Source organism: Paenibacillus sp. RC67 (genome assembly GCF_030020805.1).
In the GTDB taxonomy this organism is placed as follows: domain Bacteria; phylum Bacillota; class Bacilli; order Paenibacillales; family NBRC-103111; genus Paenibacillus_S.
This window is the reverse complement of the sequence record NZ_CP125098.1, coordinates 7,779,861-7,895,203: the sequence shown is the minus strand read 5'-3', so window position 1 is coordinate 7,895,203 and position 115,343 is coordinate 7,779,861. Positions and strand designations below refer to the sequence as shown.

Annotated in this window: 101 protein-coding genes, 3 pseudogenes and 1 riboswitch (2 of these 105 cut by a window edge); of the genes and pseudogenes, 66 read left to right on the top strand and 38 right to left on the bottom strand. The window is 47.9% G+C overall.

Features of this window, described 5'->3' with window-relative positions; translation table 11 throughout:
- From QMA13_RS35940 to QMA13_RS35920, 5 genes are all read left to right on the top strand, one after another.
- Positions 1–997 carry the 3' end of a helix-turn-helix domain-containing protein gene (locus tag QMA13_RS35940; RefSeq protein ID WP_282938603.1) on the top strand. It extends 1,391 nt beyond the left edge of the window, so the window shows 997 of its 2,388 coding nt (coding positions 1,392–2,388); the start codon falls outside the window, past its left edge; its stop codon occupies positions 995–997.
- A 2-nt stretch (positions 998–999) separates the two neighbouring features.
- Positions 1,000–2,550: an extracellular solute-binding protein gene (locus tag QMA13_RS35935; RefSeq protein WP_282938601.1), complete on the top strand. Its 1,551-nt coding sequence runs from the start codon at positions 1,000–1,002 to the stop codon at positions 2,548–2,550.
- A 375-nt stretch (positions 2,551–2,925) separates the two neighbouring features.
- On the top strand, positions 2,926–10,641 hold the full coding sequence (locus tag QMA13_RS35930; RefSeq protein ID WP_282938599.1) for a pectinesterase family protein: 7,716 nt from the start codon (positions 2,926–2,928) through the stop codon (positions 10,639–10,641).
- Positions 10,642–10,789: 148 nt separating this feature from the next.
- The gene (locus QMA13_RS35925) at positions 10,790–12,004 is read left to right on the top strand and encodes a chromate transporter (protein WP_282938597.1); all 1,215 of its coding nucleotides are present in this window, start codon (positions 10,790–10,792) and stop codon (positions 12,002–12,004) included.
- Positions 12,005–12,119: 115 nt separating this feature from the next.
- Entirely contained in the window at positions 12,120–12,758 is a 639-nt protein-coding gene (locus QMA13_RS35920) for a histidine phosphatase family protein (RefSeq protein WP_282938595.1), read from the top strand.
- Between the two features lie 183 nt (positions 12,759–12,941).
- Here QMA13_RS35920 and QMA13_RS35915 read toward each other — a convergent pair whose 3' ends face one another.
- From QMA13_RS35915 to QMA13_RS35900, 4 genes are read right to left on the bottom strand one after another with little or no spacing between them, the layout of a single operon-like run.
- A complete protein-coding gene (locus tag QMA13_RS35915) occupies positions 12,942–13,952 on the bottom strand; it encodes a FecCD family ABC transporter permease (RefSeq protein WP_282938593.1) in 1,011 nt (336 codons plus the stop codon).
- Complete coding sequence (locus QMA13_RS35910) at positions 13,949–14,959, bottom strand: FecCD family ABC transporter permease (protein ID WP_282938592.1); 1,011 nt, start codon at positions 14,957–14,959, stop codon at positions 13,949–13,951. The genes QMA13_RS35915 and QMA13_RS35910 overlap by 4 nt, the downstream gene beginning before the upstream one ends.
- Positions 14,960–14,962: 3 nt before the next feature.
- Positions 14,963–15,889, bottom strand: a complete 927-nt coding sequence (locus QMA13_RS35905; RefSeq protein ID WP_282938590.1) for an iron-hydroxamate ABC transporter substrate-binding protein — start codon at positions 15,887–15,889, stop codon at positions 14,963–14,965.
- A 6-nt stretch (positions 15,890–15,895) separates the two neighbouring features.
- On the bottom strand, positions 15,896–16,687 hold the full coding sequence (locus QMA13_RS35900; protein WP_282938589.1) for an ABC transporter ATP-binding protein: 792 nt from the start codon (positions 16,685–16,687) through the stop codon (positions 15,896–15,898).
- Between the two features lie 182 nt (positions 16,688–16,869).
- Between QMA13_RS35900 and QMA13_RS35895 the strand changes: the two genes are divergently transcribed.
- Both QMA13_RS35895 and QMA13_RS35890 read left to right on the top strand, forming a co-directional pair.
- Positions 16,870–17,922, top strand: coding sequence for an NAD(P)/FAD-dependent oxidoreductase (locus QMA13_RS35895; RefSeq protein WP_282938587.1), 1,053 nt, complete (start codon positions 16,870–16,872; stop codon positions 17,920–17,922).
- A 94-nt stretch (positions 17,923–18,016) separates the two neighbouring features.
- Positions 18,017–18,385, top strand: a complete 369-nt coding sequence (locus QMA13_RS35890) for a DUF4180 domain-containing protein (protein WP_282938585.1) — start codon at positions 18,017–18,019, stop codon at positions 18,383–18,385.
- Between the two features lie 123 nt (positions 18,386–18,508).
- On the opposite strand, the gene QMA13_RS35885 is transcribed toward QMA13_RS35890, so the two are convergent.
- From QMA13_RS35885 to QMA13_RS35845, 9 genes are all read right to left on the bottom strand, one after another.
- Entirely contained in the window at positions 18,509–19,486 is a 978-nt protein-coding gene (locus QMA13_RS35885; protein ID WP_282938583.1) for a FecCD family ABC transporter permease, read from the bottom strand.
- Entirely contained in the window at positions 19,483–20,505 is a 1,023-nt protein-coding gene (locus tag QMA13_RS35880) for a FecCD family ABC transporter permease (RefSeq protein WP_282938582.1), read from the bottom strand. Before QMA13_RS35880 ends, QMA13_RS35885 begins: the two co-directional genes overlap by 4 nt.
- A gap of 5 nt (positions 20,506–20,510) precedes the next feature.
- A complete protein-coding gene (locus QMA13_RS35875) occupies positions 20,511–21,482 on the bottom strand; it encodes an ABC transporter substrate-binding protein (protein WP_282938581.1) in 972 nt (323 codons plus the stop codon).
- Between the two features lie 98 nt (positions 21,483–21,580).
- The gene (locus QMA13_RS35870) at positions 21,581–22,384 is read right to left on the bottom strand and encodes a helix-turn-helix domain-containing protein (protein ID WP_282938580.1); all 804 of its coding nucleotides are present in this window, start codon (positions 22,382–22,384) and stop codon (positions 21,581–21,583) included.
- A gap of 131 nt (positions 22,385–22,515) precedes the next feature.
- The gene (locus QMA13_RS35865; RefSeq protein WP_282938578.1) at positions 22,516–23,166 is read right to left on the bottom strand and encodes an ABC-2 transporter permease; all 651 of its coding nucleotides are present in this window, start codon (positions 23,164–23,166) and stop codon (positions 22,516–22,518) included.
- Positions 23,167–23,171: 5 nt separating this feature from the next.
- Positions 23,172–24,023: an ABC transporter ATP-binding protein gene (locus tag QMA13_RS35860; RefSeq protein WP_282938576.1), complete on the bottom strand. Its 852-nt coding sequence runs from the start codon at positions 24,021–24,023 to the stop codon at positions 23,172–23,174.
- A complete protein-coding gene (locus QMA13_RS35855) occupies positions 24,020–24,409 on the bottom strand; it encodes a GntR family transcriptional regulator (protein ID WP_282943701.1) in 390 nt (129 codons plus the stop codon). The genes QMA13_RS35860 and QMA13_RS35855 overlap by 4 nt, the downstream gene beginning before the upstream one ends.
- A 210-nt stretch (positions 24,410–24,619) precedes the next feature.
- On the bottom strand, positions 24,620–25,120 hold the full coding sequence (locus QMA13_RS35850) for a GNAT family N-acetyltransferase (RefSeq protein WP_282938574.1): 501 nt from the start codon (positions 25,118–25,120) through the stop codon (positions 24,620–24,622).
- The gene (locus tag QMA13_RS35845) at positions 25,117–25,746 is read right to left on the bottom strand and encodes a VC0807 family protein (RefSeq protein WP_282938572.1); all 630 of its coding nucleotides are present in this window, start codon (positions 25,744–25,746) and stop codon (positions 25,117–25,119) included. The genes QMA13_RS35850 and QMA13_RS35845 overlap by 4 nt, the downstream gene beginning before the upstream one ends.
- Before the next feature lie 208 nt (positions 25,747–25,954).
- On the opposite strand from QMA13_RS35845, the gene QMA13_RS35840 reads away from it, so the two are divergent.
- From QMA13_RS35840 to rlmN, 6 genes are all read left to right on the top strand, one after another.
- Positions 25,955–26,905 carry an esterase/lipase family protein gene (locus QMA13_RS35840; protein ID WP_282938570.1) on the top strand — a complete coding sequence of 317 codons (951 nt, stop codon included), beginning with the start codon at positions 25,955–25,957 and terminating at the stop codon, positions 26,903–26,905.
- 160 nt (positions 26,906–27,065) lie between these two features.
- A complete protein-coding gene (locus QMA13_RS35835; RefSeq protein WP_282938569.1) occupies positions 27,066–28,241 on the top strand; it encodes an SPFH domain-containing protein in 1,176 nt (391 codons plus the stop codon).
- A 2-nt stretch (positions 28,242–28,243) separates the two neighbouring features.
- Positions 28,244–28,969 (top strand): hypothetical protein, encoded by a 726-nt coding sequence (locus QMA13_RS35830; RefSeq protein WP_282938568.1) that lies wholly within the window; start codon positions 28,244–28,246, stop codon positions 28,967–28,969.
- A gap of 215 nt (positions 28,970–29,184) precedes the next feature.
- Positions 29,185–29,409, top strand: a complete 225-nt coding sequence (locus tag QMA13_RS35825) for a TM2 domain-containing protein (protein WP_282943700.1) — start codon at positions 29,185–29,187, stop codon at positions 29,407–29,409.
- 728 nt (positions 29,410–30,137) lie between these two features.
- Positions 30,138–31,301, top strand: coding sequence for a pectate lyase family protein (locus QMA13_RS35820; protein WP_282938567.1), 1,164 nt, complete (start codon positions 30,138–30,140; stop codon positions 31,299–31,301).
- Positions 31,302–31,661: 360 nt separating this feature from the next.
- The gene (rlmN, locus tag QMA13_RS35815) at positions 31,662–32,726 is read left to right on the top strand and encodes a dual-specificity RNA methyltransferase RlmN (protein ID WP_282938565.1); all 1,065 of its coding nucleotides are present in this window, start codon (positions 31,662–31,664) and stop codon (positions 32,724–32,726) included.
- Between the two features lie 332 nt (positions 32,727–33,058).
- On the opposite strand, the gene QMA13_RS35810 is transcribed toward rlmN, so the two are convergent.
- Positions 33,059–34,306 (bottom strand): purple acid phosphatase family protein, encoded by a 1,248-nt coding sequence (locus QMA13_RS35810; RefSeq protein WP_282938564.1) that lies wholly within the window; start codon positions 34,304–34,306, stop codon positions 33,059–33,061.
- 205 nt (positions 34,307–34,511) lie between these two features.
- Between QMA13_RS35810 and QMA13_RS35805 the strand changes: the two genes are divergently transcribed.
- The 13 genes from QMA13_RS35805 to QMA13_RS35745 all read left to right on the top strand — a co-directional run bounded on the left by QMA13_RS35805 (position 34,512) and on the right by QMA13_RS35745 (position 46,542).
- Positions 34,512–35,225, top strand: a complete 714-nt coding sequence (locus tag QMA13_RS35805; protein ID WP_282938563.1) for a polyphosphate polymerase domain-containing protein — start codon at positions 34,512–34,514, stop codon at positions 35,223–35,225.
- Between the two features lie 3 nt (positions 35,226–35,228).
- Positions 35,229–35,927: a DUF4956 domain-containing protein gene (locus QMA13_RS35800; RefSeq protein WP_282938562.1), complete on the top strand. Its 699-nt coding sequence runs from the start codon at positions 35,229–35,231 to the stop codon at positions 35,925–35,927.
- Positions 35,928–35,945: 18 nt separating this feature from the next.
- The gene (locus QMA13_RS35795) at positions 35,946–37,724 is read left to right on the top strand and encodes a CotH kinase family protein (RefSeq protein ID WP_282938560.1); all 1,779 of its coding nucleotides are present in this window, start codon (positions 35,946–35,948) and stop codon (positions 37,722–37,724) included.
- Between the two features lie 327 nt (positions 37,725–38,051).
- A riboswitch (purine riboswitch) is annotated at positions 38,052–38,155 on the top strand.
- A gap of 287 nt (positions 38,156–38,442) precedes the next feature.
- Entirely contained in the window at positions 38,443–39,039 is a 597-nt protein-coding gene (locus QMA13_RS35790) for a xanthine phosphoribosyltransferase (RefSeq protein ID WP_282938558.1), read from the top strand.
- A gap of 14 nt (positions 39,040–39,053) precedes the next feature.
- Positions 39,054–40,349, top strand: coding sequence for a nucleobase:cation symporter-2 family protein (locus QMA13_RS35785; protein ID WP_282938557.1), 1,296 nt, complete (start codon positions 39,054–39,056; stop codon positions 40,347–40,349).
- Between the two features lie 148 nt (positions 40,350–40,497).
- Positions 40,498–40,761 (top strand): hypothetical protein, encoded by a 264-nt coding sequence (locus QMA13_RS35780; RefSeq protein ID WP_282938556.1) that lies wholly within the window; start codon positions 40,498–40,500, stop codon positions 40,759–40,761.
- Positions 40,762–40,963: 202 nt separating this feature from the next.
- A complete protein-coding gene (locus tag QMA13_RS35775) occupies positions 40,964–42,544 on the top strand; it encodes a stalk domain-containing protein (RefSeq protein WP_282938554.1) in 1,581 nt (526 codons plus the stop codon).
- A 131-nt stretch (positions 42,545–42,675) separates the two neighbouring features.
- Positions 42,676–43,119 carry a MarR family winged helix-turn-helix transcriptional regulator gene (locus QMA13_RS35770; protein ID WP_282938552.1) on the top strand — a complete coding sequence of 148 codons (444 nt, stop codon included), beginning with the start codon at positions 42,676–42,678 and terminating at the stop codon, positions 43,117–43,119.
- A gap of 107 nt (positions 43,120–43,226) precedes the next feature.
- Positions 43,227–43,628 carry a DoxX family protein gene (locus QMA13_RS35765; RefSeq protein WP_282938551.1) on the top strand — a complete coding sequence of 134 codons (402 nt, stop codon included), beginning with the start codon at positions 43,227–43,229 and terminating at the stop codon, positions 43,626–43,628.
- A 31-nt stretch (positions 43,629–43,659) separates the two neighbouring features.
- On the top strand, positions 43,660–44,286 hold the full coding sequence (locus QMA13_RS35760) for a nitroreductase family protein (protein WP_282938549.1): 627 nt from the start codon (positions 43,660–43,662) through the stop codon (positions 44,284–44,286).
- Positions 44,287–44,339: 53 nt separating this feature from the next.
- Positions 44,340–45,284, top strand: coding sequence for a ring-cleaving dioxygenase (locus tag QMA13_RS35755; protein WP_282938547.1), 945 nt, complete (start codon positions 44,340–44,342; stop codon positions 45,282–45,284).
- Positions 45,284–45,892, top strand: a complete 609-nt coding sequence (locus QMA13_RS35750) for an alpha/beta hydrolase (protein WP_282938546.1) — start codon at positions 45,284–45,286, stop codon at positions 45,890–45,892. The genes QMA13_RS35755 and QMA13_RS35750 overlap by 1 nt, the downstream gene beginning before the upstream one ends.
- 38 nt (positions 45,893–45,930) lie before the next feature.
- Positions 45,931–46,542 (top strand): flavin reductase family protein, encoded by a 612-nt coding sequence (locus QMA13_RS35745; protein WP_282938544.1) that lies wholly within the window; start codon positions 45,931–45,933, stop codon positions 46,540–46,542.
- A 94-nt stretch (positions 46,543–46,636) separates the two neighbouring features.
- Here the strand turns inward: QMA13_RS35745 and QMA13_RS35740 are convergent, their stop codons facing one another.
- The 3 genes from QMA13_RS35740 to QMA13_RS35730 form a co-directional block, all read right to left on the bottom strand.
- Entirely contained in the window at positions 46,637–47,668 is a 1,032-nt protein-coding gene (locus tag QMA13_RS35740) for an LLM class flavin-dependent oxidoreductase (protein WP_282938542.1), read from the bottom strand.
- Positions 47,669–47,778: 110 nt separating this feature from the next.
- Complete coding sequence (locus QMA13_RS35735) at positions 47,779–48,498, bottom strand: 3-ketoacyl-ACP reductase (RefSeq protein WP_282938540.1); 720 nt, start codon at positions 48,496–48,498, stop codon at positions 47,779–47,781.
- Between the two features lie 309 nt (positions 48,499–48,807).
- Complete coding sequence (locus QMA13_RS35730) at positions 48,808–49,254, bottom strand: hypothetical protein (RefSeq protein ID WP_282938538.1); 447 nt, start codon at positions 49,252–49,254, stop codon at positions 48,808–48,810.
- Between the two features lie 219 nt (positions 49,255–49,473).
- Between QMA13_RS35730 and QMA13_RS35725 the strand changes: the two genes are divergently transcribed.
- The 5 genes and pseudogenes from QMA13_RS35725 to QMA13_RS35705 all read left to right on the top strand — a co-directional run.
- Positions 49,474–49,845 (top strand): GntR family transcriptional regulator, encoded by a 372-nt coding sequence (locus tag QMA13_RS35725; RefSeq protein ID WP_282938537.1) that lies wholly within the window; start codon positions 49,474–49,476, stop codon positions 49,843–49,845.
- Positions 49,842–50,543 carry an ABC transporter ATP-binding protein gene (locus QMA13_RS35720; protein WP_282938536.1) on the top strand — a complete coding sequence of 234 codons (702 nt, stop codon included), beginning with the start codon at positions 49,842–49,844 and terminating at the stop codon, positions 50,541–50,543. Before QMA13_RS35725 ends, QMA13_RS35720 begins: the two co-directional genes overlap by 4 nt.
- On the top strand, positions 50,530–51,201 hold the full coding sequence (locus QMA13_RS35715; RefSeq protein ID WP_282938534.1) for a hypothetical protein: 672 nt from the start codon (positions 50,530–50,532) through the stop codon (positions 51,199–51,201). Before QMA13_RS35720 ends, QMA13_RS35715 begins: the two co-directional genes overlap by 14 nt.
- Positions 51,198–51,776, top strand: a complete 579-nt coding sequence (locus tag QMA13_RS35710) for a class I SAM-dependent methyltransferase (protein ID WP_282938532.1) — start codon at positions 51,198–51,200, stop codon at positions 51,774–51,776. The genes QMA13_RS35715 and QMA13_RS35710 overlap by 4 nt, the downstream gene beginning before the upstream one ends.
- Before the next feature lie 158 nt (positions 51,777–51,934).
- Positions 51,935–52,082: pseudogene (locus QMA13_RS35705) on the top strand (sulfurtransferase TusA family protein); the annotation flags it as partial.
- 95 nt (positions 52,083–52,177) lie between these two features.
- On the opposite strand, the gene QMA13_RS35700 reads toward QMA13_RS35705, so the two are convergent.
- Positions 52,178–53,914 carry a dolichyl pyrophosphate Man9GlcNAc2 alpha-1,3-glucosyltransferase gene (locus tag QMA13_RS35700; protein WP_282938530.1) on the bottom strand — a complete coding sequence of 579 codons (1,737 nt, stop codon included), beginning with the start codon at positions 53,912–53,914 and terminating at the stop codon, positions 52,178–52,180.
- Positions 53,915–54,224: 310 nt separating this feature from the next.
- On the opposite strand from QMA13_RS35700, the gene QMA13_RS35695 reads away from it, so the two are divergent.
- A complete protein-coding gene (locus tag QMA13_RS35695; RefSeq protein ID WP_282938529.1) occupies positions 54,225–54,875 on the top strand; it encodes a DsbA family oxidoreductase in 651 nt (216 codons plus the stop codon).
- A 43-nt stretch (positions 54,876–54,918) separates the two neighbouring features.
- Positions 54,919–55,557 (top strand): NAD(P)-dependent oxidoreductase, encoded by a 639-nt coding sequence (locus tag QMA13_RS35690; protein ID WP_282938528.1) that lies wholly within the window; start codon positions 54,919–54,921, stop codon positions 55,555–55,557.
- Positions 55,558–55,622: 65 nt separating this feature from the next.
- On the opposite strand, the gene QMA13_RS35685 is transcribed toward QMA13_RS35690, so the two are convergent.
- Positions 55,623–56,444 carry a class I SAM-dependent methyltransferase gene (locus QMA13_RS35685; RefSeq protein WP_282938526.1) on the bottom strand — a complete coding sequence of 274 codons (822 nt, stop codon included), beginning with the start codon at positions 56,442–56,444 and terminating at the stop codon, positions 55,623–55,625.
- A gap of 201 nt (positions 56,445–56,645) precedes the next feature.
- On the opposite strand from QMA13_RS35685, the gene QMA13_RS35680 reads away from it, so the two are divergent.
- The 12 genes from QMA13_RS35680 to add all read left to right on the top strand — a co-directional run bounded on the left by QMA13_RS35680 (position 56,646) and on the right by add (position 71,483).
- On the top strand, positions 56,646–57,221 hold the full coding sequence (locus QMA13_RS35680; RefSeq protein WP_282938524.1) for a TetR/AcrR family transcriptional regulator: 576 nt from the start codon (positions 56,646–56,648) through the stop codon (positions 57,219–57,221).
- 14 nt (positions 57,222–57,235) lie between these two features.
- Positions 57,236–59,923, top strand: a complete 2,688-nt coding sequence (locus QMA13_RS35675; protein WP_282938523.1) for a phosphoenolpyruvate synthase — start codon at positions 57,236–57,238, stop codon at positions 59,921–59,923.
- 302 nt (positions 59,924–60,225) lie between these two features.
- Entirely contained in the window at positions 60,226–62,106 is a 1,881-nt protein-coding gene (locus QMA13_RS35670; protein WP_481858095.1) for a rhamnogalacturonan lyase, read from the top strand.
- 466 nt (positions 62,107–62,572) lie between these two features.
- Complete coding sequence (locus QMA13_RS35665; RefSeq protein WP_282938522.1) at positions 62,573–63,916, top strand: ABC transporter substrate-binding protein; 1,344 nt, start codon at positions 62,573–62,575, stop codon at positions 63,914–63,916.
- Positions 63,917–63,945: 29 nt separating this feature from the next.
- Positions 63,946–64,677, top strand: a complete 732-nt coding sequence (locus QMA13_RS35660) for a glycerophosphodiester phosphodiesterase (protein ID WP_282938521.1) — start codon at positions 63,946–63,948, stop codon at positions 64,675–64,677.
- A 172-nt stretch (positions 64,678–64,849) separates the two neighbouring features.
- Positions 64,850–65,416, top strand: a complete 567-nt coding sequence (locus QMA13_RS35655) for a nitroreductase family protein (RefSeq protein WP_282938520.1) — start codon at positions 64,850–64,852, stop codon at positions 65,414–65,416.
- A 13-nt stretch (positions 65,417–65,429) separates the two neighbouring features.
- Complete coding sequence (locus QMA13_RS35650) at positions 65,430–66,383, top strand: ABC transporter permease (protein ID WP_282938519.1); 954 nt, start codon at positions 65,430–65,432, stop codon at positions 66,381–66,383.
- The gene (locus QMA13_RS35645; protein WP_282938517.1) at positions 66,373–67,323 is read left to right on the top strand and encodes an iron chelate uptake ABC transporter family permease subunit; all 951 of its coding nucleotides are present in this window, start codon (positions 66,373–66,375) and stop codon (positions 67,321–67,323) included. Before QMA13_RS35650 ends, QMA13_RS35645 begins: the two co-directional genes overlap by 11 nt.
- A complete protein-coding gene (locus QMA13_RS35640; RefSeq protein WP_282938516.1) occupies positions 67,320–68,078 on the top strand; it encodes an iron ABC transporter ATP-binding protein in 759 nt (252 codons plus the stop codon). Before QMA13_RS35645 ends, QMA13_RS35640 begins: the two co-directional genes overlap by 4 nt.
- A gap of 78 nt (positions 68,079–68,156) precedes the next feature.
- Positions 68,157–69,152, top strand: a complete 996-nt coding sequence (locus tag QMA13_RS35635; RefSeq protein WP_282938514.1) for a siderophore ABC transporter substrate-binding protein — start codon at positions 68,157–68,159, stop codon at positions 69,150–69,152.
- A 169-nt stretch (positions 69,153–69,321) separates the two neighbouring features.
- Positions 69,322–70,245 (top strand): bile acid:sodium symporter family protein, encoded by a 924-nt coding sequence (locus tag QMA13_RS35630; protein WP_282938513.1) that lies wholly within the window; start codon positions 69,322–69,324, stop codon positions 70,243–70,245.
- Between the two features lie 176 nt (positions 70,246–70,421).
- The gene (gene add / locus QMA13_RS35625) at positions 70,422–71,483 is read left to right on the top strand and encodes an adenosine deaminase (protein ID WP_282938511.1); all 1,062 of its coding nucleotides are present in this window, start codon (positions 70,422–70,424) and stop codon (positions 71,481–71,483) included.
- 36 nt (positions 71,484–71,519) lie between these two features.
- Here add and QMA13_RS35620 read toward each other — a convergent pair whose 3' ends face one another.
- From QMA13_RS35620 to QMA13_RS35610, 3 genes are read right to left on the bottom strand one after another with little or no spacing between them, the layout of a single operon-like run.
- Complete coding sequence (locus QMA13_RS35620; RefSeq protein ID WP_282938509.1) at positions 71,520–71,747, bottom strand: twin-arginine translocase TatA/TatE family subunit; 228 nt, start codon at positions 71,745–71,747, stop codon at positions 71,520–71,522.
- Between the two features lie 57 nt (positions 71,748–71,804).
- Positions 71,805–72,359, bottom strand: coding sequence for a RidA family protein (locus QMA13_RS35615; RefSeq protein WP_282938508.1), 555 nt, complete (start codon positions 72,357–72,359; stop codon positions 71,805–71,807).
- A gap of 21 nt (positions 72,360–72,380) precedes the next feature.
- Positions 72,381–73,991, bottom strand: a complete 1,611-nt coding sequence (locus QMA13_RS35610; RefSeq protein ID WP_282938507.1) for a flavin monoamine oxidase family protein — start codon at positions 73,989–73,991, stop codon at positions 72,381–72,383.
- 236 nt (positions 73,992–74,227) lie between these two features.
- Between QMA13_RS35610 and QMA13_RS35605 the strand changes: the two genes are divergently transcribed.
- The 5 genes from QMA13_RS35605 (at position 74,228) to QMA13_RS35585 (ending at position 79,198) form a co-directional block, all read left to right on the top strand.
- The gene (locus QMA13_RS35605; protein ID WP_282938505.1) at positions 74,228–74,458 is read left to right on the top strand and encodes a MerR family transcriptional regulator; all 231 of its coding nucleotides are present in this window, start codon (positions 74,228–74,230) and stop codon (positions 74,456–74,458) included.
- An 81-nt stretch (positions 74,459–74,539) separates the two neighbouring features.
- Positions 74,540–75,295 (top strand): twin-arginine translocase subunit TatC, encoded by a 756-nt coding sequence (gene tatC, locus QMA13_RS35600; protein ID WP_282938503.1) that lies wholly within the window; start codon positions 74,540–74,542, stop codon positions 75,293–75,295.
- A 39-nt stretch (positions 75,296–75,334) separates the two neighbouring features.
- Complete coding sequence (locus QMA13_RS35595; protein ID WP_282938502.1) at positions 75,335–76,225, top strand: LysR family transcriptional regulator; 891 nt, start codon at positions 75,335–75,337, stop codon at positions 76,223–76,225.
- Positions 76,226–76,581: 356 nt separating this feature from the next.
- Positions 76,582–77,790, top strand: a complete 1,209-nt coding sequence (locus QMA13_RS35590; RefSeq protein ID WP_282938500.1) for a M20 family metallopeptidase — start codon at positions 76,582–76,584, stop codon at positions 77,788–77,790.
- Positions 77,783–79,198 carry a YfcC family protein gene (locus QMA13_RS35585; protein WP_282938498.1) on the top strand — a complete coding sequence of 472 codons (1,416 nt, stop codon included), beginning with the start codon at positions 77,783–77,785 and terminating at the stop codon, positions 79,196–79,198. Before QMA13_RS35590 ends, QMA13_RS35585 begins: the two co-directional genes overlap by 8 nt.
- Before the next feature lie 73 nt (positions 79,199–79,271).
- Here QMA13_RS35585 and QMA13_RS35580 read toward each other — a convergent pair whose 3' ends face one another.
- A complete protein-coding gene (locus tag QMA13_RS35580; RefSeq protein WP_481858090.1) occupies positions 79,272–79,928 on the bottom strand; it encodes a cell wall hydrolase in 657 nt (218 codons plus the stop codon).
- A gap of 203 nt (positions 79,929–80,131) precedes the next feature.
- Positions 80,132–80,896, bottom strand: coding sequence for a MerR family transcriptional regulator (locus QMA13_RS35575; RefSeq protein WP_282938496.1), 765 nt, complete (start codon positions 80,894–80,896; stop codon positions 80,132–80,134).
- 120 nt (positions 80,897–81,016) lie between these two features.
- On the opposite strand from QMA13_RS35575, the pseudogene QMA13_RS35570 reads away from it, so the two are divergent.
- From QMA13_RS35570 to QMA13_RS35555, 4 genes and pseudogenes are all read left to right on the top strand, one after another.
- Positions 81,017–81,313 (top strand): annotated as a pseudogene (locus QMA13_RS35570) (transglutaminase-like domain-containing protein); the annotation flags it as partial.
- A gap of 224 nt (positions 81,314–81,537) precedes the next feature.
- Complete coding sequence (locus tag QMA13_RS35565) at positions 81,538–83,256, top strand: ABC transporter ATP-binding protein (RefSeq protein WP_481858268.1); 1,719 nt, start codon at positions 81,538–81,540, stop codon at positions 83,254–83,256.
- A pseudogene (locus QMA13_RS35560) lies at positions 83,253–85,138 on the top strand (ABC transporter ATP-binding protein). The gene QMA13_RS35565 and the pseudogene QMA13_RS35560 overlap by 4 nt, the downstream one beginning before the upstream one ends.
- Before the next feature lie 128 nt (positions 85,139–85,266).
- Positions 85,267–86,805 carry a catalase gene (locus QMA13_RS35555; RefSeq protein WP_282943697.1) on the top strand — a complete coding sequence of 513 codons (1,539 nt, stop codon included), beginning with the start codon at positions 85,267–85,269 and terminating at the stop codon, positions 86,803–86,805.
- A gap of 88 nt (positions 86,806–86,893) precedes the next feature.
- Here the strand turns inward: QMA13_RS35555 and QMA13_RS35550 are convergent, their stop codons facing one another.
- The 7 genes from QMA13_RS35550 to QMA13_RS35520 all read right to left on the bottom strand — a co-directional run bounded on the left by QMA13_RS35550 (position 86,894) and on the right by QMA13_RS35520 (position 93,469).
- Positions 86,894–88,207, bottom strand: a complete 1,314-nt coding sequence (locus QMA13_RS35550) for a sigma-70 family RNA polymerase sigma factor (RefSeq protein ID WP_282938494.1) — start codon at positions 88,205–88,207, stop codon at positions 86,894–86,896.
- Positions 88,098–88,670, bottom strand: a complete 573-nt coding sequence (locus tag QMA13_RS35545) for an RNA polymerase sigma factor (RefSeq protein WP_282938492.1) — start codon at positions 88,668–88,670, stop codon at positions 88,098–88,100. Before QMA13_RS35545 ends, QMA13_RS35550 begins: the two co-directional genes overlap by 110 nt.
- Before the next feature lie 226 nt (positions 88,671–88,896).
- Positions 88,897–90,351 (bottom strand): aldehyde dehydrogenase, encoded by a 1,455-nt coding sequence (locus tag QMA13_RS35540; RefSeq protein ID WP_282938491.1) that lies wholly within the window; start codon positions 90,349–90,351, stop codon positions 88,897–88,899.
- Positions 90,352–90,427: 76 nt separating this feature from the next.
- Complete coding sequence (locus QMA13_RS35535; protein ID WP_481858088.1) at positions 90,428–91,303, bottom strand: helix-turn-helix domain-containing protein; 876 nt, start codon at positions 91,301–91,303, stop codon at positions 90,428–90,430.
- A gap of 53 nt (positions 91,304–91,356) precedes the next feature.
- Positions 91,357–91,479: a hypothetical protein gene (locus QMA13_RS35530; protein ID WP_282938487.1), complete on the bottom strand. Its 123-nt coding sequence runs from the start codon at positions 91,477–91,479 to the stop codon at positions 91,357–91,359.
- Between the two features lie 14 nt (positions 91,480–91,493).
- Positions 91,494–91,907, bottom strand: coding sequence for a gluconate 2-dehydrogenase subunit 3 family protein (locus QMA13_RS35525; protein WP_282938485.1), 414 nt, complete (start codon positions 91,905–91,907; stop codon positions 91,494–91,496).
- A 20-nt stretch (positions 91,908–91,927) separates the two neighbouring features.
- The gene (locus QMA13_RS35520; RefSeq protein WP_282938483.1) at positions 91,928–93,469 is read right to left on the bottom strand and encodes a GMC family oxidoreductase; all 1,542 of its coding nucleotides are present in this window, start codon (positions 93,467–93,469) and stop codon (positions 91,928–91,930) included.
- A 113-nt stretch (positions 93,470–93,582) separates the two neighbouring features.
- Here QMA13_RS35520 and QMA13_RS35515 point away from each other — a divergent pair, with 113 nt between their 5' ends.
- Positions 93,583–94,416, top strand: a complete 834-nt coding sequence (locus tag QMA13_RS35515) for a helix-turn-helix domain-containing protein (protein ID WP_282938482.1) — start codon at positions 93,583–93,585, stop codon at positions 94,414–94,416.
- Positions 94,417–94,691: 275 nt separating this feature from the next.
- Here QMA13_RS35515 and QMA13_RS35510 read toward each other — a convergent pair whose 3' ends face one another.
- Positions 94,692–95,372 (bottom strand): LrgB family protein, encoded by a 681-nt coding sequence (locus QMA13_RS35510; RefSeq protein WP_282938480.1) that lies wholly within the window; start codon positions 95,370–95,372, stop codon positions 94,692–94,694.
- On the bottom strand, positions 95,369–95,740 hold the full coding sequence (locus tag QMA13_RS35505) for a CidA/LrgA family protein (RefSeq protein ID WP_282938478.1): 372 nt from the start codon (positions 95,738–95,740) through the stop codon (positions 95,369–95,371). The genes QMA13_RS35510 and QMA13_RS35505 overlap by 4 nt, the downstream gene beginning before the upstream one ends.
- A gap of 108 nt (positions 95,741–95,848) precedes the next feature.
- Between QMA13_RS35505 and cidR the strand changes: the two genes are divergently transcribed.
- Positions 95,849–96,739 (top strand): cidABC operon transcriptional activator CidR, encoded by an 891-nt coding sequence (cidR, locus tag QMA13_RS35500; protein ID WP_282938476.1) that lies wholly within the window; start codon positions 95,849–95,851, stop codon positions 96,737–96,739.
- 101 nt (positions 96,740–96,840) lie between these two features.
- Here the strand turns inward: cidR and QMA13_RS35495 are convergent, their stop codons facing one another.
- Positions 96,841–97,005 (bottom strand): hypothetical protein, encoded by a 165-nt coding sequence (locus QMA13_RS35495; protein ID WP_282938474.1) that lies wholly within the window; start codon positions 97,003–97,005, stop codon positions 96,841–96,843.
- Between the two features lie 183 nt (positions 97,006–97,188).
- Positions 97,189–97,833: a copper amine oxidase N-terminal domain-containing protein gene (locus QMA13_RS35490; protein ID WP_282938472.1), complete on the bottom strand. Its 645-nt coding sequence runs from the start codon at positions 97,831–97,833 to the stop codon at positions 97,189–97,191.
- Positions 97,834–98,058: 225 nt separating this feature from the next.
- Between QMA13_RS35490 and QMA13_RS35485 the strand changes: the two genes are divergently transcribed.
- The 7 genes from QMA13_RS35485 (at position 98,059) to QMA13_RS35455 (ending at position 107,630) form a co-directional block, all read left to right on the top strand.
- Positions 98,059–99,627 carry an AraC family transcriptional regulator gene (locus tag QMA13_RS35485; protein WP_282938470.1) on the top strand — a complete coding sequence of 523 codons (1,569 nt, stop codon included), beginning with the start codon at positions 98,059–98,061 and terminating at the stop codon, positions 99,625–99,627.
- Between the two features lie 448 nt (positions 99,628–100,075).
- Complete coding sequence (locus QMA13_RS35480; RefSeq protein ID WP_282938469.1) at positions 100,076–101,212, top strand: MGDG synthase family glycosyltransferase; 1,137 nt, start codon at positions 100,076–100,078, stop codon at positions 101,210–101,212.
- A 62-nt stretch (positions 101,213–101,274) separates the two neighbouring features.
- The gene (locus QMA13_RS35475) at positions 101,275–102,462 is read left to right on the top strand and encodes an MFS transporter (RefSeq protein WP_282938468.1); all 1,188 of its coding nucleotides are present in this window, start codon (positions 101,275–101,277) and stop codon (positions 102,460–102,462) included.
- A gap of 21 nt (positions 102,463–102,483) precedes the next feature.
- Positions 102,484–103,776, top strand: coding sequence for a polysaccharide deacetylase family protein (locus tag QMA13_RS35470; protein WP_282938466.1), 1,293 nt, complete (start codon positions 102,484–102,486; stop codon positions 103,774–103,776).
- A gap of 56 nt (positions 103,777–103,832) precedes the next feature.
- A complete protein-coding gene (pdaA, locus tag QMA13_RS35465; RefSeq protein WP_481858085.1) occupies positions 103,833–104,630 on the top strand; it encodes a delta-lactam-biosynthetic de-N-acetylase in 798 nt (265 codons plus the stop codon).
- A gap of 244 nt (positions 104,631–104,874) precedes the next feature.
- The gene (locus QMA13_RS35460) at positions 104,875–106,344 is read left to right on the top strand and encodes an S-layer homology domain-containing protein (protein ID WP_282938464.1); all 1,470 of its coding nucleotides are present in this window, start codon (positions 104,875–104,877) and stop codon (positions 106,342–106,344) included.
- A gap of 101 nt (positions 106,345–106,445) precedes the next feature.
- Positions 106,446–107,630, top strand: a complete 1,185-nt coding sequence (locus QMA13_RS35455; protein WP_282938462.1) for a beta-propeller fold lactonase family protein — start codon at positions 106,446–106,448, stop codon at positions 107,628–107,630.
- A gap of 264 nt (positions 107,631–107,894) precedes the next feature.
- On the opposite strand, the gene aroA is transcribed toward QMA13_RS35455, so the two are convergent.
- A complete protein-coding gene (gene aroA / locus QMA13_RS35450; protein WP_282938460.1) occupies positions 107,895–109,250 on the bottom strand; it encodes a 3-phosphoshikimate 1-carboxyvinyltransferase in 1,356 nt (451 codons plus the stop codon).
- A gap of 108 nt (positions 109,251–109,358) precedes the next feature.
- On the opposite strand from aroA, the gene QMA13_RS35445 reads away from it, so the two are divergent.
- Positions 109,359–110,249, top strand: coding sequence for a LysR family transcriptional regulator (locus tag QMA13_RS35445; protein ID WP_282938458.1), 891 nt, complete (start codon positions 109,359–109,361; stop codon positions 110,247–110,249).
- Positions 110,250–110,315: 66 nt separating this feature from the next.
- Here QMA13_RS35445 and QMA13_RS35440 read toward each other — a convergent pair whose 3' ends face one another.
- Both QMA13_RS35440 and QMA13_RS35435 read right to left on the bottom strand, forming a co-directional pair.
- Positions 110,316–111,017 carry a response regulator transcription factor gene (locus QMA13_RS35440; protein WP_282938456.1) on the bottom strand — a complete coding sequence of 234 codons (702 nt, stop codon included), beginning with the start codon at positions 111,015–111,017 and terminating at the stop codon, positions 110,316–110,318.
- A complete protein-coding gene (locus tag QMA13_RS35435) occupies positions 111,004–113,643 on the bottom strand; it encodes a sensor histidine kinase (protein ID WP_282938455.1) in 2,640 nt (879 codons plus the stop codon). The genes QMA13_RS35440 and QMA13_RS35435 overlap by 14 nt, the downstream gene beginning before the upstream one ends.
- Before the next feature lie 222 nt (positions 113,644–113,865).
- Between QMA13_RS35435 and QMA13_RS35430 the strand changes: the two genes are divergently transcribed.
- Together QMA13_RS35430 and QMA13_RS35425 are read left to right on the top strand one after the other, a co-directional pair.
- Positions 113,866–115,128, top strand: coding sequence for a Glu/Leu/Phe/Val family dehydrogenase (locus QMA13_RS35430; protein ID WP_282938453.1), 1,263 nt, complete (start codon positions 113,866–113,868; stop codon positions 115,126–115,128).
- Between the two features lie 159 nt (positions 115,129–115,287).
- On the top strand, positions 115,288–115,343 hold the 5' portion of the coding sequence (locus QMA13_RS35425) for an electron transfer flavoprotein subunit beta/FixA family protein (protein WP_282938451.1). Its footprint extends 775 nt past the window's final position; only the first 56 of its 831 coding nucleotides appear in the window; it begins with the start codon at positions 115,288–115,290; the stop codon falls past the right edge of the window.

The window sequence follows — 115,343 nt, the reverse complement described above, 5'->3', positions numbered from 1 at the left end:
AGCTGACCAAAGGCTGCAGCCTATCGTGCTTGGCAGAACACAAACGACGGTCTTGACCGGCGAAGCGGGTTCTGAGGAATTGTTTTTATCAGAAGCCTACGCAGCTGCAAGACTCGTTCAGCAAACAGCGGCTGAGGTGCTGAATTTAAAGGTGAACATCGGTATCAGTGTCCCGTACCAGCGCTTGCCGGATATTCCCCGAGCCTATGAAGAAGCGGTTGAGGCAGTGAAAAGACACGCCTTCTTTGGTGATGAAGGTATCGGCTACTTCGGCGACTTGGGTGAATACCATGTCCTCCACTATTCTTATCCATTTGCTCTGCAATCAGAGCTGTTTGATGCGGTGAAGCTGGTTGATAGGGAGCGGGTCGGGTCGCTGCTTCCCAAGCTATTACACGAAATTGAGCAAAGCAATCCAAATCCTTATGATATGCAGTTTAATGCGGTACGTTTGCTGATGAATATGCTTGGTCTTGCCAATGGCGTCACGGGGCAGGCGATTCCGATGCAGCGGCAGCAGGCGTTGTTCGACGAATTGTTTCACTTGAATCTAACGGAGTCTGGCGAAACATGGTTTATGGACAAAATCATCGATCCTATCATGAACGGGATTGAGGGGCAGACCGAAGTAAGACATCTTTCCTTGTCGAAGCAAATGGTACAGATGATTCATGACGAATTTGACACTGACATTACGATTGATACGTGTGCGGACCGTCTCCATTATAATTCAAGCTATCTGGCGACCATTTTCCGCAAAAGCATGGAAGTGTCCTTCAGCGCTTATTTGGCTCAGTACCGCCACAAGGTTGCTATTAAGTGGCTCATGGAAACGGATATGCCGATAAAAGAGATCGCGGAGCGGCTGCGCTACAACAATTCCCAAAACTTCATTCGCTCTTTCCGTAAAACAGAATGCTATAGTCCAGGGAAATTCCGCGAATTGGGGCGGCAGGATGATGGCAATTCGAATGGTTCAGCATCCATGGAGGGATAGTCATGCGGAACAGATGGAGCACCAGACGATATATTTTGAACCTTGGCATGGTTCTGCTGCTTGCCTTAACAACGGCGGGCTGCTCATTGCAGCCATCGTCCAAGCTTGAAGGTAAGAAGGACAAAGGCAAGGCAGCAGCATCTGCTGCAGAAATAAGCTTTATGCTTGTATTGAATCAGGATGATCCGCCCAAGGATACGATCCTTCAGGAGCTTCAATCCATGACAAGGACGAAGCTTGCTATCTCATGGGTACCGGATACGATCTATTCGGACAAGATGGTGGCAGCCATTGCTACGGGCACGATGCCCAAGGTCCTGCAAGTCAAGGCGGTAGATGTGAAGCAGCCTTCTATTGTCAACGGAATACGATCCGGCTTGTTCTGGGAAATTGGGCCTTACTTGAAGGACTACCCTCTCATAAGTAAGTTTATGAACCCGACTATTATGAATAATGCTTCTTATTTCGGAAAAACATACGGAATTTATTGGGAGCGACCGCAATCGAGACAAGGGATTCAATTCCGGAAGGATTGGTTGAATCGACTTGGCTTGCAAGAGCCCAAAAGCATGGAGGATCTATACGAGGTACTTCAAGCTTTTACATATCGGGATCCGGATGGGAACGGGAAGCAGGATACCTACGGTCTAATCGACCGCAACGATCTTGTATACGGGGCCTTTAAAAATATAGCTTCTTACTTCGGCACTCCCAACAGCTGGGGGCTTGTAGACGGGAAACTTACGCCTGATTTTATGACATCCGAATATTTCAACACGATGAAATTCATGAAGAGACTATATGATGAGAAATTGATTAACCCCGATTTTACCGTCACTAGCAAGGTACAGCAGGAGGACCGTTTCATTAAAGGAGAAGCCGGGATGATGATCAGTAATGTGCTGGCCTCTTCCGTGCAATACCGCATCCAGAAGGTAAATAAAGATGCCGATGTAGATATTCTGAACAGGATTAAAGGGCCAAAAGGGGAGCGGATATGGGGAGGAAGCGGCTTCGGTGGGCTGTTTCTGTTTCCTAAATCGAGTATAAAAAATGAAGCTGAGCTCCGCGATGTTCTTGGCTTTTTTAACAGCCTTTTGTCGGAGAATGTCAACAATCTACTCACATACGGGCTAGAGGACCGCCATTACAGATTGAACGATGACCGGAAGACGATTAAAATATTTCCGGATACGCAAACCTTGCGCGAGCAGGAAGTAGAGCCTTATGCGAATGCGCTGCGAACTTTCGATATTAGGTACTTGCAGCTTGAGGAAACAAGCGAAATGCAGAACAAGATTCAGAGCATGATTGAGGACAATGCCAAGATGGCAGTCAATGATCCGACAACCTCCTTATTTTCACAGACACAGGCGGAAAAAGGTGCGGAGCTGCAAACGATCATTACGGATGCTACGTATCAATTTATTTTAGGAAAAATAGATGAGCGAGGCTTCACGAAAGAAGTCGACAGATGGCGCATAAGCGGCGGCGATCAAATTATCAACGAGTTGAACATTGAATATGCTGAAATTAAACAAATGATACCCTAAAAGTTAAATGAGTACGATAGCTCCTTGGAGGTGATGAGCCTCTGAGGGGCTTTTTTTCTTGTTCAGGATAAGGAAGCATCCGTATAAGGTGATAAAACTTATCTCCAAAAGCTTCTCTAGGGCAGGTTGAAAACGGCATATGACTGTAATGAGAGCTTGCTGGGATAATCAACTACCTTCAGACAAGATGATTATAGTCGGGAAAAGAATGCGGGATGCATAATGGGGGAGCAGTGGACAAGGCTGCTATCTTCATGGAAAGGAGCACGGGATAGGAGCGGCTTTGTCGCGTTGTTCACATCGCGTAAAGGAGTGGGAAATTCTAAGGTACATTTGTGGCAAGACCAAATAGGGTTAAGGAGGCTCATAGACAACATGAAAAAAGGCACTATGGTAAAAACATTACGCATCATGCTGTGCTTCTTACTGCTGGCATCGTATATCCCGATACTCGGTATACCGAGTGCAGAGGCAGCTTCACTTCCTACGGGCTGGAGCAGCTTGAGCTATAACGGGTCCACGGGAACAAATACGTACGATAAGGCGACAGGGAAGCTTACGGTTACAAGCACAGCATCGAATGGCATTACGAATCAGACTGCTACAGCAGAGCAGTTTCAATATGCTTTTACTCCTATAAGCGGAGACTTCACTCTGATTGCCAAACTAACCAATTATCCTTATGTTAGTGGAGCTCAGGCAGGGGTATTGGTTCGGAGCACATTGGATCAAGGCAGTTCTTTTGTGTACAGCTATTATTACGGTACGGGGAACAAATTTCAACCTTATGTTACTACTAAATCCGTTGCCGGAGGTTCGGCAAGCAATTCCGGTTACAAGGTTTCAAGTGTCGATGTAACCTATGATACACCCCCAAGCTATATGCGTATTCGGAAACAATGGAATGGTACGAAAGCAGATGTGTATTTTGACATGGGTACTTCTGACGGTATGAACATTACGTGGACCAATATAAACGGTAAAAGCATTACCGACGTCACAGCCACTCAGGCTGTTAATGTTGGATTCGCCGTGGGTAAAGCAGCTACCGCATCGTTCGACAGCATCACGCTGCTCAATTCCTATAACGCTGCTTCGACAACGGCGGTATCCAGTTTGACAGCTAGTTTACCGGTATCCTTGGAAGCTCCAACACTTAGCGGTACGGCTGGCGACAATAAAGTTACGCTCAATTGGGATGCAGTAACGGATGCTGTTTATTACAATGTAGGACGCAGTACAGCTAGCGGCGGGCCATACACCAAATTAAACAGCGGTCCGGTAAACGGACTAAGCTATACGGATAGTGCAGTAACGAATGGACAGACGTATAAATATGTCGTGACAGCAGCCAATTCAGTATCCACAAGCGTATATTCCAATGAAGTATCTATTACACCGACGGCAACAACGGCACCTGCAGGACCGGCTGCACCAACGAATGCTGCTGCTTCAGCGGGAAATAAACAAATGACTCTTTCCTGGAACAGTGTGTCTGGAGCAACGTCTTATAACGTCAAGCAGAGCGCAGCAGCCGGAGGACCATATACCCTTATCACTAATGTGACTACGGGTACCAGCTTCACTCACACCGGCTTAACCAATGGTACTACCTATTATTATGTGATAAGTGCCGTCAATGCCGCTGGTGAAGGCGCTAATTCGAGTGAAGTATCAGGAAAACCGGGTGTGTTTTTCATCAATGATAATTTCGAATCCAGCACGTTGGGCGATACCCCCGCAGGCTATGTTTCCATTGCTAATGCAGGAGACGAAAAGATCAACAATGTGACTGTCATTAACAACAGCAATTTGACCAATAAATATTATTCGCCATCGGAAGTGGCACCGGCCAACAACAAGTCGGCGACAGTCACAGGCAACTCGACCAATGTATTATGGATCAACGATAATGCCGATTCGGGCCGAAGAGGGGGCTTTACGAATTCCTTCACACCGGTATCAGGCAAAAGCGGTCTGACGGCCGAGCTAAGCTTTATGCAGCCAAAGGTTATCGGTGATTCCTACCCATTGGAGCTGATTGACAGCTCAGGTAAAACGGTGCTTTCTTTTAGCGTTACGAATCTGAATGTGTTCGAAACCGTCAATTCCAATAACACCGTGAACTGGTACAATCTGAAGTTTGTTGCCGATACAGGAACGAACACAGTAGATGTATATTTCAACGGAGTCTACAGAGGAAACTTCAAGTTTAGTACGCAGGACACCAATATCGCCAAAATTCAGTCAAGAACGGCGGGTTCCTCCACAGGTAGCATGTATATAGACAATGTGAAGGTTTATCAGCAAGCTGCGGTTACTCCACAAAATCTGACCACGGCAGGAGCCAACCAAAAAGTCATATTGAGTTGGAATGCAGCGAGCGGAGTAGATTCTTATAACGTCTACAGGAGTGCAGCAGTCGGAGGTCCTTATACCCGTGTGGCGGCCAATGTAACGTCACCTACTTATACGGATACAACGGGTCTAGTGAACAAAAATAATTATTACTATGTAGTGACAGGCGTCAATGCGAATGGGGAGAGCGACAAATCGAATGAGGCTTATGGTTATCCAAATGATGTTAAGCCACCTGCAATTGCTCCTACTTTCGGGCAGATCGATATTCGGGACAGTCAAATTACTTTGAACTGGAGCTCCGTCCAAGGCATTGATGGGGACAAAAAGCCGGTGGATTCTACTTACACGCTTCTTAGAAGCACCCATCCGGAGGGGCCTTTCATAACTGTGGCTCAGAAGCTTACCGGGACAACCTATCTGGATAAAAATTTAACCAACGATACGCAGTACTACTACCAAGTTATAGCTGCGAACATGGGCGGCTCAAGTCCGAGCTCCAAGCTCCTCAAGGTTGCTCCAGCGGCACCGTTAGAAACACCGACGTTATTAAGCGCCGTGCCTGGAAATAACCAGGTGGATTTAAGCTGGACTTCGGTTACGGATGCAACGTACTACAGTGTCAAAAGAAGCACAGTGAACGGCGGGCCGTATACGACAGTAAAAGATGTGAATGGAGTTAGCTTTACAGACGCAAACGTAACTAATGACAAGACCTATTACTATGCTGTTGTTGCAAGTCACGTGGTGGATGAACAGTTAGCTCAGGAGAGCATGATCTCCAACCAACTCAAGGTTACTCCTTATGCAGCTGTCGCTGGCGCACCTGCTGTGCCGACAGGCCTCAAAGCGCTTGCTGCCGAAGGCAGTGCAAGTCTTTCTTGGGATAAAGTAGCTGGAGCAACTGGCTATACGGTGAAAAGAGCAACAACGAGCGGCGGACCTTATACGACTCTTACTTCAACAAATCAAACCATGTATGAAGATAAGAGCGTAACCAACGGAACGACTTACTACTATGTTGTATCAGCTTCTAATGCAAGCGGAGCCGGTCCGTTAACGGATGAAATCACCGTTTTACCGGCAAAGGTGCTTACGGTTGATCAGGCTGCCACATCTGCCAGCTCGGGGTTTGGCGCAAAGCTTTTCAACACGATTCAGAGTGCTGTGAATGTAGTTCCAACATCGAATACGGAAAGAACCGTCATTTATATCAAGGCTGGAACCTACACAGAGAAGCTTACCGTAGATAGACCTTACGTAAGCCTTGTTGGGGATGGCATAGACAAAACCATTATCGTGTACGGTGATTACGCTGGAACATCTTCAACGACAGGGAAGCCGGGACACACGGGCAACACCTTTTTAAGTCAAACCGTGAAGGTTACGGGAGATAACTTTACAGCTGCACAACTGACAATCGAGAACAGTTCCGGTCCACGTTCGGCAGTCGCACAAGCGGTAGCTCTCTCCTTATACAGCGACAAGGCATCATTCGAGTCGGTTAAGTTGAAAGGCTATCAAGATACTCTGTATAACGGCTTAAATGGGAGCAACAAAGGACGCCATTATTTCCACAACAGTATCATTCAAGGTGATGTGGACTTTATCTTCGGAGAAGCTCCGGCTGTTGTTATGGACAATGTGAAAATGGTCCTCGTCAGCAATTCCGGCGGCGGCGGTCATATTACAGCAGGAGCACAAAAAAATGTGACCGATAAAGGCTATGTATTCTTTAATTCACAAATCGTTGACGATGCCTCTGCATCCGGTACTTACGATTTAGGACGGGGCTGGAAAGATTATGCGAGAGTCAGCTTTATCAATACGCTGATTGACTCCAAGAAGTTCCTTAACGAGGGCTGGGTTGCCGCTTGTGCCGGAAGCTGCATAACCAACTATTTCTCAGAGTATAACAGCTATGGCACTGGAGCGAACCCGTCCGCTCGAAAGCTTTCGACACAGCTGACAGGACAGGAAGCCAGCTTGACGATCCCGCAAATTTTTACGGATTGGGATCCTTCTATCCCGGTTATCATGCCTAACGTTAACTATTCGCCGGCGGTGTCCGTCACATCTTCAAATTTTGACAAAAATAGCGTTAATCAAGCGGACATTCATGTGACGCTTCAGTTAAATGGAGATGTTCTGAAGAGCATTACGAATGGAGCTACGGTTCTTGCGGCCTCAGATTACAAGGTGACAGGCAATGTAGTTACAATTAGCAAGGTTTATCTTGCGGGGCTTCAGGAAGGAATTACAACGTTGAGCTTCAACTTTGGAACGACGTCGATTCCTGTAACCATCAACGTGATCAATACGGATACAACATCCGACCTTGGAAAACAGGTGCTTGCTGTCAATGATGGCTGGGGTTCCTTTACCACGGGAACGACGGGAGGCTCAAAAGCATCTGCGGCGAATATTTTTACCGTAACCAAACGAAGTGAACTCATTAAAGCGCTTGGTGGAAACAATAGCTCGAATGCATCCAATGCTACACCGAAAATCATCTATGTTAAGGGTACTGTCGACATGAATGTAGATGATAACGACAATCCGGTAGGTATGGATTATTACAAAGATCCAGCTTATGATCTGCAAGCTTACCTGGCTGCCTACGATCCGGCGGTTTGGGGAGTGCGTGTTCCATCTGGAGCTTTGGAGACGGCGCGTGCCGTTTCAGAAACAAATCAAGGTAACAAAATCAAAATTAACGTGGGCGCAAATACGACGATTGTGGGGTTATCGGGCTCTAATGCCAAGATTCTCGGTGGGAACCTGATGATTCAGAATGTAGACAATGTCATCGTCCGTAATATCGACTTCCAAAATGCGTTCGATTATTTCCCGCAGTGGGATCCGACGGATGGAACTACGGGTAACTGGAACTCTGCGTTTGATAATATTACAGTGAAAAATGCTCAACATGTATGGATTGACCACAATACGTTTAGTGATGGGAATAATCGTGATGATTACAACATCAAATATTTTGGACGTCAATACCAGCAGCATGATGGCGCATTGGACATTACGAATTCATCCGATTTGATCACGGTCTCTTATAACTACTTCCATGATCATGATAAAAACACCCTAGTTGGAGGAAGCGACAGCTATACGGATGATCGTGGTAAAGAGAGAATTACGTTCCACCATAACTATTACCAGAATGTGACGCAGCGCGCACCGCGGGTTCGTTTTGGTCAGGTTCATCTTTATAACAACTATTATGAGGGAACCCTCAATAATGCTAACTATCCGTTCCTATACGCAATTGGTGTAGGACTCGAGTCGCACATCGTTGCTCAAAACAACTATTTCATGCAAGATGAGGGGACAACTCCGGAATCATTAATCCAAGTATCGGCAGGCGGAACAGAGTTTACGGATACAGGTTCCATACTTAATGGAGTGGCAGTGAATATAGCGCAAAGCAAAGGTGGCTTGAGTCCGGTTAACTGGACGCCAACGCTGTTCACCAAAGTCGATAAGACAGCTGATGTGCCTAGTATCGTCAAATCACAAGCAGGTGCGGAAAATACACTGCCAGTTCAAGTGGCACCACCAGCAGCGCCAAGTGATCTAATCGCAACGGCAGGGATCGGACAGGTGAGTCTGCAATGGAGCAGCGTAACGGAAGCTACTTATTACAACGTGAAACGCAGCACGATAAAAGGCGGCGCGTACACGACGATAGCGACAAACGTGACAGGCACAAGTTACACGGATACGGGCTTAACGAACGGAACGACGTACTATTACGTAGTTAGTGCAGCCAATGCAGGTGGAGAAAGTGCAAATACACAGGAAGTGAACGCAACTCCGACAGCACCGGTCACTCCTGTACAACCACCGGCAGCGCCAAGCGGTCTAATCACAACGGCAGGGATCGGGCAGGTGAGTTTACAGTGGAGCAGCGTAACGGAAGCAGTCTATTACAACGTGAAACGCAGCACTACAAAGGGTGGCGCATACACGACGATAGCGACAAACGTGACAGGTACATCTTATACGGATACGGGCTTAACGAATGGAACGACGTACTATTACGTAGTTAGTGCAGCCAATGCAGGCGGAGAAAGTGCAAATACGCAGGAAGTGAACGCAACACCGACAGCACCGGTCAATCCGGTACAACAACCGGCAGCGCCAAGCGGCCTAATCGCAACGCCAGCGATCGGGCAGGTGAGTCTGCAATGGAACAGCGTAACGGAAGCAACCTATTACAACGTGAAACGCAGCACGACAAAAGGTGGCGCGTACACGACGATAGCCACAAACGTGACAGGCATAGGTTACACGGATATGGGCTTAACGAACTTCACCACTTATTACTATGTGGTAATAGCTGTTAATAAAGGCGGCGAAAGCTCGAATTCAGCGGAAGTGAGTGCAACCCCGTACTATACCCAGAGCGGTGGTTCGAGGGGCAGTAGTACGTCGGGTGTTACAACACCAACCGTCACCGTAGAACCGGCTAAGGATGGTTCGTTGATTATCAATCTGCAATCAGTGAGCGAGAAGACTGCAGATGGTAAAGCGGCAGCTAAGGCTACGCTGGAAGGCGCAGCATTAACTCAAGCTCTGGATATGCTCAAAGCATCAGGTGGAGCAGCAGAACCACGAATTTCTATCGAAGTGAAGGGAAATAACGAGGCAATCGGCAAACTGGAAATTCCATCCCAGTCGATCGCTGACCTCATCTCTAAGGCTCCAAAAGCGATCATTTCGTTGAAATACGGCGGTGCTTCCTATGATCTGCCATTGAAAGCGATAGATTTAGCGGCTCTTGCCAGCAAGCTGGGTACAGCAGCTAAAGATGTGAAGATCATTATTTCGATTGAGAAAGTTAGCGGAACAACATTATCTTCGATGGAAGCGAAGGCCAAACAACAAGGTTTGAATCCTTTGGTTCCAGCAGTAGACTTCACGGTTACGGCTGCAGATAGCAGCGGTAAACAAGTTCAAATTACCGATTTTGGAACTCTCTACATCACCCGCACGTTGGATCTAGTCAAAGAACCTGATCCAAAGAAAACGACAGCTGTGCTGTTCAATCCGGTAACAGGTAAGTTCAGCTTTGTACCAGCGACTTTCAGCACATCGAGCGGCGTTTCCCAAGCTAAATTAAAGCGTCCGGGCAACAGTATGTATACGGTTGTTGAGTATTCCAAAACGTTCGATGATCTAAAAGGACATTGGTCACAAGCCGATGTGGATTTACTCGCCTCTAAGCTGGTTGTAAACGGAATGACAGACAGCAGCTTTGCACCGCAGCACGAGATTACGCGGGCAGAATTCGCGACGCTTCTCGTACGCGCTCTTGGTTTAACGGAGTCCACTTCGGTGAAGTTCAGCGATGTTCAAGCAAGCGATTGGTTCGCTGGAGCGATTGGCGCTGCAAGCCAAGCAGGCTTGGTAGATGGCTTTGAGAACGGCACCTTCCAGCCGGGAGCCAACATTACGCGTGAACAAATGGCTGTCATGATGACGCGGGCTATGGGCGTTGCAGGGAAAAAAGCAGACAGCAGCCAACAAGCCCTGTCCAAGTTCTCTGATGCCCCATCTGTTAGCGGCTGGGCTAAGGAAGCGGTAGCTCAAGCGGTGAACGCAGGCATTATCAACGGCGTTACTAGCGACACGTTCGTGCCGAATGACATGGCGAGCCGTGCTGAAGCGGCCGTTATGTTGAAACGATTGCTGCAATATGAACAGCTAATTAACTAGAATGTATAAAGAAGAGGCTGTCCCTCAATGTCTAAAGACGAGGGGCAGCCTCTATTTTTTGTGGAACCAATAAGAAGCAACCTACCAGCATATGGTATAATAAAACGAATTAACAAACGTAAACTTGGAAAAGGAGACCCTGAATTTTATGGAACTGAATCATCAGCATACATCAATAGATGGGCAGAAGGGGAAGGTTGCTGCTCTGTTTGAAGTGCTGTGTGTATCTGCAAAATTGGGACTCACCTCCTTTGGGGGACCGGTAGCGCACCTCGGTTATTTTCATAACGAGTACGTAAACCGAAAAAAATGGATGGATGAACGTAGTTATGCGGATCTAGTAGTACTCTGTCAGTTTCTCCCAGGACCAGCGAGCAGTCAGGTTGGTATCGGGATCGGTATGGTAAGGGCGGGATTGCTTGGGGGCTTAGTTGCATGGTTAGGCTTCACACTACCATCTGTCATTGCGTTGGTGGCGTTTGCATTCGTGTTACAAGACTATGATATAGGGAATGCAGGATGGATTCACGGTCTAAAAATCGTAGCTGTAGCCATTGTAGCTCATGCTGTTCTAGGAATGGGCCAAAAGCTTGCGCCTGATCGGGAAAGGGCTACTATAGCGGTGATTGCTGCAGCGATTACGTTAGCCTGGCAAACGGTTTATAGTCAAGTCCTTATCCTTGTTGCGGCCGGGCTTGTCGGCTTATGGCTTTATAGAAAGAAACCGGAGCTTGAGGCCCCTCATCTTCATATCACAGTAAGTCGAACTTTTGCCGTAATCTGCCTAAGTTTATTTTTCACTCTTCTTTTTGTTCTGCCCCTTTTGAGACAGTGGGGGGGACTCGAATGGCTCTCTATGTTCGATAGCTTCTATCGTTCAGGCTCACTAGTGTTCGGCGGCGGTCATGTGGTTCTTCCACTCCTGGAAAAGGAAGTTGTTCCAACGGGGTGGGTAAGTGAGCAGAATTTCTTGGCGGGATACGGGGCCGCGCAGGCAGTACCAGGACCATTGTTTACATTCGCAGCTTATCTCGGGGCCATGGCAGGAGGCATACCGGGAGCGATCGTTGCTACAGTCGCTATTTTTCTTCCGGCATTTCTGCTAGTTGTCGGTGCGCTTCCTTTTTGGAATGGGCTAAGAAACAGTTCCAAAGTCCAAGGAGCGTTGGTAGGCATCAATGCAGCTGTGGTTGGGTTGTTATTAGCTGCTTTATATAATCCCCTCTGGACTACTGCCATTTTAAAACCAATGGATTTTGCTGTAGCAGTCATTTTGTTTACCATGCTGGTCTTTTGGAAGCTTCCTCCATGGGTTATTGTGCTCACAGGTGCTGCGGGTGGAATGCTATTGGGTTTCATATAGTAAATTCCTATTGACGGGTAATGGACGAACAAGCGTTCATTATCCGTTTTAATTTTTACCATATGGAGCAAACTACAACTAAATATAAGTTCTCTTAGTGAAAGGGGGTAGGGTGATGAAAAGGATGTTTTGTTTGCTTATCCTTTCTTTCCTCCTGCTTTTTCCGGTACAAATGGATTGGGCAATTGAAGGTGATATAAAAGCAGCGCCCGTGAATTCGACGCTTTTAGATTCGCTTCGTCAAGGTGGGTATATTTTGTATGTCAGGCACGGAGATGCAACGGTAGGGGATGATCAGCCAGGTGTCGTCTTCAGTGATTGCTCCACTCAAAGAAATTTATCTGAGGAAGGAAAGCGTCAAGCCGTAACTTTCGGGAAGACGATTCGAGATTTGCGAATTCCTGTACAATCTCTGGTACTGGCAAGTCCATTCTGCCGAACAAGGGAAACGGCGCAGCTCGCTTTTGGACAAGACCATGTTCAAGTCGATCCATTCTGGATTAACATTTACAACCTAGGCGGACATCTGAGCTCAGAAGAACAGAATCGTATTTTAGCTGTGCTGACTACGGTGTTAGAGAAAGAACCGCCTGTAGGAACCAACCAGGTCATTATTTCACACAGTTTCCCTCGAGGGGTGGGTTTAGGTGAAATATCCAACTTAGGTACAGTGGTTGTAAAACCAAAAGGGCTTGGCAAAGGATATGAAGTCGTAGGCAAAATTACTTTAGCTGAGCTTATGAGTTTACGGTGACGAAAAGAAATTACAGGCATTCTGGAGTGCGCAATATGCGCCTAGTGAAGGTTATCATTTTCGGGCCGAACAAAATGCTTCTCCAATATATTCGAAACGTTGCGTTGGTCATTGTTGAGGCGTCGTCATGACAAAAAACCAGCCAACACTTCGGTGTTCGGGCTGGTTTTCTCTTGTAAGCCATTATTTTTTTTTCAATAGCAGATACATAAAATAGGGCGCTCCGATCAATGCAACCATAATGCCCGCTGGAATGCCATCAGGGCCGACAACCTGCCGCCCGATCGTATCGGCGAATAATAGGAGCCAGCCACCAATAAGAATAGCGATGGGAACGAATAATTGATGTCGTGAACCGACCAAAGCCTTGGCAATATGAGGGGCCATAAGTCCAACAAAGGCGATTCCTCCTGTAACGGAGACAGCCGAGGCGGCCAATGCAACTGCGGTTAACAGCAGGACGAGCCGTTCTTTATTGATTGATAGACCCACGCCTATGGCTACAGGCTCATTAAGCGCCAGCAGATTCAGTCGTTGGGCCTTGTACAGTACGAAAAAGATAAGGATAACCAGCCACGGCAGAATAGCCCATATGAAAGGCCAATCTGCCCCCCAAATATTGCCGGCGAGCCATTTGGAGATAAAATCGACTTTGGCACGTTCGGCAGAAGAAATTAGAACGATCATCAGACCAGAGAGCGCCATGGAAAAACCAACCCCGGTTAATACCAATTTGACGGGTTGAAGACCGGTTTGCCTGTTGTATGAAAATGCATAGATAAGACATGCGGTCAGGCTAGCGCCAATAAAAGCAACAAGAGGTAGCAAATAGACGAAGGCGCCTACTTGTACGGGGAAGAACAAAAAGAAAACGGCAATAGCGACGCCGGCTCCAGAGTTAATCCCAATAATGCCTGGGTCAGCCAGATCGTTCCGGGTTATTCCTTGTAGTATGGAACCGGACACTGCAAGTGCCATGCCAGCAAGCAGGGTAATGACGATTCTTGGCAGTCGAACGGAGAATAGCACGAAATCCTCTTTGAACGTACCTTGACCAAGCAGTGTCGGGATCAGCCGGTTATAGGATAGCTTGGAATATCCCAAGCCCATTCCAATAACAATCGTAATGATGATAAGAACTAATAAGATACACAGAATAAGTCGCTGTTTTTTGATTATAGCCGGATGGATCATGAGAATGCTTTGCCCCCTTTATGCACTATGAACAAGAAGAACGGTAAACCCAGTATAGCCACAATGGCTGCCACTGGAGTTTCATAAGGGGCATTGATCGTACGGCCGAGAGTATCGGCCAGAAGCATGAAGGAAGCTCCTGCTAGAGCGGACATAGGTATTGCAAATCGGTAGTCCTTTCCGACAATAGCGCGCACGATGTGCGGAATCATTAATCCGATGAATGTCATGTTTCCGACCAAGGCTACGGAAGCGCCAGCAAGCAAAATCGTGACGATAAACAAGATGGTTTTCACTCTCAAAGTCTTCTGACCTAAACCGACAGCGACTTCTTCACTTAAGCTAAGGATGGTTAATTGTCGAGACAGGATCAGAGCAATGATGATCCCAATCACAATAAAGGGGACAATGACTTGAAGCTGCCCCCAGGACGTCCCGATAATACCTCCAGCCGTCCACATGGATACGTCCTTTGAAATTTTAAAGGCAAGTCCGATACCTTCTGCAATGGCGTAAAGAAAAGCGGAGACAGCAGCCCCTGCTAAAACAATGCGGAGCGGAGAGAAGCCGCCCTTTCTTATGGCACCAATGCCGAATACCAGGCTCGATCCAACAGCCGCTCCGACAAAGCACGCTAACATAATATAGAAATAGTTGGCGGAAGGGATGAATGCTATCGTTACCGCAAGCGCTGCGTTGGCACCTGCGGTTAATCCGAGCAGACCCGGGTCTGCAAGGGGATTGCGTGTCATGCCTTGCATGATTGCACCGGAGACAGCTAGCGCTGCGCCAACAAAGATGGCTGCAATTTCACGTGGTAGGCGGATTTCGCGAAGCAGCAAGATCTTTTCGCCCGTGGCATGGGAGGTCAATGCCATCCATACATCTCCCAGCGTCGTATCTGCTGCCCCGAACACCATAGCCACTGCAAATATCGCCACAAAACAAATCAATCCAGCAATCCATTTGTATACAAAAGAAACGGGACGTTCGGATTCATTCCTCATACCTTATTGCCCTAAAAAGCTTTTAATAAAGAAATTAAGCTGATAATCCAGCGTCAACGGATCATTGAAGTAGAATGCTTTTGCATCGGTTTCAAATACATGCTTGTTCTTGACGGCCGGAATATTTTTATACGTATCGGTTTGCTGGAATGAGTTATCGGCATCTTTGCTTTTGCTGAAAATGACATAGTCGCCGGCGTATGCGGGCAGAACCTCCAGGGACAACGCATAGTAACCTTCTTTAAGAGCCATTTCCTTCACTTTATCTGGCATTTTCAGCTTCATTTCCTGATATAGGATCTCGGTTCCGCGTCCCCAGTTGTCGCCGAATACGTAGAGCTGCTTGTCAGAGCTTTCAATGACGGAAACGGAGGTATTTTCACCAATTTTTGCCTTGATGTGATTGCCGGCCTTTTGAGCGCGTTGTTTAAAGTCGTCTACCCAAGCCATTGCTTCCTTCTCTTTATTTAATAGCCTGCCGATCTCCAGGTGCTGGGTCAGGTAATCGACTTTGCCGTAGGTATAAGTAACCGTAGGAGCGATTTTTTTCAGCTTATCTATGTTTTTAGTGTTGGATAACCCGATAATAAGGTCGGGGTCCAGCTCAATAATTTTTTCTAAATTCTCATCGGATACTTCTTGCACATTTTTTAATTTGGCATCAAAGTTCGGGTTCATTTTGGACCAGGAATCGACACCGACCAGATTGACGCCAAGCGATATTACGTTGCCTGTGAATGAGGAAAGCACAACAACGCGTTTAGGGCTGGCAGGGACTTGAATAGGGCCTGATTCAGACTGGTAGGTGATGGTTGCGGAAGTATGGGTATCTTTGGGGGAGGAGCCCTCGGGTGGTTTGGAGGATGGATTCCCACAAGCGCTTAAGATGACGATCATGAAGGTTAGAAGCGGGATCAATATTTTTTTCATCGGTTGTTACATTCCTTTCATCAAGTTGTAGGTCACGCACATGGGCTTGTCAGTTCGGGGATCTCGTCCGATTTCGGCATCGATCTGAAACACCTGCTTGAGCACCTCGTGCTCGATGACTTCTTCGCAGCTTCCTGCTTTTACAATTTCTCCGTCTTTAAGAGCAATGATATAGTCGGCAAAACGAGCCGCTTGGTTCAAATCATGAAGCACCATGACAATCGTACGCTCTTGCTCTGTATTCAGCTTTTGCAGAAGCTCCAAGACCTCAAGCTGGTGAGCCATATCCAAATAAGTCGTCGGTTCATCCAAAAAGATGATTTCCGTTTCTTGAGCCAGTGCCATAGCAATCCAGACACGTTGACGCTGACCTCCGGACAGTGCATCGACAGGACGGTATTTAAACGCTTCGGTTCCTGTAGCCTCCAGTGCCCAGCTAATAACCTCCATATCCTTTGGGGTCAGCCGGCCAAAGCCTTTTTGATACGGGAATCGGCCGTAGGATACAAGCTCGCCGACCGTTAAGCCGCTTGCGCCCTCAGGTGTTTGCGGTAAAATCGCCATCTTCTTGGCGAGCATCTTCGTATTTTCTTGAGCAATGTTGCCTCCATCTAAAATGACGGCTCCTGACTGATGCGGAATGATCCGTGTTATGGCTTTGAGCAGTGTGGATTTTCCACAGCCGTTCGATCCGATAATAGCTGTAATTTTCTTATCTGGAATCGCTACGCTGAGGTCTTTTACTATAAATCGTTCACCGTAGCCAATGTTCAAATGATCCGTGTATAGGCGAACCATGAGGAACCTCCTTTCAAGCATAACGGGCAAAATTATTGATAATGATTATCAATATCGACTATTTTAATACCATAAAATGATTTCAACCTCTTGTCAACCCATTCTTGAAAAAGTGGAAAATAGAGTGTACAGTTAATTGATAATGATTATCATTTTTAATTAGATCAGAAGGAGTGAATGAAATGAAGGGTGATGAGTTATTCGATGTAACCGTAATTGGAGGAGGCCCAGCAGGGCTTTATTCCACTTTTTATAGCGGACTTAGAGAAATGAAGACCAAGCTGATTGAGTATCAACCGCGGCTAGGAGGGAAGGTCCATGTGTACCCGGAAAAGATGATTTGGGATATCGGTGGGGTCACACCCATTCCAGGGGCTAAGCTCATTGAACAGTTAGTAGAGCAGGGTCTTACGTTTAACCCTGAGGTTGTGCTTAATGAGAAAGTGCAGTCGATTACACGTAATGATGAGGGGGTTTTTGAACTGAGCACAGCTTCGGGCCAGAAGCATTATTCTAAAACGGTCATTGTAGCCGTCGGAAGCGGCATCTTAAAGCCTGCGAAATTGGAAATCGAAGGTGCGGAACGATATGAGGTCAGCAATCTGCATTATACGGTAAAATCTTTGAAACAGTTTAAGGACAGGACGGTTGTTATCTCGGGCGGCGGGAACTCTGCTATCGATTGGGCCAATGAGCTGGAGCCGATTGCTCGGCAAGTGTATTTAACTTATCGGAAAGACTCTTTATCCGGGCATGAGTCACAAATCACACAGCTGAAGAATAGCTCCGTGATTTGCTACTTCCAAACAACCATTACAAGATTAATGGCAAATGCGGGTCACGAAGCGATTGAACGTGTTGAGCTGACACATCAGGATTCCGGTGAGGTCACCTATCTACCCATTGATGAAGTGGTCATCAATCACGGATATGAGCGGGATACGAATTTGTTGGAGAACAGCAGCTTGAACATTGACATCGCGGACAATTATTATATTGCAGGCAATTCCACCAGCGAGTCCTCGGTACCGGGACTATATGCGGCCGGAGATATTCTGATGCATGATGGGAAGCTGCATTTGATTGCTGGAGCCTTTCAAGATGCAGCCAATGCTGTGAATAAGGCAAAGCAATTCATCCAACCAGATGCCAGCAAAATCGCTATGGTATCGTCACATAACGAGGTGTTTAAAACCCGCAATAGGGAGCTGGTGAAGCGGATGATGGAGTCGTGAAATAGATGGAGAGTAAGCAATTACAATTTATGGTATAATTATTATCGTTGGAGTAAAGGTTTAGCTTCAATTAATGTGAAAGGAGAGAAGTATCGTGAACATTTCGGTGGACCAAAAGGGGAACTCTAAGGTAGCCATTGTAGAGAGCCCCGAAGTCGTAATAGGTGACGTTCAAGCGGCATTGGACTTGATGGCAACAGTAAAATACACTGACGATTGTCATAAAATCCTGATTAACAAGGCGAACATAGCAGAGGAGTTCTTCGAATTAAGAACAAAGCTTGCCGGAGAAATACTGCAAAAATATACGAATTATCAAGTGAAGCTAGCCATAGTCGGAGACTTTGAAGGATATAACAGCAAGAGCCTGAAGGATTTTATATATGAGTGCAACCATGGCAAGCAATTCTTCTTCGTAAAAGATAACGAGGCAGGCCTTGAAGCTCTACATAGCGTCAGTTAATGGAGGAGGATGCAAGTAAGAGTCCTTCAAATGCAAAAACAATCGGACAAAGCCGCAGGGCCTGAACCGATTGTTTTTTATTTTCACACCATATAGTAAGTGAAACTCTTGAAGCTCTTAGGCTTAGCGCCGCATTCTTTCTCTTCGCAGCAAGTAGATGAAATAAGGAGCGCCAATAATGGCGGTCATGATACCAACAGGCACTTCACGCGGAATGATAATGATTCGGCCCAGGCAATCTCCCAGAAGCATGAGGTCCGCTCCTAAGATTGCGGCTAGCGGTAGAAGCCACTGGTTAAGGCTTCCGACGAGACTGCGCGCCATATGCGGAGCCAGAAGCCCTATAAAGCCAATGGCTCCGACCGCCGATACCGAGATACCGGACAAGGTTACCGCCAATAGGAACAGCCAGAAGCGCTCGCGCACAATTTGCAAACCTAGAGAGACGCTAATTTCGTCACCAAGCTGGAATACGTTTAATTTCTTGAAGCTCCCGTAAGCAAAGGCAAGCAGCACAGCCATAGCGGGCAGGAGGTACTGCACCTGACTCCACCCGCGGCCCCATAAGCTGCCGGACATCCACAGCAGCGCCATGTTGACGTTGGTTGGATTCGTCACGATTAAGTATTGGATCCCCGCCTGAAACACGGCTCCTATGGCAACGCCGACAAGAGCCAATGATGCTGGAGTCAAAGTGAGCCTTTTGCTTAAGGCTAACAAGATAAGGAAAGCAGCGACAGCACCGGCAAAAGCAGCCAGCGGCAGTACATAAATAGGTGATTTGGGAAACAGGAAGATGACGGCCGCCGCCGTGAATCCGGCTCCCTTCGTAATGCCTATGACATCGGGGCTGGCCAGCGGATTACGTACCAGACTTTGCAGAATGCCCCCGGCAACGGCTAACCCGAATCCGGCCAAAATCGCTACGATGACCCGTGGCAGACGTAATTCATGAACGATGAAATAGGATGAGCTTGTCTGATTAAATAAGCTGCTGCCGACATCGGACAGTGGAATAGAAACGGCACCTACGCTGATCGAAATGACGCTTAATACGAGCATCACCAGGCAAGCCAAGAGGAGAATAAGTGTGTTTTTCATTTTTTAGATCCCCCTTGCCGCCGTGACAAATAAATAAAGAACGGCGCTCCAATGGCGGACGTCACGATACCCACCGGCGATTCGAATGGAAAAGCAATGAAGCGGCTGAACAGATCGGCATATACGAGCATCAAACCGCCAAGCAGTCCTGTAAGAGGCACGAGAACGTTCAGATTGGGGCCTGCCAGCGCTCGTGCGATATGGGGGACAATGAGGCATACAAAGCCAATCGGCCCGCATACGGCAACAGCAGAGCCCGCAAACACGATAACAAGCAGCATCCCTATCGCTCTAACAAGGGCAACCCGTTGGCCTAATCCCGACGCGATGTCGTCGTCAAGAGGCAGCAGACGGAAGGAAGGCACCATGAAGGCAAGCAATAGAAGGCCGCCGACCAAGAAGGGGAAGAGCGCTGCCACTTCGTTCCAGCCTGCTCGGTTAACAGAGCCGACAAGCCAGAATATCATACTCTCTGTGGAGTACTGGTTCAATATCATGGCGCCTTCCGTCAGCGAAGATAGCAGGAAGTGGACGGTAATGCCTGCAAGAGCCATTCGGACATATTGCTTGTGTCCGATGCCCGCTAACGACCATACGAGGAAAGCTCCGGCTATAGCTCCTAGGAAGGCAAGCGCCATCGAAGTCATGAGTCCTAATCCAGCGGACAGCACTAGTCCAAGAACAACGGCCAAAGAGGCCCCTGCATTAATACCGAATATATGCGGAGATGCAAGAGGGTTCTTGGTCGTAAGCTGCGTTAATAGACCGGCCAGCGCTAGCATAATACCTACCATGCAGGCAGTCAAAGTACGCGGCAGACGCAGTGTTTGGATATATAGATGAAGCTTTTCATGCCCTTGATAGGTCAGCGCTTCGAATAAGATACTCCAGGACATTTGTGCCTGGCCCCATTTGAGACTGAATAGCATGCCGCCGACTAGTAAGAGGGAGCAAATACAAAAAAGGAAGAGCAGAAACCGTGAGCGGTTCTGCTTCTCCATTCGAACTGAGGTATTCATTGCGGTTATTCTCCCAGCTGTTTTAAAATATCTTCGGCAATTTTCTCGGAACCGAGCATGCCACGGGATAACGACCAATCACGGCGTTCAACCATATAGACTTTGTTTTTAGCTACCGCATCAATTTTTTTCCACAAGGGGTTCGTTTCCCATTGATTGACGATGGTCACCTTATCCGTTGGCATAAGGAACAAGGCCTGCGGGTTCGTTTCAACCAACTGCTCCAATGTTAATTGAGGATAGGCCGTATCGCTTTTTAGCGGATCGTTGAAGCCCAGCATTTTCAACATCGAGCCGGAATAAGAATGATCGGAATGACCGAAGAATCCAGTTGGATTGACCACAGCAGGAAGAACCGTCAGGTTAGCGTTCTTGATTTTCTTTTTGGCTGCTTCCATTTTGGCTTGGTGCTCTTCGAGACGTTTCTTTCCTTCCGCTTCTTTGCCGACGGCTTTGGCGGTAATGATGTAGTTTTTGAGCATTTGTTCGTAATCGGCTTGGAAATCGTTCAATACGAGAATCGGTGCTATAGCTTTCAGCTGCGGCAGCGCGTTCTTATGTTTATTGATATCGACGATAATAAGATCGGGCTTAAGGGAGCTGATTAGCTCAATATTCGGCTCATAACGAGAGCCTACGGATGTATAGGATTTCAGCTGGCTTTTCACGGCATCCATGAATAAGTCCTTGCTGCCGTCATCGGCGATTCCTACCGGTTGAACACCTAGCGTCACCAGCATGTCTGTAAAGCTGAAGTCCATCGTAACGATACGTTCCGGTTTCTTAGGAAGCGTGACCGTTCCTTGAGCATCTTCTACTGTAATTTTGCCGTCGCTTGGCGCTGCAGTGGGAGAATTGCCTTGGCCCGTTTGACTTCCCTGACTGGAATTACTGGCGGTTTGACCGCAAGCAGCAAGGCTTATGGCAAGAACCAACGATAAAGTAAAGGTAAGGATGCGGATAAATCGATGTTGCATGATCGTTCCTCCTGATAATAATAATTATTCTCAATTGATTTTAGCCGCATATGAGAGGTTAGACCATATCTAATCTGAAGATTGAACATGTTATATTTTTAGATTTTATCCAAGCTTTTGAGGAAGTCGGTAGGAGAAGAACCCGTTTCTTGCTTGAAGGTCCGGCTGAAATGAAAATAATCCATGAAGCCGACAAGCTGGGCGACCTCTTTGGCTGGCAGATGGGTCTGCTGGAACATTTGCTTCGCTTTTTGTATCCGAAGTCGGCGCAAATAGTGGCTCATGGTGTCTCCAGTGAGGGTTTTGAACAGAACGGTATAGTGTCCGACACTCATTCCTGCCCGTTCTGCCAGCATGGGGAGCGTGAGCTTGAGCATATAATGCTCGTTCATATAGGAAAGGGACTCCTCCATACTAGCCGCAGAAGACTTGTCCTCTTGGGTCCATTGAGTCTCATATAAATAAATGAACAATATCCTTTCGAGGATGAGGCGCTTGCGGACTTGCTGTACGAGATGGGCTTCTTCAGACGGGGTATCGATATCCTCGGTCGTCCGAATGAGCTCGTCCAGCATGTATTTGATTTTGACCTCACTGAAGGTGCGAAGCGGACCATGCAAAGTCCAAGATCTGTTCTCGGGAAAAATGCGGTAAGAGATGATGATGTACTCGGCTGTTTTTGTCTTGGGAACCTGAATCGTAAAAGGGCTGTGATCGGGGGGGCAGGCGAAGCCTTGAGCAACCATAACAGGCTCCTGATTGCAGCCTGAGATCAAGAGATGACCGCGCAGCACGACAATGATCAGGTGTCGGTCGGGAGGGCTAACGATAGTTTGGGCCGTAGTGAAGGACTCCACTTGTTCGAATACCGGTATGATGGAAACGAGCTGTTGAAAACTCATGGCGGTTAGTCCCTTCTCTTCTTGTCTTCATGGTTGGTCTTTTCATCATACAATGAGGTCAGACAGCAATCAATGCAGTAAGGAGGCGCAGCAAACCTTCCGTTGCACCTCCCAGCTTTACAGGACAAGCTTTAAAGATTCTGTTTTTCATAAATTCGGATGCAAGTGATCATAGAACTAATGGCTATGACAAGAGCCAGTACAATAGGCAACAGATCCTGAACGATCGTTGGAATCGGGAATGTAATATGGAAGCTGATGTCGTTAGTTTGCATATATTTCATCACAGCTGGAACGATAAATGGCACGATGAAAATGCTAATGGAGAAAATATATCGGGCTCTTTCGAAGCCAAGGCGGTACTGCACCGGAATCATGATCGAGAAAACGACCGTTAGGATCAAAAAGCAGTACGCAAAATCGGAAAAGCTTAACATACCCATCTGATGCGGGATAAACCAGGCGGTGATTGTATATAAAATGCAGCAGCCAGTGAATAGGATCAACAAAAACAGATATTTCGATTGGATAATCGCAGCTCTACCGTAGGGAGTCGAGCATAGAAGGGCTGAGCCTTTGCTTTTATACTCTGACATGGATACCGAACTAAAAGTCAGGAACTGAATGTACAGCGTGCTTATAAAAAAGGCAAGGAAGCCTCCGGACGCAAGAAATTCCGTTTTTAACTTAATAAACACCGGAAGTATGATGGCAGCAAGGAACATAAGGATCATATACTTTTTCACTAGAAGGGAGTCTTTCTTCACCAAATTTAGCAGCATAGTCATTACCTCCTAATATATCCGAGCATGATATCTTCAATGGTAGGCTTCTCAATAAGAGCACTAGCGATATTTTCATATACAGCCGGTTTATTGTTGGTCAAGCCTTCAAAGCCATACGTAGTTTCACGCAGCGTTAGAAATAGGCTCCGAGTATGCTCATTAAGCTCTTTCTTGTCTCCCTTAACGAAGCCGTGCGTATCTAACAATAAGTCTTTATCCTCGTTTAAAATAATGTGACCTTTATCAATTAGAATGAGCATATCCGCTATTTTATCAAGGTCAGAGGTTATGTGCGTGGAGAAGAAGACACTTTTGCCGTCCTGCTCCATAAACTCTAACATAATCTCCATAATCTCGCTTCGTATTAAAGGATCAAGCCCGCTTGTCGGCTCATCCATGATCAGTAAATCAGCGTGATGGGATAGCGCTAAAGCAATGGCATACTTCATCCGCATCCCTTTGGACAAAGTCGATATTTTCTGATTTTGGTTTAGCTCGAAACGATCCATGTTTTTATGAAATTCGGCGTTATCCCAGTAGAAGTAAGCGGGAGCAAGTACGCTTTTCATTTCTCCCATGGTTAAATCCTCATAGAAGTAGCCTTCATCGAACACGATACCGATCCGATTCTTCAATTCTCGCTCATGCTTATCCATATCTTTACCGAATAACTGAATTTTCCCGGAATCTTTTAGTGTTAAACCTAGAATGGATTTAATGGTTGTCGTTTTTCCAGCTCCGTTAACCCCGATAAAGCCGGTGATGCAGCCTTCCGGTAAAGAGAAGCTGACATCCAGTAATCCGAAGGAACCCCTATTCATGTTCAAACCCTCTACTTCCAAAACAGCACTCATTGTTCACTATCTCCTTCCTCGAATAGTAGATCCATCATTTGGTACAGCTCGCTTTTACTGATGCCGAGCGAAAGGGCTGCATTCCATGCTTCAGTAAGCTTCGCTTCGACCATCCGCCGCTTGGATTCTCGCAAAAGCTCCAGGTTTCCTTGAGCGACATAGGAGCCCTTTCCTGCCCTGGTAGTAATGAAGCCTTCTGTTTCAAGCTCATCGTACACCCTGCGGGTGGTCAGTACGCTCACGTGCAGGTCGTTAGCCAGTGCACGAATAGAGGGAAGAAGCTCGCCTTCGGCTAATTCTCCTCTAAGAATGGCATCCTTAATTTGTCCTTTTATTTGTTGATATATTGGGGGATCCGATACGTTAGAAATAATAATTTTCGTAATCCTTCACTCACTCTCAACTGTGTATGTAGTTCATGTACAGAATATACAGATAGCCCGGCAAAGTCAACATGCATTCATTTACAAAATAAGCCTTTTGTAAGAAGCCGTTCAAACGTCGAAAAGAGAGAGACATACGTCTCCCTCCTAAGCGGCGTCGTAAAACGGTTTAGACCAAGCTGCGTTTCGATAGGCACTATAAACCCACGCTACCTATAGACATTTTTCAAAACACATATATGGCACCGGCCGAAAAGGGAATTTGATCTCTCCAACTGGCCGATATCCGGCCCTACTATACATGCCCACTGCGCCGGGATTTTTAGTGTACACATCCAGACGGATGCTGCTATTTCCTTGCTCTCTCGATAGGTTCTCAGCAAATTGAAGCAGCTGTTTGCCAAGTCCTCTCCCTTGATAGTCTGGATGAACAGCCAAGCGATGGATACAAGCGAATTTCCCTCGGTTATCATTCCATTGTAGTGCAGCATATTTCCCGCTTTGTTTGGCGTCAAGCACGACAACAGCTACGATTTGATCATCCATTTTCATTCCGTAAAGGTTTTTGTTGCGCAGATCGCTCCCTATGACAAAGCCGTTTGGATAAAACCGATCCCATTGCTCGATACCTTGTCGCTGTAAATCCTGTGTGACCGATCGAAACAAGGACATCACCGCATTTTTATCTTTACTATCCAATCGGACAATACTCATACTAGAACCTCCTTCAGATTCGAGCCTTGTTTGATCTCATTCAATCGTTTAGCGGAATGCTTCCTATATATGACCGTCCATGCAATAGCAGCGCCGATAAATCCGTACAGAACAAGGTTAGAGAAAGCGAGAAATTCAGCAACGGTAAGCTGGAACACCATGATGGTACGGACGGCGGCTTCCAGAAGGAGCAGGATTCCCCATACAAAAGTCATCAGTCTCATGACATAACGGAAGTACCCGTAATTCCAGTTCTCCGCAAAATCAGGATTATCTATAAAACGCTTCGCCAGATAGAACATGAGCGGCCGGCGGAAGAGCAAGGAACCGAGGAAAACAGCGCCTACAGAGCCGGTGATCATCGATTCACGAATAAGCAGAATTTTTTCGCTACCGCCCATCGCAACAAGAACCAAAGTGACAATCAGAGTGAACAGCATCACGGAGCCAAAGGCATCCAGCTTGCGATGCTTGATAAGATAAATCACATTGTCTGCCAATGGGACTAAGGTTGCTATGGAGAGCGCAGCGATGCTGGTCATGTAATCGGAGAGCCAGACATAGAGCGCCCAAGGGAGGATACCATTAACAAGCAGCGTTAAAGCAATGGATAATCGTTTTGACATGTGAATCAACCTCTCTTTGACAGGTATTAACCTGCGCTTGTTTTTTAAAAACCGACCATCGGTTTGTTATTGAAATCATAATATAACACAGACCAGCGGTCTGTCAATACATAATTTAGAATTATTTTCCTTGGGCTTATACTACCTTAGGAAGGGAGGGAGTAAATCCAGAATGAGAGCATATTATTAGGGCATTAGGAGGTGAACAATGCAATCCCATCACCTACATAGTACGCCGCTCGTCTTTATTCCAGGGCTGTTCGGATCAATGAGTCATGTTATTGTCCCCGGGACAGGGGGCTGGGGCTTCGGCATCGCTGGGGTATTTTATGAGCCTTTTGTTATGGAGCTGGAAAGCATGGGCTATAAAAGAAATACGACCTTGTTTGTAGCTTTTTATGATTGGAGACAGCCCATTACGTATTCAGCACACACTTATCTGGTTCATGCCATTAAAGAAGCGAAACGAATAACAGGCGCAAGCAAGGTGAACTTAGTCGGACATAGTATGGGCGGAATGGTGGCCAGAGCCTATACGCAAAGCGACTACTATCAGAGAGATGTGGATCAGTTGATCATGATGTGTTCACCTAATGCAGGATCTCCGGCTAATTATAGCTATTGGACAGGAGGGACTATCCAGTACCCATCGGGAGTTCATCCTAATGTCGTCTCTTTGTATATGCATCAATACTTAAACTATTTGTACCGACTGTACCCCACCAACAAAATAGCTGCTCTCCGTACTCACTTTCCGAGCTTATCCGATATGATTCCTTCTAAGGCTTACGGCGATTACCTCATAGTGCGTGAGAACGAATCGTTACGGCTTATTCCATACAGCATTATGCAGGTGAAAAATACGTTTCTAGATCATTTAAACGCGGACCAAGATATCCTCAAAAGGCGGGAGATAGACGTTACCCTAATCGCCGGGATAGGTCAAAGCACTATTCAAAACCTTCAGAAGACTTCTGATTCTACAACCTTTATAGAGGGAACTGGAGTGATGTGGGCCGCAGTAAACAGTGATGCTGGAGACGGTAACGCGATGGTAAGCAGTGTGTTTGTAGTAGACGGAGACAAGTATTTGGTAGAAGGAGACCATATGGAAGTATTATTCAGAAGCCGCTCTATTTTGAAAAAGAAGCTTACCTGAAACCGATGGCAGTACAGTTGAGCGTACACAAAGGATACTCCTTATCATGTCGAAGGGTCGACAGAGGGGGATCCTTATTTATATTTTCCTACTATCATCTGACAAAATACCAAATATTATTTGATAAATAGGGTTAAGGTGTATACAATTAAGACAATGTTTGGAAACGGTTAATGAAAGAGGGATTGATTTGGCTATCATTGATGTTATTAAATTTAATGGAATAGCGAATCGAAATTGGTTGGTTTACCGTTACCCCGGCGATAGCTTTGTGTATGGTTCACAGCTTATTGTGGGTGAGGGGCAAATTGCCGTTTTTGTAAAAGGCGGAAGGGCGCTTGACTACTTCACAGCAGGCACCTATAAGCTTAAAGCGCAAAATATTCCACTGTTGCAACCGGTAATAAATCTCCCCTTTGGCGGTAGAACCCCGTTCTCAGCAGAAATATTCTTTATTAATACAACCGCCAAGCTGGATGTTTTATGGGGGACTAGTGATCCGATCAGTCTGATCGATCCTAAATATGGGGTACGCTTAAGAGTAAGGGCATTCGGCCAAATGGGTCTGAAAATCACGAATTTTCGCGTGTTTTTAACGGAACTTATTGGTGCTGTTGGTGATGCGCAGGTAGTCAAATACGATACAGTAATTAGCTATTTTAAAGGCGTTACGGTCTCAAAGGTGAAAACGATTATTTCGGATATGATTATAAATCAAAAAATATCGGTGCTAGAAATAGCCCCGCGGCTAGAGGATATTTCCGAGAAAGCTCAAGATAGCATTACCGGTGAATTTGAACGGTTTGGCATTGATATTATCAACTTTTACTTATCGTCTATTAATTTCCCTGACGAAGATTTTGACATGATTAATAAGCTGTTAGGTGAAAAAGCGGCATTCGACATTATAGGGGAAAATCGATACAATGTGAAGCGCTCGTTTGATGTTATGGAGGCCGCAGCGGGTAATGAAGTAGGAGGAAGCATGGCGGCTGCCGGTATGGGCTTTGGTCTTGGGGCTGGAGGCGGTATGGCTATCGGTAATACATTTGCCCAAACCGCTGGAACGGTTATGCATAACGCTGTAGGAGGTCCTTCCTGCAAAGCATGTGGACATGCGAACGAGGTAGGGGCTAAATTCTGCGGCAATTGCGGTGACAAACTAAGCAAGGAACAGATAGAATGCTATTCCTGTCAAACTTTAGTTGATGAAGATGCGAAGTTTTGTTCCAATTGCGGCAGTTCCATGATGTCTAAGCCTTGTCCGGGCTGCAATAAGGAGAATAAACCCGGAACCAAGTTCTGTGCTGAATGCGGCACCAAGCTGGGGGGTTGAATGTGAGTAGACCTGATTTCAGATGGCTTCGTTTGTGTACAGCCGCAGTCTTCGATATTGCAGCTATAATCATGTTTGTGAAATTTGCGCTGCTCTTGGCAGAACCTATTAAACTAGTCTTAGTATGCGTTATATTTGCTGTTGGCATCATCCTAATAAATGGAATTCTGATTTTGCCTGAGCTGTTTTTGAGAAATAGCAGCTTTCCATACCGCGTATCCTTTGTTCTGCTATCCATCGTATACTTCCTAGTTTCGAATCTTATTTCCTTGCTCTTCGTTTCAGGAAGCATCGTGTGGTACACAGGCTGGGAGCTGTTTATCCTGGCTCTGTATGTAGGTATATATGCTGTCCTGGCGTTCTTTGCACAACTAGAATCGAAGGACAGAAATAATACGGCGCTGGAGCAGGATGCCAGAAACTCGATCCGTACACAGCTTATGAATATTGAGACAGCCTTAGCTGAAAAAAATACAGATGGTACCACTTCTTCTGTCTTAAAAGCTTTTAAATTGCTTAAAGAGCGAATCCACGCCTCCACACCATTCGGAAGAATAACAGGCAATAGCCAAGTGATGGAGTTGGAAAACAGAGTGAGGGTGAATCTGGAGTTTTTGCAGCTGCATACGAAATCTAGCATCCATGACGGCAACAAAAATGATATTTTGAAGCTAATCGAAGAAACCCAAGGACTTCTATCTAATAGGGAAGCCTTAAATGTAAAATGATATAAAGAGAGGAGCTCGTATCTATGAGCACAAAAAACTGCCCATCCTGCGGCGCGCCGGTTGCATTGAACACAACGGAATGTAAGTACTGCGGAGAAGAATTTGCTATGACTCCGCCGCCAAATCCTCAAATTCAACAAAATGTTCCTCGTGAAACACAGTCCGTGGTTAGTAACCATATTTATGTGAATACCTCGTCTGAGGCAACTGTGGTGATAACTGGTGGTAAAAGCAAGGTTCTTGCGGGGATATTGGCTATCTTATTCGGTGGATTAGGCATCCATAAATTCTATTTGGGCAAAGTAGGATGGGGTATTGTTTACATACTGTTCTGCTGGACCTACATTCCTTCTCTGCTTGGCCTAATTGAAGGCATTATTTATCTTGCTTCAAGCGAGGAGAATTTCGATAGGAAGTATGGTAGAGGCAGAGCGTTTTAATGCCATTGGAGTGCAAACATAGTCTTGTAAAAAAGTAAGACGCCCGTTCTTTCCTTAGTGAAAGAGCAGGCGTCTTTTTGGCATGACCGCGTTTTCTAGCATGACTTATTCCTCTTCATCCCATTTGCGTGAGTAAGCTTTCTTGGTAATCCAGAAGGTTAAGCCCAGTACGATAACTAAGCAAACAATCGACCAAAAGATGATGACACCCATTGTTAACACGATCCTTTGTCATATTTTAAATTCCGGGCCATTCAACACTAATCTTGTGTAGTTTGCCCATATCCCTGTTCGAATAAGTCAGCGTGCGTGCTGATTGAATATAGAATGCTTGTACCTGTATTGTATCATGATGTCTGTTCTATCTGACTATTGGAATATGGCGATATTATAAAACAAATGATGGATAATCATCAACCCAATTTAATTCAATGAATAATCATCGTGCATGGAGGATAATCATGAACACTTTTTTCTGAGCCTATCCTGCAGTGGGCTTCAAGCCACAAAGGGGGTTCATATCCAGCAAATTGGTGCTGTATGGGGCCGTTTGGCCAATCATTGGAATCATCTGTGCTGATTGGTTAAGAAATGGATATTATTTGAAACGGATATTTGAAGTAAACTGAGAGAGACTGAGTTCCTAATTTGTGGGATCTCGATTTTGCTTATGAAAGGAGGAAGCGATCTCGGCTTCAATTAACCATACCCTATCGAGGAGGTTTTTTATGCGTTTAAAAAGAATGTCCGCAGCTGTTCTTACCGTATTCACATTGGCTTTTAGCCTTCTAGCGACCTCAACAATCCCTTATGTAGGTGTCTCCAAGGTAGAGGCGGCCTCCACAGGAGGCTACTCTACAGCAACTGGCTCAACGGATACTGCTGTGACGGTAACCACTCTAGCTGAATTACAGAGCGCCTTTAACGCCGGTAAACACCATATTATCATTAAGGGCAACATTTACGGAGGTTCCCAGCTCACGACCCTGACCTTTGCCAGCACAAGCTGGAACAATGTTACGATAGAGGGAGCAAGCGGGGGTGGAGCCGTTCTACAAAACATTCAGCTTAAATTTAGCGGAGAGCAATTAGCAACCGGTACAAATATTGAAAATATCGTCATCAAAAACATTACCTTCTACGGTAATATTACCGATCTGCAAAATTTGAGCGGCGCAGCTATTCAGCCGGGAGGAAGCGGGACAAATTATTTGGGGCTTTCTTTCCGTCGCACCAGTAACGTATGGGTCGATCACTGCACAATTTATAACACTAGTGATGATCTATTGGTGGTATCCAAGGGCTCGGATAATGTCACGATATCGTACTGTCACTTTTATTTCACGACCAGTTGGTTGAACATGAACCCGAATCCGATGTGGAACTGGGTTGGAACCAATCAGGATCTTGCCTCTGAACGGCTCGCAATGGTCATCGGAGCCAACAAGAGCGACTCGTATACATATGGAGGCGGCAAGCTTCACGTAACGATGCACCATAATTGGTTCGGGCCGAATATGAAAGGGCGTCCGCTCATGCGCGGGTTCGTCCATCTGTACAACAATTATTTTGATAACAGCTCGACGCCTTCCGGAACGAATTCCGCTGGATCGTCGCAGCAGCAGTACAATGCCAATCAGATTGGCAGCGGCAGCGTTATTTACTCGGAAAGCAATTATTTTTACAAGACGAATCAAAGCAATCAAATAGGCCTAGACAGCTCAGGAGATTCTTACTCCTTCTATGAGCGGAACAATACTTACAATGCTACAACGGGTACTTCGGCGACGGGTGCCTCTTACCCTGGCTCGCTGCCATTCTCTTATAGCTACTCCCCGGATGCAGCCAGCAATGTGCCTAATCTGGTTCAAGCGAATGCCGGACCGAAATGATCTCCCTAGGAGGGCGGCCCCGCTGCTCTGGTAGCAAGATAAGTTCCCGATAGCAGGGTATCTGGTACGTAATACGCTATCTGTATCGTAAGTGTGATCGAAAATAGGACTTCCCAATATCCTGTAAGCTTCTTATTATAGGATAGGTGGGAAGTCTTTTTAAACAGTATAGAATTTATGAATTTCGGGGCTCCCCGTAAAGTACCTGAAGCAGCTTCGAAGCCAAGGCCCCACTTTGTGGGGCTATTTTACCTTAGGCAATATTGGATGTGAAATAACTGCCCTTAACCCCTTGTTTTAGTAATCTAATTTTGGGACAATAATAGGACTGAATTTATAGATTTGAAAAGAGGATATGATATGAATAAAGAATCCATTTATGGATTAACTTTGGATCAATTAATAGATTGGCTGCAGGAACATGGTCATAAAAAATTTCGCGCCATGCAGGTGTGGGATTGGCTTTATAGGAAGCGGGTAACGGACTTCTCTGAAATGGCCGATGTTCGCCCGGAGTGCATTCAATTACTGAAGGATCATTTTGTTATTTCAACGTTGAATGAGCATATGAGGCAAGAATCGTCAGATGGGACCATTAAGTTTTTGTTCAATCTCCATGACGGTAATCTGATCGAGACGGTACTCATGAGACATAAGTTCGGGTTATCGGTATGCGTGACTACGCAGGTCGGCTGTAATATCGGGTGCAGCTTCTGCGCGAGCGGCTTGCTGGCTAAGAGCCGTGACTTAACCGCTGGAGAAATTGTGGAGCAGATCATGAAGGTCCAGCTGCATCTGGACCAAGCGGGCCAAGATGAAAGAGTCAGTCACATCGTAGTGATGGGAATCGGCGAACCGTTCGATAATTTCAAGAACATGTCTGACTTTATCAATGTGGTCAAAGACCACAAAGGGTTGGCCATCGGATCAAGACATATTACGGTTTCAACAAGCGGCCTTGCCGACAAAATCATCGAATTTACGGATTCTGATTTGCAGGTGAACCTGGCGATCTCTCTGCATGCTCCAAACGACGAGCTTCGTACACGGATTATGAAAATCAACCGCGCCATCCCGCTGAGCAAATTAATGCAAGCTATCGATTATTATTTGGACAAAACGAAACGGAGAATTACGCTGGAATATATCCTGCTCAGGGACGTTAATGATGGCAAGGAGCATGCTCTCGAGCTGGCTGAGCTGGTTGGTGACAGACGTCAACTGGCCAACGTCAACCTGATTCCGTATAATCCGGTCGATGAGCACAGTCAATACCAGCGGAGCGAGCAGGAATCTATCGTGGCTTTCTACGATACGCTGAAAAAACAAGGCATCAGCTGCAGCGTTCGTCTGGAGCACGGAACTGATATTGATGCCGCTTGCGGACAGCTGAGAAGCAAACAGATTAAACAATCGATTGGGTAAATAAAAAGCACATCCTTTTGGATGTACACAGGCTGTCGAGAAACCATGAATCTTCAGATGTATAGGTGGTACTCCGGTGGGGTATCCCCCTCCAGCCGCTGTTGTTATCGGGAAGATTTTAAATTTTTCAGCGGTGATTTCACGGGTTTCAAAGGCGGACATAAACTCCTCCGAGGTATACCCCACCTACCTATATAGCAAATTTCTGAAGAAACAGGTTTATCGGCTGGCTAAGCACATCCTATTTTGGGGATGTGCTTTTTATGTTACTAGGGAGTAAAAGGACCCATAGACGCCTTGTACCAAAGGCTACTTCCGAGTAAAGGCCATACTTAATGCTGGATGACGAATTCATCCCACTTTTTGCCGTCCACATCATAGGCTTGATATGTTAATGAATTACCTTCGATCGTAATCCCCGCGAACATCGGTTTCCCATTTTGGAAATGTACCTTATGGTAGAACTGATCCTTCTTCTTTTCGTTCATTTTGGCTCCGGAAGCGTTGGTCACAACATATACCGTTCCTTCGTGGTTTACAACCGGCCCATCCCCCGTACCGGCTACTTTTCCATTACGCAAAGGATACGATCTGGAGTACTCGTGATTATGACCCTGTAAGACAAGGTCTACCTTGTATTCGTCAAACAGAGAAGTCCACTTCTCGGTCTTCGTGTACATATTCCCGCCGTAAGCTCCTCTATGTACAGCTACGATCTTCCACAGCTTGTCGGTATGAGCGAGGTCATTACGGAGCCATTTGGTCTGTTCGTTAATATTGGATTCGGTATTCAATACAATGAAATGCGCGTTGCCGTAATCAAACGAATAATTTGTTCCTGGGGTAGAGCCTTCCGCTCCATTAACAGGCAGATTAAAGTGGGCGAGATATCGATCTGCATTTTTATCGATTTCATCGTGATTGCCGGTAACTGGCATGAACGGGAACTGCTTCAGCCAGCTCTTCGTCTTTCCGAAGAAGTAGTCCCAACCTGTTTCATCCTCAGGATCTTCCGTCAAATCGCCATTATGAACAACGAAACGGGCTTCCGGGAACGTCTGGAACGCTTTGTCCAGTGCGCGCCCCCATATCTCAAAATCCCCCTCGGTCACTCCTTGCGAATCGGTAACGTTAATAAACGAGAAAGCGCTCGTTCCTACCACCTCTGTCATGAAGGAAGAAGGCTCGCTCCATCCCGTATCTTTGCCGCTTCCGACCCGATAGGAATACGCGGTTCCCGGCTCGAGTCCAGTAATTTCCGCTTTGTGAACCCCTTGAGTATGCTTCTTGTCCGTCTTGATCGGCGTTGTCGTAGCTTTTAGCGTATGAACCTGATTGCCAGTGAAATTGATCACCCCGGCGCCTTTTATCCATTGAATGACAGCCCCTTCATCGGGATTATCGGTGTACCAAGTGAATGCACGGCTCGTGCGGGCATCTCCCTTAATCGTAGTTACCAACGACTTGGGTGCACTGGATCCGGTCGAACCTTCCTTCTTTTGCGATTCCAGCCATAGGGCCACACCCACTACAATAACGGCCAACACTATCAGCCAGACGACGATTTGATATCGGCCCATATTAGACAGCTCCCTTAAAAATTCGCTTTGTTAACCCAGTGTAAATCTAATGTAAAGGGATTGTAAACTTTCAGTTGCTGCTCAGGGTGCGCTAAGCGTGAGTTCAGTTAGGGAAGATACAATACTTTTTGTAACGAAGAAACAACAGGAAGGAAATAGAACAGTCCAACATAGATCGTTGACGTGATATAGAAAGAGGTGTGACATGAGCAAGAGCTTGAAATATCGTCATGAACTGAAGTTTTTCATCAATCAGCATCAGTTTCATATTATCCGACAACGTCTTAAAAGCTTGATGCGCCAAGATAAAAACGTCGGTCCCTCAGGAGAATACCATATACGGAGCTTGTATTTCGATGATATGAACAATAAAGCGCTTCACGAGAAGCTGGGTGGAATTCGAGATCGGGTCAAATACCGTATCCGTATCTATAACGTTCAGGATAATGTCATTCATTTTGAGAAAAAGATCAAGTTCAACGACTATATTGCGAAAGTCAAAGAGCCGTTGACTCGGGAGATGTACGAACAGATCGTCGCCGGGCAATTCGAGGCACTGAACAACCCGGATAAGCCGCTGTTTCTTGAACTATATCAAGAGATGAATCACCATCTGCTGCGGCCCAAGGTCATCGTCGATTATGTCCGGGAACCGTACGTATGTCATAACGGAAATGTCCGAATTACATTCGATAAGGAATTAAGAACCGGTCTTCATTCTACGGATATATTCAACAAACAATTGAATCCGGTCCGGGCTATCGATGAGAATCTGATTATTCTTGAGGTGAAGTACGACGAGTACATTCCTGATTATATCAAGATTGCGCTGCAGCTCGAAGGGCTGAACAGACAGTCAGCATCCAAATATGTCATTTGCAGAAAGTTTTTGAAATATAACACTTGGGAGGATTATTGATCTATGGAAACTAACACAACAACGGCCACGAATTTCTCGGATTTATTAAAAAAGTCGGTAGTCAACAACTTTGTCTCGGACATTAACATTTCGAAAATACTGCTTTCGCTGGCAGTCGCCTTTTTCATTGGATTCTTTATTTACTTACTGTACAAACGGGTCTTCAGCGGCGTCTTGTATTCCAAAAGCTTCAACATCTCACTTATCGGCATGTCCATGGTAACGGCAATGGTGATTATTGCAGTCAACTCGAACCTGGTGTTATCGCTTGGTATGGTCGGCGCGCTGTCTATCGTTCGTTTCAGAACACCGATTAAAGACCCTACCGATCTGATCTTCTTGTTCTGGGCTGCTGCCGCGGGAATCGTATCCGGAGCCGGTTTCTACACGTTAGCTATTGTTGGTTCAGTGATAATCGGTCTGGTCATGTTCTTCTTTATTAAAAAATCTTCCTTTGAAACACCATACTTGCTAGTCATCAATTGCGAGGGAGATTCAGCAGAAAAAGAAGTTCATACTCTTGTAGGTCGGCTGGTAAAAAGATATAACGTCAAGCAAAAAACAGTAACTCACGGCAATATCGAAACGACATTGGAGATTCGCCTTCGCGATAACGAGGGCAACTTCGTGAACCAAATCAATGAGCTACAAGGCGTGAAGAATGCCGTGCTTATCAGCTATAACGGTGATTATGTATCTTAAGAATGGAGGGTGTTCAGAATGAAAGCGAAAGCGATAACGCTTCTTCTATGCATCTGCCTGATCTTGGGATTGACCGGATGTGGAGTGACGAGCAGCGGGAGCAAAGCAACCACCGGGAGCGCGGTGACGGCTAGTACCGCTAGTTCGGAGAAGGAGAAGAGTATAGACGAGAACGTATTTCCGAAGGAAAAAGTGATTGATGTGAAAATTACGCTGGACTCGAGCGATTTTCAGGATATGCTGGACAATGCCAGTGCGGAGGAATTCAAAACCGCATCCGTTGATTATAACGGCAAGCATATAGATAATGTCGCTGTCAGGACCAAGGGGAACCTTAGCCTTCGGAGTGTGGTGAATTCGGATTCCGATCGGTACAGCTTCAAAATTGCCTTTGATGAATATATATCAAGCCAAAGTCTCGAAGGAATAACGAAAATTAATCTTAACAATAATTACAGTGATCCTACTTATATGCGGGAGTTCCTCACTTATGAACTTGCCGAACAGATGGGTTTGCCAACCCCTAAATACTCTTATGTGAACTTGTATGTGAACAATGAGCTTAAAGGACTTTATTTAGCTATAGAACAAATAGGGGAGTCTTACCTCGAAAGAAATTTCGGCAATGCCACTGGGGCATTATACAAGGCTAATGGCGGAAACGGCAGCGAGTTGAATTGGCTGGAGAAGGCCAGCGCCTATACAGGGCTCGACTTAAAATCAGGCTCAACTAAAGGGGAAGAGCTTCTTGCCATGGTCAACGAACTGAACAACGGTTCTGATTATGAAAAGGTGCTGGATGTCGAAGAGGCACTGAAGTTTATAGCTCTCAATATGACTACTGCCAACATGGACAGTTATTTGGGAGGCAATAAACATAATTATTATTTGTATGAGAACAAAGGAAAATTCTCCGTGCTGCCTTGGGATTACAATATGGCGTTCGGAGGCCTTGGAGGATCAAGCATTCTCATGGATGAGCCGACGCAGGGCTCATTGTCGGAGCGGCCGCTGATCGATAAACTGCTTAAGGTTGATCAATATAAGGAGCAATACCACCAAATTGTTAGCGAAATGATTCAAGGCTATTTATCGGACGCGAAGTTTGGGACGCGTGTTCAAGAACTATCTAATATGATTTCTTCTTATGTGGAAAAAGATCCGACAGCCTTCTATACGTATGAACAATATCAGCAAGGAGTAACTCAGCTCAAAACATTCAACTCGCAAATGGTTGCCAGCCTTACGAAGCAGCTCGACGGCACGAGCCCTTCCTCGGGAGACGGTTCCGGGAGCGGCGGCGGTATGGGCGGTGGCATGGGAGGAGGAATGCCGGGCGGTGGTATGGGACAAATGGGCGGTGGTAATAACAACGGCAAGAAAGGCCAGCAGGTCCAAGCCAAAGCCGCAGCAGCCGATGGTCAGGCGGGCCAGCAAGCGCAGAACGGCCAAGGCGACCAGCAAGCGCAGAACGGCCAAGGCGGCCAGCAAGCGCAGAACGGCCAGGCGGGTCAGCAAGGGCAGAATGGCCAAGTGGGCCAGCAAGCGCAGAACGGCCAGGCGGGTCAGCAAGGGCAGAACGGCCCAGCGGGCCAGCAGATGGGTCGCCAGGGTGGACCTGGTGGCGGTCAAGGAGGCGGCTTTGGCGGACCCGGTGGTGGCGGTCCAGGCGGCCCGGGTGGCCAGCAGCAACAGCCGCAAGGCAGCGTAAGCGAAGCTGTTACAGCAGGTATAGCCTTTGTAGTGCTGTTAGTGGCTTGCTGCATTGTGGTGCTGTATAAACGCAAAAGACTGTAGGTAGAGGCCAGGGAGCTCTTCAGCTCTCTGGCTTTTTCGCTACTGTTGCATGGGTATAGCCATGTCAGCTGCAAGGGTATAAAACGGAAAGCAACGGGCAGGAGTTTGGGGCTTCAAGGCCTTTGTTTTTTTGTGCGTGCCCAGGTTCTTTTATAGCAGATATTAGGGCTGAAATGCTGGGTATCGAGAGGCAAAAGAAGCGATAAACCTTGCGGTATAGGCAGTAAATTCCAAGAGATAATGGTATTGTGCTCCCCACCAGCGAATCTTGTCGTATTATGAGAAATTTCCTCTTGAAACGATAGGAAGTAGCGTGTACTATATACAAAGTAAAACTTCATAAGAACTCGTATAATTATGGGGATATGGCCCATTAGTTTCTACCGGACGACCGAATGAATCGACCGACTATGAGTGAAAAGCGCATCTAGGGTTCCGTTTCTTTTCTTCTATTGGAAAGGACAGGCTGGTCCGAGCGATGCGGGCACTTTGCGTGCTACACCAATAGGGACAAAAACCCAGAAGGACAGGCTTCACTTGAGAGAAGAAGAGCTCAAGGAACCTGTCCTTTTTTTTCACATAGGAAGGTTAACTTCCCTATATCGTAGGGAAGAACTTTCCTATTGGCGATAAAAACTTCTTCCGCTAAACGCGGTCGCGCATCTATGAATGGACGTCGATAGACGTTTTTCTTAATTAAAAAGGGGCGATACACAATATGAAACTACTTCAAGAACGCATACGTCAAGAGGGATTGATCCTGTCCGATACGGTACTGAAGGTGGACTCCTTTTTGAATCACCAGGTTGATACCCAGCTCGCGTTGGAGATCGGCAATGAGTTTGGACGAATTTTTGGCGACAAGCCTATCACCAAGGTACTTACTATCGAAGCTAGCGGTATTCAATTTGCCATGGCTGCTGGCATTGCGCTGGGTGTTCCATTCGTTTATGCCAAGAAGAAGAAAGCTGTCACTCTGGCAGAAAACGTATTTTCGGCACCAGTGCATTCGTTTACCCGCCAAGAAACGTACCAAGTCAGCGTTTCCCAGAAATACCTCGGTCCGAACGATAGAGTGCTGATTGTTGATGATTTCTTAGCAACTGGAGCCGCTTTGGTTGGATTGGTTGATATTGTGAAAGAAGCGGGCGCTGAGCTGGTTGGCGTTGGCTGCGTTATTGAAAAGAGCTTTCAGGAAGGCCGCGGTTTACTAGAAGCTAGAGGCATTGAGGTGCACTCTTTGGCTCGAATCGCTTCGATGTCTCCAGGCGTGGTGAATTTTGTTGAGGATAGTCCATTAATCCAAAAAGTCTAGGGGAGAAAAACAGAATGTTAAGCAAACAAAAGGTAGTGACCTTGGGCTTCCAGCACGTGCTCGCCATGTACGCCGGGGCTGTCGTCGTGCCGCTGATCGTCGGAGGAGCGCTTAAGCTGACTCCCGCCCAAATGGCTTATTTGATCGCAGCGGATTTATTTACGTGTGGACTAGCTACGATTTTACAGGTCATGGGAACGCGGTTTTTTGGCAGTCGATTGCCTGTTGTATTGGGCTGTACCTTTACGGCAGTGGGCCCGATTATTGCCATTGCCTCAACCTCGAACTTAGCGACAACGTACGGGGCGATCATCATATCCGGCTTATTTGTCGTTCTAGCCGCGCCGTTATACGGCAAAATGCTGAAGTTCTTCCCAACCATTGTGACGGGCTCGGTTGTAACGATCATTGGACTCTCCTTGATTCCCGTAGCTATGAACAATGTGGCAGGTGGTCAAGGCGCCCCGGATTTCGGACAGCCTAACAACTTGCTGCTAGCTCTTATCACGCTGCTCGTTATTCTAGTAGTGAACCGCTTGGCAACCGGATTTCTTCGTGCCATTTCGGTTCTTGTCGGCTTGTTGGTCGGGACGATTATCGGCTACTTCATGGGTATTGTTCATTTCTCCTCGGTTGCGGAAGCATCCTGGTTCAGCATTGCACAACCTTTTTACTTTGGCATTCCTCAAATTAGCATTACGGCTATTATTACGATGATTATCGTCAACATTGTCAGTATGGTAGAGTCTACAGGTGTTTATTTTGCCGTAGGCAAAGCGACTGATCAAAAGGTCGAACAAAAGCAGATCGTCAACGGTTTGCGTTCCGAGGGTTTGGCTATTATGCTGGGCGGTATTTTCAATGCATTCCCTTATACAGCTTTCTCGCAAAATGTCGGTCTTATCTCCTTGACTCGAGTGAAAACGCGGGATGTGATTTTTGCCGCGGGCGGCATTATGGTGATTCTCGGTCTGCTGCCTAAGCTGGCTGCTCTAACGACCGTGATTCCGAATGCAGTGCTTGGTGGAGCGATGATAGTCATGTTCGGCTCGGTGGCTGCTTCAGGGATTTCGATTTTGTCCGAGGTCGATTTGCGCAAAGAGCGTAACCTATTGATTGCGGCTTGCAGTATCGCAGTTGGTTTAGGCTCGGCGACGCTTCCCCAAATGTTCGACCTGCTTCCTGACTTTGCCAAGATGCTGCTGCAAAACGGGATCGTATCCGGTTCGTTGACCGCTATTATTTTGAACTTATGCTTATCCAATTCAAAAGACGACGCTTCGTCCAGAGCGGACACCAAAGCAGCGTAATGCCTATATTCGGAGCCTCTATTTGTTGTAGGAAGCCAGACTTTCTTCCACGAATAGAGGTTTTTTACTGCAGCTTGCACGGCGATTTAGGTCGTTAACGAAATTTATGTTACAATGGCACTAAAAACACCATAAGGGGATGACTATAATGAGCGAGGCTATTAACGAGCAGGAGCTAATTGATTTTATTGCTGGGAAATCGAAAGTCGACGCCGAAAGTATTAAGCTGGTTTTGAAGCATGAACAGACGTTTATCAATAACGCCAAGGAAGATGATATCGATAGTGATGAAATCGTCGATTATGTAATGAGCCGCAAGGACGTCAAATTGGACGAGCTGACGGTTGAAACGATTTTGGAGCTAGAGATGGACTATTTGATGGAAAAAGGCATTGTTACCTACATCGACTAAAATCGGTGCCGATATAAGGAGTCTCATGTCCCGTTGGGGCGTGGGTCTTCTTTTTTTGCCTCAGCATGGTCTAAAGACGGATACAGCAGGTTTGCTCCTTAACATTTACCCTCTATTGGTCGATATAACGAGTAGGAGTTTCGACACCTGCTGAAAAGACTTGTAAAATAAATACAAAGAACGTGTAGGAGGGATAGCTGGGATGAAAAAACGATACGCGATGCTATCGGCTTGTTTGCTTTGGGGCGCCCTGTCGCTTCCTTTTTCCGTGAATGCTGCGGCGGAACGGCCGATACGTGTATATTTGGATAATAAGCTGATTAAGTTCGAGGTGCAGCCGATTTTGGATAATGGGACGACGTTGGTTCCTTTCCGGGCTATATTTGAAAAGCTAGGTCTCGATGTGAGCTGGGATGCGAATACGGAGACGGTCTCCGGTACCAAAGACGGCTTGACGATAGAGCTAGTCATTGATGACACCGATGCTTATGTCAATGATCAACTGAATGAGCTGGAGTTGGCGCCGAGATTAGTGGATGGCAATACGCTAGTTCCTCTTCGGTTCGTTAGCGAAGCCTCCGGCAAGGAAGTGAAGTGGGTTCAAAATACGTCCACGATCTATTTGACCACCCCTAAAGGCTCTACCTCTACAGGGAAACCTGGAGGTACCGGAGGGACCACAAATCCGTCAAAGCCTACGGACACAACGACAGATACTTCTAAGCCTGTAAAAGGGGAGTACGTTTACCCGAACGGTGACAAATATACAGGAATGCTGGTGGACGGGTATCCTGAGGGGAAAGGGAAGCTGGTGAACTCGATAGGCAAGCAGCTGTTCGATGGGACAATGGCTGATGGTGTTCCTAAGGAAGGACGCGCCAAGACCTATTATGACAACGGCCAGCTGAACACGGATGCCGCTATGAAGGACGGCGTGTTTAACGGAGCGGGTAAGCAGTATTCTCCCGGAGGAAGTCTGGCTTTTGACGGAACCTTCTCGAGCGGAGAACGCTATAACGGGACCCTTTATTATGAAAACGGGGATAAGTATACAGGTCCTTTTGATAACGACCAACCGAACGGCAGAGGGAAACTAACTTATAAAAACGGCGACGTTTATGAAGGTGATTTTGTTGATGGCAAACGCGACGGTAAAGGAACCTATACCACCACCAAAGGCGAGAAGATATCGGGGGATTTTAGAAATAATGCTATGGACGGCATGATCTCCCACTATGATAAAAAAGGCATTCTGTTGTCGGTAAGCGAGTATTCCAACGATATTCTGGTACGAAAAATCGATATGGGCGACGAGACGACTACGCTTCCCAATACGAATCCATCTTCACCAACTGATCCGATAAAGCTGGAGAACGATCGTCATGAAAAAGCTTTGAGTGAAATTAAAGAACGGTATAATCAGAATCGGAAGCAGCTGGAGGACCAGCTAGCACAGGTTCGAAAGGATACCCCAGGAGCTTACTCCAGCCAAGCGTCTTACGATAAAGCGCTCGAGGAAGCAAGGACAAAGCATAAGGACATACTGAGCAAAATCAACTCGCTATCTAGCGATAGTTCCAAAACTGCGGAAACGGCAAGAGCCGAACTGGAGAAGCAGCTGACAGATGCGCAGACGCTGATTGACCAAATCTTCAAAAAAGGAGCGACCCAGCAGCAGATTGAGTCATTGAAGACTCGGCTGACAGAGCTTAGAGACGATTACAATGCTGAGTTGAAAAAAGAAAACGATCGCCACTCCTATGCGATTAAACAATTGAAGTAGGAGACAAAAGCCTGTGCTAAGTGCAGGCTTTTTTTTATTTTAAATCAATCATTTTCGGCTGTTGACAAATAGATCAAAATAAAGTATCTTAAATTTAAGATATTTCAACGGCAGCATTGGAGGTGATCGGAATGGCTAACAACCGAGAAGATTCTTTGGACCTGTTTATTGCTCTATCCAGAGCCAGCCAATGGGTAAATGCGCATGCAGATCGCGATATCCGGCGAAACGGTTTAAATCGAACGGAATTCGGGGTTCTGGAATTGTTATACCACAAAGGGGCGCAGCCTATTCAACAAATTGGCGGTAAAGTATTGATGAGCAGCGGCAACATAACCTATGTGGTAGATAAGCTGGAGAAGAAGCAGCTCGTACAGCGGAAAGCTTCGACAGAGGACCGACGTCTTATTTACGCAGAGATAACCGACAAAGGAAAGCAGTTCATAGACGAAGTATTCCCTCTACACGCCAAGGTCATTGATAAAGCCGTAGAAGGCCTCACAGCTGAGGAAAAGCGAATAGCCAGTCAGCTGCTCAAAAAGCTCGGGAAACATGCACAGGATCATTATAAGTAGTTATGTTCAGAACACTGCATATAACTGCTTCACTTTTTCCCATATATCTTAAATTTAAGATTCTTGAAATTAATTAAAATAACATTCATCTATCGGAGGGATTTCAAATGAGTATTGCAATAGGATTGTTAATCGTACGGTTGGTTGTAGGTTTGACCTTCATGGGTCATGGAGCGCAAAAGCTGTTCGGATGGTTCGGCGGCTACGGTCCAAAAGGAACAGGGGGCTGGATGGAATCTGTCGGAATTAAACCTGGCGTGCAGATGGCGATATTATCCGGTCTGATGGAGTTAATAGGAGGTTTGTTATTCGCTGCCGGTCTATTTACCGCTGTAGGAGCTGCGCTGATTGTTATCACTATGCTGGGCGCTATTGTTAAGGTTCATGGTAAAAACGGGTATTGGGCGACTGCCAACGGTTATGAATATAACCTGATGCTAATTGCCATAGCGGTAGGTGTCGCTTTGATCGGTGCTGGCTCTTATTCTTTGGATGCTTTGATGAACTAATTCCGAACAAAATGGATGGGGAGAACCTATTATGAACGATTTCATTTCACTATTGAAAGCACGCAGATCGGCAAATAACTTTATTCCGGGTGTGGAAATACTGGATAGAGAGCTGGAGGAGTTGTTCCAGCTTGTGAAGTTCGCTCCATCCGCTTTTAATTTGCAGCATACGCACTACGTAGTCGTTAAAGATCCAGAGCTCAAAAACAAAGTGTACGAGGCTGCGAATCAACAATATAAAGTTAAAACCGCGTCTGCGGCGATAGTCGTTCTTGGCAATAAGGACGCGTATAAGGACGTTGCAGCTATTAATGAAGGTCTTCTTCAATTAGGTGTTATGAGTAAGCAGGAATACGATATGACAGTTGAATCGGTGCTTGGATTTTATGAGGAACGAGGCGACGCATTCAAGCATGAAGAAGCGATCCGTAATGCAAGCTTGTCCGCTATGCTGCTTATGCTGATTGCCAAGGATAAAGGCTGGGATACGTGCCCGATGATCGGATTTGACCCGGAGGCGCTTCGCCAAGAACTGCGCATTCCTGACAATTACGTTCCAGCGATGCTCATTACGATAGGAAAAGAGGCTGTCTCCAGCCAAAGGCCGCGTGGCTATCGCAAGCCGACCGGCGAGTTTGTCAGCTACAACATATTTTGATTTGAAGTAACCTTATACACTTATACCTAATTATAAAAAGGAGAGATGTTCAAATGACTAAAACAGCAGGAATTCATCATATAACAGCTTTTGTACGGAATGCGCAGGAAACCGTCGACTTTTACTCCGGAGTGCTTGGGTTAAGACTCGTCAAAAAAACAATTAACTTCGACGCACCGGAAGTATATCACTTGTATTTCGGCGATCAGGGCGGAAGCCCGGGCACAATCATAACGTTCTTCCCATGGGCAGGCTCGCGCAAAGGACGTATCGGCGGAGGTCAGGTAGGGATCACTTCGTATGTGGTTCCTGTAGGTTCATTGGATTTCTGGGAGGCACGCTTGAAAAAGCTTGGAGTTTCCGTTATGAAATCGGATCGGTTCGGCGAGCAGTACCTTCAATTCTCAGACAAGGATGGGCTGCGGCTTGAGATTGTAGAGAGAGAGGAAGGAGCTCCTAGCCAATGGTCATTCGGAGGCGTTCCGGCCGACAAGGCTATTAAGGGCTTCGGCGGTGCGGTTCTGTTCAGTACGGCTCCCGTACAAACCGGCAATGTGTTGGAGCAGGTTATGGGCCTGCAAAAAATCGGTGAAGAAGGCTCTTATACACGCTACAAAGCTACGGGAGACTTGGGCAACGTAATCGACGTGAATATAACTCCAATGCCTTATGGCACTGGGGGAGCCGGTACGGTGCATCATATTGCATGGCGCGCCAAAGATTTTGAAGAGCATGAGCTGTGGAGAAGCCGGGTGGAGAGCAGCGGATTCCGACCTACTCCGATTATTGACCGTCAATATTTCAATGCCATTTACTTCCGTGAGGAGGGCGGCATATTGTTCGAGATCGCGACAGATCCTCCAGGCTTTGCCCGTGATGAGAAAGTAGAGGAGCTAGGTGAAAAGCTGATGCTTCCTGAATGGTTCGAAGCCAATCGTTCTCAGATTGAAGCGAATTTGGATCCTATCGAAGTACGCGTATTGGAGGGGGATAAATAATGAAGCATCTATTTCTAAAAGGAACTGACAGCAGCGCCCCAGTGCTCGTTCTATTCCATGGCACAGGGGGTACGGAGCGCGATTTACTTCCGCTTGCTAGAGAAATTTCACCGGGTTCCGCAGTACTGAGTCTTCGAGGCAATGTGCTCGAGAATGGGATGCCGCGTTTTTTTCGCCGATTGGCGGAAGGCGTATTCGATGAAGAGGATTTGATCTTCCGTACGAAGGAAGTCAAAGATTTTCTTGATCAGGCTGCTGTGGAGCATGGGCTGGACCGGCGCAACTTCGTGGCGATAGGCTATTCCAATGGAGCCAACATCGCCGGTAGTCTCATGTTCCATTATCCGGATGCGTTAAAGGGAGCGATCCTGCATCATCCGATGGTTCCACGGCGCGGAATTGGGCTGCCTGACCTGACTGATGTCCCGGTATTTATCGGAGCAGGCATGAACGATCCGATATGTTCACCCGAGGAAACCGAAGAGCTATCGACTCTACTCAAGGGAGCGGGGGCGTCTGTTACGATCCATTGGGAGCGTGCCGGGCACCAGCTAACCCGTACCGAAGTGGATGCTGCGGCAGATTGGTATCATGAAACCTTTGAATAAGCTCCGTTTTGAAGGCTTGAAGAAAACGAGGTGTTTTAGTGATTACTATTGATCCTAAGCAAATTAGTGAGCGGGAGAGCTACAAGCTGCTCATCGGGAGCATTATCCCGCGGCCCATTGCCCTTGTGACGACGCTATCCTCTCAAGGGGTGGTGAATGCGGCGCCGTTCAGCTACTTTAATATCGTTACGGCCGATCCGCCTATGATATCCGTCTCAGTACAAAGAAAACAGGGCCGGATGAAAGATACGGCCCGAAATGCAGTAGATGCAGGCGCATTTGTCGTTCATATCTCGGACGAAACGTATATTCAACAGATTAATCAGACCGCAGCTTCGCTTCCGCCTCATGAGAGCGAGGTAGCATTGGCAGAGCTGTCCACGGTTAAGAGCGAGAAGATTTCAGTGCCTGGCATTGCAGAAGCACGTGTCCGCATGGAGTGTGTCCTTGAACAGGCCATCCCTTTAGGAGGCACGCAAGAGACCCCTGCGGCCGACTTGTTAATCGGCAGGGTGGTATGCTTCCACATCGATGAAGCCGTTTATGATCAGGGTCATATCGATGCTGAGGCGCTTCGGCCGGTTAGCCGACTTGCCGGCGCCAGCTACTCGAAGCTAGGAGAGCAATTCATATTGGACCGACCGGAATAAGAAAGAGCAAGCGAGGTTACATGCAAAGAAGGAGCTGCCCTGGGCATGCTCCTTCTTTTTACTGATATTGAAACGATTGTAGGTACAAATCGGTTTACACGCTTCCCTTAACATCCTCAGCTATAATCTGATAAGAGCGAAGGCGTGCTTGATGGTCATAGATTTGTCCGGTAATAATGAACTCATCTGCCTGCGTCTGCTGAAGGAAATACTCCAGCTTGTCCCGGACGGTATCTTTATTTCCAGCAATCGAATAGCTTAGCTGTTTGCGGACAATCGCCTTTTCCTGCTCTGTCCAGAGAGTGTCCATACTATCTACTGGAGGCTTTAATTGACCCGTTCTTCCGCGAATAATATTCAGGAACTGCTGCTCGTGTGAGGTGGCCAATCTAAGGGCTTCTTCGTCCGTGTCCGCTGCAACGATGTTAACGCCGACCATCACGTAAGGCTGCTCCAGTACTTCTGAAGGCCGGAAGCTGCTGCGATACAGCTGTAGAGCCGCAAGCAAGTAATCCGGCGCAAAATGGCTTGCGAAGGCAAACGGCAGTCCGAGATGACCTGCCAGTTGGGCGCTGAAGCCGCTGGAGCCTAGAAGCCAGATTGGAATATCCAAGCCTTCGCCGGGAACGGCTCTTACGCCCATGGGACGGGAGTCGATAGCCGTAGGATTCAGATAAGCGCGCAGTTCGGCCAGCTGCTCGGGGAAATCGTTGCCGTCGCTGCCAAGCCCGCGGCGCAAAGCTCTCATGGCGGGCTGATCGGAGCCCGGCGCTCTGCCGAGACCAAGATCGATGCGCCCTGGGTACATGGATTCCAATGTCCCGAATTGCTCCGCAATCATTAAGGGAGCGTGGTTCGGCAGCATAATGCCGCCCGACCCGACGCGGATCTTGGACGTACCAGCGGCTACATAGCCGATGACCAGAGATGTTGCAGAGCTGGCGATTCCCGGCATGTTATGGTGCTCTGCAAGCCAGTATCGGTTGTAGCCCCATTGTTCGGCATGTTGGGCCAGATCGAGTGTATTACGGAAAGAATCCGCTGGCGTATTGCCTTCTCTGACCGGGGCCAAATCAAGAATAGATAATGGAATGTCCTGGATTCGTTTTGTTACTGCTTCGCTCACTAGAATCACCCTCCTAATATCGGTTTACGAGATACGTAGTTTCTAACGGTGACTTTCATTAACAAGGAACCCCAGCGCCTTGGTTCAAGGCAGGGGTTCGAGCCTAGTTCCTATTGCGGATTTGTCGTCCAAATCCCTGCCGCTTTAATAAATACCCGCTGTGGCAGCTGTAATGTAGCCAGAATGAGCTCAGCCACATCTTCGGGCTGCATCATGCGATCCTCGTCGCCTATTTTGAGTCCTGCATTTAGAGCCAAATCGGTATTAACCGTGCTTGGCGTCAGGGCCGTAACGCGAATATTCGATTTGCGCACTTCCTGCAGCAGCGACTCGGTTAATCCGAGTACGGCGAATTTGGAAGCGCAGTAAGCAGAGCCTGTAGCGAAGCCGCGTTCTCCTGCAGTTGAAGCGACATTAATGATGGAACCGTTTTGCTGCTCCAGCATCGTTGGCAGCGCGGCACGAGTCACATAGTACGTTCCCATCAGATTTGTCTGAATGATGCGTTCCCACTGTTCGGATTCCATATCGAGCAAGGTTCCGAATTGGGCAATCCCCGCATTGTTGATCAAAATATCAAGTGAGCCTAACTCACTAATCAAATTTCCGATGGCTTGATCCACTTCTGTTTTATTGGTAATGTCAGCCGAAGCCACATAAGCTTGAATTCCATAAGTGTCTTTCAAAGTGGCTTGAAGGGCTTCGAGCTCTGCGCGGTTTCTTGCCAACAGACCAAGATGAACACCTTCTTTGGCCAGTGCCGTGGCTGCTGCTTTTCCGATTCCTTTACCTGCTCCGGTAATAATGGCTGTTTTATTGCGTAATTCCATCGCGATCTCTCCCACTAATCTATTTTTTGAACCAATCAGGCAATATTAACATGATTCCCTATGGTGACTTTAGCATGAGAGCCAATAATTTGTATGAAGGCCCTCATGATAATTATTATATATTATATACACTTATACAAGTACCCACCTTTTTGTTAGATAGTATACTTTATATACTATTGATCTATACAAGCTTGCTACCTTCCTGATGAGATTGCCAAAAAGAGCCGTGATTCCACGGCCCTCTACTCTCCCGAATTAGACTAGATGTCCCCGACCAATGAGGAGCTTCCAGATATTTTCCAAGATTTAAATTTTCAAGCTCACAACAAGCATGATACCCAAAGTCATGACAATGATAGCGCTCATCGATATCAAGTACCCCTTAATCGGAGGCTGCTGAGTAATGCCAGCATCTGCACCCAGCCGTTTTCTGACTTTACTTCCCAATATACCTGTCAAAATAAGCCCAAGCAAAATGACGGTGCCTCCACCTTTTTCCATGACCTGCAGCCATAATGGCTTCTCCGGTCCCATTCCCATCTGAACAATCATATAGACGCCGCTGATTAACACCAGGACGGCTCCCGGATGAGCGAACATGCTGAAGGTACGGATAACTCGTTTTGCGAGCACACTGGATTCCTGGGCAGCCAGCTGATGCTTTAGCATGCCCAGCATAATAACAATGGCCAGTAATGCTCCTAACCAAGCGATTAAACCCGCCAAATGAACAAACAGCATAAAATTAAACATATGGTAATCCCCCCGTATTGTTATTTCAAGCATTTGATATAGAGGCTGCTGCCTCGCAAGTTTCTTCTTACTGACAACACAAATTTTAGGGGGGTAATATGAACGGACAATGAACGGGAGGTTACAGGGCAAATACCGGATTGACAATAATCAGCTCGGCTGATACTGTATTAATTAATTAATACAGTGATACTGTGCTTACATCTACGGAGGCTGGCTATGATGGAATTTAACCAAAAAGAACCGATTTATACCCAAATTATCGAAGACATCAAAATAAAGTTCATGAACGGTACTTATCAGCCGGGCCAAGAGATTCCGTCACGTCGAGAGCTTGCCAAAAGACTTGGAGTCAATCCCAATACGATTCAAAGAGCATACAGAGAAATGGAGGATATGAAATTGATTGTGACCGCTAGGGGGCAAGGGAGCTTCATGACGAGCGATGTCCAAATACTAGAATCACTTCGTGAGGAGGCGCTGGACGCCGCGGTAAGTCAAAGCATCGAAATCCTGCGCTCTTTTGGGAAGTCGGATGAAGAAATATTGGATACGATAAAAAAATATTTGGGAAGGGGAGCAGCTCAATGATTAGAGTAGCGCATGCTGTCAAGACGTTCGGAAATAAAAAGGCGTTGAACGATATATCCTTTACTGCTGGGGAAGGTCAAATCGTTGGAATGCTTGGGACTAACGGAGCGGGGAAATCTACGGCTCTTAAAGCTATTGCCGGACTTACTCGATTGGATAGCGGTCAAATCACGATAGATAGCAAATCCCCTTGCTTGGAGACGAGAGGTATGCTGACTTACTTGCCCGATGTAGATGTCTGGTATCCATGGATGACATTGTCAGATGCCATGGGATTTATGAAAGATATGTATTGGGACTGGGACGACCAGAAGGCCCGTCACTTGCTTGATTTTTTTGAACTAACGACGGCAGCATCGATTCGGCAGGCTTCCAAAGGGACACGGGCCAAGATGAAGCTGCTGCTGGCGTTAAGTCGGCAAGCGAAATATTTGCTTATGGATGAACCCTTCTCCGGGATCGATCCTTTCGCAAGACAGCAGATCGCGCAAGCGATTGTAGAGGATTTCATGGAAGAAGGTCAGACCATTCTCATTACGACCCATGAACTATCCGAGGTTGAAGTTATGCTGGATGAGGTTCTCTTTATGCATGAAGGCAGTCTGCTGCTTACTGGCCACGTAGAGACGTTAAAACAGGAAAGAAACCAGTCGTTAATGGAAATTTTGAAAGAGGTGTATGACCATGCACGCGTTTAAAAGACTCCTATTTACCGACCTGCGAAATCGGAGAAACACGTTGATGGTTGCGCTCGGAGCAACGGTTCTCCTCAATATAGCAATCATTGTCTTAATACTTCAACTATTTTTGCCCGAAGGGTTAGATATCGTTACGCTTCTGGACATAGTCGTATTTTCCGTGATGCTGCTTATTCCATTTCTGCGCTGCTTTTCATCATGGAGGGAGGAGTGGAGGCAGTATGGCATTTATCATTTGTTAATTCTTCCTGTCCCTAGAATCTATCTGCTTCTTTCGAAATATATTTCTATCGTATGGGAAGTGCTGCTTATAACGGCGGTTATGATCATTGGGCTCTCGGTGCAGTACGGAGTTAGCGGCGGCAAGCTGTTCAGGGCAGAGCCTTTGATTACATTTGAGTGGTCTAAGCTGGGGCTTATGGCTCAATGGTTTCTTTTACTAACGACTGTGATATTTTTAAGCTTCATGAGTGTTCTAGCAGGGAAATGGTGTGGTAAATGGTCCTCCTTGGTTGCTTTTATCAGCTTTGTTGCAGGTGCGGTATTATGGAGCATAGCTTATATAAACTTTCCGTCCATCTACACCTTGATCGTTATGGCACTGCTGTTCTTTACGGCGAGCGTATATTTGCTGGAAAAGAAAGTAGGTGTCGAATGAAAAAGCCTTCTTTTCTCGGAGAGTTCCTCGTAAACTCAGGACAAGTGGGCAGTGTAATCCCGAGCTCGGGGTTCTTAATCCGCAAAATGCTGCCGGTTACTTTGCCTTGGCACAAAATGGATCAGATCGCAGAGCTTGGCCCTGGTACGGGTGTGTTTACTGAGTATATTCAGCGACATAGAAATGCTTCAAGCCAATTATTTTTGTTTGAACAAAACGAAGCTTTCCGAAGCGATTTGGCGAGACGATATCCAGATCTGACCCTATGTGATGACGCTCTTAGGTTGGGTGAAATTGTAAGGGATACTGGCAAACCGTTCGACCTGATCATTTCGGGGCTTCCCTTTGCGAACTTTTCTTACGAGCTGAAGGAACAACTGTTTGATGCGATACACGATGCTTTAGCGGAAAACGGAACTTTTGTGGCTTTTCAATATACGCTGCTGCTGAAGGAGCATTTTCGGATGCATTTCCCAACGATGGATACGGGATACACTTGGATGAATATTCCTCCGGCATGGGTGTTTAAGTGTAAAAAAGGAAGTTCTAGGACGCTAGCCGCGGACATAATTTGACGCAGAGCCAATAAAGTCAGAATGTTCCACATGAAACAATTCCCTATCTTCTTAGCAGTTAAAAGTTCTTTTTAGCACAGAGGTTAATGAGCTATAAGCTATCTGATGCCTTGTTGAAAATATAGGATTACGAGGAAGCTAAGGAAGCGATCCAATCGCTGAATAGCGGGGATGAGCTGGTTGTAGATTTTGATTGTATTCAAGCGACAGAAAGCATTCCTCTGGGCAGCTGAAGAAGGCCATACGATTACGGAGTATGAACAAATCGGTGATGCTTCATGGACGATTACGGTTAAGAAGAAATAAGTATATCTTATACAAAAAAGGCATCCCGTCGCTTAAGACGAGGATGCCATTTATTTCTCGCGTTCCCATCTCGGCTGTATTTGTCCATGTACCGTTTATTTATCCAGTATGTGGAGCGGCTTATCATGAAGCTGAGGATGTTGTATCGCAGGCATATCGGGAATGGGCTTTTTTCCTTTCGCATAATCCCAGGCGATTTTGGCAAGCCAGCCGCACAATAGGATGTTCAAGATTGAAGTAACGAACAAGGTAATGCTATAGGATCCGCCTCCGAAAGATGAATGGTACAAGATATCGTAGGTATTCATAAATATCGTCAAGCTGAACCCGATGGACAGCCACAGCAGTCGTCTATCCTGCAGATAGGCAAAGGCTAACAGCGCCAGCGCTGCGGCAGGAAATAAATATCTCTCGTGCATACTTGTAGAGAAAGTGAAAACCCCTGCAATTTGGATCAGCGCCGCAGCCGCGGCGAAGCGGACATTCCCACACTTTGCATACATCCACCAAGAGAATAAGGTAATGGCAACTATAAAGGCCATTCCCCATGTATGATAATCGAACAGGAACAGGGTAACGGTGTCCTTCGTATAGTTCGCTCCGAGAAGAGCAAACAAATTATAAGCATTGACCGATGCGTACGGATATTCGTTGACGGTTCCCGTATAAAGCTTCAAGAGCCAAGATGGGTCTTGGCCAAGTGAGAACGGAATGATCACAACCAGTACGGTTAGTATCGCAGAGCCTGCGGCAATAAGCCAAGGCTTCACTTGCCTCATTCGGACAAGCTCAAAGAACAGGACTGGGAGGTAAATGATCCCTTGCGGTTTCATTAGCACGGATACAGTTAAGAGTACGGTGGCCCAGCCTATTTTTTTGCTGTAGAGGAGCATTAGCGATCCAACCACTAATAGGGTGAAGAACGAATCCACCTGTCCCCAAAAGGTAGAATTAATGAAAATAGCCGGATTCCCAATATAGAGAGCCGCAATCAGCAGGATGATCTCGAACGATACGAACTTGCGCGCCGCCCGATAAAGCAGGTACGCAGTTGCTGCATCGGCAGCCATCGACGGAAGCTTGAGCAGCAGTGAGTAGTAAGGGCTCAAGGCTGGATTAGCAGCAAGCTTGCCGGTAACGTACAAAATATATACATAGAACGGTGGGTAGTCGCTCGAACCGTTCAAGTAAAAGCCGGGTAAGCTCTTCGCGGCGGATGTCGCCCAGCTCTTAAACAAGTTCAAGTCCATATGCCCCGGAATCCATGGAGCTGCAGCGATCCGCAGGAATAGTCCTGTCCCCAATATGGACCACACCCATATTCGCTGCTCCCTCTCTTGAAGCTGCAGTGTGCCGCGGCCTCGGCGAGTCAGGTATAGTGCGGCTGCCGCTGCACCAAAGAATAGAACGGCGTACCCTGCGAGCGGTACGGCATATTTAGAGGAGGTGCTCGAGCCGCCCATCGCGGGCCCGCCGAATCGCCCGCCGCCCTGTCCAGGCATACCTCGTCCGCTTCCTGTATTTCCAATGTGATCGAGAGATCCATCTATGGTGCCTGAATTTGCCGCAGGGGGCTGCTGCCGCTCGGCCGTACTCCTACGATTATCAGAGGAAGGAGTGGACGACTGCCCTTCATGTACGTTTTCCTTGCCAGTAGCGAAGCTTCCTCTTTGCTGTCCGAAACCTCCTTGCGGAGAGCCTTGCTGCCATGAAGAAGTACCTGCCGCAGAGGTATTGCCGTAGCTCCATAACGAATAGACGCAAGTCCCTATTGATAGAAGCAGGATAAGGAGCAGGGCTGCACTTGTTTTATGGTTTTTCAAGAGAGACATGAGGCATTCTCCCTCCTTGGTCATTGTCTAAGTATATGACCTATTATGGCTCTAGAAACTGAAATACAGCTTAAGAGCAGCTGACAGTTGGCTTAATGTTTAGGGATGAAATAAACAGGGGTTGACAACAACTAAGAAATGTAACTATAATGGTTACAGGTGATGGCCGCTGAGGTTAGCTAACGATGACAAGTTGACTGAAGTAGGCTGCATTTTTTTAGACAAACATGTAACTATTGTTGTTACAAATCGGAAGATCGGGCTTACACGGCCCTTTGTATAATCTGTGAAAGGAGATGAATACTACGTTATGACTTTAAGGATTCAAGCTTATTCCGATTTTATATGCCCCTTTTGCTTTTTGGCGAAAGCGCCGCTAGAAGAAGCGATTCGGGATAAGGACGTGGAGATCGAATGGATGCCGTTTGAGCTACGTCCTAATCCTGCACCTCCTATCGATCCGTGGGAGGACCCCTCGAAGCTGAAAGGCTGGGAATCTTACATTACTCCGACTGCCCAAAAGTGGGGAGTAGACATGAAGCTTCCTCGAGTATCGCCGCATCCATATACCGGATTAGCCTTTGAAGGCTTCCATTATGCTAGCGAGCAGGGGAAGGGTAATGAATATATAAATAAGGTTTTTCGGGCATTCTTCCAAGATGAGCAGGACATTGGTAATCCAGAAATACTCACTAAGGTTGCAGTGGAAATCGGGCTGAATGAGGTAGAGTTTCGAGATGCGTTGGCAACCGGTCGATATAAGCAAGCTCAAGAGACAGCCCTTCAACATGCTTATGAGAAGGCTGGTATAACGGCAGTTCCTACCTTCATTATTGGAGATGAGCGGCTGCAGGGAGCCGTAGGAAAAGAAATGATTGAACAGGTAATCGAGCGGCAGCTCGCTAAAGGAAAATCTGGCTTAACCGAGGGGTTAAGCTGCAAGCTGGATGAAACTTGCTAATTCTTATTTTATATAAAACAACATACATTAGGAGGAATTATCAATGAAAATCGCAGTTATCGGAGCAGCAGGAAAAGCAGGAAGCCTAATCGTACAGGAAGCGGTAAGCAGGGGTCATCAAGTGACGGCTTTCGTAAGAGACGCTTCTAAAGTCAATGATCAAGGTATTGCAGTAGTGGAGAAAGACGTATTCAAGCTTACCGCGGATGATATTAAAGGGTTTGACGCCGTGGTGAATGCTTTTGGAGCGCCTGCAGGGCAAGAGCATTTGCATGTGGAAGCAGGAAAAGTGCTGATTGAAGCGCTGAAGGGTGCGCCACAAACAAGATTGATCGTAGTAGGTGGAGCGGGCAGCCTGTTCGTTGACGAGCAAAAAACGGTACGTTTGGTAAATACGCCGGAATTCCCTAAAGAGTATTTTGCAACGGCGTCGAATCAAGGTAAAAATCTTGAAGATCTGCAGCAATCTACGGGCATTAAATGGACGTTCATCAGTCCTTCTGCTTTCTTTAATCCGGAAGGAAGAAGAACAGGCACCTATCAAAAAGGGAAAGACAACCTGCTGGTGAACTCGCAAGGAAACAGCCATGTGAGCTATGCAGACTATGCAATCGCCTTAGTGGATGAAATCGAACAACCGCAGCATATTAACGAACGCTTTACTGTAGTTGGCGAAGCTTAATATAACAAGGAAAGCATCAAAGACCGATAACGTCTTTGATGCTTTTTTATGCTGATCACGTAAAATTACTTAACGCCAATCCGCATCCGGTAGCTGAACATGACCTCCAACGTTCTTCCTTGGAAGTACGCTTCTACATCCGCTTTGAATGTGGCGATATCGGCATCCAAGTCGGAGGCCCCCAGCTTGAACACAGTTTGCAGTCCGCCTTGACTAAGCGTCAGCCCCACATAGCGTTGGGCGTTGCAAAGCTCCGAGTTGTGGAACACGATTTCCTTCGTGAACCGGAACTTGCCGCTCTCTCGGATACGCTGCAGATGCTTATCCTTGCTCCATCTGTGTGCTTGCTCGGGTTCTTGCACAAGCCGAGTGATCGTATCATCTGCTTTTTGAATCAGGTTATTGTATTGTTCCTCAATCGACCATGTCAGAGTAGGCGGCCAATCGCAATCATAAGCGGCGAACACCCCGCCCGGGATCAGTACACGGGATATTTCATTTAAGGTGCTCACAGGCTCCATCCAGTGAAACGATTGGGAGCATGTAATGATATCGACGGAATCGGACTCCATATCCAGTTCATTGGAGAAGCATTTCATGAATGTGATATGGTCCGCATTCTTCAGAGCAGAGGCTTTCTGCACCGCTTTTCCCCGCATATCGTCATTGGGCTCGACGCCGATGATACGCTGGGCAGAGTCCTTCCAAATAAATGAGGACAGCCCGGTTCCACAGCCGATATCGGCAACGACCGACGGCCTTTTTCCTAAATAGGTTGAGACAATCTCAATTACTTTGAGAGGAGCCTCAGGGCGGTTGGTATCATAAACATCTTCAAAACCTGAGAACCGATCCACATTACTTTTTAAATTGCCTTCCGGTATCATAGGTACCCTCCGTTCGTTCATCTGCTTCAAGTTCACTCGATCCTATAAATCCATTGATGTGACTACATTGTACCAAGCTGTATAAAAAAGGTTCAAGTGCGGAGTTTGTCCTTCATTGACGGAAGCGGCTGCGAAATATACAATGGAAACCGAGGGGGCGTATAATAGTTTCCTTGGTTTCTGTCATCGGAGGTTATAGTCATGGATGAAGTCATACGATTACGCATCTTGCAAGCGGCAGCAGAGCTATTCAAAGCTAAAGGGTATCGCAGCGCGACCTTAAGCGAGCTCGCTTCGGAGCTGGGTATGAGCAAGAAGACATTATATACGTATTTCACTGGCAAAGAGCAGATCGCGGAAGCAGTTCTGGAGCTTACACTGAGTACAATCGAAAGCCGAATTGCCAAAGCCAAAAAGATACAGGGTAGTCCTATTGAGGTATTCCGTGCCGTCTTTACAAGCATTAAGCGGGAGATCCTACAGTTGAATCCGTTATTTCTGGAGGACGTACAAAAGTTCATTCCCGGGTTATGGAGCCGATTGGAGGCGTTTCGGGCACACCAGCTGTCTTTTATGGAAGAGCTGCTTGTACAGGCTCAGCAGCAAGGGTTGATCCGCAACCTGAATCCGAAGCTTACATCCGTTATCCTGATGGATAGCATTCAACGTTATGTGCGGCCGGATTTTGCAGCCAAGCATGGGGTGGCGATGGTAGAAGTCGCAGACACATTATTCACGTTGTTATTTGAAGGGATCCGAGCAAACGACAAGGAATAAGGAGAGTGTGTGGGATGGACGGCTGCGTATTGGATTTTCAACAGATCGATAAATTTAGTTTGCCGCTTGTGGGAGGTAAAGGAGCCAACCTGGGGGAAATGACTCGTGCCGGCTTTAATGTTCCGCCTGGTTTTTGCGTGACGACGGCAGCCTATCGGGCATTTATCGAACAAAGCGACCTGATGGAGACCTATTTTGGGCGTCTGGAGGGTGTGAAAGCCGATCAATTAGAGGAAATCACAGCACTCGGTAACGATATTCGCGACTATTTGGTCACTGTAACCATTCCAGCTGAGATTGAGGCCAGCGTTCTTGAGCATTGGCGTCAATCGGGCGAACATAAATCGTATGCCGTTCGTTCCAGCGCGACTGCAGAGGATTTGCCTTCCGCTTCTTTCGCGGGGCAGCAGGACACTTATTTGAATGTGCGGGGTGAGGAGCAGCTGCTTCAATCGATCCGCAAATGCTGGGCCTCTTTGTTCACGGCCCGGGCGATATCGTATAGGGCGAAGAATGGCTTCGATCATCGTTCGGTGCTTTTATCCGTCGTAGTACAGCAAATGATATTCCCCGAGGTATCGGGCATTATGTTCACGGCAGATCCAATCAGTGGTCATAGAGGGATCGTTTCGATTGACGCCAGCTTCGGGCTGGGGGAAGCTCTGGTATCCGGGATCGTATCGGCCGATCTGTATCAGGTTCGATCGGGCGAGATCGTATCGAAGAAGATCGCGAAGAAGAAGGTAGCTGTCTTCTCTTTACCCGAGGGCGGGACGGAGACGCGAGATTTGCCGGCAGAAATGCAGGAGAAGCAGGCGCTCAGTGATGGGTTAATTCATGAGCTTGCTGCGTTGGGGGAAAAGATTAAGGCTCATTACGGCACCGATCAGGATATTGAATGGTGTTATGAGGAAGGCAGACTCTACATTGTGCAAAGCCGTCCGATTACGTCGCTCTATCCGCTTCCCAAAGTATCAGTGAGTCCGGGAGAATCGCCTCACATTCTTCTTTCCTTTGGTCATCAGCAAATGATGACGGATGCTATGAAGCCTATGGGGCTGTCCGTATTGCGAACGGTAATCCCCTTCATTAAACCGTCGCTTCGAGAGGAGAGCAAGCTGACTTATACCGCAGGCGGAAGAATATTTATCGATATTACGAAGCTGTTCAACCTGAAGCCTGCCCGGAGGCTGTTTCCGAAGCTGCTAAGCGGGATCGACGAGCTGATGGCGAGCGGTGTCGCCGAGTATGTGCAGCGAGACTCCTTCGTGCGTGGCTTGGCGCCCGTGCCGGGACTTAAGCTGCATATTTTGCGATTTGTCGCACCTATTGCCGGAAGAGCTGTGCGCAATCTCTTGCTCGCTTCCCCTTCACAAGCGGCTCAAGAGGTGAAGGAATGGACGGAAGCCTTCGTGGAGCAGGGAGAAGCCCGACTGGCAGGCGCAGTTGGGGAGGAACGAATCCTTCGCATTCAGGAGCTGGCGGGATCGGTGCTTCTCACCCTGTTCCCTCGCGTTATGCCCTTTCCGTTGTCAGGCATTATCTCTTTGAGACTGGTCCAAGCATTGGCGGAGAAGTGGTTAGGAGATAAGGAAACGATCCATGTGCTTAATAAATCGCTGCCCGGCAACGTAACGAGCGAGCTGGGACTGATGATCGGCGATTTGGCCGATATCGCGAGGAAGCATCCGGAGGTTGCGGCGATCATTCAGGAGGGCAAGGACGATAGCTTGCGAAGCCGGCTGCACCAAGCAGAAGGTGGCGAAGCCTTCCTGCAGCAGTGGGATCGGTTTATGAAGCTGTACGGCATGCGCTGCCCGGGCGAGATCGATGTAACACGCAGGAGATGGCGCGATGATCCGGGGGCACTGCTTCCCTCGATCGAGAACCATATGCGCACGATGCAGCCGGGCGAGCATAGGGAGCGATTTGCGCAAGGTGCTGAGGAGGCTGAAGCGGCGGCCCGTGAGCTCATAAGCCGAGTACGTGAGCTGCCATTCGGATGGTTCAAAGCGAAGCTAATGTCTCGCATGATTCGAGTGTTCCGTCATATGATGGGTGTCCGGGAGCATCCAAAATATGTGATGATTCGTTTGTTCGGCTTCATCCGCCAAGCGCTATTGGAAGAGGCAAAGTCTTTGGTCGCCCAAGGCCTGCTTCAGACAGAGGAGGATATCTTCTATCTGACATTGGATGAAGTGCTCCAACTGACCCGAGGCGGAGCCACGGTCCACCTGACGGAGACGATTAGTGAGCGGAAGCGCGACTATGAGCGCTTCCAAGCTCTTACCCCTCCGCGGCTCATGACTAGCGAGGGCGAGATCATTACAGGTACCCTCCAACGGAAGGATGCGCCGGAAGGAGCTCTGATCGGCACACCCGTCTCGGTCGGTGTCGTGGAGGGCATCGCCCGCGTCGTGCTGCGTCCCGACGAAGCCAAGCTGAACAAGGGCGAGATCATGATCGCCCCGTTCACCGACCCGGGCTGGACGCCGCTGTTTCATTCCGCCATCGGCCTAGTCATGGAGGTCGGCGGGCTGATGACCCACGGCGCCGTAGTCGCACGGGAGTACGGCATTCCAGCCGTCGTCGGCATCGAAGGAGCCACCAGCCGAATCAAGGACGGCGATAGAATTCGCTTGGACGGCACCCGCGGCTTCGTGCTTATTTTGCATTTGAATGAGGCTTCAATAGAGCCGTAAGAATTGGATGGATATTTGCCATAAAGACGTCTTGCTAGCGACTCATCGACATAAGGGCGAGGGAGTTGCCCTGGGGGCGTCATTTTTAATGGAGAGCATTGAACAGATCTCGAGGCGTATTCGATGCATTTTCATAATCAGATGAACAAAAAGTGCAATACCGCAATAAGTTTCTTATTCGTTTGCAAAAAAGTGCAATTGCTTGCAAAGACAAACAGGCGTATGAATAAAGTATGTCATTCTGCCCCATTTCATTTTGTTTATAGGTTCATAAAGAATGATGCACTTTACGACTCAAGGAGATGTTGCGTGTGTCCAATCATTCGTCAGCTTTAAGTGAACAACCTAATCCCATACGGCCAAGGCAGATGGAGGATATAGGTCGCGGTCTCGTGGCTATTAAAGTAGACAAGGGGGTCTATGTCGGCTGGCGCCTTCTAGGGACCGAGCCGGACTCTATTGCCTTCAATGTATACCGCAACGGGGAGAAAGTGAATGCGGATCCGATCTGTTCAAGTACGAATTATATGGACGAACAGGGCCAGCTCGATTCCAGCTATACGGTTCGTGCTGTCATAGACGGATTGGAACTGGCTGGTTCTGAATCTCCGCCGACAGCCGTTTGGAGTAAAGAGTATTTGTCGATCCCACTACGTAAGCCGGAAGACGGGACGACACCTGACGGTATCGAGTATACATACAGCGCAAATGATGCCAGTGTGGGTGATTTGGATGGAGACGGCGAATACGAGATTATTCTCAAATGGGATCCTTCTAACTCCCACGATAACGCCCATAAGGGCTACACAGGCAATGTTTATTTGGACGCTTACAAAATGGACGGGCGGTTCTTGTGGCGGATCGATTTGGGTCGTAACATTCGTGCTGGCGCTCATTACACTCAGTTTTTAGTCTATGATTTTGACGGTGACGGCAAATCGGAAATTGCCTGTAAGACAGCGGACGGAACGGTGGACGGTCAAGGGACCGTCATAGGAGACGTGAACGCGGACTACCGTAATGAACGCGGCTTTATTATCGAGGGTCCTGAGTTTCTCACCGTTTTCGACGGAGTGACGGGGAAGGCGCTGGCTACGACCGACTACGATCCGCCACGTGGCGACGTATCCGCTTGGGGAGATTCCGTAGGCAATCGCGTGGATCGTTTTCTCGCTTGCGTAGCTTACTTAGATGGCGTAAGGCCGAGTCTTGTTATGTGCCGCGGCTACTACACGAGGACGGTGCTGGCTGCATTCAACTGGCGTGACGGTGAGCTGACGAAAGTATGGACGTTCGACAGCAATAATGAGGGCTACGCCGGCTATGCCGGGCAAGGCAACCATAGTGTCGCTGTAGCGGACGTTGATGGCGACGGCAAGGACGAAATCGTGTACGGTTCCTGCGTTATCGATCATGATGGCTCGGGACTTTATGTAACCGGCTTGGGACATGGGGATGCGATGCACGTGGGGAGCCTTAATCCGAATCGTCCAGGCTTGGAAGTGTATCAGGTCCATGAGAATCCTTCAAATAACGGAATTGAAGTACATGACGCTAAAACAGGAGAGATTTTGTGGGGCTTGCCATCCTCCTCTGACATCGGCCGAGGCCTTGCTGCTGATATCGATCCACGCTATGACGGGGCGGAAGTATGGTCATCGGATCATTGGAAAACAGGCGGCTGCGGGTTATACAGCATTACAGGCGAGAAAATAACGGATACGACACCTCAATCGTTCAATTTTGCCATATGGTGGGACGGCGACTTGCTGCGCGAGCTGCTTGACCATGAATATGATCCGTCTACAGGGATCGGGGAAGGCCGCATATACAAGTGGGATTACGAGAATGAGCGGCTGATCACGATCATGTCACCGGAAGGAATCCGTTCGAATAACGGAACTAAGGGCAACCCTTGCTTACAGGCTGATTTGTTCGGTGACTGGAGGGAGGAAGTGATCTGGCGTTCCGCCGACAGCACGGAGCTTCGAATTTACTCGACGACAGAGATGACAGAGCACAGGATTCATACGCTTATGCATGATCCGGTATATCGTTTGAGTGTCGCTTGGCAAAACGTCTGCTATAATCAGCCGCCGCATCCGGGCTTTTATTTGGGTCATGGCATGGAAAAGCCGCCGGCTCCGGCTATCTATGTCAATAAGAACAGTGAGTTGAAATAAGTGTATAGTAAAACAGGCTGGGGTAGAAGCTCCCGGCTTGTTTTTTTGCCGTCACCTAGGATCGCCGTATCCCTTTAATTCAACGTATTTCTTCACGGAAAAAGGAATTGTCAGCACTAATAGGATGTAGTATACTTTTTGAGAAAGCGCTTTCCCTACCGTAATTGGGATGAAATCCAGTTGCAGGATGAAAGATTGATTTCAAAAGACTGGGGGTGTTTCGAGGACTTAAGATTTTCCTGTGTTGTTTTCCAACTTGCCGCTCTGTTCAAATCACTCTCCACCTTACTTCCATTGCCGCTCATAATGACATGAACCTGGTTTAAATGCTTATCTCCACATCAATATAAGGACGTTTGGATTCGAACTTGTACATTGAACCAAAACTCGTCAAGGATGAAAGTATAGTAGGATCTGTTGAAGACGCATTCATTCACATGGAAAATGAATCTTATGGAGGAATATCATGAAGAAGAGATGGGGCTTATGGATGCTGGCCATATCCTTGGTGCTGCTATCGCTGTCAGCCTGTACCAACGAACAAGCCGGACAAGGAACAACAAGGGAGAAGGAGTCCACGAACAAGGAAGAGCCTAAAGCGACTCCACCCCCTCAGCCTGTAACGTTGACTATAACGAACCATAAAAGCGTAGGTTTCACCGAGAAGGACTTTCAAACTTACTTCGTTGAGCCGGTGAAGAAGAAATATCCTCATATCACATTGGAATACATAAAGCCGGAGAAGGGCTCGGAGCTGGAGGATCTTATCGCTGCTGGAAAGACGCCAGATCTGGTATTTGCCAGTAACGGCTATTTTGCCCTGCTAAAATCACTGGATCTTATGCAAGATTTGAACGAATACGTCAAGAAGTACAAGGTCGACCTATCGATTTATGATCAATCTATTATGGATAAGATTCGATCCGTGGGAGAGAAAGGAGAACTGTATTCGATTCCTTTTTCATTAAATTATGGGATGCTGCTCTATAACAAAGATATTTTCGATAAATTCGGGATCCCTTACCCTAAAGATCTGATGAGCTTTGAAGAGATTCTGCCTTTGGCTCGAAAAATAAACCGTACCGAAGAGGGAATCCAATATATCGGCTTCGAGCCCAATTATTCAGACACGATTGTCGGTCAGCTAGGTGTGCTCGCCATTGGCAGCAACGACACTCCGAATTTCGAATCTCCCGAGTATAAAAGAGTGTTCAGCTTCTTGAAGCAGGTGTACGATATTCCTGGTCAAATAGGACCGGACGGCAAATTCAACTGGGGAAGGAACGGCTTGATCAAGGACAGGAATGTGGCGATGTTTATGGAATGGACCAATGACGCAGCAGCCCCGCTGGAGGAAGCTGCCAAAGCCGGGTTCACCAATTGGGATATTGCTGGGCTGCCTAACTTTCAAGATCATCTCGGCCAAGGACGGACCGTTGATTCCCATATGACCTTCATTTCCAAAACTAGCAAGCATAAAGAGGAAGCCTTCCAGGTGCTGCTTGAATCGGTTTCTAAAGAAACGCAGATGCTGGTCAGCGCTAACGCACGAATAAGCTCGATACCCGACAAAGCAATTCAAGCTAACTACGCGAAAAATATGCCCAGCTACAATGGGAAAAAAGTGCAAAATATCTTTTTAACGAAAATGACCCCTTCTCCCAAATCATCGACCTTTGGCTCAAAGGCATCAAGCATTGTCCGGGATGAACAAAAAAATATGGCTTTGGGGAATAAAGATGTGAATACCGCGTTAAAGGATGCACAGGAAAGAGCAATTAAGAACGTTGAAGAAGAGAAAATGAAGTGAATACGAAGCTCTATATGGAGGGAACAACGATGACCCAACGACCGTTTCCGATGATTGCTGCGCATACCGGTTGTGATAATACGCCTTCTAACACGCTGGAGTCTTTTAGGGAAGGCATTCGGCTGGGAGCGGATATTGTGGAGGTGGATATACGAATGACCCGGGATGGCACCTTGATCTTACTTCATGATGATTCCCCTTTTCTTCATGAGTATGCTTTTGAGCAGTTGAATCAGCCCGGTATTCGATCGCAAATCAGTTCTTTGTACGAGTCGGAAGAGATCGTCAAGCTGACCGATGTTCTCGACATAGCTCAGCAGTATAACGTGAAGCTGAACCTGGACATTAAAACCTCTGAAGCGATTGAACCGGTCGTTGCACTGGTAAAGCAGTTGGATTGCGTGGACCTGGCTTTTATTACGGGCTGCAGCGAGAACATAACCCGCAATCATCCAGAGATGAAGGTTGTTCTCAATACGCCAACGAAGCTGACGGAGGAAGAACAAACGAATTATGGCTTATATGTGGAGAAAGTATGCAGGGAAGGGGAAGCAGGACTTTACTACGGACTTAATATGCACCAAGCAACGTGCCGACCGGAGGTGGTGGAGGCTGCTCACGAGCGAGGCCTTGCCATATGGGTTTACACCGTGAACGATCCGGATAGGATGCAGAGCTTGATTAAGTCAGGGGTGAACGCCATTACGACGAAGGAAGTTGCTGTATTAACCGGATTGAAAAAGAATTTTTCTACAATCTGAGAGCCAGAGGGCTCTCTTTTTTGTGCAACAAAAGAGAAAAATCCAACCCGAAAAATGAAAAGTCCATTCCAGTGTTGTGTAATTCATGTAAAATGAATCTCAGTGATAATGATTATCAATTTCGCTAAGTTGGATTTATATAGAAGAAACTCAAAACAGGAGGGTAACATTTATGGAATTAGCTCAATTGATTCGAGACCGGCGTTCTGTTCATCAGTTTGAAGATCGTCCTGTCTCACTTGATTTAGTGAAGGAGCTGCTCGATACAGCGGTGTGGGTTCCCAATCACAAAATGACGCAGCCATGGCGCTTCGTTATAGTACAAGGCGAGGGTCGTGAAAGACTTGCTAATATCGCTCGCGCTGGTGCTGAGAAGAGAGAGAAGGATCCTGAGAAAAGCCAGGAGTTCGGACAAAAATTTTATAACCGCTTCATCTCGGTACCGATGTTTGTAGCAGTGGTGATGACGGAGAACACGCATCCGGTCGTATGGGAAGAGGATTACGCATCAACCAGTTGTATCATTCATAATTTCAGCTTGCTCGCGTGGGAGCAGGGTCTAGGACTGGTATGGGAAACCTATCCGCTGCTTCATTCACCTGAGTTCCGGGAAGCGCTTGGCGTTAAACCAGGCGAGAAGCTTATCGGAAGCCTTCATCTTGGATACCCGGCTAAAGTGCCGACTGCCCAATCGAGAATACCGGCAGCAGAGCTTCTAACCGTAATCGACCGGGCATAGGTGAGACATTCGTATGAAACTTAGATATTTGGTCATTCTGCTTATTGTTTTATCTATAGCTTCTATCTTTATAGGCGTTAAGGACATAAAGCCATGGGATATTTTCAAGCTGAATGATGATCAGCTCCATGTGCTGTTCATCAGCCGGTTCCCTCGCTTGATCAGCATTATTATCGCAGGTGTCAGCATGGGCGTGGTAGGTCTGATTATGCAGCAGCTTAGCCGAAATAAGTTTGTTTCACCGACTACAGGCGGAACGGATGATTCCGCGAGGCTCGGGATTCTCGTTTCTCTGCTGCTGTTCACCTCAGCCACTCCGATGCAGAAGATGCTAGTAGCATTTGTATTTGCCCTGCTTGGAACATTCGTCTTTATGAAAATACTAGATAAGGTGAAATACAAAGATGCCATTTTTATCCCGTTGGTCGGTTTGATGTTCGGGAATATTATTACGTCCTTTTCTACCTTTTTTGCGTACAAGTATGATCTTATCCAAAACATTTCTTCTTGGCTGCAAGGAAATTTCGCTTTGACGATGAAGGGCCGCTATGAGCTGCTGTACATAAGCATTCCGGTTGTTATTATCGCTTATTTGTATGCCAACAAATTTACGATTGCAGGGATGGGGGAAGAATTCTCCATCAATTTGGGGCTGAATTATAAACGGGTAGTCAATCTGGGGTTGGTTATCGTTGCTCTCGTATCCTCCGTCGTAATGCTTACGGTTGGGACCATCCCTTTCTTGGGATTGATCATTCCCAATATCGTGACGCTGTATCACGGCGATAATCTGAAGAAAAATCTTCCGCATACCGCCATACTAGGGGCCGTTTTCGTCATGTTTTGCGATATTTTGGGGCGGGTTATCATTTATCCGTTCGAAATTCCAATTGGCTTGATGGTCGGAGTATTGGGAAGCGCAATTTTTCTTTATTTACTGTTGAGGAGAAAGGCATATGACTTATAGGGCAAAGCTCGGTTCTTCATCCATATTCGCAATACTACTGATTGCTATTTTTTTATTCATCGATGTCGGTGATAACTGGGGGTACGTGCTGCCAAGAAGAGGCTGGAAAATCGCAGCTATGGTGCTTACCGGAGGATGTATAGCTTTTTCAACCGTTATTTTCCAGACCATCACGAACAACCGGATCTTAACGCCCAACATTATCGGCTTGGATTCGATGTATATGCTTTCCCAAACCGCTGTAGTGTACGTATTCGGCTCTACAACGAAGCTGCTTGTCGATAATAATGTGAACTTTGCCATGACATTGGTTGTGATGATGCTTTTTGCAGGTTTGCTGTACAAGATGATGTTCAAGAGGGAAGGGAGTCACCTTTACTTCCTGCTGCTCATTGGAATCATTCTGGGCACTCTGCTCGGCAGTCTGACCACCTTCATGCAGGTACTGATCGATCCTAACGAATTCCTCGTGCTGCAGGGCAAAATGTTCGCGAGCTACAACAAGGTGCAGGGAAAATTAACGGTTATATGCAGTGTGGTCATCGTCTTAGCTGCAGTCTACTATTCCCGATTAGCGAAGTACATGGATGTACTCTCTCTTGGTAAGGATCAGGCAATTAGCTTGGGCGTTGATTATCACTACGTCGTCAAAAGGCTGCTGATCGTCATTGCCGTTCTCATTTCGGTAGCGACTGCGCTCGTAGGTCCTATTACTTTTCTTGGGCTGCTTGTCGCAAACGTAACGTATCAGTTTATGAAGACGTACCGTCATGCGTTGTTGATCCCGGCTTCTATCCTTATCAGCATAGTGGCATTAGTCGGCGGACAGCTCATTGTGGAGAGAGTGTTTACATTCAACACGACGTTAAGCGTCATTATTAATCTTGTCGGTGGCGTGTACTTTCTATATCTTCTGCTGAGGGAGAGCAAATCCAAATGATTGAAGTAAGGCAAGTTTCCAAGCGATACGGCGACAAGTTCGTCGTAGAGAACGTATCGGTCCAAATCAGTAAGGGTAAAATCACATCATTCATTGGACCTAACGGAGCAGGTAAGAGCACGCTTTTATCCATGATCAGCCGACTTACTGCCAAGGATGCAGGGGAGATACTGATCGATGGCAAGGACATTGGACAATGTAAAAGTGCCGATCTCGCCAAGCAGATCTCGATTCTGAAGCAGTCGAATCAGATTAACGTCAGGCTAACGGTTCGGGAGCTTGTTTCCTTTGGGCGGTTTCCCTATTCCCAAGGCAAGCTGACCAAGGAAGATTGGAAGTATGTCGATGAGGCCATAGCTTATATGGAGCTTGAGGACATGCAGCACAAATATTTGGATCAGCTAAGCGGCGGGCAGAATCAGAGAGCCTATATCGCCATGGTCATTGCTCAAAACACCGAATATGTGCTGCTCGATGAGCCCTTGAACAATCTCGACATGAGGCATTCCGTTCAAATTATGAAGGTGCTGCGCCGGTTGGTTGACGAGTTAGGCAAGACGGTCATCATCGTTATTCATGACATTAACTTCGCTTCCTGTTATTCCGATTACATCGTAGCGCTCAAGGATGGCAAGGTCATCAGGGAAGGCGCGACCGATCAAATTATTGAACCGTCGGTTCTGAAGGCGGTCTACGATATGGACATCGAGATTGAGACGATTCGTGGCAACAAGATTTGCGTTTATTTTCGCTAAACGAAATTATTTGGCGGCGGGTTACCCGACTGCCGGTTAAAAATAATTTGTTTCTATTAAATTAAAGAGGTGGTTCATATGAAGAAAAGTTTACCTATGTTATTTATCGTCATTTGCTTGGCTGTATTCATGGCAGCCTGCGGTACCAGCGGTTCGAATTCCTCCAACGGAGCGGCTCCTGCGTCGGGCGGAACTCCGGAAGCATCGCCAGCGGCGAGTCCAGCGGGCTCCGAAGAATTGACTTTCAAGCATCAATTGGGTGAAACCAAAGTAAAGAAAAATCCGAAGAAAGTTATCGTATTTGACTTTGGTGCTCTTGATACTTTAGATAAGTTAGGTATTGAAGTGACAGGTGTTGCTCAAAAGAGCTTACCGGCTTACTTGGCTAAATACAAAGACAGCAAATACCAAAACATCGGAACGCTGCAAGAGCCGGACTATGAGAAAATCAGCTCCATCAAGCCGGATCTGATCCTGATCTCCGGAAGACAGCAAACGGCTTATCCTGAGCTTAGCAAGCTGGCTCCTACCTTGTATGTTGGTGTAGACAACACGAAATTCTTGGAATCGTTCAAAACGAACATGAAAATGTTCGGCCAAATCTTTGGCAAAGAGTCTGCCGTAGATGCAGAGGTTGCAAAAATTGAACAAACGATTAAAGATGTAAAAACGCAAGTAGCAGCAAGCAACAAGAACGCTTTGATTATTTTGGCTAACGATGGCACGATCAGTGCTTACGGACCAGGCTCCCGTTTTGGTCTGATCCATGACGTTCTTGGCATTCCAGCTGTTGAGAAGAACCTAGAGGTTTCCACTCACGGTCAAAGCATTTCCTTTGAATTCATCGCAGAGAAAAATCCAGAGTACTTGTTCGTCGTAGACCGTGGCGCAGCTGTAGACGGTGCGGCAAAAACGGGTGCAAAAGCATTGGTAGAAAACGAGCTTGTGAAGAAAACGAATGCTTTCAAAAACAACCATATCGTATACTTGGATCAAAACTACTGGTATCTGTCCGGCGGCGGCTTGGAGTCGGTTGCTGCGATGGTAAATGAAGTAGCAAAAGGATATAAATAAGATCACAGCGTTATTTCATATGCTGTTAAGCGGCCTGTCCCTTTTGGGGCAGGCTTTTCGCATTTTACAATAGGGGGATTTTTTGACTAAGAATGCAGAAAAAAGCGAATTCTGACTATATCGTATCCAAGATGGACCGTAAGAAGAAATAGTCAGAGGAGGGGATACAATGAATAAGGTAGAAAAAATCAGCCAATTTGTAGGCGGAACGTTTTCCATTTGGGTTATTTTGTTCGCCTGTTTAGGTTTTTTTGTTCCGCAAGCCTTTACAGGAATGAAGGGGGACATTTCTCTGCTGCTCGGCATCGTCATGTTCGGAATGGGACTGACGCTGTCTTCCGCGGATTTCCGCGAAGTATTCCGCCGACCGGGTGAGGTCGCAATCGGAGTTGTGGGACACTACTTGATTATGCCCTTACTGGCTTTCGTCCTTGCCTACGTATTACAGCTTCCTCCCGATATTGCTGTAGGCGTAATCCTTGTAGGGTGCTGTCCGAGCGGAACGGCTTCCAATGTGATGACGTTTTTGGCCAAAGGCGATGTAGCCCTTGGTGTATCGATCGCGTCTGTATCTACCCTTATAGCTCCCTTAGCTACACCAGCAATCATTTCGCTATTGGCGAACAAATGGATGGATATTAATGCCAAGTCGCTATTTGTTGACATTATTCAGGTCGTTATCGTACCTATTGTGCTGGGGCTTATTGTTAAGGCTCTGTTTCGAAGAGCGGCGGAGGCCAGTGTCAAAGCGCTTCCCCTAGTCTCTACTATCGCGATCGTACTTATTGTGGCGATTGTTGTAGCCGTCAATAAAGGCAAAATATTAGAAACCGGGCCGATTATTTTTGTAGTGGTCATCCTTCATAATTTACTTGGATTTGGACTGGGCTACGGATTCGCTCGGCTATTCGGGATGAATCTTGCCAAGCGCAAAGCGGTAACCTTGGAGACGGGAATGCAAAATTCCGGATTAGGCGCTGCTCTGGCCGCCGCGCATTTCAATCCAATCGCTGCTGTACCGAGCGCGATTTTCAGCGTCTGGCATAATATTTCGGGATCAGTCCTGGCTACCTGGTTTTCCAAAAAGGAATGATCTGCTGCGATTATTACTGAATTAATCCATATCTCATGGTAATTAATATAACATTAAATAATCAAAATGCGATGAATTTGCGTAATATATATTGACATATAGATTACATTAAATTAAAGTTAATCAAAATTACTGCATTGAGGATGATATTTTCTGACGGAGAGGAGTGGTTGGAGATGGCAATGAGAGGGGATGAGGTGCTGCTGCGACAGCTGCCGAAGGTGGATCTTCATGTGCATTTGGACGGAAGTGTGAGGCCGCAGACTATTGCAGATTTGGCTAAGGATCAAGGGGTAGAGCTTCCGATAAGCGAAGGCGAGGATCTGCTCCCTTATATTCAAGTGAGTGAGGAATGCGGGAGTTTGACGGATTATTTAAGCAAGTTTGACTTTGTGGTTCCGTTTCTTCAAACGGAGGTGGCTTTGGAGAGGGTTGCGTATGAAATCGTACAGAACTCGGCGGAGCATAATTGTCGGTATGTCGAAGTGAGGTTTGCTCCGCAGCTTCATCGCAGGAAGGGCCTTTCGGTAGAAGAAGCCATTCGCTCTGTAGTCGAAGGTCTGCGTCGTGGAGAGGAGGACTATGGGGTTAAGGCCAAGGTGATTGCTATTTGTATGAGAAACCATTCCTGTGAAGAAAATTTGGAAGTAGTCGAGGCAGCGGGGAAGTTTATTGGTAGAGGCATTGCGGCTATAGATTTGGCTGGAGATGAGGCTGCGTATCCGCCGCAATTGTTCCGTGAAGTGTTTGCTGCCTCGCGGGCAAAAGGGATTCCTGTGACGATCCACGCAGGGGAAGCTGGGGGTGCCGATAACGTATACGAAGCTGTAACTCATCTTGGTGCTGTACGTATTGGTCATGGGGTTAGGCTTAAAGAGAACCCAGCCATACTGGATATGATAAGAAAACGTCAGGTTCCCTTGGAAATGTGTCCGGTGAGCAATATTCAAACCAAGGCGGTATCCGGATGGGACGCCTATCCAATTCGGGAATATTTCGATAGCGGGGTTATGGTCACGATTAATACGGATAATCCAAGTGTGTCGGGGACGAATATTACGAAGGAATACGAGATAGTTGCTGATAAGTTTGGCTTCAGCTTGGAGGAGATTGCGGTGCTGATCATGAACGGGGTCGAGGCCTCCTTCTTGGAAGGGGAAGAGAAGGTGGCTTTGAAACGGGAGTTTCGGCGGCAACTCAAAGAGCTCGGCGTCGATCTCGTTGATGAAATGATATAGACAAGAAGAGCCACCTGCGAGGGTGGCTCTTAAATGTTAAGCGTGGCTTCTTTCGGCGACTTCCTTCTGCTCTTTTAGTGGTGCGACTTTGGAATCTTCGCCACCTTCCTTGTGCTCCGAAACAAGCTCGCGTGCGGAAGATTTAAACTCGTGAAGTGTGCGGCCTACCGCTCTGCCAAGCTCCGGCAGCTTGGAAGGACCGAATAAGATTAAGATAACCACCAAAATCATCATGAGACCTGGAAAGCCGATATTTTGAAGCATACACGCTCAACTCCTTAAATGTTATAGGTTTTGTATTGAAATATGATTTTTGACTGCTTAGTTTTGATTATGTTTGTTTGGGTATACAGCCACGGCTTCGACCTCGATCAGCCAATCTTCGCTGACCAGTCCGGCTACACCAACGGTGGAACGGGCGGTCTTGACCGGGTTGGACTCGGTGTTGAAATACTCTGCATACGCCTCGTTCCAGCCTTTGAAGTCGAATTTGTTGTCTTTGCTCGGATCGGCTGTAAGATAGGCGCGCAGATAGATAACATCGTTCATTGTTAATCCTTTTTCTTTCAATTGGTTCTCGATGTTCTTGAGAACGCCCTTCGCTTGAGTCTTGGTGTCTCCGTAACGCTCATATACGGTAGCGCCGTCCTTGTTCAATACAGGCGGTGTTGTTCCACTGGTGTACAAATAGGAGGAGCCTGCAGGGACCGACACGCCGCCAGATATGGTTGAGGAAGGATTTCCGTAAAACTCTACTTCATGAACTGGTTCTGCCGGGTATTTATTTGATGCTTGCGATTCGTCTGCATAAGCACTTACTCCGATGACTGAGGATAGTACGCCTACAGCGAGAATGGTTTTTAATTTTTTATGCATATCATTCGACCGTCCCTTCATCTATTCTTTCATGACGCGTTCATGAATCTCGGTGACGACTTTTCGTGCGGATTCGATCCCGCCGGCCATCCAAGCGGGGATGTAGCTGATATGCTCGCCTGCCAAATAAATTCTGCCGTCTGGCTTACACAAGGTGGGGTAGATTGTTTTGCGCTCATCCGCAGAATAGCTGCCCCATCCGCCTAGATTGTACTTGATGTTTTTCCAGTGAACGGAGAATGAAGCTTCGAATTCCTTGTGGAACTGCGGGTGGATTTTGGCTCCTTGGCTTAATACATAGCTTTCGCGCTCGGCGAGAGACAATTTGCCAAGCTTGTCGGCGTTGGCGCCTGTTACGTAGTAGCCGAGTAGAACCCCTTTTTTGCCAAAATAGTTGGTTGGCGGGTAATACATCTGTGTGATATCCATGTTAGTTAAGGAGCTGCCGCCGTAGATTTGTTCGTCTTCCTCCCAGAAGCGGCGTTTGAATTGAAGTCCGATTTTGCCTGCGGATGCATAGTTGACTTTCGAGATCGCATCGGACATTTCCGGGGAGAAATCCGCCGGGATGCTTTTGAGTACAGATAAAGGAATGGTGCAAATGCAGTAATCACTGGTGATGGTTTTGGTGGCGCCTGTCTCCAGGTTGGTATAGACGATGCGAACGCCGCTTGCGTCCTGGCGAATTTCCTTAACCTCCGAATGGAATTCGATGCGGTCACTTACACGTTTCTCGAAAGCCTTGGCGATTTGATCCATCCCGCCTACCGGGTGAAACATCATCATTTGTTGGTCATAGGAGTATTCATTGCTGAAAAAGTTGCCGAAGCCGGAGCTGATAATCGATTTCATGTCGAAGGGGTCTTTGCGTACGCCGGCATCCAGCTTACCGCCTGGCTCTTCGGTATAGCCGCCGCGCTCGGAGCCTTTGTAGAACAGGTCGGCGTTCAAATCGCCCTCACGCTTCAAATAATCTACCAGCTTGGCTTTCTCCTCTGGACTAAGTGGTAGATCTAGTGCATTCTGGTTGACGGCTTTGGCCAGCATCTCGGATACATATCCCTTCACATCCGCCTTTGCTTCCCGTTTCCTCACTTTACGCCCTGACAATTCGCCTACATTCTCGTTGTAATAGTAGCCGTGCTCGTTAACGTTGTTGAAAGGTTCGATGGCTACGCCGAATTTACGGCAATATTCCATGGTTACGTGGAATTGTGGGATCCGCATGGGTCCTGCGTTTAGGTACATGGCTTCACCTGTGTCAAATCGTGCCACTTGCTTGACGCCGCCGATTTCTGTAACGGTCGTTCCTCTTCTTACGGACCAGATCCGTCCTCCTGCTCGGGCTCTCGCCTCCAATATTGTACAATCGTATCCGGCCTGCCCGAGCTCGTAGGCTGCAGTCATGCCTGCAATACCTCCTCCGAGAATGACGATCTTTTTGCCGTTGCGATGAGTGGAAGACAGGTCGTCTTGATTCGGAGGGGTGAATTCGGCTGCTTTTAATGTCTCGGGTGAGAGCAATCCCAGTGTGCCCATAATGCTGAACACGGCTGCAGACCCACCGATTTTGCCGACTGTCGTTAAAAACTGTCTTCGGGTTATTTCTTTAGTTGGTTCCTTTGTCTCCATTCTCCTCGACTCCTTTGTGTTAAAGTGGATCAACCTCACAACGAGATCGTACCAAAAAAAATTTTATTTGACTCAAAATTTGTTAGGTTTTCTAACATTGTTTTTTTGTTTTTCAAAAACCGTTGCTTTTTTTGAATTGTTTTTGTTAGAATCATCTCAAGAAATGGGGAAAATGGTTCATTTATCTTTTCATCAGCCTTGTACATGACATTTAATTAACATAGGAGGTAATTAAGATGGAAGAAAAAGTAATGAACATCGGGATTGTCAAAGAGTTGACGGGCTTATCGGAGAGGCAAATTCGGTACTATGAGGAGCGTAAGCTCATCTTTCCTGCCAGGACGAAGGGAGGGGCGAGGCGGTATTCATTTGAAGATGTAAAGAGGCTTCGAGAAATCAATGAAAAGCTGAAGGATGGCTTTCACACATTTGAGCTAAAGGCGATGCGACCTTTTAAAAGTGTATAGACAGGTAGGGGACCTGAAGGTTTACTGGTGCTTCGAAAGGACGGATCGATAATATAACTAGAAAGGTTGGTGGCTAAGCCTATGCAGGAGGATAGAACGATGACGCTGATGGATCATATCGCCGAGCTGCGCAAACGTATTTTGCTGGTGCTGCTTATGGTCGTTGTGACAATGGCAGCGGGACTGTTTATTGCGCCGCGAATTTTGGTATATTTAAAGAGTGTGCCGCCTGCCTCGGGAATTGCTTGGAACGTTTTTTCGCCATGGGACGGAATCCGCATCTATATGAGTATTGCATTAGCCTTCTCTCTGGCGGTTACGCTGCCCTTCGCGCTCTATCAGGTATGGAAGTTCGTTAACGTAGGGCTTAGAACCAATGAGCAGGACGCGGCGTTGAAATATATTCCCTTTACGGTTGTTTGTTTTATTGTGGGGTTCAGTTTTGCTTACTTTGTTGTGTTTCCGATGAGCTTCACCTTTACGACAGGGATTGCCAGAAGTCTGCAATTTACCGAGACGTATGGAATTTCCCAATACTTTGGCTTTATGTTTAACATCGTGATCCCGTTGGCAGTGGCGTTCGAGCTGCCGGTTGTTGTGATGTTTTTGACCAAAATTGGAATACTGAATCCAAAACGATTGCATACGATGCGGCGGTATGCGTACTTGGTGCTGGTTATTGTAGCCAGTCTGATTTCGCCGCCTGAAATATTGTCGCATCTTATGGTGGCTGTGCCGTTAATTGGCCTTTATGAGATCAGTGTGTGGCTGTCCGGCATCGTTTACCGCAAGCAGCTGCAGCTCAGGGAATCGGGAGCGATGGAGTCGACGGCATAACCAGCTTGGCCGAAACAGTCTGGTGAAAGGGGTGAATTCATGAATGAGAAGGACTATTTGATGCTTCAGTTTGTAGCGGAGGAGCAAAGTCTGACCAAAGCGGCGGAGCGTCTATATATCACCCAGCCGGCGTTGACGTATCGCCTTCATCAGATGGAACGGGAAATGGGCGTGCCCATTATCGTTAAAAATGCTAAGGGGACGAGGTTGACTCCCGAGGGCGAATATTTGGCGGAATATGCAAGAAAGATGCTCGATGACCTGAATAAGATGAAAGAATACATTGTAAACATGCGCAACGAGGTCAAAGGCAACCTTCGTATCGGAGTGTCCAGCTACTTTGGACTGTATAAGCTACCTCCTATATTAAAGAGGTTCCGGGATATGTACCCGGAGGTCCAACTCATCGTCACCTGTGGATTAAGTACCGAGATTTTGGAGCTGCTTGGGCAAGAAGAAGTTCATGTGGGTATTATTCGCGGGGACTATCCTTGGTTTGAAGGGAAGCAGCTGCTGCATGACGAGCATATTTGTCTCGTATCTCAAGAGGAGCTTCAATGGGAAGACTTGCCGCGTCTTCCCCAGATCTGCTATAAACAGCCGAAAATTCAGACGAGCAGCTACTCGCCGCTGCCGTTCAGTGAAACGATCAACGCCTGGTGGCGCGAACGGTTCCATGTCCCTCCGCTAGTTACGATGCAGGTGGACAGCTACGAAACCTGCAAGGAGATGGTCAAAAACGGACTGGGTTATTCCATTATCCCGGGGATTTTCGTTACGGATGAGGATCGACTTCATAAGGTGGAGCTGTATCGCAAAAACGGGGAGCCGATGAAACGCAATACTTGGATGGTCTATAAGCAGTCTGTCCTGCAGATGGCCACGGTTGATCGATTCGTATCTTTTATGAAAGAACTGCATCCACAATAAAGCGTGGCGCTCTTACAAGAGTGCTGCGCTTTTTTTCTTTATACCCGATGGCTTCGCTGTATATCTCGATGCATATTTATGCTGCAACTAGTTATCTTTAATGTCTCACTCAGAGTATTGCCGATCCTCAATACGAAAGGGCTAGGAGTTGGGATGATGTGCAGAAAATCCAATTCGGACGCGGGTTATTGGTTTATGGTATAAAAAAATTTTAAGTGAACCGCAAAAAACTATTCATTTTACATATTGGGTTAGCCGCTTTACAATAATTCAAATAAGTTGCATAAATATTCGGTCGCCCAGGTGGCTGAGTTGTCATAAAACAACATCATGAGATAGGGCGGGTGGGAGTGACAATGAACAACAATAATTCAAATAAAGAGAAGGCTAGGCTTCAACAAGCAGTAGATTCGCGGGATGAACAACTCCGTAGCTTGGCGGCGCTTATACATGCTAATCCAGAGCTGAGCTTCCATGAGCATCAGGCTCAACAGTGGTTAAGCGAACCGCTTGAAAAAGCAGGATTCAAGGTGGAGAGAGGCATCGCGGGTCTGGAGACGTCGTTTCGCGCGACATGGGAAGGTGCCACGGGCGGACCTACTATAGCCTTGCTTGCGGAATACGATGCACTTCCAGTGATCGGACACGCTTGTGGTCATAATCTGATTGGTACGGCTGCAGTTGGAGCGGCGCTTGCTTTGAAGGATGCTTACCCTGAGCTGCCTGGGAAAATCATCGTGCTCGGGACACCGGCGGAAGAAGAAGGCGGCGGTAAAATCATCATGTGCAATGAAGGGGTATTTGATGATATCGATGCGGTCATGATGGTTCACCCGCAGAGCAAGACGATGGTGCTGCGCGGAGCTCTTGCTTGCGTTGATGCGACATTCACCTTCCACGGCAGACAAGCGCATGCTGCTTCTGCTCCGGAGAGAGGCATCAGTGCTTTGGATGCCATGATCAATGCTTATGTCGCGATTAATTCGATCCGTCAGTTTGTGAAGGAGGATGTCCGCATTCACGGGATCATTACGAAGGGCGGCGATGCACCGAATGTCGTGCCGGAACTGTGCGAGGCGGTGTTTATCCTTAGAGCGGCCACGGTTGTGGAGCTGGAGACGGTGAGAGAGAAAGTGTACAAGGCGGTGCGTCACGCAGCCGAGGGGGTTGGAGCGACGGTTGATATTGCTGAGGGTCTGATCTATGCCGAAAGGAACAATAATAAAGCAATGGCGGCATTATTCCAAGGCAATCTGGAGCAGATGGGCATCGAAGTGTGTGATCCGCCGAAGAAAGGTGGCATCGGTTCCTCTGATATCGGCAATGTAGGCCAAGTAACGGCCACCATTCATCCGTATATCCGCATTGGAGATGCAACGACGCATACGCCGGAATTTTGCCAGCTTGCCGGCACGGAGGCGGGCATGATCGAGATGAATCAAGCGGCCAAGGCGATGGCAATGACAGCCTACGACTTATGTATGGATAAAGAAGCGATGCTGGCCGTTCGCAATGAGTTCGAGCAGTGGAAACAACAAAGCAGTGGGGGACAAGTTCATGGATAACGCATTGGCAGGTAAGCGCAAATGGCTGAAAATGCCGCACACCTATGTTATTTTGGTCATTCTGGTCTTCGTGGCCGCGGTTTTGACTTATGCTATTCCTGCGGGAAAGTTTGAACGTGTAAAGGATAAGGTAACTGGGAAATCCCTGTTGGTTACCGGTTCCTACCATCATGTAGATGCAAGTCCGGTAAGTCTTATTGAGATTCCCAAATCTATCGTTCATGGACTCATAGATTCCGCTGATGTTGTATTTTTCATCTTCATTATCGGCGGAGCATTCCAGATTATTTCTTCGACAGGAACTATTGAAGCCATCACAGGCAGGGTGGCTCGAACGTTCGCAAACAAAGGCCTCTGGGTCATACCTGTATTTTTATCCCTTTTCTCAGTAGGTGGCTTTACGATGGGGATGTCTACAGAGGTGATGGTATTCGTACCGATCGGCATCGCGATCGCCAGGGCGCTTGGATACGATGCGCTGACGGGTACGGCGATGATCTCTCTGGGAGCTTCCTGCGGCTTCACGGCAGGTATCCTCAATCCGTTCAACGTCGGCTTGGCGCAGGCTATTGCTCAAATTCCTATGTTCTCGGGAATGTGGCTCCGAATCATTTTGCTTATTTGTCTCATTGCTATCACGAGCTTTTATATTATGCGTTATGCGAGGAAAGTAAAAAAGGACCCTACGAAGGGACTTGTTTACGACCTGGAAAAAGAGGCGGATGGTACTGCAACCAAGCTTGATTTCTCCCATTTGCCGACTATGCAGTTGAAGCATTACCTTACAATCGTTACTGTAGTCGCTGGCTTTGCGCTCTTGATCTGGGGCGTCTCCAAAAAAGGCTGGTGGATGGAAGAGCTGGCTGCCTTGTTCTTGACTATGGGTGTGCTGTCCGGGTTGTTCTCGGGCTATGGACCGAGCCGCATTTCCAAGGAATTCGTCAAGGGAGCTAGTGCGATTACGTACGGTGCGTTCATCATTGGTTTGGCTAGAGGGATCATGGTCGTGTTAGACCACGGGAATGTCATCGACACGATCGTGAACAGTCTGTCCATTTTAGTGGGTGAGCTTCCTAGCTCGGTTCAAGTATTGGGTATGTATGTATTCCAGAACGTTATGAACGTCTTTATAACATCGGGGACAGGGATGGCTGTAACAACCATGCCAATCATGGTTCCGTTGTCCGACTTGCTTGGGGTGACGAGACAAACGTCCGTGCTTGCCTTCCAGCTTGGGGACGGGTTTACGAATATGATCCTGCCTACCTCTTCTGCGTTGATGGGGAGCCTGGCGGTATCTGGAATTGCGTATCAAAAATGGGTTCGGTTCTTCTGGCCTCTTATGGTCACTTGGCTTGTCGTTGGTGCGATCTTCGTTGTCGTTGCCAATATGATTCATTACTCGTAATAACAAAAGGTTGTTCCTTGGGTCCTTTTCAGACCTTTGGAACAACCTTTTTTTGTTTTTAGGACCAAAAAATTTATTTTGCAAAAATATGATTTCCGATTTGAACAGTTTGCGGTCTAGTCCAAATCCACGAGCTTGTCGCTGTTTTCGGGTTGAAGTAATACAAAGAGCCGCTAGTAGGATCCCAGCCGCGTACGGCGTCTTGGGCGGCCATATAAGCTGTGCTGTCAGGCTTTAGATTGTACTGTCCATCCGCTACTGCGGTGAAGGCGCCTTTTTGGAATACGACGTCCTCGATAGTATCTCCATACTTGCCGGACTGAATACGGTTCATAACAACCGCTCCGACCGCTACTTGACCTTCGTACGATTCACCGCGGGCTTCGCTGTAAATGACTTTAGCCAAAATATCGAGCTCTGCACGATTCAAAGAATGCTTCTTCAATGCGGACCATGTCAGATCGCCTGTAATGCCGTCTGGATTCAAGCCAAAGTTACTTTGAAATCCTTTAACCGCTTGTGCAGTGTTGTAACCATATAGGCCATCCAAAGGCAATTGGTAGAAGCCGGCCAGCTTCAACCGGAACTGCAAATCCCAAACGTCTCCGTTGGAGTTTCCTTGCTTTAGTAACGGGGCTGCTTGAGCAGCATATGGGTTAATTCCTACTATATTCATCAACAATACAAACCCGAATAGGAAGGTGAATATTTTCCAATTTCTCAGTTTCATACCGCATCTCCCCTTTCGGATACTGATTATAGGGGGAGTGGGAGTATGGATTCAACCAGTATTTATTGGAATTTACTAAAAAATGCTTGAAGGACGCGGGTTTATCCCACTTATTTAGTGGGTATTCAGACTGCTTACTGATGTGAAAAAGGCCGTTTCAACGTTTTGCAGCTGCTAATGGTTCCATCCAGAAAAAGGAATATTTAAGACTCCAGCCTATCGCAATAGACCTGCATAGCTTCCCGCAAAAAGACAGCAAGTCCAGCCTTATGCTTATCGATGTTCGCGGTGAAACGTTCATCCTCTACGTATAGATTCCCCAAACCGCGGAAAATTTCCGGCGTGCAATCATAGAAGTGGTTGGTAATCCACGCTCTGAGCTCGGCTACACTTTCCTGTACTTGTGGATCCTCCGGTCCTTTATCCATAGCGGCTGCGATTTTGGTGTAGATACTTGCGGATTGCTCCATAATAGTAGTCCAATCTTGGGGAGAGTAGCCGCTCGTTCTCTGCTCAACTTGATTCATAGCAGCATCTCCGTATTTTTGCCGCGCTTCCTTGGCGTATTTGCGTTTGTGTTCCTCGATAGGTGTCATATCAAAGGGTTCGAATTGTTCATGCGGGCTCATCTGTTGTTCTCCTTCCATGGCTTGAATGGTTTTATTAACCGTGTCGATGATGCTGTCTAACCGCTGTCTTTTCTCGATAAGCAGTTCTTGGTGTGCCTTAAGAGCGTGCTTCCGGTCGAAATCGGGGTGGTCTAATATGTCTTTAATATCTTTCAGTGGAAAGCCGATCTCTCGAAAAAACAAAATCTGCTGCAGCCGTTCCAATTCTCGGTCCGAATAACTGCGGTATCCTGCTTCATTAACGGATTCAGGCACAAGCAGGCCAATCTCGTCGTAATGATGAAGAGTCCGGACGCTTATTCCTGACAAATCGGCGACCTCTTTCACCTTGTAGTTCATATCATCACCTCCAAGTACAGCATAGGGTATCACGTTGCGTTAGAGTCAATGGGTTTAGTTTTAATGGAATGACGAAGGGATGAAAAAAATTATTTTCAAGTGAAATGCCTTCCTCTCAACAGATATGTCAGCGGCTATCATTTCGTCGGTGATTTACAGGGTGTCAGTGCTGATTTCGAGCAGGCCTCTCACGCATGGGTTGAGGTGCATATACCGGGAACCGGATGGCTTGGGTTCGATCCGACCAATAACGCAGAAGTGGATTGGCGTTATATAAAACTCGGACATGGTCGTGACTATCAGGATATTGTGCCTGTAAAAGGTGTGTATCGCGGTTCTGGGAGGCAGTCGCTGGAGGTCAAGGTCGATGTGCGGCTGCTCGATGCCTCTAAGTGTGATTGTACTGTGGTCAGCTAACAATGAATATACATGTAGTATAAGCCTGAGAAAGAGGCCATTCCTTCTCAGGCTTTTTTAGCTTCGTTTCCCTTGCTCCTCTCACGCACACTAACGGTTGGGTTGAAACCAAGAAGGGTAATTGAATAACAATGACTTATTCTTGAGCAAAATAGGAATATGAGGATTATTATGGACCATTTCGGCTAAACGGCCAGTAAACGAGGTGATAGCAAGTGACCCGTATGTTTGCCTTTCTCACACCTTTTCGGTGGCCTATCGCTGCTGTATTGGTACTTATCTTTTTGCAGTCCTTGTCGGATCTGTACCTTCCGACCTTGATGGCTGACATTGTCGACAAAGGTATTGTGGAAGGAGACATTCCATACATATTTCGCATCGGAGCTTTCATGCTGCTCGTTGCGGCGGCAGGAGCGATTTGCTCCGTAACCGCGAGCTTCCTCTCGGCCAAGACGGCATCGGGCTTCGGACTCGGTGTACGAAACCGGGTGTTCGCACATGTGGAGAACTTTTCACTGCAGGAGTTCGATAAGATTGGAACGGCTTCGCTAATCACAAGAACGACCAACGACATTACTCAGGTTCAGCAGGTGCTGACCATGATGCTTCGAATGATGATCAGCGCTCCCATGATGTGTATCGGGGGCATTATTATGGCGGTGAACAAGGATGCAAAGCTATCGCTTGTTCTTGTCGTCGTCCTTCCAGTACTTGCGGCAGCGATCGCCATTATAGCGAGTCGAGGCATGCCCCTGTTCAAAGCGATGCAAATCAAGCTGGATCGACTCAATCTGGTGCTGCGAGAGGGACTCACCGGCATTCGAGTCATTCGTTCCTTTAATCGGATCGATCACGAGCAGCAGCGGTTTCAAGAAGCTAACCGTGATTTGACGGCAACGGCGACCAAGGTAAACCGGATTATGGCCGCAATGATGCCGATCATGATGCTGGTCATGAATTTCTCTTCCATGGCAATCATTTGGTTCGGCAGCAATCGTATTAGCAGCGGACATATGCAGGTAGGGGATTTGATGGCCTTTTTGCAATATGCGATGCAAATTATGTTCTCGCTCATCATGATGTCGATGATGTTCGTGATGATTCCGCGCGCCTCCGTATCCGCTGTCCGCATTAACGAGGTACTGGATATGACGCCGACAATGACGGACCCCTCTGAAGGGAAGCGAACAGACGCGAGGAAAGGATACATCGAATTCGATCGGGTGTCGTTCAGCTATCCGGGTGCGGAGCAGCCTGCCATCTCGGATATTTCCTTCAGTGCCAGTCCTGGCGAGATTACGGCTATTATCGGGGGAACGGGTTCAGGTAAATCGACGCTGATCAGCCTCATCCCCCGTTTCTACGATGTGAGCGGAGGCAGTATCCGTGTCGATGGAGTCGATGTGCGTGAAATGACGCAGCAGGATCTTCGGGAGAAGATCGGCTTGGTTCCCCAGAAGGCGGTATTGTTCTCTGGAACGATTGCCGACAATATCCGATATGGCCATGAAGAGGCGACGGATGAAGAAATGCGGCATGCTGCTTCTATCTCGCAAGCTACAGAATTTATTTCTGCTATGCCAGACGGCTATGATTCCATTATCGCCCAAGGGGGCACGAACCTATCGGGAGGGCAGAAGCAGCGCTTGTCCATTGCCCGAGCCTTGGTGAGAAAACCCGAGATTTATGTGTTCGACGACAGCTTCTCGGCGCTTGATTTCAAGACCGATGCCAAGCTGCGAGCAGCGCTCAAGTCAGAGACGGGCGATGCTACGGTCATCATCGTGGCTCAAAGGGTCAGCACCGTCATGGATGCCGACCGAATCATTGTCTTGGATGAGGGTGGCATTGCAGGCATAGGAAATCACAAGGAGCTGATGGCCTCCAGTGAGGTATATCGGGAGATCGTAGCATCTCAGCTTTCGGAGGAGGAACTGTCATGAGCGGTCCACGCAGAGGGCAAGGTGGAATGGGCGGCGGCCCAGGCGGAGGACCTGGGGGGTCCCCGAATGGGGATGCCGGTACAAAAGGCCAAAGATTTCAAAGGAACATTAAAGCGGCTGATCGGATTTTTAATGCCTCACCGCTACTCCCTCTTAACGGTATTGCTTGCAGCGGTACTTAGTACCTTGTTCAGTATTGTCAGCCCGAAAATTATGGGTAAGGCAACGACTAAAATATTTGAAGGTGTCATGCTGAAGCTCAAGGGAGTGCCAGGAGCTGAGGTGGACTTTGGCTACATAAGGAATATATTGCTTTGGCTTGCGGTCTTGTATGTACTGAGCGCTATCTTTAGCTATCTGCAGCAGTATATTATGGCTGGTGTTGCGCAGAAAACCGTTTACGACTTGCGTCAACGGGTGAACGATAAGCTGTCCCGTCTGCCGTTATCATTTTACGATTCCCGGGCCCACGGGGAGATTTTGAGCCGTGTCGTCAATGACGTAGACAACATAAGCAGCACTCTGCAGCAAAGCTTGACCCAGCTGATTACCTCAGTCGTTACGCTTGTCGGCGTCATTATCATGATGCTAACGATTAGTGGTTGGATGACCTTAATCGTATTCCTTACGCTTCCGCTCAGCTTTTTGGTAACCAAGGCGGTAGCATCGCGTTCTCAGGCTTTTTTTCGTGGGACAGCAGAAGGCGCTAGGAGAGCTGAACGGTCATGTTGAGGAAATGTATACAGGCCATCGGATTATTAAGGCATTCGGACACGAGAAGAAGTCCATTGATAAATTCAGCGAAATCAATAACAAGCTGTATCAATCAGGCTGGAAGGCTCAGTTTATTTCGGGCATTATTATGCCGCTGATGAGCTTCATTAGCAATATTGGTTATGTGCTGGTGAGTGTCGTCGGCGGGATTCTCGTTACGAGAAAAGCGATTGAGATCGGGGATATTCAGGCGTTTATCCAATATACACGGCAGTTTTCACAGCCTATTACCCAATTGGCCAATATTGCCAATATTATTCAGTCTACCATCGCTTCGGCAGAGAGGGTGTTTGAGCTGCTCGATGAGTCGGAGGAGGTTCCTGAGGCGAAAGAATCCCAACATTTGGAGCGGCCAAAGGGGGAAGTGCATTTCCGCGACGTTACGTTTGGTTATAAAGAGGGAGCCGTATTAATCGAGCACATGAATATCGACGTAAAGCCGGGGCAGACAGTAGCTATCGTCGGACCGACAGGAGCAGGTAAAACGACGCTCATTAACCTACTGATGCGGTTTTACGAGCTGGACGGTGGACGGATTACTATTGATGGAGTGGATATTACAGAGCTGAAGCGCGGCCATTTGCGTAGTCTATTCGGCATGGTGCTTCAAGATACTTGGCTGTTCAATGGTACGATTCGAGATAATATCGGTTACGGTCGCGAAGGAGCTACGGTGGATGAGATCGTCCAGGCGGCGAAGGCGGCGCATGCCGATCATTTTATTCGTACACTGCCGGACGGCTACGATACCGTGTTGAATGAAGAGGCGTCTAACATTTCTCAAGGACAAAAACAGCTTCTGACGATCGCCCGCGCCATATTGGCCGATCCGGCGATTCTAATTCTGGATGAGGCGACGAGCAGTGTCGATACGCGCACAGAGGTCTATATTCAAAAAGCGATGAACGAGCTAATGAAGGGAAGAACGAGCTTCGTTATCGCTCACAGGCTATCCACCATTCGTGATGCGGACATGATTCTTGTGATGGATAAAGGAGCTGTAATTGAGAAAGGGACCCATGAAGAGCTGTTGGCTCAGGGCGGCTTCTATGCCGACTTATATCTCAGTCAGTTTACGGGGAGAGGCACTAGGAAGGATATCGGTTAAGCAGCGGATGAAGCCCATCTTTTTAGGGTACTATACTCTGGGATTATTTAACATGCGTAAAAGGAGTGATAGGGTTGGATAACCATACAGATCATCATATCCATACAGGTGAATCAGAGCAGTCTCCAATGCTGACGACAAGGCAGGGCCATCCTGTAGCCGACAACCAAAATATTCGAACCGTAGGCAGTCGGGGTCCAAGCACACTAGAAAATTACCATTATCTTGAAAAGGTCACTCACTTTGACCGAGAACGTATTCCGGAGCGCGTCGTTCATGCTCGTGGAGCGGGAGCTCACGGTATATTTGAAGCCTATGGCAAGGTCGGAGACGAACCGGTCTCCAAATATACCCGGGCAAAACTCTTCCAGGAGGCAGGCAAGCAGACGCCGGTATTTGTAAGGTTCTCTACGGTTATTCACGGCGGTCATTCTCCCGAAACGTTAAGGGACCCGCGCGGCTTTGCCGTTAAATTTTATACCGAGGACGGGAACTGGGATCTGGTCGGGAATAATCTCAAAATTTTCTTCATCCGGGACCCGTTAAAATTCCCAGATATGGTTCATGCGTTCAAGCCTGATCCAATTACGAATGTTCAGGATATGGAGCGTTTCTTCGATTTTGTATCCATGAGCCCGGAAGCGACTCATATGATCACCTTCTTGTTCTCTCCATGGGGAATTCCTGCTAACTATCGGCAGATGCAGGGGTCCGGCGTTAATACATATAAATGGGTGAATGAGGCGGGGGAAGCGGTTCTGGTGAAATATCACTGGGAGCCATTAAAACAAGGAATTAAAAATTTGCTTCAAACGGAAGCAAATGAGATTCAAGCCATCAACTTCAACCATGCCACATTGGATCTCTATCAGGCGATTGAGCGGGGCGATTATCCCGAGTGGGAGCTGTGCGTACAGATCATGTCCGACGGAGAGCATCCCGAGTTAAGCTTTGATCCGCTCGATCCAACGAAGCTGTGGCCAACGGATCAATTTCCGTTTCGACGAGTCGGTAAAATGACGCTGCACCGCAATCCGAGTGATTATTTCAATGAAGTGGAGCAGGCGGCGTTTGGAACGGGGGTTCTGGTAGATGGCTTGGATTTCTCGGATGACAAGCTGCTGCAGGGACGTACCTTCTCCTATTCGGATACGCAGCGTTATCGGGTAGGGACGAATTATTTGCAGCTTCCGATCAATGCTCCGAAAGCTTATGTTGCGACTAATCAAAGCGGGGGGCAGATGCAAATTCGTCCAGATCGCGCCCCAGGGCAAAATCCGCATGTCAATTATGAGCCTTCCTCTCTCGGCGGGCTTCAAGAGGCGCCAAAGCACGCGAAAGAACACGAACCCCATTATGATGCGAATTTGGTTCGTCAAGCGATCCCTCGGACCAATAACTTCGGGCAGGCAGGTGATACGTATCGAGCCTTTGAAGAATGGGAGCGTGAGGAGCTGATCTCGAATCTGGTTGACGCCTTTAAGATGTGCAACGCTGGAATCCGTGAGCGAATGATCAGGAACTTAACAGAGGCGGATGCGGATTACGGCAGACGTGTAGCCGAAGGCTTGTCCAAGGTAGATCAACGTATTGAGAGTGGACAGGTTGATCCAGCACAAGCCGTACGTAAATCCAAACAAGAGGGGCATAAAGCAGGCCCGTATTAATAGTAGAAGGCGGTAGGCTGTGATGTGCCTACTGCCTTTGTTTTGTTTAGCATCTGTGGCAGAGAGGAGGGCTACTGCCGCTACCTGCTTAGACGCGTAACTCATCGTACATGGCTTCAAGCAGGCTAACTGCCTGCTGCTCAAGTGAAAGCACCGATTCAAGAATCGGTATGGCTTGCTCTGCTGAAGTGGTGGAGTTGGGCTCACCACCGGATGGAAAAGGAAATAAGCTGCGCATAGGTTGGAGCTGACGAGCAATATCTCCATAAAGGACGGCCGCTTCCCGGCTCAAGCTGCGGATGCGTTCAGTCTCCAGTTCATTAAAGCCCTTCCAGCTATCCGCTATTTCGTTCCAAAACGCCGCTGCTAATTGTCGTGCATCTTGGACGAACACTACGTTATAGGAGTGTCCATTTGGCTCAATGGCTTCGTCTCGGAAAGCCTCTATCCAGGCTTGGTAAGCTGCCAGTCCCCGCACGGTTCTCGGTGTCTCCTCCTCTTTTCCATGATAATGGTCCAGAATCATGCGCAGTGCGCCTTGCAGCATAGTGCGATCATCGATATGGAACGAATCCTCGACAGTGAGGATGAATAGATCCTCTAGGATGCCTCGACCCAAATGATCAAACGGAACCGCTTTGTCTGTGCCGCATTCTGAGGCCATAAGCTGTTGCTGCTCGTCATCGTATCCATAAATAACTCCGAATTCGGGGATGAAGATATCCCAAGATAGTGCCGGAAGACCGCGATCAATCGAGTGATGGATAAGCTCCAAGGCTTCGGGGAGTGCTTTGTGAAGCGCTCTTTTTTGCTTGGCTTGATCTGTAAGCAAGAAGGGGTCGGCCAGATTGGCATTCTGTCCGGGAATATTCTTTTGTAATCCGTCAATGACACGCGTACGAAAGCCCAAATTGAGCAGCCCTCGGGAGAGAATATCCTCGAAGTTATAGCTGGTTGGTCCTCCAATATGCACGTCGCCTGGGCAGATGCTGATGCGGAAGGCTTGACCAGTCATGCCCATGACCATCGGAAGAGAAAATGTTTTGTCCGTATAAGTTAAAATGCGGTGTATCGATCCGGCGGCTGTGGTCCACGTACAGATACTGCCCCATGCTCCTTTTGGCAAAACTGATTTTTTCATAAGTCCCAGATCCTTTCTGTTTTTAATGTAATGATCTACGGAAATGCGGAGCTTTTCCTGGATGACTTTTTTTCGGCTGCGAGAAATAATTTGATATACGTTGGCGGAAGACAGCTGAAACAGATTCGCAATTTTCTGTGGAGACAAGTGGTCAAAAAAGTGGGACTCGAAGATTTGCCGCTCTCTGCGGTTGAGGCAGTTCAATATGCCGCCAATGGTATCGATCAATTCTTTGCGCAGAATTCGCTCCTCCGGGTTCATGCATTGCTCGGATGGGTGTTGGAACCGGGAAAGGTGATGCATGATGTAGTCGAGATCGTACCAATGGTCCTCCGAAGGCTCCTCGGAAGCCTGAGCTTGCAGCAAGGGAGGAGAAGGCCTGCTCCTTGGCAATGGAATGGCTTCTCAGCCTCGTATATGCTTGGTTGCGTACGATCCGATGCAGCCAAGGGAGAAACCGCCTAGTGTCCACTAACGTCCCAAGGTGCAGAAAAGCCCGTATCAGCGCATCCTGGACAACATCCTCCGCAAGAAATGGCTCCTGTGTTATGGATCGGGCATATTCGTATACCTGTGCTCTATGTCTGCGGATTAATTCACCGAAGGCATCACGATCACCGGCTTGTGCTTGAGCGACTAGCTCTTGGTCACCCTGCTCATCGAGTTTCTGGGAAAGCTCTTCCTCACCTTCAGGTTCCCATTGTTTTATCGATCTGTGGCTCAAATGAATCCTCCTCGCGTTGGTTCTACTTTATTGACTCTTCAGGAGTGCATTTTCTGACAAAGTCCTCTTTGAAATAGGGAATCCATTTTTTTTCTTTTTTATTTAGAACATTTGTTCCCTCTACTTTACCATATATTTGAAGTCTATAGCGGTTTAAGAAATGAACAACTTGTTATGACATGAAAAAAGCCGCCTTCACCGAAGTGAAAGCAGCTTGCTCCATCCTTCAATATTTGATGCAAATGGTGGACACTTCACTGTAAAAGTCGAGGCTAAACATCCCGCCTTGTCGGCCGATACCGCTTTGCTTCTCGCCTCCATAAGGCGTTCTAGGGTCACGCAGGAACCACGTGTTGACCCAGGTCAGCCCGGCTTCGATCTGGTGGGCTACTCGGAAAGCCCGGCTGCTGTCCTTCGTCCAGACGGAGGCGCTCAGCCCATAATGGGTATTATTGGCGAGAGCGATTACTTCCTCCTCGGTGTCAAAAGGCTGAACCGTTACGACCGGTCCGAATATTTCTTCATTAACGACTCGGCAGTCGGCATCGACTCCGGTTATTATCGTTGGCTCCACGTAGAAGCCTCGGTCATGTCCATCGGCGCGCTTGCCGCCGGTTTCGATGACGCAACCGTCTTCACGTGCGGATTGGATGTAATCCAGCACTCTCTCGTAGTGCTGCTCACTGATCAAGGCGCCGATGTTCGTATTCGGCTGGAGCGGGTCACCGACGATCTGTTGGCGCGTGCGTTCGATGAATTTCTCCAGGAACGCCTCGTATATCGGGCGCTGCAAATAAATTCGGGAACCACACAGGCATACTGCTCCCTGGTTAATAAAGCTGCTGCGAAGCGAAGTATCCACCACTTCATCCAGATCGCAATCGGCGAAGACGATATTCGGATTTTTGCCTCCAAGCTCGAACGACAGCCGTTTGAGGCTAGCTGATCCGGCTTTCATAATGCTTTTCCCGGTACTCGTTTCTCCGGTGAAGGCAATCGCCCGTACATCCGGATGCTCGGAGATGGCTTCTCCTACGGTACGACCTGCACCGTTGACGATGTTCACAACCCCGTCAGGCAAGCCGGCTTCCTTGCATATTTCCCCAAGCAGCGTAGCTGTCATTGGTGTCCAGCGAGCCGGCTTCAATACGACAGTGTTGCCCATGGCAAGGCAGGGGGCCAGCTTGGCGCTGAGCAGCAGAAGCGGCAGGTTCCACGGATTGATCATACCGACGACACCAAGCGGACGACGGACGACGAAATTCATCGCTCCTGCCTCGCTTGGATAAGCCTCTGTACCCATGGTAGAGATGAAGTTGGCGTAGAAATGGTAGCTTCCTGCGGAGCGTGGAATGTCCACGTTCGTAGACAGCCACAGCGGCTTCCCGGTGTCGAGAGTTTCGAGCATGGCGAGCTCGTCTTTACGCTCAAGAATCAAGTCTCCGATCCGGCGCAGGATAGCGGCGCGCTCACTAAGCTTGGATTGCTTCCAGCCGTTATCGAAGGCTCGTTTGGCTGCTTCTACAGCCAGATCCACCTCGGTCTTGCCACCTTCGGCCACACGGCCGAGCACTTCCTCTGTTGCAGGATTGATGTTATCGAAGGTTTTAGGTACCTGTGAGTGCACGTAACGACCGTCAATGAAATGCAGGCAATCCGTACCTTTAATGATAGTTTCCATTTAAAAACTCCTCCTTGGGGGTGCTGGGGTTTATTGGGCATCAGCTTGTAAGGTTAAATAGGAATGAAGCTTACTATCAAGCGTGCTTGTAGACGGTAGACTCCCGGTGCAGCTTGCGGTAGTTGTTAGGGGTCATCCGGATACTGCTTTTAAATGTTCTATAGAAGGTGGACAGCGTTTCAAACCCGATTTCAAAGCAAATGGCCGCGATATCCTTGTCGGTTTCGGCCAGCATTTTTTGCGCTAGACGCATACGGACCTCGGTTAAATATTGAAGCGGAGTCATCTGATAAAACTCCTTGAAAATCGTGTTTAAATGCCGGGTGCTGACGCCCAGCTTAGTGGAAATATCATCTGAGCTAACAATTTCAAAATAATGAGTATCGATATAATGGCGAAGCTTCTCGGCTCGCAGGCTGTTAACAACAGAGGCCTCGGAAGCCGGCTGGTAGCGGACAAGGAGCAGCAGCAGTTCAGATAAATACAGCGTGTTGGCCAGAGTGTTAAGGAGTGTTTCCCGCGATTGCTCGAACAGCATTTTTCGTGTAAGCTGTCGCAGCTCTTTGCCCCCGAAACCGTTAAGTCGGACGAGCTTTGAATGGCTGAATCTAACGTGGAGCAGGGCTTCGCGGACGCTCTCATCCAGGATTGCCTCGTCAAATTCGAGCACAAGCACCGTCATATGGGGACCTGAAAGGATCGAATGATTCGTTCGCGGGACGATGACAACGCCCTGATCTTGTTCAAAATCGAAGCTCCGCCCGTCAAGCGTAACCTTTCCTTTCCCGTCGAGAACATAAAGGATTTGATGGATGTCATGATGATGCTCCTGCATGATTTCTCCGTCACTATGCCGCATTTCATACAAGTGGATTCCAAGCATGAACAAGTCAACTCCTTGAAGTCTTGACACGCCCGTATAAGAACAGAACGACAAGAATGACAAGACCATAAATGATTTGCTTTCCTGTATTCCTCATGTTCAATACTGTAAGAACTACCCATTCAAATGGTAATGATGATGGCTCCGGCTAACGTTCCTCCGTATCCTCCGCGACCACCCATAATTGAGGTTCGCCTAATTACAACGGCGGCAATAGAAGGGAGTAATGGACGCAATTCCCTCATGGGATCGATTCACCTTACTTGCCTCGCTTCTGCGGTTGATCAAAATCGGGGTATCCCCCTGTGTGTGCGGAAGCTCCGGGGAAGCCTATCCGCTCCCACACGCCCGGCTCGTTCAAATACAAGCTGGTGACATCGCTTCGAAGCTGCTTGTAGAACCCCGGCATGGAACCCTTCAATGCCATTAGCACGCCATGGACCTGCTCAGGATCGAGCTCGGCGAGCGGTTTGCTGAATTGTTCTTGTGCCGCTGCTGCGGCTGCTTCAATGCCGAGCTCGTACAGCTTGGCATGAACGCCGCGTTCGATTCTTCCGGCCAACACGGGTCCCGCATTCGCTACTGCGGCACCTTGATCCATTTCATCGGCGGGAATTACGCCGTTAGCGAGCACCGCGAGCAATGCTGCGTGATCTGCTGCGCTTATCCTCATGGGCATCTTCTCCTTTGGTATCATTGTCCTTGCTTCGCATAGTCGCCAATATAATCTACAGCCCGGCTTGCAATAGCCATGGCGGTCAGCGTAGGATTGAGCCCGCTGCCGGTGACGAACACGCTCGTATCGCAAATAAACAGGTTAGGAATATCATGAGTTTGGCAAAATTCATTGACGACCGAGGAGTCGGGGTCTGTACCCATGCGGCATGAGCCCATTGCGTGAGCGCCGTAATTCAGACCGACACGCACCTTGCGGGCGCCGGACGCACCCATCAGCTCCACGGCTTTATCTCTCGCGGCTCCAGCTAACCGCACATCGTTATCCAGCCATTCGATGGATACTCTTGCGGCAGGAAGTCCGCGGTGATCTTTCACTTCAGGGTCCAGCGTCACGGTATTATGCTCACTAGGAAGTCCCTCTGCATGAGCCCACCAGGCTGCGGTGTAAGGGTAATCCTTCAAAAACTGCTTGAATTCGGCACCTACGAAGTCACCGCTCAGTGTGGCGTACGTGACGGGAGTCATCATGTAGGACAAGAGGACGAAGCCGCGAGCATAGTCGTTGGCGGGATTCGGCTTGTAGTAATCCTGCACCATCACTTGCCCCATCTGAATCCCTTTATAGGCGTTGATCGGTTCGTCGAATGTTCCGAACACCTGCCATGTCGGATGGCTGAGCATGTATCTGCCTACGGCTCCGCTGGAATTCGCTAGCCCGTCCGGGAAGGTCGGGCACGACGACAAGAGCAGCAGCCGAGGAGTCTCGACTGCATGAGCTGCGAGTACGACAAGCCTCGCCCGTAGCTCATGCTCCTGTCCATCGGCGTCCAGGTAGAGGACGCCTGTGACGCGGCCGGCAGCATCGTCATAGAGAACGCGATGCACGAATGCTTCGCTGATGACCTTCACTCCAGCAGCTTCCGCTTTCGCCAAGTACGTGCCTTGGCTCGTCGCTTTGGCATCCGTAGGACAGCCTGCGGCACACCAGCCGCAATACGTACAGGCTGGCCGCCCGTCATACTCGACGGAGTTAATGGCAATGGGTGGAGCGAACGGCTGCGCTCCGGACTTTTGCGCGCCCCGGGCGAGCACCTGTGCATGCCAGCTGAAGCGATGGGCTGGCATAGGTAAGGAATACGATTCAGGAGCGAACGGTCCGCAATCTCCTGCAACCCCAAAATCCCTTTCTACCTTGGCGTAGTAAGGTGCAAGATCTTCATAGCTTATGGGCCAGTCGGCTCCAACGCCTTCCAAGCTGTGCGTTCGGAAATCTTCAGGATGGAACCGAGGCATCACCCCTAGCCAAGTAAGAGTTCCGCCACCTACACCTATGCCGGTTTTGGGAACGACCTGATGTTTGCCCGCATAAACCCGCGGCTCCGTCCACTGGATCTTGGCGTGGTTAGCTTCGGAATTAGTGAAATCCACGTTAGGCTCATAACGCTTGCCTGCTTCGAGGACGGTTACGGAGAAGCCTTGGTCGGACAGTTCTTTGGCGACCAGACTACCGGTTGCTCCAGAACCGACTACGATGACATCAACGGGCTGTTTGGACATCTTGATAAACCCCTTTCTAGACTCGTACGTTCACAGCTAACACTTGTGAACGATTTGACGGAGAGCATATAATGAGACAAGCAGTACATTTCAATTCTGGGAGCCTATTCCATATGAGCTTGCAAATGATTGAGTTACCAGCTGAGGGAATCCTGATGTATGAATTTCAACATGTGGATGGAGAGGCGATGAAGCCGCACCATCATCAAGTTCATCAGATTTTGTACGCGCTAGAAGGTGAGGGCAAAATTACGTTGAACGGGAGGGTGGAAGCATACAGCCAAGACCGCGTGGCGGTCATCGTCCCGAACTCGGAGCATTCTATCGTATCCGATTCGAAGCTGACGGTACTTGTGCTGGCTTTCGACGAGACTATCTTCGATGCCGTGGTGCGCAAGGAGCTGCTGCAAGCTTTCTTCAGCAAATCCCAGCTATGTAAACCCAATCCGTTTACCGGAAGCGAGCTTAGGCTGATGCTTCGCAAACTGCTGTTCGAGCAGTCCAGCGGAAGTCAGCTGGGGCTGATATCCATGAAAATTATTTTATCCGAGCTTATGATCGTACTCGCGCGTTCCCAGCACATGCTGCAAGTGACGGATGCAAACAGCTTAAGGGCCGAGAAAATTCGCCATTACATCGATACCCATTACTTTGAGATCGTTAGCGCGACCGATATTGCTGCCAAGCAGGGGATCAGCCTGCGATACATTAACAATATTTTTAAAGAGCAGTATAACATGACTCCGATGCAGTATTTGACTGATATCCGGATTGGACTGGCAAAGCAAATGCTTGCTGAAACGGAAAAGGATATCGCCTCCATCTGCTTTGAATTGGGTTTTGAAACCGTTTCCACTTTTTATCGCGTTTTCAAAGATGCGGTTCAAATGCCCCCTAATAAATACAGGACGCTGCACAAAATACAGGAACGGAACCGGGAAGAGTAAATGAAGGAGATATCGCGAGATAATCCCTGTAATTGTCTAAGCCATAAGCTGAAGCGAAGCTTATTGGAAACGCCTACATATTAGGCTTTAGAACAAGCCGGCTTTCCAAATTACCGGCAGTTCTCATTCTTATTTACGGTTGAACGGCAGTGCCGTCCGGTTAACATTACCTCGAATAGGGGTCCGTAATCGAGGTTTACAAAGCTATCATAGTTCACATGGAAGCGGTTCGTCTTAGCAATCATGGAAATGGTTTCTTAATATCGGAACCATTATTAGAATACAGCAGCCAAAATCCATGGCGTTACGAATAAAGTGATAACGGCAGCCAAAATCATGGAAATACTCGATACGGTGCCGGAAATGCTGCTGAATTCGAATGCTTTGGATGTGCCTGCACCATGCGAGCTGGTTCCTAGAAGGACGCCACGGGCAATATCGTTGCGAATGCGGAACATGCGTATGACATACGGTCCTATAATCGATCCGAAAATACCCGTCATCATCACGGCAACCGCAGTAATTGTAGGTATGCCGCCAATCGTCTGAGAGACGCTCATAGCGATAGGTGTTGTGACGGAATGCGGGAGCAAACTGTAGATCAGCTGATCGTTAAGATGCAGTACCTCGGCTAACCAAACCGAAGAAGCAACGGCTGCGCAGGAGCCTGCCAGAACGCTGACCAAGATTTCGGTGGCATGTTTTTTAATTAATGGAAAATGCTTGGACAGCGGTATAGCGAATGCAATAGTGGCTGGTTGAAGCATATCGGACAGCCAATGCGCTCCGGTGTTGTAGGACTCGAATGAGGTCCCAGTCCATATCAACATGAGGATGAGCGCCAGAGGCGTAATAATGATAGGGGATAATACGAATAAAGGTTTATACCGGTAAAGCCGTTTGGCAACAATATAAAGCAGGATAGTACCGGACAAGCTGACGGCTCCAATCATCATGATTGCGCACGCTCCTTACGTTTGGCGATGCTCTGAGCCACGAGTCCGCTGCACACCATGACGATGATGGTGCCTAACCCGACGACAAGCACGATTTGAAATCCGTCGCTGATCAGTAATTTGGGATAAGCTACAATGCCTACGGCTGGAGATATAAAGAACAGCAGCAGCTCGGCAATAAGCCAACTGGAGCCTGCCTCTAACCATTCGCGGCGCAGTACTTTAGTCTGCAGCAGCAGAAAAACGACAATCATGCCGAGAATGCTGCCCGGAATAGGGATGTGTAGCCATGTGACGAGCTTGTTCATAATAAACGAGATGATAATGAAAATAAAAACTTGAACTATAATTTTTAATGCGGTTTTCATGGCTGCTAGCCCCTCTCCAATGAAAAGTGTACAGCAGCTTCTTTCATAGGTAAAATACATATATAGAATGTTTTTCATTCCATTTGTCTATGGATGGAGGGAAGCCCATTGGATATGCGGCACCTGCAATATTTTCTCGAGGTTGCTCGTTGGAATAGCTTCACGAAAGCCGCTCAGGCGCTTTATATAACCCAGCCTACAATCAGCAAAATGATTAAGAATCTAGAAGAAGAGCTCGGTGTTATTTTGTTTGACCGTATTGGCAAACGAATCGAGCTGACGGACGCAGGCGCAGTGCTTCTGACCCAAGCACAGCACATGGTCAAGTCCTTCGATGAGATGACCTCGCATCTCGATGAGCTGATGAAGGTGAAACGGGGACGCATTCGCATAGGACTGCCACCTATGGTGGGGGCTAATTTTTTTCCGAAGGTCATTGGAAGGTTCCGTGAGCAGTATCCTGGAATTACGCTGCAGCTGTTTGAGGACGGTTCCAAGAAGGTGGAGGCGGAAGTAGGAGCTGGGGAGCTGGATATCGGGGTTGTTTTGCTGCCTACCAATGAAGAGCTGTTCGAATCCTTTTCCTTCGTTAAGCAGCAGCTCATGCTCGTCGTTCATCCTTCTCACCCGTTAGCAGGAAGTCAGGAAGCCGCTCTAATGGATTTGAAGGAGGAATCCTTCCTGCTATTTCATGAAGATTTTGCCTTGCATGACCGGATCATTGCAGAGTGCGAGAGGCTTGGCTTTGTTCCCGATGTCGTGTATAAAAGCTCACAGTGGGATTTCATCAGCGAGATGGTGGCGGCCAATCTGGGTATTGCTCTGCTGCCAGAAGCTATATGCCGGGAGCTGGACAGCAAGCGCGTGCGCACGATCCCTTTGACGAAGCCGATGATTCCTTGGCATTTGGCTATGATTTGGCGTAAGGACAGCTACTTGTCGTTCGCTGTCAGGGAGTGGATTGCTTTTACGCAAAGCATGCTTCAGCAGACAATATGAAACAGCCATTTTCCTCATGTTCGCCATAGTTAAAGCAGCACACAAAAAAGACCGATCCTTTTCCGGAATTAACGGCAGGAACGGTCTTTTGCATAGGAGGGTCAACGACCTCTTTTGCGATTTTTATATATTTGCACATTCACGGCATTGCTGGCGAGCACATTTCCTGACTCTGCCCTTGCCTCCGCAGACTGAAAAATATTAATAATGATAAAGTGATTTTTACCGATACGCTGCCTGTACGTTTTTACATGTGTCCGGAGCATGGTTCAACCCCCTCATCCCATTATTTCATTACGTTATGCTCGGGACTTCTCAGCTGCAGCGGCTAATCGGCTTGTCAATTCGCCTGTTGCATTCGCTCATCCTTTCGAAAGGTTAGGCAGAGGCTGCTCATGAAAAAGAGACTGCCCCGGACCGTTAGTCCACAGCAGCCTCTCACTTGTATGTTAAGCTTTGGTAATCTTAATGACGCCTGTTTCATCCATTTGCATTTTATGCTTCAAAATATCAGTAAAGAACGTAACGGGTACAAAGGTTGTATCGTTTTTCAGCTCAGGGGCAGCTCCCAACTCCCGCGGTGCCATTTTGCCGAATGCATAGTGGTCTTTACCGATCTGTACTCCGCTCCAGACAGCGCCTTGAGTGACATCCGAGCTGTAGGTGTCCTGATTCCATTCTATTTTATATCCGAGCGCTTCACTGACGGCTCTTAACGGCACCATCAGCTGGTCGTCTTTGGTGTAAGCGACGTCGCTGCCCACTCCGATCGATTTGCCGTCAACGACAAGCACATAATGAAGTCCTCCAAACGAATCCTGCGGCTTCTGCGTACCGCTGGACTCGACCGCTGGGGGTACGTCTCGCGTTTGACCGATCACGTTGCCGTTGGCATCGTGAACGTCGTTGACTGGAAGGGCAGCTTCCGGAGCCAGCTGAAGGCTGGTTGTTTGTGCAATGACATTACCATTAGCATCCTTGACAGGAATCGGAGTATAGTTGACATCCTCTGCGGCGAATGCTGCGGTTCCAGATAATGCAACGCTTAGTGCTACGGACGCTGTAATAATAACTTTTTTCATATCTGTTTTCATCTCTTTAATCAAGCTCCTCTATGTTGGTCTAAACGTATGGAATGATCAATCCATTGTAGGAAAAACATGTCGACATCCCCGTAGACGGGATAAGGATCAAAAATGTTGCAGGAAATGAAAGAATGGATCTTCCACTACTTTCTAAAAGACAAATAATTTGACAATGAGAATCATTTTCACTACACTTTAGGGAGGAATGCATATGATTTCAAGGATGTGAACACTATGCTGCAAAGGCATGATTCCATGCGTCATCTTCGCCTGGAATATATCGCTGCGGAGGAATTTAAGCTTCCCATTAAGCAGCACAAGGATATATTCACCTTGGATGAGCATGCTTTCGGCTTTATATTGCAAGAGAAAGTAAAGATCAACCTACAAGCGAAACATGTGCACCGGACAGGTACAGGATTGTGTGGAGAGCTGTTCTTGATCCCTCCGAACTCCCAGTGTACGATCGAAAATAACAGCAGTGCCTCCGCGCACCTTATTATGATTCGTTTCCAATGCACCGATAAGCCTACGCCTTGCTCATTTGGAGTTGAGCAGCCCCGTTCGCTATTGGATGACGTTCAGCTTTACTGCTTCCGGACGCCGCAAATCCGCAGCTGGATTCAAGACTTTCTAAGTGATTGCGGAAGCTCGGAGCCGGCGCTGTACTATCAGCTGCAATCTCACCTGTACGCCATGGTCGCGGCGCTTATGATGTATGTACAGAATCCGCGCGAGATGGAGCAGGATTTGGTTGCATACGTGGAGCAGACTCGGCAGTATATGCTTAGAAAATACCAGGAATCCATGGACATGGAAGATATTGCCCGCTTATCGGGGGCCGGCTCGAGCAGGTTCTATCAGGCATTCCGCAGGCAAACTGGACTCAGCCCTCATAAATTCATTACAAAAATTCGTCTTGACGCATCTCTATCTCTCTTAGCCAATACAGAATCGTCCGTTATTGATGTCGCCCATTCGGTCGGCTACCCGGACGAATATTATTTCAGCCGTTTGTTCAAAAAGCACATGGGTATTACTCCTACGGAATACGTGGCGCGCACCAAGAGAAGCATCGCTTGTCTGTCGCCCGTTCTGTGCGGGGATCTGACGGTGCTGGGAATAACCCCGCAGTTAAGCCTGGAAAGAGGCTGGGTGGATGAGCCGGACAAAGCGCTAAGGCTGATCGAATCCAGCGAGCCTGGGCTTATTATTACGCCGTTGGTTACGAAGGATATTTATCAAGCTCTAAGCGAGATAGCCCCAGTAGTCATGATTGAGTGGAAGAAGTACCCATGGAAGGAACGGCTAATGGATATAAGTCAGCTGTTCGATCTGTCGAGTGTCGCAGAGCGATGGCTGTCCTATTTCGATATGAAGGTGGAGAACGCTCGGTTTCATGTCCGTCAGCATTTGGGTGAAGAGCCAGTTCTGCTAGTTCACGCAGCTAACGAGCATCAGTTTCGCATCTTCGGCATGCAGATGAAAAAAATGAAGGATTTATTTTACGACGATCTTCAGGTCATGCCCCCTGATCCCGCGCAGCATATAGGTGCAATGGATGTCACTTCACTCACCGATGTTGCCGCGCTCGATTGTGATAATGTTCTTTTTTTAGTAGGCACAGCTAAGCCTGAGGCATTTTGCGATCATTTGGCTGAGCATTGGAAGGAGCTGAAGCGGAGCCGACGCAGCAAACGCTGCTTCTTTATCCGGCATGACGATCCTTTGTTGTACAATGCTTCGGCCCACGAAGGTTTAATTGACCAAACGGTACAATATTTGATGAATTCCGGTTCATAAAATTGTGGGAAAGTTTAAGAATTTTTTCGAAGGGATTTTATACTTCCATATCGTCTAAAAGAGTAAATTCGGGTGAATGCCTGCTCAAAGCGTGATACAATGAGTTTGCTGTCTATGATGGTCCTGATCGGACGTCTATGGACAGCAAGCTTTTTTTATTGTATAGAAAATAATGGAGTACTTCGGGAAGGCGGCTGCGATAGCTGCAAGTTATCTTGGCTTCTTAAGTATTAATCGGAACTTTAAGGAGAAGCTTTGCGTCCTTGAGGGGGGAAATAATGCTTTTAGGGGCTTATGCTGGGCATGCGGAGCTCTTGATTCACGTACATATAACTGGGGGAAATAGATATGAGTAGTTGTTGGCAGAGTGGTTTATTTTCATGTGGGAAATAACTATGATGGAAGTAAGAAATAAGGCAGTACTTTTGGTTCTAGGGAGGAGGCTACCATGAATCACAGACCACGGATCCTGATCCTGACGGCAAGTTATGGTGACGGACATATACAGGCGGCGCGTGCGCTGAAGCAATCCTTTCTTAACCAAGGCATGGAACAGATTCTCATTGTCGATCTGATGAAAGAAGCGCACCCGCTCTTAAATTCAATTACAACCACCTTATATTTGAAAAGCACCCAGACATCGAAATTCGGTCTTGATTATTATGGCTGGAGCTACTATATGACCCGCGAGACGAAACCGGACCTCGCTTGGAACCGTTATTTCAATATTATAGGTAAGAAGAAGCTGAAGGAAATTATCGAAGCGGAGCGCCCTGATGCGGTTATCAATACGTTTCCATTCGGTGCTACGCCGGAGCTGTGCCGCGGTATGGGTATACCGTGCTTTACGGTTATTACCGATTTCGCCCTGCATTCCCGTTGGATCCATCCGGAGATGGACAAATATTATGTTGCCGCAGAAGAACTGAAGAAACAAATGGTTTCCTGGGGTCTCTCCAACCAGCAGGTGGAGGTAAGCGGTATTCCGATTCGAAATGATTTTATTCAATACGATTCTTCGACTCCAAATGCATTTGCACCCAAAATTGATCAAGGAAAGCATATGGTCCTTATTTTGGCGGGCTCCTATGGGGTACTTGGTAATGTGGATGAAATGATCCGTTCGCTGCTATCTATTGGAGATTGTCAGGTAGCGGTCGTATGCGGCAGAAACCTCAAGCTGGAGCAGAAGCTCCATATGCAGTATGCAGGTCAAGATGATGTGCACATTTTTGGGTTTTTGGACAATATACATCAGTTAATGGCTATTTCGTCCTGCATCGTGTCCAAAGCGGGAGGGCTTACCCTGTCGGAATCACTTGCGTTGCAAATTCCCGTCTTTATATTCAAACCTTTTGCCGGGCAGGAAAAAGAAAATGCCGTTTTTTTATCGAGTAAAGGTGTGGCGTCCATTTCTCATAATATAGAAGAGCTTACTAAGCAGGTAAGCCAATTTTTCTCGGACGATTACCGCTCCATTGATATTAAACGCCGGATGAAATTGCTTCAGCCTAAATGCGCGGCCGACTTCATTGCAGAGGATGTTCTGAATACGATTGGTCGAAGGGTGACGGTAGGGTCATAAATATTTCGAATGGATCAGGGGATAACTAACTCATAGGTTATAGGGAAGAAGGTGGAACAACCATGACAACCTCTTCTAAAAAATCCTTTGCTGCGCATATGCTATTGTACGGAATTATTTTATTTCTTGTAGAATTTGTTCGTGGGGCTTTTCTCGTTTCTTTTTTGCCGACGTATGCGGTTCATGCCCTCGGATTCACTGTAACAACGGTGGGATGGGCCGTTTCGGTTCATTATATTACAGATACGTTCATCAAATGCTATGCCGGGTATTTGCTAGATCGGTTTCCCCTTCGTTTGATCGTGCCAGCCGGGCTTGCTATTTCGTTAGTCGGGCTGTGGATGCTCTATATTGTTCAATCCGTATGGTTGTTAATAGGAGCATCGGCTTTGTTCGGTATAGGGATGTCGCCGATCTGGCTTGTCTGTCTTAGCAAAGTAAGACCCGAGCATCGAGCAGAGCATATGGGCTTACTGTACACGTGCTGGCTTGCCGGTCTTGGCTCGGGTCCAGTCGTCCTCAATTTTATTATGGACACAAGCTACTCCATTTCCTTTTGGTGCATGATCATTTTGTGGGGAATCAGCTTGCTATTGTCCTTTTTTATATCTAACAAAAGATCCTTTACTCCGACACAAATTCCGCTTCAACATCAAATTTCTATGCTGTGGGAACGGCTGCGCACGATGAAAAAGCTGCTTCCCGGCATGACCCTACAAACGACGGCAGCGGGTATGCTGGTACCTGTATTGCCTGGGTTTGCTTCCAAATATCTTGGTTTCAATTATTCCCAATATTCGTATTTACTTATAGCTGGAGGCGCTTTTACGGTGATGGCGCTGATTCCTATGGGCAAGCTGTCAGACCGCTACGGAAAAAAATGGTTTCTAATTGCAGGGTTCACCGCCTTTGCCGTTATTTTATTCTCCCTGACCCTTGCGAAATATTTGTGGTTGTCCCTGATTCTGGCCGCATTGTTAGGTATATCCTACGCCGCTGTGCTTCCAGCCTGGAATGCGCTCCTTGCCCAGTATGTCCCGAATAACAATCAGGGGATGGGTTGGGGACTGTTCTCCAGCGTGGAGGGGATTGGGGTTGTGATCGGCCCGGTGCTCGGAGGCTGGCTCGCCGACACGTTTAATGAAGGCTTCACCGTTATGGTCAGCGCCGTGCTGTTAGGAGCCATTGCTGTGTATTATTTCCTGGCTCCACCGGAGGGAGTGGGACAGCAGCAGACCGACCGCACTTAAGAAGTAGGAGGGTGAGTTCTTATGGAGCACTTCGTCTGGATCGTTATCCTTGTACTTGCTGTGTATACGATTATCCCAACGCTTCTTGTCCGGTTGTTCGGATGGGGGGTATACCGGGAAGGAAAAGCGGACCGTACCATTTTCCTGACGTTCGACGACGGCCCGGACCCGAAATATACGCCGATACTGCTGGATCTGCTCAAGCAGTATCATATTAAAGCCACATTCTTTGTTCTCGGCTCCAAGGCAGAGAAATACCCGGATCTTATTGTACGGATGCAGGAGGAAGGGCATCTTGTCGGGGTACATAACTATTTTCACTGGGCCAATGCGTTGATGACTCCCCGGCGAGTCCGGCGGCAGCTCAACCATGCGGTAGAGGTGATAGGAGGTATCACTGGCGAGAAACCAGTGTATTATCGTCCTCCGTGGGGAATTATCAATTTGTTTGACTTTCTGCTGCTGAAGCAATTTCGCTTGGTACTCTGGTCGTTGATTGTCGGGGATTGGAGAAGCCGTGGAGGGAAAGTGAAGATCAAGCACCGGCTCGTTTCCCGGTTCAAGGATGGTGCGGTGATTGTGCTTCATGACAGCGGGCAGACGATTGGCGCGAATCCGGATGCACCCGAATATATGCTGCAGGCGCTGCATGAATTTGTGGTGGAAATGAAACAGAAGCAGTACACATTTCACAGAGTGGATGAAATAGGCTGGTCGGATGAGCCGACGGATAGGCTCAGCTGGTACAAGCGGCTTCCGCTCGCGCTTTGGCTCAAATGGGAGAACGTTTACCATGCATGGTTCGAGCTCGAGCCGGTGGACCCGGACAACCAGCTGCTCTATTACCGCGTATGTACTTACCATGGTAAGCGAATAGCCCTCCCGGACGGAGAGGAAATATGTAAGGGAGACCGGGTGGTTGAACTGCATTTCAACAATGAAATGATGTTCCATATTGTGATGGATACCCGCTCGATGGTGCAGCTTGCCGTGCAGCTGATCAGGGCAGTCCAGCAGCTCATGCCCAAGATGACCGAGCGTATTATGAAAGATGCGCTAACGGAGAATATTAAAGGGATTTATGGCATTACGATGATTAATAGAGGACCCAAACAGCTTGGCTTTACAGTTACGGATTTGCCCCGTGGAGTGTTTTTCCTGCTGACCAAGCTGTACTTGCGTATGCTGCTGCTTGTGGTTCATCCTCAAGGCAAGAAACGGCTGGAGCTCAAGAAAGAGCTGCTGACGCCCAAAATTCTTGCCATATCCACCAAGGAGCTCCAAAAACGATATTCCGTTTCCCACGGTACATAACCGAGCCCTGATAGGGCATATTATCCCTGATCTTACATTATAGATTAAGGGGTGACATGCTTTTGAAACGCGTGGCAATACTAGCCGTCTCGCTGCTTATGTGTACCGTGATGGCTCCGTTCTCACTGCACGCTGCCGATGCGATATACGGGGGAGACCCCTTTCATTTCGGATTTAAGAAAAGCAGAAATCAGCAGCTGGCATCCATCAACGAAGAAGGCTTCAAAGGGATCATTCAGAAAAATGAGGCTATCTTCCTCGGAGATGTGACGAAGAAAGAGCTTTACTTAACGTTCGATAACGGCTATGAGAATGGCTACACGGGACGAATTCTGGACGTTCTGAAGGAACAACAGGTTCCGGCAATATTTTTTGTTACAGGGCACTTTGTGAAGGAGCAGCCTGAATTGGTGAAACGGATGGTCAACGAAGGGCATTTGGTCGGCAATCATTCATGGAGCCATCCCGATATGAGTCAAATCTCCAATCAGCGTTTGAAGGAAGAGCTGGAAAAGGTGCAGGTTGCGGTCAGTGGTTTAACGAATCAAAAGGAGATGCACTATCTGCGACCTCCACGCGGTATATTCAATGACAGGATTCTTGCGGCCAGCAAAAGCCTCGGATATACGAGCGTCTTCTGGTCCGTTGCCTATCGCGATTGGGATCCGAAGGCACAAAAAGGGTGGAAGTACGCTTATGACAACGTGATGAGCCAGCTTCATCCCGGTGCTGTCATTCTTCTTCATTCAGTGTCCAGTGACAACACGGAGGCGCTAAGCCGCATTCTGACTGCCGCCAAGGAGCAGGGTTATGAGTTCAAAAGCTTGGATCAAATGCAGACGAAAACTTACTAAGCAGCAGCGTAACCTATTGTGCTATGAAGGATGGAAGAGCTCCCGTAACGGGGGCTCTATTTCCTGTTTTTGTTATTTTTTTGTAGTAAGCTATAGGATCCGTATTTATTTTTCAAATCGATTGTTATGATTTTTTAATGTTTTGCCTCGATTTTTTATTCGATTGTAACGGTCTGCGAAGTATTCTATTCCTAGGGTTACACAACAAGCAACACCCACTATGAAATCCAAGGGAGAGATTATAATGATAAAACGCAAAAAGTTCGCAGCATGGGTTATAACAACAGCTGTAGGTTTGTCTGCAATCGTTCCTCAAGTATCCGCAGCCGTTAATTTTACCGATAATGGGACTGCAACGTCTTACAAGATGGCTGTTGAAGAATTGGCGAAGCAAAATGTTATCTCTGGCTATGGAGATCAGGAGTTCAAACCGAATCAGAATGTTACGCGTGCCGAGCTTGCCAAAATGGTAGCTCTCGCGCTTCACGTAGAATTAAATACAACCGGCAAACCCGCTTTGTCTGACGTAGCTAGCAGCGACTGGTACCAATCCTATGCTTCTGCTCTTGTCAGCATTGGCGCTATGAAGGGCGAGGACGGCAAGTTTCAACCGAACAAGCCGGTCACTCACGAACAGTTAATAGAAGTAACGGCAGCCGTGTTGAAAGTCGACGTGGCGCAAGTGAAAGCCCAATTCGGCAGCGCATTCGTCAGTGGCAAGTCCGCAACCCGCGGAGAAGCCGCACTGCTTGTCTATGCAGCACAACAAATCGCGCCGGTACAAATTACAAGCATCACACCGCTCAATGCCATTACACTGCAAGTAACCTTCTCTGCACCGCTTCCTAAAGAGAATACGGATGCAGACAAAGCAAAGGCTAACATTACTTTCGACAACGGATTGAAATTGTTGAACATCCCGCAATTGAAGTCAGGAGCAACGCAGACCTACATCGTTCCGGTGACACCGCAAAAAGAAGGAACGACGTATACGATGAGCTACCAAGGGCAAACGTCGATGACGTTTACTGCAAATACTGAGAAGCTTGAGCTTCGTTCCGCGCAGCAAGTCACGGCTGACACGTTTGAAGTGGAATCTAGCCTCGAGGATGGCGTTGCCGATTACGGCTATGTAGTTGCTGCTTACAGCTCCAGCCGCAAGGGCGCATTCGTAGTCGATGACAATAACCTATACAACGGCAAGCAGTACAAAATTCTTTCTTCGATGAGGGACAAGCAGGTGTACATTACTCCTGAGGGCGGAGAAACGATGACGGCCAACTACGTATTATTCACCCAAGCTACAGATGGAAGACAAGCGCCGAAGTTCCGTCTTCCGAATGGCCAAACGTTCAAGCCGGGCGTGAAATACACGGTAACATCCGACTGGGCTAATATTGCGAGCGGATCGTTTACAGCGATTGAAATCGCACCGCTAGCTATCCAATCGGCTAATAAAGTCAATGAGACTTCATTTGAAATTGCATTAACCCAAGATCCTAAGGATGAATTGTTCGCAGTGCGCAGCGTTACTCTGACTCCAGTAGGAGGAGGTACTCCTCTAACTGCGCAATATAAACTGAGCAGCCGTAAAGGCGCTACAGGCACGTTCGATTTGCAAAATGGTGCAAAACTAGCAGCAGGAACAACGTATACGATAACGGCTGCAGATAACTGGGCTACGGCTACAGGAGTGACTCTAACAGCGAATTAATATACCAATGGTTAAATATTGAGTAGGAGCATAAGGAGGGTGGCCCTTAGCAAAATGGGCCATTCTTTTTCTTATAACGAAACCCGGAGAGGTGAATCTGTTTGCGACAACTACAAATCAAAAGAGGGCTGGTAACAGTCATTGCTGTCATTGCTGCAATATGGATGGCGCTCGCGTTAGTGGGCTGCTCCGTTCAACAAAAGGACGGAGAGTCCATTGCGGCAGTGTCCCCATCCGCATCCGAATCTCCATCCCCGATACCGGCTAAGCCGGATGAGAATGCAGCGGCGAAGCTCGAGCCGGAATACAGCCTGTTGATCACCCACTCCAAAAGCGACTATATCTCATTTACGGACCCGGAGAAGGGTGTAACGGATAAGATCGTAGCGGGTGCGTTTCCCTTCGGTATTGCTTTATACGACGTAGACAACCGCGCGTACGTTTCCACAGCGGAGGGGATCGCGGTTATCGATACGCAGAAGCATAAGCGGGTGGCTCTTGTGCCGTATCAATCGGCTATACAAGAGGTTAAATTCGGAGAGTACCGTCCTGGGGGAATGGGGATTGCTGTATCTCCAGATGGCCGCTACGTGTATGTCGGTGTTTATTTGCCTGGCAAAGCCAGTCAACTCGAAATCATGGATACAGAGAAGCTCGTTATGATCAGCAGCGTTTCTGTGGGGATCAGGCCGTTTGATGTGGTCGTTAGCCTAGACGGAAGTGAGGTATACAGCATCGACCACGATTCTTACTCGGTTACGATAGTGGACCCGCAAAAGCGGACGGCACGTAAAGTGAACGTGGCCCCGTTCGGTAAAGGAGGAGGGGGCTTCGAGAAGCCGCATTACGCAATCGTTAGGGAGGACGGACGTCTGCTGCTCCCTTATCAAGGGCGTGGTTTGGTCGTACTAGACCCAGCTACCGGTCAGTTTGAAACCCAGCCTTTAAGTGGCAATACCCATCAGGAGGGAGTCAATTTGACCGCAGACGGCAAAAAGATGCTAATCGTGGGTAATGGAGCTGCGGGAAGTGCTACCGGCCACCCTAACTTGACGGTGTTGGACATAGGCACGATGGAGGAACAAATCATTCCTCTAAGTCGTACTCACCAAATGGTGGTGAGCAGTCCAGACGGACAGCTGGCTTATCTTACAGGAGGAGTCACCTTTGCCGATACCGGCTGGGATGGGCTAACTGTAGTGGATATAGCTAAAGGGACGACAAGAGAACTGGCTTTGCCGGATTATCCGCTGGACATTGAAATTCTGAAGAACGTGGCCAAGTAACTCGTGGAGATAGCAAGTTTGTAGGTGCAGGAAAAAGGAGCTGTCGGAGCAGTTCCTTTTTCTTTGGTCCAGTTGAATTTCAATTCTTCCCTGCATCGTACAAGTCTAGCGACTTACTTTACTATTGGCACGTCACGGAAATGATGTTGGCATCGATTAAAGGAGTGACGTCAAGGATGCGGCCTTTTGAATCTATTTCGACGATTTTCATTACGTAGTTTTTCCTATTAATTTCAAAATGGGCGCACCGGTTTGCTGTTAAATCTATGAGAGGGTTACATCCAAGCCTAGAGCGCTCAGTCGGTCCCAATAGTCCGGACATGTTTTGGAAACGCAGCCGGGATCGGCTATCCGAATGCCGTCCGCTTTGACGGCAATCAGCGAGAGCGCCATGGCTACGCGATGATCGTCGTAGGTATCAAGCAGAGCGGGTGTGGGCTCGCCCGGATACACTGTCAGACCGTCAGGATGCTCCTCCACCCGAATTCCGAGCTTGCCAAGCTCAGTGCAGATGGCAGCTATCCGGTCGCATTCGTGATGGCGGATATGAGCGGCGTCTGTTAGCGTGATGGGGCCGTCTGCGAACGGGGCCAAGGCAGCGATGGTTAAGGTTTGGTCAGACCAGCGCTTCATGCTGATCGAGAATCCGCCCTTCAGCTGAGGAGCTCCGGTAACTTCGATGAAATCCGCTCCACGGATGACGGTACAGCCCATTTGTTCAAGGACGTTAAGAATCTCAATATCGGGCTGACGGGTCTGTTCGTTGATGCCGTGGATTCGTATATGACCGTTGGTTTGGGCGGCTAAGGACCAAAAGTAGCCGCAGGTGGAGACATCAGGCTCAAGGGCCAAGGATTGAGCCTTGTACTTGCCGGACTTCACGGAGATCGCTTGACCGTCTGGCGTCGGTTCGGTTTCGATACCGAAGGTTCTCATCATGTCGAGTGTCATCTCGACATAATCACGCTGGACAACAGTGCCTTCGATACACACAGTCAATGGGTCTTGGGCATAGGGTGCTGCTATCAGCAGTCCGCTGATGAACTGGCTCGATACCGAGCCGGGTAAGCTTACGCTGCTGCCCTTGAGCCCCTTCGCATGAAGGGTCAATGGCAATCGTCCTTTTGCATCTTCGTACTGAATATCGGCACCCAGAAGGGATAAAGCATCTAACAGAGGAGCTAACGGCCTTTCGCTCAATCGCGGACTGCCCTGCAGCTTCCATTCGCCGCTTCCTGCTGCAAGTGCGCCCGGTAAGAAGCGAGCAATCGTTCCTGCGGCTCCGAAGTATAAATCGCCCTCACGATTTGGCCAAATTCCCCCTGTGCCGTGGATAATGGCCGTTTCTCCTTCGACATCGATCTGAACGCCAAGCTGCCTCAGGCATCGGATGCACCAGTAAGAATCGTCGCTTTTTAAGATGCCTTCCAAACGGGAGGTTCCTTCTACTAATGCCGCGATAATAAGCGCACGGTTAGTCAAGCTTTTGCTCCCAGGAATGGTTATGTCTCCTGTTATGGCTTTGCCATTAGGAATAATCCGAACTTCGTGCTTCTCATTGTAGCGGGACCAAGGGGAGCGTGATTCCTGTCCTTGCAGTTGACCGATTGTGTCCTCCATCGTATACACCCTCTCACATTGATTGCCTTGCTAAATCTGATTATAATGAGAGAAATGAAATAGATGAAATCGTAATTTTACAACTAAGGCATAGAGAGGTTTTATATCATGATAAATTTAGAATGGTACCGCATTTTTTATCATACGGCGAAAGCCGGCAACCTCACCAAAGCGGCGCAAGAGCTGTTCATTACACAGCCTTCTGTTAGCTATGCGATCAAGCAGATGGAGGAAGCCTTTGGGGTCAAGCTATTTCATCGGCAATCCAAGGGGGTGAAATTGACCGTGGAAGGTCAGGCACTTCTCGACTATGTGGAGCCTTCCTTCTCACTGTTAGATGCAGGAGAAACCAAGCTGAACAATCTCAAACGGCTTGCGGGAGGGGAGCTTCGCGTCGGGGCCAGTGATTCGCTATTCAAGCATATGCTGCTTCCGCATTTGGATTCCTTTCATGCGGAGTATCCTGACATTCGCATTCGCCTCTCGCATGGTAAAACGCCAGATATCGTGCATCGCCTGAAAGAAGGGCAAATCGACTTGGGTATCGTGCATATGCCTATTGCAGACCCACAAATCGAAGTGACGGCGTTCTCCGTCATTCAGGACTGCTTTGTAGCTGGAGGTGGCTATAAAGAGATGGGAGAGCTGCCACTGAGTGCGGAGATGCTCGGAGCGCTGCCGCTGCTGCTTCTGTCGCAGGGGAGCAGCACACGCCGATTCGTCGAACAATGGTTTGCCGCACAGGGGAAAACAGTAGAGGCAGATATCGAGCTCGGGAGCATCGATTTGCTGGTTGAGTTTGCTCGACGTGGCTTTGGAGTCGCTTTTGTGACACGCTCATTCGTTCAGGAGGAGCTGGAGAATGGCAGCTTGATCGAGCTCAAGCCGGTTGAGCCGATCGCGCCTCGGTCCGTTGGTATTGCCATCCGTCGGGATATGCCGTTGTCGTTGGCGGCTTCGCAGTTTCTTACGACGCTTAAGAACGCTTTTCCGGGGTGAAACGATTCCTGCTAAGGAGCACAAAGAAGGCCCACTGCCAATGAACGGAGCAGTGGGCCTTATCTTTTATTCGCCGGCTTTGGCCATATACCCGACACCAGGGTAAGTGACGATCAGCTCGAGCTTTTCATCAGCTTGCTTTAGCTTCTGGCGAATACGGGCTATAGCTACCCTTAAGTACTCCACATCATCGCGGTACTCATTTCCCCAAACGTCGCTAAGCAGCTGCTCGTGAGTCATAACCTTTCCCGCATTTTGAATCAGCAGAACGAACAAATTGTACTCCGTTTCGGTAAACTTGATCTCTGTGTCCGCGAGCCATGTTCGCCTTTGGGCCAAATTCAGCGTAACCGGGCCCAGGCGGATTTCACTGGAGGCAGCCGCGTGTACAGCGGCCCGTCCGTCGATCCTTCGAAGCACCGCGTTGACCCGCGCGAATAGCTCGTCCAACGAAAAGGGCTTGGTCAAATAATCATCGGCGCCGAGATTCAATCCTCGCACTTTGTCGGTCGAATCGCTTCGGGCCGTCAATATGATGACGGGCACGTTAGAGAAGCTTCGCAGCCTTTCAAGGACTTCAAAGCCATCCATTCCAGGCATCATAATGTCTAGCAGAAGCAGATCCGGATCAAAGCTGTCTATTGTTTCCAAAGCCTGAGGCCCACTTGAGCAGGCAGCAGTCTCATGACCTAGGGATTTTAAATTGGCGGCGATGAACCGGATAATCTTGGGCTCGTCGTCCACAATGAGAATTTTATGCTTCTTCATGCTCATCCCCATTCTTCCATTCGTATTTGGGCACGGAGAGAATAAAGGTGCTTCCTATACCCGGTATGCTTTCTACATGAATCTGTCCATCAAGGGCATCCATGATGCCCTTGCTTATGGCGAGTCCTAGACCGGTTCCGCCCGTATGGCGGCTGGACGATACATCGACCCGATAAAACCGGTCGAAGATGTTGTCCAAATGCTCCGGCTCCATGCCGATGCCGTTATCTTGAACTCGGATGTGAACCAACCTGTCATCAGAATGTGCGGAGATGCGAAGGATAGGCTGGCGATGGTTGTAACGGATCGCGTTGGTAAACAGATTGACCAGCACCTGCTCCATTCGCAGTCTATCTGCGCGGAGCAGCGGCAATTCGTTATCGAGCTCTACCTCAAATCGGGCGTGTTCTGCTTCTGCGTGTTGGGGCAAACGTTGGATAGCACTTTGTACGATGGATTGAACGCGTACTGGCTGCAGATTGACCCGCAGAGCGCCAGCTTCGATCTTGGAGATGTCGAGCCACTCGTCAATCAAATTCTGAATGCGTCCGATATCCTCGCGTATCCCCTCCAACAGCTCCTGCTTAAACTCTTCGTCCCAGGATGCGTCTGGCCTTAGCAGTGTTTCAACACCGCCCCGAATGCTGGTGATAGGCGTTTTGAATTCATGCGAGGCGAGAGAGATCAGGTCATTTTTGAGAGCGTCAACCTCATGCTCCTTCGTAATATCGCGCCACACATAGCCTCGCCCGAAGCTATGCTCATCACCCAGTACTTGAAAAGCGGAAACCGAGATGATGCGCTCCTTACCGCTGGCTCCCACGGCTTTGAATTTGGCATGCAGCCGCTCTTTGCCGGTAAACGAATTCCATTCCTCATCACGTTCCGGCAGCAAGGCCGTGATCGACTTGAACAAGTCCTCCTCGGACATTGCGAGCAGTGCTTGTGACTTCAGCCCGAACATTTCCGTCATGCGGCGGTTGAAATAGACAACCCGTTGGCTTGTGTCGATTAGGACGATCGCATCCGACATGCTCTCCAGAACTGCATTCAATGTCGCATGCTCGTGACGTATGCTGCCAAGCAGCATGTCATTTTGCACAAGGATGGCAACGGTCCCGGCAAACGTATGCAAAAATTTGCGATCATTATCACTCAAAACAGCTTCGCTGCCGCTCTGGACCCGAAATTCGCCAAGAGCGAGACTTCCCGCTTGAATCGGGATAACAGTCACATTGTGGTCGGAGCTTCCGGTATCGGAAGGTTTAACCGTTCCGTTATCCCAGCCTTTGAAGCGGCCGAGCGTGGATGATCCAGTGTGCGGGAATAGGTGAAGCCGGACTTCTTGATGGATCAGACCGCGAAGATGTACCATACTGTCCTCGATCATGTCGCTCGCAGTCCTGCGTGTAGAGATCGGAGTGAGCAGCGTATTGACGATCTCCAGCTCCTGATTTTTGCGCAGCAGGCTGTGAGTCCGCTCGGAGACGCGACGTTCCAAATCGGCGTTCAGCTCGATGAGAGCCCTCTGGTTTTCTTTGATTTGCTCAGCCATTCGAAAGAAATGATCTGCCAGCATGTGAAGCTCATAAGGGACACTGCCGGAGGCAATAGAGCGGTCGGGTGATACATTGATTCCATCCGCCAGCCGCTGTGTGTATCCTACCAGGGCATGTATTGTATTGTTCAGCCGTTTAGCTAGTAAGGTTCCTACTATGACGGTTAACAGCAGAGTGAGGATGAGCAGCAGAAACGTTGTCCAGAGCGAATCGTTGAACGCGGCGTTTACGGATTTATAGGATCTATCTACCATCACGGTCCAGCCCAAATCAGGGATCGTCGTATAGCTTACAAGCTCTTCCTGGCGATTTATGCCTGAGCGGTATTTCCCTTGTCCTTGGGTCTGAGACTTTGCATCCTGCACCGCGGGCTCACCGGATAAATCGGTTAATGAATCTGTGATTTCCCCGTTAGGGTGATAAATGGCCCTTCCTTGAGCATCCAATACGACGGGATAGGCATCGGTACCATAGTCATATTTAGTGACTAATTGTGCCACCGCTTTCATATCCAACACCCCTACGATCAATCCATCCCATTGTCTTTGATCGTTGTAGACAGGAGCTGCTATCGCCATGGCAGGTTTGTTCGCACCTTCAGGCCCGCGAAACAACGGAGTGATGACAGTTGTTTCTTTGGATTTGACCTGGTTGAAATACTCGCGCTCTTTTACACTCGTTCCAAACAAGGTTTGCTGCTGCCCAGCCCCCGGATCAGGATACAACGCGCTCACCACACCGTCGCGATTTACGACAAAAAGACTTGAGAAGCTGGGCAAGTTCGTTTTGACGGACTGCAGCTTGAGCGTCATGCTCTCACGGGTCCGAAAGGGCGGACTGGATGCGCTGATGGTCGCCGCCAGCGTCTCGACAGCGTTGCGATGGTAGTACGTATACGTCTGTACGGCATCCGCTAGCCGGTACGTGGTCTGCATCTGCGTTTTATTATAATCGCTCGTAATGTTTTTGATTTGCTGCACCTGAATGGTGCCGAGGACTAGGATGGGAATCAGGGCTACTATGGCAAACGTAATCGTCAAATGAAGACGCATCGACAGTCTTTTCACAGGTTCCTCCAAAAAATTTTTTTCAGGTACCGCTTTACCCCTTTATTGTAGCACAAACTCAGGAATATCAAGCGACAAGCTCGTGTTACTAAAAGTGACAAAATAAATAAGAATTAAGGAAATATGCTCGCATCAATTGTCAAATTAACAAAAAAAATATAAACTTATGTTAGTTAGGAAAAAAAGGAACCTAAATTAACATTCCAGGAGGTACATTGATCAATGCTCGAGACTACAGTAACTGAAGAAAATCTTAATCCGTTTAAGATCGCCCAAAGCCAAATTGAAAAGGCTGCTTCTTTGCTGCAACTGCCTGAGGAAGTAGTAGAAATTTTGAAACAGCCGAAACGAGTTCTATCCGTCACATTCCCAGTAAAAATGGATAACGGCAAAGTAAAAGTGTTCGAAGGCTACCGCTCCCAGCACAATGATGCAGTGGGTCCAACTAAAGGCGGCATCCGTTTTCACCCGGACGTAACTTTGGATGAAGTTAAAGCATTGTCCATGTGGATGAGTTTCAAATGCGGCGTTGTTGGCTTGCCATACGGTGGAGGTAAGGGCGGCGTTATTTGCGATCCTCGCGAAATGAGCAAAGGGGAGCTGGAGCGCGTCAGCCGTGCTTTCATGGAAGCTATTCATGAGATCGTAGGTCCGGAAAAAGACATTCCAGCACCAGACGTATACACAACACCTCAAATTATGGGATGGATGATGGATACCTACAGCCGTCTGAGAGGTCATAACTCTCCTGGTGTTATTACAGGTAAACCGCTTATTATTGGCGGCTCCAAAGGAAGAAACGAAGCTACGGCACGCGGCTGCGTATTCGCGATTCAAGATGCTTTGCACGATATGGGCAAAGATACGGAAGGCGCTACGGTTGCGATTCAAGGCTTTGGCAACGCAGGCAGAATCGCCGCTCGTTTGTTGGCTGAGCTTGGCTGCAACATTGTAGCTGTCAGCGATTCCCGTGGTGCGATTTACGATGCAGAAGGCTTGGATCTGGCGAAAGTGGAGCGTCTGAAAGATCACTCTAACATCTTGGAGTATGGTGACTCCCACATCATTCCTGCAAGCCAACTGCTTGAGCTGGATGTAGATATTTTGGTGCCTGCAGCATTGGAGAACGTAATTACTTCCCATAATGCAGCTCAAATTAAAGCAAGCATTGTAGCAGAAGCAGCTAACGGACCTACTACACCGGAAGCGGACGTTATTTTGTTCGAAAAAGGCGTAAAGGTTATTCCTGACATCCTGGCTAACGCTGGCGGTGTAACGGTTTCTTACTTCGAATGGGTACAAAACCTGATGAACTACTACTGGAGCGAAGAGGAAGTTAACGGCAAGCTGAAAACAGCTATGACCGATGCTTACCGTGCCGTACAAACTTTGGCGACTCGCTACCAAACCGACCTTCGTACAGCAGCTTACATGATCTCCTTGGAGCGTATCTCCAAAGCTATGGAAGCTCGCGGTTGGGTATAATCAATACAATCTGCAATTATCTTTTATAATATTACGAGGCACCCCAGTTTGGGGTGCCTTTTTCCGTCCTGAGGGTCAAACTAGGCATGTTATCCGGAGCTGCCTTATATACTAAAGTATTCAGACAATAACGGATCATAGTAAAGAGGTGCTGCGAACATGCTTCATATTGTCGCCTGTATCAAACAGGTACCGGATACGAAGATCATCAAGAT

What these genes read in the sequence shown, in the direction of transcription:
- QMA13_RS35665 (WP_282938522.1), top strand. Translation starts at nt 62,573, where the DNA reads ATGAAGAAGAGATGGGGCTTATGGATGCTGGCCATATCCTTGGTGCTG.
- QMA13_RS35620 (WP_282938509.1), bottom strand. Translation starts at nt 71,747, where the DNA reads ATGCTTCAAAATATCGGCTTTCCAGGTCTCATGATGATTTTGGTGGTT.
- QMA13_RS35720 (WP_282938536.1), top strand. Translation starts at nt 49,842, where the DNA reads ATGATTAGAGTAGCGCATGCTGTCAAGACGTTCGGAAATAAAAAGGCG.
- QMA13_RS35715 (WP_282938534.1), top strand. Translation starts at nt 50,530, where the DNA reads ATGCACGCGTTTAAAAGACTCCTATTTACCGACCTGCGAAATCGGAGA.
- QMA13_RS35525 (WP_282938485.1), bottom strand. Translation starts at nt 91,907, where the DNA reads ATGAGGATAAGCGCAGCAGATCACGCAGCATTGCTCGCGGTGCTCGCT.
- QMA13_RS35430 (WP_282938453.1), top strand. Translation starts at nt 113,866, where the DNA reads ATGCTCGAGACTACAGTAACTGAAGAAAATCTTAATCCGTTTAAGATC.
- QMA13_RS35610 (WP_282938507.1), bottom strand. Translation starts at nt 73,991, where the DNA reads ATGGAGACAAAGGAACCAACTAAAGAAATAACCCGAAGACAGTTTTTA.
- QMA13_RS35755 (WP_282938547.1), top strand. Translation starts at nt 44,340, where the DNA reads ATGACTAAAACAGCAGGAATTCATCATATAACAGCTTTTGTACGGAAT.
- QMA13_RS35530 (WP_282938487.1), bottom strand. Translation starts at nt 91,479, where the DNA reads ATGAGGGAATTGCGTCCATTACTCCCTTCTATTGCCGCCGTTGTAATT.
- QMA13_RS35770 (WP_282938552.1), top strand. Translation starts at nt 42,676, where the DNA reads ATGGCTAACAACCGAGAAGATTCTTTGGACCTGTTTATTGCTCTATCC.
- pdaA (WP_481858085.1), top strand. Translation starts at nt 103,833, where the DNA reads ATGCTTTTGAAACGCGTGGCAATACTAGCCGTCTCGCTGCTTATGTGT.
- QMA13_RS35730 (WP_282938538.1), bottom strand. Translation starts at nt 49,254, where the DNA reads ATGTTTAATTTTATGCTGTTTGTTCATTTGGCGGGTTTAATCGCTTGG.
- QMA13_RS35870 (WP_282938580.1), bottom strand. Translation starts at nt 22,384, where the DNA reads ATGAGTTTTCAACAGCTCGTTTCCATCATACCGGTATTCGAACAAGTG.
- QMA13_RS35595 (WP_282938502.1), top strand. Translation starts at nt 75,335, where the DNA reads ATGAATGAGAAGGACTATTTGATGCTTCAGTTTGTAGCGGAGGAGCAA.
- QMA13_RS35750 (WP_282938546.1), top strand. Translation starts at nt 45,284, where the DNA reads ATGAAGCATCTATTTCTAAAAGGAACTGACAGCAGCGCCCCAGTGCTC.
- QMA13_RS35925 (WP_282938597.1), top strand. Translation starts at nt 10,790, where the DNA reads ATGGAACTGAATCATCAGCATACATCAATAGATGGGCAGAAGGGGAAG.
- QMA13_RS35640 (WP_282938516.1), top strand. Translation starts at nt 67,320, where the DNA reads ATGATTGAAGTAAGGCAAGTTTCCAAGCGATACGGCGACAAGTTCGTC.
- QMA13_RS35615 (WP_282938508.1), bottom strand. Translation starts at nt 72,359, where the DNA reads ATGCATAAAAAATTAAAAACCATTCTCGCTGTAGGCGTACTATCCTCA.
- QMA13_RS35790 (WP_282938558.1), top strand. Translation starts at nt 38,443, where the DNA reads ATGAAACTACTTCAAGAACGCATACGTCAAGAGGGATTGATCCTGTCC.
- aroA (WP_282938460.1), bottom strand. Translation starts at nt 109,250, where the DNA reads ATGGAGGACACAATCGGTCAACTGCAAGGACAGGAATCACGCTCCCCT.
- QMA13_RS35795 (WP_282938560.1), top strand. Translation starts at nt 35,946, where the DNA reads ATGAAAGCGAAAGCGATAACGCTTCTTCTATGCATCTGCCTGATCTTG.
- QMA13_RS35540 (WP_282938491.1), bottom strand. Translation starts at nt 90,351, where the DNA reads ATGGAAACTATCATTAAAGGTACGGATTGCCTGCATTTCATTGACGGT.
- QMA13_RS35585 (WP_282938498.1), top strand. Translation starts at nt 77,783, where the DNA reads ATGGATAACGCATTGGCAGGTAAGCGCAAATGGCTGAAAATGCCGCAC.
- QMA13_RS35685 (WP_282938526.1), bottom strand. Translation starts at nt 56,444, where the DNA reads ATGATACCGGAAGGCAATTTAAAAAGTAATGTGGATCGGTTCTCAGGT.
- QMA13_RS35580 (WP_481858090.1), bottom strand. Translation starts at nt 79,928, where the DNA reads ATGAAACTGAGAAATTGGAAAATATTCACCTTCCTATTCGGGTTTGTA.
- QMA13_RS35505 (WP_282938478.1), bottom strand. Translation starts at nt 95,740, where the DNA reads ATGAAAACCGCATTAAAAATTATAGTTCAAGTTTTTATTTTCATTATC.
- QMA13_RS35885 (WP_282938583.1), bottom strand. Translation starts at nt 19,486, where the DNA reads ATGAAAAACACACTTATTCTCCTCTTGGCTTGCCTGGTGATGCTCGTA.
- QMA13_RS35695 (WP_282938529.1), top strand. Translation starts at nt 54,225, where the DNA reads ATGACTTTAAGGATTCAAGCTTATTCCGATTTTATATGCCCCTTTTGC.
- QMA13_RS35845 (WP_282938572.1), bottom strand. Translation starts at nt 25,746, where the DNA reads ATGTCAAAACGATTATCCATTGCTTTAACGCTGCTTGTTAATGGTATC.
- QMA13_RS35805 (WP_282938563.1), top strand. Translation starts at nt 34,512, where the DNA reads ATGAGCAAGAGCTTGAAATATCGTCATGAACTGAAGTTTTTCATCAAT.
- QMA13_RS35675 (WP_282938523.1), top strand. Translation starts at nt 57,236, where the DNA reads ATGGACGGCTGCGTATTGGATTTTCAACAGATCGATAAATTTAGTTTG.
- QMA13_RS35655 (WP_282938520.1), top strand. Translation starts at nt 64,850, where the DNA reads ATGGAATTAGCTCAATTGATTCGAGACCGGCGTTCTGTTCATCAGTTT.
- QMA13_RS35475 (WP_282938468.1), top strand. Translation starts at nt 101,275, where the DNA reads ATGACAACCTCTTCTAAAAAATCCTTTGCTGCGCATATGCTATTGTAC.
- QMA13_RS35920 (WP_282938595.1), top strand. Translation starts at nt 12,120, where the DNA reads ATGAAAAGGATGTTTTGTTTGCTTATCCTTTCTTTCCTCCTGCTTTTT.
- QMA13_RS35635 (WP_282938514.1), top strand. Translation starts at nt 68,157, where the DNA reads ATGAAGAAAAGTTTACCTATGTTATTTATCGTCATTTGCTTGGCTGTA.
- QMA13_RS35565 (WP_481858268.1), top strand. Translation starts at nt 81,538, where the DNA reads ATGTTTGCCTTTCTCACACCTTTTCGGTGGCCTATCGCTGCTGTATTG.
- QMA13_RS35880 (WP_282938582.1), bottom strand. Translation starts at nt 20,505, where the DNA reads ATGAATACCTCAGTTCGAATGGAGAAGCAGAACCGCTCACGGTTTCTG.
- QMA13_RS35840 (WP_282938570.1), top strand. Translation starts at nt 25,955, where the DNA reads ATGCAATCCCATCACCTACATAGTACGCCGCTCGTCTTTATTCCAGGG.
- QMA13_RS35810 (WP_282938564.1), bottom strand. Translation starts at nt 34,306, where the DNA reads ATGGGCCGATATCAAATCGTCGTCTGGCTGATAGTGTTGGCCGTTATT.
- QMA13_RS35630 (WP_282938513.1), top strand. Translation starts at nt 69,322, where the DNA reads ATGAATAAGGTAGAAAAAATCAGCCAATTTGTAGGCGGAACGTTTTCC.
- QMA13_RS35650 (WP_282938519.1), top strand. Translation starts at nt 65,430, where the DNA reads ATGAAACTTAGATATTTGGTCATTCTGCTTATTGTTTTATCTATAGCT.
- QMA13_RS35820 (WP_282938567.1), top strand. Translation starts at nt 30,138, where the DNA reads ATGCGTTTAAAAAGAATGTCCGCAGCTGTTCTTACCGTATTCACATTG.
- QMA13_RS35680 (WP_282938524.1), top strand. Translation starts at nt 56,646, where the DNA reads ATGGATGAAGTCATACGATTACGCATCTTGCAAGCGGCAGCAGAGCTA.
- QMA13_RS35875 (WP_282938581.1), bottom strand. Translation starts at nt 21,482, where the DNA reads ATGCAACATCGATTTATCCGCATCCTTACCTTTACTTTATCGTTGGTT.
- QMA13_RS35490 (WP_282938472.1), bottom strand. Translation starts at nt 97,833, where the DNA reads ATGAAAACAGATATGAAAAAAGTTATTATTACAGCGTCCGTAGCACTA.
- QMA13_RS35670 (WP_481858095.1), top strand. Translation starts at nt 60,226, where the DNA reads ATGTTGCGTGTGTCCAATCATTCGTCAGCTTTAAGTGAACAACCTAAT.
- QMA13_RS35645 (WP_282938517.1), top strand. Translation starts at nt 66,373, where the DNA reads ATGACTTATAGGGCAAAGCTCGGTTCTTCATCCATATTCGCAATACTA.
- QMA13_RS35520 (WP_282938483.1), bottom strand. Translation starts at nt 93,469, where the DNA reads ATGTCCAAACAGCCCGTTGATGTCATCGTAGTCGGTTCTGGAGCAACC.
- QMA13_RS35485 (WP_282938470.1), top strand. Translation starts at nt 98,059, where the DNA reads ATGCTGCAAAGGCATGATTCCATGCGTCATCTTCGCCTGGAATATATC.
- tatC (WP_282938503.1), top strand. Translation starts at nt 74,540, where the DNA reads ATGCAGGAGGATAGAACGATGACGCTGATGGATCATATCGCCGAGCTG.
- add (WP_282938511.1), top strand. Translation starts at nt 70,422, where the DNA reads ATGGCAATGAGAGGGGATGAGGTGCTGCTGCGACAGCTGCCGAAGGTG.
- QMA13_RS35935 (WP_282938601.1), top strand. Translation starts at nt 1,000, where the DNA reads ATGCGGAACAGATGGAGCACCAGACGATATATTTTGAACCTTGGCATG.
- QMA13_RS35710 (WP_282938532.1), top strand. Translation starts at nt 51,198, where the DNA reads ATGAAAAAGCCTTCTTTTCTCGGAGAGTTCCTCGTAAACTCAGGACAA.
- QMA13_RS35930 (WP_282938599.1), top strand. Translation starts at nt 2,926, where the DNA reads ATGAAAAAAGGCACTATGGTAAAAACATTACGCATCATGCTGTGCTTC.
- QMA13_RS35725 (WP_282938537.1), top strand. Translation starts at nt 49,474, where the DNA reads ATGATGGAATTTAACCAAAAAGAACCGATTTATACCCAAATTATCGAA.
- QMA13_RS35900 (WP_282938589.1), bottom strand. Translation starts at nt 16,687, where the DNA reads ATGGTTCGCCTATACACGGATCATTTGAACATTGGCTACGGTGAACGA.
- QMA13_RS35865 (WP_282938578.1), bottom strand. Translation starts at nt 23,166, where the DNA reads ATGCTGCTAAATTTGGTGAAGAAAGACTCCCTTCTAGTGAAAAAGTAT.
- QMA13_RS35780 (WP_282938556.1), top strand. Translation starts at nt 40,498, where the DNA reads ATGAGCGAGGCTATTAACGAGCAGGAGCTAATTGATTTTATTGCTGGG.
- rlmN (WP_282938565.1), top strand. Translation starts at nt 31,662, where the DNA reads ATGAATAAAGAATCCATTTATGGATTAACTTTGGATCAATTAATAGAT.
- QMA13_RS35785 (WP_282938557.1), top strand. Translation starts at nt 39,054, where the DNA reads ATGTTAAGCAAACAAAAGGTAGTGACCTTGGGCTTCCAGCACGTGCTC.
- QMA13_RS35775 (WP_282938554.1), top strand. Translation starts at nt 40,964, where the DNA reads ATGAAAAAACGATACGCGATGCTATCGGCTTGTTTGCTTTGGGGCGCC.
- QMA13_RS35800 (WP_282938562.1), top strand. Translation starts at nt 35,229, where the DNA reads ATGGAAACTAACACAACAACGGCCACGAATTTCTCGGATTTATTAAAA.
- QMA13_RS35575 (WP_282938496.1), bottom strand. Translation starts at nt 80,896, where the DNA reads ATGAACTACAAGGTGAAAGAGGTCGCCGATTTGTCAGGAATAAGCGTC.
- QMA13_RS35510 (WP_282938480.1), bottom strand. Translation starts at nt 95,372, where the DNA reads ATGATGATTGGAGCCGTCAGCTTGTCCGGTACTATCCTGCTTTATATT.
- QMA13_RS35765 (WP_282938551.1), top strand. Translation starts at nt 43,227, where the DNA reads ATGAGTATTGCAATAGGATTGTTAATCGTACGGTTGGTTGTAGGTTTG.
- QMA13_RS35905 (WP_282938590.1), bottom strand. Translation starts at nt 15,889, where the DNA reads ATGAAAAAAATATTGATCCCGCTTCTAACCTTCATGATCGTCATCTTA.
- QMA13_RS35660 (WP_282938521.1), top strand. Translation starts at nt 63,946, where the DNA reads ATGACCCAACGACCGTTTCCGATGATTGCTGCGCATACCGGTTGTGAT.
- QMA13_RS35555 (WP_282943697.1), top strand. Translation starts at nt 85,267, where the DNA reads ATGCTGACGACAAGGCAGGGCCATCCTGTAGCCGACAACCAAAATATT.
- QMA13_RS35735 (WP_282938540.1), bottom strand. Translation starts at nt 48,498, where the DNA reads ATGGAATTACGCAATAAAACAGCCATTATTACCGGAGCAGGTAAAGGA.
- QMA13_RS35440 (WP_282938456.1), bottom strand. Translation starts at nt 111,017, where the DNA reads ATGAAGAAGCATAAAATTCTCATTGTGGACGACGAGCCCAAGATTATC.
- QMA13_RS35535 (WP_481858088.1), bottom strand. Translation starts at nt 91,303, where the DNA reads ATGGTCTTGTCATTCTTGTCGTTCTGTTCTTATACGGGCGTGTCAAGA.
- QMA13_RS35515 (WP_282938482.1), top strand. Translation starts at nt 93,583, where the DNA reads ATGAGCTTGCAAATGATTGAGTTACCAGCTGAGGGAATCCTGATGTAT.
- QMA13_RS35760 (WP_282938549.1), top strand. Translation starts at nt 43,660, where the DNA reads ATGAACGATTTCATTTCACTATTGAAAGCACGCAGATCGGCAAATAAC.
- QMA13_RS35605 (WP_282938505.1), top strand. Translation starts at nt 74,228, where the DNA reads ATGGAAGAAAAAGTAATGAACATCGGGATTGTCAAAGAGTTGACGGGC.
- QMA13_RS35480 (WP_282938469.1), top strand. Translation starts at nt 100,076, where the DNA reads ATGAATCACAGACCACGGATCCTGATCCTGACGGCAAGTTATGGTGAC.
- QMA13_RS35470 (WP_282938466.1), top strand. Translation starts at nt 102,484, where the DNA reads ATGGAGCACTTCGTCTGGATCGTTATCCTTGTACTTGCTGTGTATACG.
- QMA13_RS35550 (WP_282938494.1), bottom strand. Translation starts at nt 88,207, where the DNA reads ATGAACCCGGAGGAGCGAATTCTGCGCAAAGAATTGATCGATACCATT.
- QMA13_RS35700 (WP_282938530.1), bottom strand. Translation starts at nt 53,914, where the DNA reads ATGTCTCTCTTGAAAAACCATAAAACAAGTGCAGCCCTGCTCCTTATC.
- QMA13_RS35445 (WP_282938458.1), top strand. Translation starts at nt 109,359, where the DNA reads ATGATAAATTTAGAATGGTACCGCATTTTTTATCATACGGCGAAAGCC.
- QMA13_RS35860 (WP_282938576.1), bottom strand. Translation starts at nt 24,023, where the DNA reads ATGAGTGCTGTTTTGGAAGTAGAGGGTTTGAACATGAATAGGGGTTCC.
- QMA13_RS35460 (WP_282938464.1), top strand. Translation starts at nt 104,875, where the DNA reads ATGATAAAACGCAAAAAGTTCGCAGCATGGGTTATAACAACAGCTGTA.
- QMA13_RS35495 (WP_282938474.1), bottom strand. Translation starts at nt 97,005, where the DNA reads ATGCTCCGGACACATGTAAAAACGTACAGGCAGCGTATCGGTAAAAAT.
- QMA13_RS35910 (WP_282938592.1), bottom strand. Translation starts at nt 14,959, where the DNA reads ATGAGGAATGAATCCGAACGTCCCGTTTCTTTTGTATACAAATGGATT.
- QMA13_RS35895 (WP_282938587.1), top strand. Translation starts at nt 16,870, where the DNA reads ATGAAGGGTGATGAGTTATTCGATGTAACCGTAATTGGAGGAGGCCCA.
- QMA13_RS35850 (WP_282938574.1), bottom strand. Translation starts at nt 25,120, where the DNA reads ATGAGTATTGTCCGATTGGATAGTAAAGATAAAAATGCGGTGATGTCC.
- QMA13_RS35915 (WP_282938593.1), bottom strand. Translation starts at nt 13,952, where the DNA reads ATGATCCATCCGGCTATAATCAAAAAACAGCGACTTATTCTGTGTATC.
- QMA13_RS35590 (WP_282938500.1), top strand. Translation starts at nt 76,582, where the DNA reads ATGAACAACAATAATTCAAATAAAGAGAAGGCTAGGCTTCAACAAGCA.
- QMA13_RS35690 (WP_282938528.1), top strand. Translation starts at nt 54,919, where the DNA reads ATGAAAATCGCAGTTATCGGAGCAGCAGGAAAAGCAGGAAGCCTAATC.